This is a genomic window from Rhodococcus jostii RHA1 (assembly GCF_000014565.1).
GTDB classification, from domain to species: domain Bacteria; phylum Actinomycetota; class Actinomycetes; order Mycobacteriales; family Mycobacteriaceae; genus Rhodococcus_F; species Rhodococcus_F jostii_A.
Window position 1 is genome coordinate 5048556 of the sequence record NC_008268.1, and the last position, 111931, is coordinate 5160486.

Annotated in this window: 112 protein-coding genes and 4 tRNA genes (2 of these 116 only partly in view); 60 read left to right on the forward strand and 56 right to left on the reverse strand. The window is 67.9% G+C overall.

The window, feature by feature from the left end:
* Window positions 1–349, reverse strand: the start of a protein-coding gene (locus tag RHA1_RS23330; protein WP_009477845.1) for an MFS transporter. It extends 1040 nt beyond the left edge of the window; 349 of the gene's 1389 nt are visible here — the first part of the coding sequence; the start codon lies at window positions 347–349; the stop codon falls past the left edge of the window.
* A gap of 113 nt (window positions 350–462) precedes the next feature.
* Between RHA1_RS23330 and RHA1_RS23335 the strand changes: the two genes are divergently transcribed.
* From RHA1_RS23335 to RHA1_RS23375, 9 genes are all read left to right on the forward strand, one after another.
* Window positions 463–1389, forward strand: coding sequence for a LysR family transcriptional regulator (locus tag RHA1_RS23335; protein ID WP_037197681.1), 927 nt, complete (start codon window positions 463–465; stop codon window positions 1387–1389).
* 23 nt (window positions 1390–1412) lie between these two features.
* Window positions 1413–2579: a pyridoxal phosphate-dependent aminotransferase gene (locus RHA1_RS23340; protein ID WP_011597104.1), complete on the forward strand. Its 1167-nt coding sequence runs from the start codon at window positions 1413–1415 to the stop codon at window positions 2577–2579.
* A gap of 101 nt (window positions 2580–2680) precedes the next feature.
* Window positions 2681–2968, forward strand: a complete 288-nt coding sequence (locus RHA1_RS23345) for a PLDc N-terminal domain-containing protein (protein ID WP_009477848.1) — start codon at window positions 2681–2683, stop codon at window positions 2966–2968.
* Between the two features lie 56 nt (window positions 2969–3024).
* Window positions 3025–3438 (forward strand): DUF1707 SHOCT-like domain-containing protein, encoded by a 414-nt coding sequence (locus RHA1_RS23350; protein WP_009477849.1) that lies wholly within the window; start codon window positions 3025–3027, stop codon window positions 3436–3438.
* A 107-nt stretch (window positions 3439–3545) separates the two neighbouring features.
* A complete protein-coding gene (locus RHA1_RS23355) occupies window positions 3546–4142 on the forward strand; it encodes a PepSY domain-containing protein (protein WP_011597105.1) in 597 nt (198 codons plus the stop codon).
* Between the two features lie 91 nt (window positions 4143–4233).
* Window positions 4234–4914 (forward strand): DUF998 domain-containing protein, encoded by a 681-nt coding sequence (locus RHA1_RS23360; protein WP_011597106.1) that lies wholly within the window; start codon window positions 4234–4236, stop codon window positions 4912–4914.
* Window positions 4915–5334: 420 nt separating this feature from the next.
* On the forward strand, window positions 5335–5964 hold the full coding sequence (locus RHA1_RS23365) for a TetR/AcrR family transcriptional regulator (protein ID WP_009477853.1): 630 nt from the start codon (window positions 5335–5337) through the stop codon (window positions 5962–5964).
* Window positions 5965–5986: 22 nt separating this feature from the next.
* Window positions 5987–7408 (forward strand): adenylosuccinate lyase, encoded by a 1422-nt coding sequence (gene purB / locus RHA1_RS23370; protein ID WP_009477854.1) that lies wholly within the window; start codon window positions 5987–5989, stop codon window positions 7406–7408.
* 77 nt (window positions 7409–7485) lie between these two features.
* Entirely contained in the window at window positions 7486–7899 is a 414-nt protein-coding gene (locus RHA1_RS23375; protein ID WP_009477855.1) for an HIT family protein, read from the forward strand.
* A 33-nt stretch (window positions 7900–7932) separates the two neighbouring features.
* Here RHA1_RS23375 and RHA1_RS23380 read toward each other — a convergent pair whose 3' ends face one another.
* Window positions 7933–8697: an NRDE family protein gene (locus RHA1_RS23380; protein WP_011597107.1), complete on the reverse strand. Its 765-nt coding sequence runs from the start codon at window positions 8695–8697 to the stop codon at window positions 7933–7935.
* A gap of 98 nt (window positions 8698–8795) precedes the next feature.
* On the opposite strand from RHA1_RS23380, the gene RHA1_RS23385 reads away from it, so the two are divergent.
* Genes RHA1_RS23385 through RHA1_RS23395 form a run of 3 tightly spaced genes read left to right on the forward strand, consistent with a single transcriptional unit; the run spans window position 8796 to window position 10895 of the window.
* On the forward strand, window positions 8796–9275 hold the full coding sequence (locus tag RHA1_RS23385) for a MarR family winged helix-turn-helix transcriptional regulator (protein WP_009477857.1): 480 nt from the start codon (window positions 8796–8798) through the stop codon (window positions 9273–9275).
* Window positions 9272–10117, forward strand: coding sequence for an ABC transporter ATP-binding protein (locus RHA1_RS23390; protein WP_016883953.1), 846 nt, complete (start codon window positions 9272–9274; stop codon window positions 10115–10117). Before RHA1_RS23385 ends, RHA1_RS23390 begins: the two co-directional genes overlap by 4 nt.
* Window positions 10077–10895 (forward strand): ABC transporter permease, encoded by an 819-nt coding sequence (locus tag RHA1_RS23395; protein ID WP_016883952.1) that lies wholly within the window; start codon window positions 10077–10079, stop codon window positions 10893–10895. The genes RHA1_RS23390 and RHA1_RS23395 overlap by 41 nt, the downstream gene beginning before the upstream one ends.
* A gap of 10 nt (window positions 10896–10905) precedes the next feature.
* Here RHA1_RS23395 and RHA1_RS23400 read toward each other — a convergent pair whose 3' ends face one another.
* Genes RHA1_RS23400 through RHA1_RS23410 form a run of 3 tightly spaced genes read right to left on the reverse strand, consistent with a single transcriptional unit; the run spans window position 10906 to window position 14503 of the window.
* The gene (locus tag RHA1_RS23400; protein WP_011597110.1) at window positions 10906–12558 is read right to left on the reverse strand and encodes a (2,3-dihydroxybenzoyl)adenylate synthase; all 1653 of its coding nucleotides are present in this window, start codon (window positions 12556–12558) and stop codon (window positions 10906–10908) included.
* Between the two features lie 35 nt (window positions 12559–12593).
* Window positions 12594–13364 (reverse strand): 2,3-dihydro-2,3-dihydroxybenzoate dehydrogenase, encoded by a 771-nt coding sequence (locus RHA1_RS23405; RefSeq protein ID WP_009477861.1) that lies wholly within the window; start codon window positions 13362–13364, stop codon window positions 12594–12596.
* The gene (locus RHA1_RS23410; RefSeq protein ID WP_011597111.1) at window positions 13361–14503 is read right to left on the reverse strand and encodes an isochorismate synthase; all 1143 of its coding nucleotides are present in this window, start codon (window positions 14501–14503) and stop codon (window positions 13361–13363) included. Before RHA1_RS23410 ends, RHA1_RS23405 begins: the two co-directional genes overlap by 4 nt.
* A 260-nt stretch (window positions 14504–14763) precedes the next feature.
* Here RHA1_RS23410 and RHA1_RS23415 point away from each other — a divergent pair, with 260 nt between their 5' ends.
* The 4 genes from RHA1_RS23415 (at window position 14764) to RHA1_RS23430 (ending at window position 19040) form a co-directional block, all read left to right on the forward strand.
* Entirely contained in the window at window positions 14764–15714 is a 951-nt protein-coding gene (locus RHA1_RS23415) for an Lrp/AsnC family transcriptional regulator (protein WP_011597112.1), read from the forward strand.
* A gap of 151 nt (window positions 15715–15865) precedes the next feature.
* Complete coding sequence (locus RHA1_RS23420; protein WP_005566410.1) at window positions 15866–16141, forward strand: hypothetical protein; 276 nt, start codon at window positions 15866–15868, stop codon at window positions 16139–16141.
* A complete protein-coding gene (locus tag RHA1_RS23425; protein WP_011597113.1) occupies window positions 16138–17607 on the forward strand; it encodes a sodium:solute symporter family protein in 1470 nt (489 codons plus the stop codon). The genes RHA1_RS23420 and RHA1_RS23425 overlap by 4 nt, the downstream gene beginning before the upstream one ends.
* Window positions 17607–19040 (forward strand): amidase, encoded by a 1434-nt coding sequence (locus RHA1_RS23430; protein ID WP_011597114.1) that lies wholly within the window; start codon window positions 17607–17609, stop codon window positions 19038–19040. The genes RHA1_RS23425 and RHA1_RS23430 overlap by 1 nt, the downstream gene beginning before the upstream one ends.
* Here RHA1_RS23430 and pyk read toward each other — a convergent pair.
* From pyk to RHA1_RS23450, 4 genes are all read right to left on the reverse strand, one after another.
* Window positions 19030–20511, reverse strand: a complete 1482-nt coding sequence (pyk, locus tag RHA1_RS23435; RefSeq protein ID WP_081437462.1) for a pyruvate kinase — start codon at window positions 20509–20511, stop codon at window positions 19030–19032. The two genes, RHA1_RS23430 and pyk, sit on opposite strands and share 11 nt — an antisense overlap.
* Window positions 20508–21638, reverse strand: a complete 1131-nt coding sequence (locus RHA1_RS23440) for a glycerate kinase (RefSeq protein ID WP_011597116.1) — start codon at window positions 21636–21638, stop codon at window positions 20508–20510. Before RHA1_RS23440 ends, pyk begins: the two co-directional genes overlap by 4 nt.
* A 34-nt stretch (window positions 21639–21672) precedes the next feature.
* Window positions 21673–23139, reverse strand: a complete 1467-nt coding sequence (gene dctA, locus RHA1_RS23445) for a C4-dicarboxylate transporter DctA (protein WP_009477869.1) — start codon at window positions 23137–23139, stop codon at window positions 21673–21675.
* A gap of 129 nt (window positions 23140–23268) precedes the next feature.
* The gene (locus RHA1_RS23450) at window positions 23269–24363 is read right to left on the reverse strand and encodes a tartrate dehydrogenase (RefSeq protein ID WP_011597117.1); all 1095 of its coding nucleotides are present in this window, start codon (window positions 24361–24363) and stop codon (window positions 23269–23271) included.
* 202 nt (window positions 24364–24565) lie between these two features.
* On the opposite strand from RHA1_RS23450, the gene RHA1_RS23455 reads away from it, so the two are divergent.
* A complete protein-coding gene (locus tag RHA1_RS23455; RefSeq protein WP_011597118.1) occupies window positions 24566–25498 on the forward strand; it encodes a LysR family transcriptional regulator in 933 nt (310 codons plus the stop codon).
* A gap of 45 nt (window positions 25499–25543) precedes the next feature.
* Here RHA1_RS23455 and RHA1_RS23460 read toward each other — a convergent pair whose 3' ends face one another.
* On the reverse strand, window positions 25544–27145 hold the full coding sequence (locus RHA1_RS23460; protein WP_011597119.1) for an MFS transporter: 1602 nt from the start codon (window positions 27143–27145) through the stop codon (window positions 25544–25546).
* 151 nt (window positions 27146–27296) lie between these two features.
* On the opposite strand from RHA1_RS23460, the gene RHA1_RS23465 reads away from it, so the two are divergent.
* Entirely contained in the window at window positions 27297–27647 is a 351-nt protein-coding gene (locus RHA1_RS23465) for an amphi-Trp domain-containing protein (protein ID WP_011597120.1), read from the forward strand.
* A gap of 11 nt (window positions 27648–27658) precedes the next feature.
* Here RHA1_RS23465 and RHA1_RS23470 read toward each other — a convergent pair whose 3' ends face one another.
* Window positions 27659–28480: a class II glutamine amidotransferase gene (locus RHA1_RS23470; protein ID WP_029539602.1), complete on the reverse strand. Its 822-nt coding sequence runs from the start codon at window positions 28478–28480 to the stop codon at window positions 27659–27661.
* Between the two features lie 181 nt (window positions 28481–28661).
* Between RHA1_RS23470 and RHA1_RS23475 the strand changes: the two genes are divergently transcribed.
* A complete protein-coding gene (locus RHA1_RS23475) occupies window positions 28662–30080 on the forward strand; it encodes a DUF2252 domain-containing protein (protein WP_041811908.1) in 1419 nt (472 codons plus the stop codon).
* Between the two features lie 40 nt (window positions 30081–30120).
* Here RHA1_RS23475 and RHA1_RS23480 read toward each other — a convergent pair whose 3' ends face one another.
* The 6 genes from RHA1_RS23480 to RHA1_RS23505 form a co-directional block, all read right to left on the reverse strand.
* Window positions 30121–30720, reverse strand: coding sequence for a hypothetical protein (locus tag RHA1_RS23480; RefSeq protein ID WP_011597123.1), 600 nt, complete (start codon window positions 30718–30720; stop codon window positions 30121–30123).
* A 49-nt stretch (window positions 30721–30769) separates the two neighbouring features.
* A complete protein-coding gene (locus RHA1_RS23485; RefSeq protein WP_237724159.1) occupies window positions 30770–31255 on the reverse strand; it encodes a cupin domain-containing protein in 486 nt (161 codons plus the stop codon).
* Window positions 31256–31365: 110 nt separating this feature from the next.
* Window positions 31366–32109, reverse strand: coding sequence for a hypothetical protein (locus RHA1_RS23490; protein ID WP_011597125.1), 744 nt, complete (start codon window positions 32107–32109; stop codon window positions 31366–31368).
* A gap of 40 nt (window positions 32110–32149) precedes the next feature.
* A complete protein-coding gene (locus RHA1_RS23495) occupies window positions 32150–33190 on the reverse strand; it encodes an NAD(P)-dependent oxidoreductase (RefSeq protein ID WP_050787364.1) in 1041 nt (346 codons plus the stop codon).
* A gap of 4 nt (window positions 33191–33194) precedes the next feature.
* On the reverse strand, window positions 33195–34643 hold the full coding sequence (locus tag RHA1_RS23500) for an MDR family MFS transporter (protein ID WP_011597127.1): 1449 nt from the start codon (window positions 34641–34643) through the stop codon (window positions 33195–33197).
* Between the two features lie 97 nt (window positions 34644–34740).
* Window positions 34741–35697: a GlxA family transcriptional regulator gene (locus tag RHA1_RS23505; protein WP_011597128.1), complete on the reverse strand. Its 957-nt coding sequence runs from the start codon at window positions 35695–35697 to the stop codon at window positions 34741–34743.
* A gap of 207 nt (window positions 35698–35904) precedes the next feature.
* Between RHA1_RS23505 and RHA1_RS23510 the strand changes: the two genes are divergently transcribed.
* From RHA1_RS23510 to RHA1_RS23525, 4 genes are read left to right on the forward strand one after another with little or no spacing between them, the layout of a single operon-like run.
* On the forward strand, window positions 35905–36558 hold the full coding sequence (locus tag RHA1_RS23510) for a DJ-1/PfpI family protein (RefSeq protein ID WP_011597129.1): 654 nt from the start codon (window positions 35905–35907) through the stop codon (window positions 36556–36558).
* Window positions 36559–36569: 11 nt separating this feature from the next.
* Window positions 36570–36878 (forward strand): hypothetical protein, encoded by a 309-nt coding sequence (locus tag RHA1_RS23515; RefSeq protein WP_011597130.1) that lies wholly within the window; start codon window positions 36570–36572, stop codon window positions 36876–36878.
* Window positions 36879–36889: 11 nt separating this feature from the next.
* Window positions 36890–37774, forward strand: coding sequence for a phosphoribosylaminoimidazolesuccinocarboxamide synthase (locus RHA1_RS23520; RefSeq protein WP_009477882.1), 885 nt, complete (start codon window positions 36890–36892; stop codon window positions 37772–37774).
* A 3-nt stretch (window positions 37775–37777) separates the two neighbouring features.
* Window positions 37778–39907: a S9 family peptidase gene (locus RHA1_RS23525; protein WP_011597131.1), complete on the forward strand. Its 2130-nt coding sequence runs from the start codon at window positions 37778–37780 to the stop codon at window positions 39905–39907.
* A 103-nt stretch (window positions 39908–40010) separates the two neighbouring features.
* On the opposite strand, the gene RHA1_RS46305 is transcribed toward RHA1_RS23525, so the two are convergent.
* From RHA1_RS46305 to RHA1_RS23545, 4 genes are all read right to left on the reverse strand, one after another.
* Entirely contained in the window at window positions 40011–40190 is a 180-nt protein-coding gene (locus RHA1_RS46305) for a hypothetical protein (RefSeq protein WP_081437463.1), read from the reverse strand.
* A 162-nt stretch (window positions 40191–40352) separates the two neighbouring features.
* Window positions 40353–40904, reverse strand: a complete 552-nt coding sequence (locus tag RHA1_RS23535; RefSeq protein WP_011597132.1) for an LppP/LprE family lipoprotein — start codon at window positions 40902–40904, stop codon at window positions 40353–40355.
* Window positions 40905–40986: 82 nt separating this feature from the next.
* Complete coding sequence (locus tag RHA1_RS23540; RefSeq protein ID WP_011597133.1) at window positions 40987–41676, reverse strand: response regulator; 690 nt, start codon at window positions 41674–41676, stop codon at window positions 40987–40989.
* Complete coding sequence (locus tag RHA1_RS23545; RefSeq protein ID WP_009477887.1) at window positions 41673–43238, reverse strand: sensor histidine kinase; 1566 nt, start codon at window positions 43236–43238, stop codon at window positions 41673–41675. The genes RHA1_RS23540 and RHA1_RS23545 overlap by 4 nt, the downstream gene beginning before the upstream one ends.
* 160 nt (window positions 43239–43398) lie before the next feature.
* On the opposite strand from RHA1_RS23545, the gene RHA1_RS23550 reads away from it, so the two are divergent.
* The 3 genes from RHA1_RS23550 to RHA1_RS23560 all read left to right on the forward strand — a co-directional run bounded on the left by RHA1_RS23550 (window position 43399) and on the right by RHA1_RS23560 (window position 46165).
* Window positions 43399–44784 (forward strand): C4-dicarboxylate transporter DctA, encoded by a 1386-nt coding sequence (locus tag RHA1_RS23550; protein ID WP_011597135.1) that lies wholly within the window; start codon window positions 43399–43401, stop codon window positions 44782–44784.
* 82 nt (window positions 44785–44866) lie between these two features.
* Window positions 44867–45361, forward strand: a complete 495-nt coding sequence (locus tag RHA1_RS23555; protein WP_050787513.1) for a glutathione peroxidase — start codon at window positions 44867–44869, stop codon at window positions 45359–45361.
* Window positions 45362–45460: 99 nt separating this feature from the next.
* Window positions 45461–46165: a DUF2334 domain-containing protein gene (locus tag RHA1_RS23560; RefSeq protein WP_011597137.1), complete on the forward strand. Its 705-nt coding sequence runs from the start codon at window positions 45461–45463 to the stop codon at window positions 46163–46165.
* A gap of 50 nt (window positions 46166–46215) precedes the next feature.
* Here the strand turns inward: RHA1_RS23560 and RHA1_RS23565 are convergent, their stop codons facing one another.
* On the reverse strand, window positions 46216–46863 hold the full coding sequence (locus RHA1_RS23565) for an MBL fold metallo-hydrolase (protein ID WP_011597138.1): 648 nt from the start codon (window positions 46861–46863) through the stop codon (window positions 46216–46218).
* Between the two features lie 131 nt (window positions 46864–46994).
* Here RHA1_RS23565 and purS point away from each other — a divergent pair, with 131 nt between their 5' ends.
* Together purS and purQ are read left to right on the forward strand one after the other, a co-directional pair.
* The gene (purS, locus tag RHA1_RS23570) at window positions 46995–47234 is read left to right on the forward strand and encodes a phosphoribosylformylglycinamidine synthase subunit PurS (RefSeq protein ID WP_005244409.1); all 240 of its coding nucleotides are present in this window, start codon (window positions 46995–46997) and stop codon (window positions 47232–47234) included.
* Complete coding sequence (gene purQ, locus RHA1_RS23575) at window positions 47231–47908, forward strand: phosphoribosylformylglycinamidine synthase subunit PurQ (protein ID WP_009477892.1); 678 nt, start codon at window positions 47231–47233, stop codon at window positions 47906–47908. Before purS ends, purQ begins: the two co-directional genes overlap by 4 nt.
* Window positions 47909–47953: 45 nt before the next feature.
* On the opposite strand, the gene RHA1_RS23580 is transcribed toward purQ, so the two are convergent.
* Window positions 47954–48247, reverse strand: coding sequence for a WhiB family transcriptional regulator (locus RHA1_RS23580; RefSeq protein WP_009477893.1), 294 nt, complete (start codon window positions 48245–48247; stop codon window positions 47954–47956).
* Window positions 48248–48304: 57 nt separating this feature from the next.
* Complete coding sequence (locus RHA1_RS23585) at window positions 48305–48952, reverse strand: HemK2/MTQ2 family protein methyltransferase (protein WP_011597140.1); 648 nt, start codon at window positions 48950–48952, stop codon at window positions 48305–48307.
* A gap of 196 nt (window positions 48953–49148) precedes the next feature.
* On the opposite strand from RHA1_RS23585, the gene malQ reads away from it, so the two are divergent.
* A complete protein-coding gene (gene malQ / locus RHA1_RS23590) occupies window positions 49149–51254 on the forward strand; it encodes a 4-alpha-glucanotransferase (RefSeq protein ID WP_011597141.1) in 2106 nt (701 codons plus the stop codon).
* 9 nt (window positions 51255–51263) lie between these two features.
* Here malQ and RHA1_RS23595 read toward each other — a convergent pair whose 3' ends face one another.
* Complete coding sequence (locus RHA1_RS23595) at window positions 51264–51854, reverse strand: TetR/AcrR family transcriptional regulator (protein WP_011597142.1); 591 nt, start codon at window positions 51852–51854, stop codon at window positions 51264–51266.
* Between the two features lie 94 nt (window positions 51855–51948).
* Between RHA1_RS23595 and RHA1_RS23600 the strand changes: the two genes are divergently transcribed.
* The 7 genes from RHA1_RS23600 (at window position 51949) to RHA1_RS23630 (ending at window position 60091) form a co-directional block, all read left to right on the forward strand.
* Window positions 51949–53154, forward strand: a complete 1206-nt coding sequence (locus RHA1_RS23600) for a macrolide family glycosyltransferase (protein WP_041811913.1) — start codon at window positions 51949–51951, stop codon at window positions 53152–53154.
* A 40-nt stretch (window positions 53155–53194) separates the two neighbouring features.
* Window positions 53195–53548 (forward strand): VOC family protein, encoded by a 354-nt coding sequence (locus RHA1_RS23605; RefSeq protein ID WP_011597144.1) that lies wholly within the window; start codon window positions 53195–53197, stop codon window positions 53546–53548.
* Between the two features lie 25 nt (window positions 53549–53573).
* The gene (locus tag RHA1_RS23610; RefSeq protein ID WP_050787365.1) at window positions 53574–54857 is read left to right on the forward strand and encodes a M18 family aminopeptidase; all 1284 of its coding nucleotides are present in this window, start codon (window positions 53574–53576) and stop codon (window positions 54855–54857) included.
* Between the two features lie 143 nt (window positions 54858–55000).
* On the forward strand, window positions 55001–57286 hold the full coding sequence (gene purL, locus RHA1_RS23615; RefSeq protein WP_009477899.1) for a phosphoribosylformylglycinamidine synthase subunit PurL: 2286 nt from the start codon (window positions 55001–55003) through the stop codon (window positions 57284–57286).
* 3 nt (window positions 57287–57289) lie between these two features.
* Entirely contained in the window at window positions 57290–59059 is a 1770-nt protein-coding gene (locus RHA1_RS23620; RefSeq protein WP_011597146.1) for an alpha/beta hydrolase, read from the forward strand.
* Window positions 59056–59700: a CPBP family intramembrane glutamic endopeptidase gene (locus RHA1_RS23625; RefSeq protein ID WP_011597147.1), complete on the forward strand. Its 645-nt coding sequence runs from the start codon at window positions 59056–59058 to the stop codon at window positions 59698–59700. The genes RHA1_RS23620 and RHA1_RS23625 overlap by 4 nt, the downstream gene beginning before the upstream one ends.
* A 4-nt stretch (window positions 59701–59704) precedes the next feature.
* The gene (locus tag RHA1_RS23630; protein ID WP_009477902.1) at window positions 59705–60091 is read left to right on the forward strand and encodes a sterol carrier family protein; all 387 of its coding nucleotides are present in this window, start codon (window positions 59705–59707) and stop codon (window positions 60089–60091) included.
* On the opposite strand, the gene RHA1_RS23635 is transcribed toward RHA1_RS23630, so the two are convergent.
* Window positions 60092–61411 (reverse strand): class I SAM-dependent methyltransferase, encoded by a 1320-nt coding sequence (locus RHA1_RS23635; protein ID WP_011597148.1) that lies wholly within the window; start codon window positions 61409–61411, stop codon window positions 60092–60094.
* Between the two features lie 173 nt (window positions 61412–61584).
* Between RHA1_RS23635 and purF the strand changes: the two genes are divergently transcribed.
* Both purF and purM read left to right on the forward strand, forming a co-directional pair.
* Window positions 61585–63168 (forward strand): amidophosphoribosyltransferase, encoded by a 1584-nt coding sequence (purF, locus tag RHA1_RS23640; protein WP_009477905.1) that lies wholly within the window; start codon window positions 61585–61587, stop codon window positions 63166–63168.
* Between the two features lie 120 nt (window positions 63169–63288).
* Window positions 63289–64368, forward strand: coding sequence for a phosphoribosylformylglycinamidine cyclo-ligase (gene purM, locus RHA1_RS23645; RefSeq protein ID WP_005244377.1), 1080 nt, complete (start codon window positions 63289–63291; stop codon window positions 64366–64368).
* A 111-nt stretch (window positions 64369–64479) separates the two neighbouring features.
* On the opposite strand, the gene RHA1_RS23650 is transcribed toward purM, so the two are convergent.
* The 4 genes from RHA1_RS23650 to ygfZ all read right to left on the reverse strand — a co-directional run bounded on the left by RHA1_RS23650 (window position 64480) and on the right by ygfZ (window position 67598).
* The gene (locus RHA1_RS23650) at window positions 64480–64680 is read right to left on the reverse strand and encodes a DUF3073 domain-containing protein (protein WP_005244376.1); all 201 of its coding nucleotides are present in this window, start codon (window positions 64678–64680) and stop codon (window positions 64480–64482) included.
* Window positions 64681–64861: 181 nt separating this feature from the next.
* Window positions 64862–65815, reverse strand: a complete 954-nt coding sequence (locus RHA1_RS23655; protein ID WP_009477906.1) for an asparaginase — start codon at window positions 65813–65815, stop codon at window positions 64862–64864.
* Window positions 65812–66480, reverse strand: a complete 669-nt coding sequence (locus RHA1_RS23660) for an MOSC domain-containing protein (protein WP_011597149.1) — start codon at window positions 66478–66480, stop codon at window positions 65812–65814. Before RHA1_RS23660 ends, RHA1_RS23655 begins: the two co-directional genes overlap by 4 nt.
* A complete protein-coding gene (ygfZ, locus tag RHA1_RS23665; RefSeq protein WP_011597150.1) occupies window positions 66477–67598 on the reverse strand; it encodes a CAF17-like 4Fe-4S cluster assembly/insertion protein YgfZ in 1122 nt (373 codons plus the stop codon). The genes RHA1_RS23660 and ygfZ overlap by 4 nt, the downstream gene beginning before the upstream one ends.
* Before the next feature lie 62 nt (window positions 67599–67660).
* Here ygfZ and RHA1_RS23670 point away from each other — a divergent pair, with 62 nt between their 5' ends.
* From RHA1_RS23670 to cydC, 5 genes are all read left to right on the forward strand, one after another.
* Window positions 67661–68533, forward strand: coding sequence for an aminodeoxychorismate lyase (locus RHA1_RS23670; protein WP_029539593.1), 873 nt, complete (start codon window positions 67661–67663; stop codon window positions 68531–68533).
* A gap of 133 nt (window positions 68534–68666) precedes the next feature.
* Complete coding sequence (locus tag RHA1_RS23675; protein WP_011597152.1) at window positions 68667–70163, forward strand: cytochrome ubiquinol oxidase subunit I; 1497 nt, start codon at window positions 68667–68669, stop codon at window positions 70161–70163.
* An 11-nt stretch (window positions 70164–70174) separates the two neighbouring features.
* The gene (gene cydB / locus RHA1_RS23680; RefSeq protein WP_009477911.1) at window positions 70175–71212 is read left to right on the forward strand and encodes a cytochrome d ubiquinol oxidase subunit II; all 1038 of its coding nucleotides are present in this window, start codon (window positions 70175–70177) and stop codon (window positions 71210–71212) included.
* Window positions 71209–72921: a thiol reductant ABC exporter subunit CydD gene (cydD, locus tag RHA1_RS23685; RefSeq protein ID WP_011597153.1), complete on the forward strand. Its 1713-nt coding sequence runs from the start codon at window positions 71209–71211 to the stop codon at window positions 72919–72921. The genes cydB and cydD overlap by 4 nt, the downstream gene beginning before the upstream one ends.
* Window positions 72911–74590 (forward strand): thiol reductant ABC exporter subunit CydC, encoded by a 1680-nt coding sequence (gene cydC, locus RHA1_RS23690; protein WP_011597154.1) that lies wholly within the window; start codon window positions 72911–72913, stop codon window positions 74588–74590. Before cydD ends, cydC begins: the two co-directional genes overlap by 11 nt.
* A 242-nt stretch (window positions 74591–74832) precedes the next feature.
* Here cydC and RHA1_RS23695 read toward each other — a convergent pair whose 3' ends face one another.
* Both RHA1_RS23695 and RHA1_RS23700 read right to left on the reverse strand, forming a co-directional pair.
* Window positions 74833–75942, reverse strand: coding sequence for a type IV toxin-antitoxin system AbiEi family antitoxin domain-containing protein (locus RHA1_RS23695; protein ID WP_011597155.1), 1110 nt, complete (start codon window positions 75940–75942; stop codon window positions 74833–74835).
* Between the two features lie 86 nt (window positions 75943–76028).
* A complete protein-coding gene (locus RHA1_RS23700; protein WP_037197635.1) occupies window positions 76029–76751 on the reverse strand; it encodes a heme-binding beta-barrel domain-containing protein in 723 nt (240 codons plus the stop codon).
* 242 nt (window positions 76752–76993) lie between these two features.
* On the opposite strand from RHA1_RS23700, the gene RHA1_RS23710 reads away from it, so the two are divergent.
* Window positions 76994–78286, forward strand: a complete 1293-nt coding sequence (locus tag RHA1_RS23710; RefSeq protein ID WP_011597156.1) for a cutinase family protein — start codon at window positions 76994–76996, stop codon at window positions 78284–78286.
* A gap of 68 nt (window positions 78287–78354) precedes the next feature.
* Here RHA1_RS23710 and RHA1_RS23715 read toward each other — a convergent pair whose 3' ends face one another.
* The 5 genes from RHA1_RS23715 to RHA1_RS23735 form a co-directional block, all read right to left on the reverse strand.
* Window positions 78355–78660, reverse strand: a complete 306-nt coding sequence (locus tag RHA1_RS23715) for a DUF1416 domain-containing protein (RefSeq protein WP_005244353.1) — start codon at window positions 78658–78660, stop codon at window positions 78355–78357.
* A gap of 3 nt (window positions 78661–78663) precedes the next feature.
* Window positions 78664–79500 (reverse strand): sulfurtransferase, encoded by an 837-nt coding sequence (locus RHA1_RS23720; protein WP_009477918.1) that lies wholly within the window; start codon window positions 79498–79500, stop codon window positions 78664–78666.
* Between the two features lie 67 nt (window positions 79501–79567).
* Window positions 79568–80020: a DUF4395 domain-containing protein gene (locus RHA1_RS23725; RefSeq protein ID WP_011597157.1), complete on the reverse strand. Its 453-nt coding sequence runs from the start codon at window positions 80018–80020 to the stop codon at window positions 79568–79570.
* Between the two features lie 237 nt (window positions 80021–80257).
* Window positions 80258–80734, reverse strand: coding sequence for a thioredoxin family protein (locus RHA1_RS23730; protein WP_011597158.1), 477 nt, complete (start codon window positions 80732–80734; stop codon window positions 80258–80260).
* Entirely contained in the window at window positions 80731–81510 is a 780-nt protein-coding gene (locus RHA1_RS23735) for an LmeA family phospholipid-binding protein (protein WP_011597159.1), read from the reverse strand. Before RHA1_RS23735 ends, RHA1_RS23730 begins: the two co-directional genes overlap by 4 nt.
* Before the next feature lie 205 nt (window positions 81511–81715).
* On the opposite strand from RHA1_RS23735, the gene RHA1_RS23740 reads away from it, so the two are divergent.
* The 6 genes from RHA1_RS23740 (at window position 81716) to pstB (ending at window position 87594) form a co-directional block, all read left to right on the forward strand.
* Window positions 81716–82474 (forward strand): winged helix-turn-helix transcriptional regulator, encoded by a 759-nt coding sequence (locus tag RHA1_RS23740; RefSeq protein WP_009477922.1) that lies wholly within the window; start codon window positions 81716–81718, stop codon window positions 82472–82474.
* The gene (gene mshD / locus RHA1_RS23745) at window positions 82471–83388 is read left to right on the forward strand and encodes a mycothiol synthase (RefSeq protein WP_011597161.1); all 918 of its coding nucleotides are present in this window, start codon (window positions 82471–82473) and stop codon (window positions 83386–83388) included. Before RHA1_RS23740 ends, mshD begins: the two co-directional genes overlap by 4 nt.
* 214 nt (window positions 83389–83602) lie before the next feature.
* Entirely contained in the window at window positions 83603–84721 is a 1119-nt protein-coding gene (gene pstS, locus RHA1_RS23750; RefSeq protein ID WP_011597162.1) for a phosphate ABC transporter substrate-binding protein PstS, read from the forward strand.
* A gap of 67 nt (window positions 84722–84788) precedes the next feature.
* The gene (pstC, locus tag RHA1_RS23755) at window positions 84789–85862 is read left to right on the forward strand and encodes a phosphate ABC transporter permease subunit PstC (RefSeq protein WP_043780950.1); all 1074 of its coding nucleotides are present in this window, start codon (window positions 84789–84791) and stop codon (window positions 85860–85862) included.
* Between the two features lie 3 nt (window positions 85863–85865).
* Entirely contained in the window at window positions 85866–86774 is a 909-nt protein-coding gene (gene pstA, locus RHA1_RS23760; RefSeq protein WP_011597164.1) for a phosphate ABC transporter permease PstA, read from the forward strand.
* 43 nt (window positions 86775–86817) lie between these two features.
* Window positions 86818–87594, forward strand: coding sequence for a phosphate ABC transporter ATP-binding protein PstB (gene pstB, locus RHA1_RS23765; protein WP_007301060.1), 777 nt, complete (start codon window positions 86818–86820; stop codon window positions 87592–87594).
* A gap of 155 nt (window positions 87595–87749) precedes the next feature.
* On the opposite strand, the gene phoU is transcribed toward pstB, so the two are convergent.
* The 5 genes from phoU to RHA1_RS23790 all read right to left on the reverse strand — a co-directional run bounded on the left by phoU (window position 87750) and on the right by RHA1_RS23790 (window position 93876).
* Entirely contained in the window at window positions 87750–88448 is a 699-nt protein-coding gene (gene phoU / locus RHA1_RS23770; protein WP_011597165.1) for a phosphate signaling complex protein PhoU, read from the reverse strand.
* A gap of 82 nt (window positions 88449–88530) precedes the next feature.
* Window positions 88531–90579 (reverse strand): LCP family protein, encoded by a 2049-nt coding sequence (locus tag RHA1_RS23775; protein ID WP_011597166.1) that lies wholly within the window; start codon window positions 90577–90579, stop codon window positions 88531–88533.
* A 119-nt stretch (window positions 90580–90698) separates the two neighbouring features.
* A complete protein-coding gene (gene dusB, locus RHA1_RS23780) occupies window positions 90699–91841 on the reverse strand; it encodes a tRNA dihydrouridine synthase DusB (RefSeq protein WP_009477929.1) in 1143 nt (380 codons plus the stop codon).
* Between the two features lie 79 nt (window positions 91842–91920).
* Complete coding sequence (locus RHA1_RS23785) at window positions 91921–92877, reverse strand: acyl-ACP desaturase (protein ID WP_009477930.1); 957 nt, start codon at window positions 92875–92877, stop codon at window positions 91921–91923.
* 411 nt (window positions 92878–93288) lie between these two features.
* On the reverse strand, window positions 93289–93876 hold the full coding sequence (locus RHA1_RS23790; RefSeq protein WP_011597168.1) for a DUF937 domain-containing protein: 588 nt from the start codon (window positions 93874–93876) through the stop codon (window positions 93289–93291).
* Window positions 93877–93993: 117 nt separating this feature from the next.
* Here RHA1_RS23790 and RHA1_RS23795 point away from each other — a divergent pair, with 117 nt between their 5' ends.
* Together RHA1_RS23795 and RHA1_RS23800 are read left to right on the forward strand one after the other, a co-directional pair.
* Window positions 93994–94383 (forward strand): MmcQ/YjbR family DNA-binding protein, encoded by a 390-nt coding sequence (locus RHA1_RS23795; protein ID WP_009477932.1) that lies wholly within the window; start codon window positions 93994–93996, stop codon window positions 94381–94383.
* Window positions 94380–94982, forward strand: coding sequence for a hypothetical protein (locus RHA1_RS23800; protein ID WP_011597170.1), 603 nt, complete (start codon window positions 94380–94382; stop codon window positions 94980–94982). The genes RHA1_RS23795 and RHA1_RS23800 overlap by 4 nt, the downstream gene beginning before the upstream one ends.
* A gap of 5 nt (window positions 94983–94987) precedes the next feature.
* Here the strand turns inward: RHA1_RS23800 and RHA1_RS23805 are convergent, their stop codons facing one another.
* Entirely contained in the window at window positions 94988–96076 is a 1089-nt protein-coding gene (locus tag RHA1_RS23805; RefSeq protein WP_011597171.1) for an NAD(P)-dependent alcohol dehydrogenase, read from the reverse strand.
* A 6-nt stretch (window positions 96077–96082) separates the two neighbouring features.
* Window positions 96083–96556 (reverse strand): DUF4334 domain-containing protein, encoded by a 474-nt coding sequence (locus RHA1_RS23810; RefSeq protein ID WP_011597172.1) that lies wholly within the window; start codon window positions 96554–96556, stop codon window positions 96083–96085.
* Between the two features lie 108 nt (window positions 96557–96664).
* Here RHA1_RS23810 and RHA1_RS23815 point away from each other — a divergent pair, with 108 nt between their 5' ends.
* On the forward strand, window positions 96665–97270 hold the full coding sequence (locus RHA1_RS23815; protein WP_011597173.1) for a TetR/AcrR family transcriptional regulator: 606 nt from the start codon (window positions 96665–96667) through the stop codon (window positions 97268–97270).
* Between the two features lie 41 nt (window positions 97271–97311).
* Here RHA1_RS23815 and RHA1_RS23820 read toward each other — a convergent pair.
* Window positions 97312–97384, reverse strand: a tRNA-Lys gene (locus RHA1_RS23820).
* Window positions 97385–97712: 328 nt separating this feature from the next.
* On the opposite strand from RHA1_RS23820, the gene RHA1_RS23825 reads away from it, so the two are divergent.
* From RHA1_RS23825 to RHA1_RS23840, 4 genes are all read left to right on the forward strand, one after another.
* The gene (locus RHA1_RS23825) at window positions 97713–98369 is read left to right on the forward strand and encodes a TetR family transcriptional regulator (protein ID WP_029539591.1); all 657 of its coding nucleotides are present in this window, start codon (window positions 97713–97715) and stop codon (window positions 98367–98369) included.
* Window positions 98370–98467: 98 nt separating this feature from the next.
* Window positions 98468–98540 (forward strand) — tRNA-Glu (locus tag RHA1_RS23830).
* 96 nt (window positions 98541–98636) lie between these two features.
* Window positions 98637–98710 (forward strand) — tRNA-Asp (locus RHA1_RS23835).
* A gap of 66 nt (window positions 98711–98776) precedes the next feature.
* Window positions 98777–98853: transfer RNA gene (locus RHA1_RS23840), tRNA-Phe, on the forward strand.
* Between the two features lie 62 nt (window positions 98854–98915).
* Here the strand turns inward: RHA1_RS23840 and RHA1_RS23845 are convergent.
* Window positions 98916–99248 (reverse strand): nuclear transport factor 2 family protein, encoded by a 333-nt coding sequence (locus tag RHA1_RS23845; protein WP_009477938.1) that lies wholly within the window; start codon window positions 99246–99248, stop codon window positions 98916–98918.
* Window positions 99249–99319: 71 nt separating this feature from the next.
* Here RHA1_RS23845 and RHA1_RS23850 point away from each other — a divergent pair, with 71 nt between their 5' ends.
* Window positions 99320–100033, forward strand: a complete 714-nt coding sequence (locus RHA1_RS23850) for a TetR/AcrR family transcriptional regulator (protein WP_237726939.1) — start codon at window positions 99320–99322, stop codon at window positions 100031–100033.
* Here RHA1_RS23850 and RHA1_RS23855 read toward each other — a convergent pair.
* On the reverse strand, window positions 100030–100881 hold the full coding sequence (locus RHA1_RS23855) for an alpha/beta fold hydrolase (RefSeq protein ID WP_050787366.1): 852 nt from the start codon (window positions 100879–100881) through the stop codon (window positions 100030–100032). The genes RHA1_RS23850 and RHA1_RS23855 overlap by 4 nt on opposite strands.
* A gap of 156 nt (window positions 100882–101037) precedes the next feature.
* Between RHA1_RS23855 and RHA1_RS23860 the strand changes: the two genes are divergently transcribed.
* Window positions 101038–101691 (forward strand): TetR family transcriptional regulator, encoded by a 654-nt coding sequence (locus tag RHA1_RS23860; RefSeq protein WP_128970053.1) that lies wholly within the window; start codon window positions 101038–101040, stop codon window positions 101689–101691.
* Window positions 101692–101695: 4 nt separating this feature from the next.
* On the opposite strand, the gene RHA1_RS23865 is transcribed toward RHA1_RS23860, so the two are convergent.
* The 7 genes from RHA1_RS23865 to RHA1_RS23895 all read right to left on the reverse strand — a co-directional run bounded on the left by RHA1_RS23865 (window position 101696) and on the right by RHA1_RS23895 (window position 109231).
* Window positions 101696–102433, reverse strand: a complete 738-nt coding sequence (locus tag RHA1_RS23865; RefSeq protein WP_011597177.1) for an ABC transporter ATP-binding protein — start codon at window positions 102431–102433, stop codon at window positions 101696–101698.
* Window positions 102430–104253 (reverse strand): branched-chain amino acid ABC transporter ATP-binding protein/permease, encoded by a 1824-nt coding sequence (locus RHA1_RS23870; RefSeq protein ID WP_011597178.1) that lies wholly within the window; start codon window positions 104251–104253, stop codon window positions 102430–102432. The genes RHA1_RS23865 and RHA1_RS23870 overlap by 4 nt, the downstream gene beginning before the upstream one ends.
* Window positions 104254–104256: 3 nt before the next feature.
* Window positions 104257–105114, reverse strand: coding sequence for a branched-chain amino acid ABC transporter permease (locus tag RHA1_RS23875; protein WP_011597179.1), 858 nt, complete (start codon window positions 105112–105114; stop codon window positions 104257–104259).
* A 22-nt stretch (window positions 105115–105136) separates the two neighbouring features.
* Window positions 105137–106354, reverse strand: a complete 1218-nt coding sequence (locus RHA1_RS23880; protein ID WP_011597180.1) for an ABC transporter substrate-binding protein — start codon at window positions 106352–106354, stop codon at window positions 105137–105139.
* 119 nt (window positions 106355–106473) lie between these two features.
* A complete protein-coding gene (locus RHA1_RS23885; RefSeq protein ID WP_011597181.1) occupies window positions 106474–107298 on the reverse strand; it encodes an SDR family oxidoreductase in 825 nt (274 codons plus the stop codon).
* A 62-nt stretch (window positions 107299–107360) separates the two neighbouring features.
* Complete coding sequence (locus RHA1_RS23890; RefSeq protein ID WP_011597182.1) at window positions 107361–108422, reverse strand: lysylphosphatidylglycerol synthase transmembrane domain-containing protein; 1062 nt, start codon at window positions 108420–108422, stop codon at window positions 107361–107363.
* Between the two features lie 26 nt (window positions 108423–108448).
* Complete coding sequence (locus RHA1_RS23895) at window positions 108449–109231, reverse strand: SDR family NAD(P)-dependent oxidoreductase (RefSeq protein WP_011597183.1); 783 nt, start codon at window positions 109229–109231, stop codon at window positions 108449–108451.
* A 138-nt stretch (window positions 109232–109369) separates the two neighbouring features.
* On the opposite strand from RHA1_RS23895, the gene RHA1_RS23900 reads away from it, so the two are divergent.
* Window positions 109370–110107 (forward strand): VIT1/CCC1 transporter family protein, encoded by a 738-nt coding sequence (locus RHA1_RS23900; RefSeq protein ID WP_009477949.1) that lies wholly within the window; start codon window positions 109370–109372, stop codon window positions 110105–110107.
* 13 nt (window positions 110108–110120) lie between these two features.
* Here the strand turns inward: RHA1_RS23900 and RHA1_RS23905 are convergent, their stop codons facing one another.
* The gene (locus RHA1_RS23905) at window positions 110121–111005 is read right to left on the reverse strand and encodes a universal stress protein (RefSeq protein WP_009477950.1); all 885 of its coding nucleotides are present in this window, start codon (window positions 111003–111005) and stop codon (window positions 110121–110123) included.
* Window positions 111006–111051: 46 nt separating this feature from the next.
* Window positions 111052–111931: the 3' portion of a CYTH and CHAD domain-containing protein gene (locus RHA1_RS23910; protein ID WP_011597184.1), read on the reverse strand. It continues 656 nt past the right edge of the window; only the last 880 of its 1536 coding nucleotides appear in the window; its start codon lies beyond the right edge, outside the window — the gene reads right to left on this strand; the stop codon is at window positions 111052–111054.

A 111931-nucleotide genomic window follows, 5' to 3' on the forward strand; every position in this document is an offset into this window, starting at 1 on the left:
GGTTGTACGTGGGCAGGCAGCCCATCAGGAACGTGGCCGCGCCGACGAGGAGCAGGCTGAACTGGAGCAGTTGCTTGCGGCCGAACTTGTCGCCGAAGTGACCGAAGACGATGCCGCCGAGAGGCCGGGCAACGAAGCCGACGGCGTAGGTCACGAACGCCGCGATGATCGCGTCGAGTTCGTTGCCGCCGGCGGCGAAGAACACCTTGCTGAACACCAGCGTCGCCGCGGTCCCGTATAGGAAGAACTCGTACCACTCGACGACGGTGCCGGCCATCGATGCGCCGACAACCTTCTTCAGCCCGGACGGCGGGGCTTCCTTCACGTGCGATGTTTCGTCGACGTTCATCTGTCGCTCCTCGTTACACTCCGCACCCCGTTGTGACTGGGGACACAGTTCGTTGGTCCTGCCGAGTATTGATGCATATTTGTGCGCACACAATGACGCAACCTGCAGTCGGCATGTGCAAATATGCAGAAGTGACCTCCGGAACAGCCCTGCCCAGCGCCGACGACCTGCTCGTACTGCTGGCAGTGGGGCGCACCGGCCGCTTCAACACCGCCGCCGACGACCTGGGTGTCAACCACACGACCATCTCGCGTCGGATCGCGAGTCTGGAGAAAAGCCTCGGCGGCCGGGTGCTGGTGAAGGCCGCGGGCGGGTGGGAACTCACCGACCTCGGGCGGCAGGCCTTGACCGCGGCCGAGCGTGTGGAGGCCGCCGTCCACGGACTCGTCGCCGAACCCGGTCGCGCCGACCACCTGAAGGGCGTGGTCCGGGTATCGGCGACCGATGGGTTCAGCGCCTACATCGCGGCACCCGCCGGCGCACTGATCCGCAGCAGGCACCCCGAGGTGTCCGTGGAGATCGTCGCGATCACCCGCCGGGCCTCGCAACATCGCTCGGGCCTCGACATCGAGATCGTCGTGGGCAAGCCGCAGGTACACAGGGCGGAGGCGCTGTGGCTGGCCGACTACACCCTCGGCCTGTACGGCGCGAAGTCGTACCTGTCCGCGCACGGCACCCCCAGACAGGTGGGTGATCTGGCCGATCATTCACTCGTCTACTTCATCGACTCGATGCTGCAGGTCGACGAACTCGACCTCGCGCGCCGCCTCACCGTCTCGATGCGCGAATCGGTGACGTCGACCAACGTGTTCGTGCACGTCGAGGCCACCCGGGCGTCGGCGGGTATCGGATTGCTGCCGTGCTTCATGGCCGACCGCCACGACGACCTCGTGCGGGTGCTGCCCGGGCAGGTCGAGGCCACGCTGGCGTACTGGCTCGTGGCGCGCCCCGAGTCGTTGCGCCGACCGGAGGTCGCGGCGGTGGTGGGGGCGATCCGGGAGACGGTGGAGTCGCAGCGGGACGCGTTGGCGGGGCAGTGAGCGCGTCACGCTAGCGTCAAGGGGTGCGTCCCGAATCCCAGCGGTCCAACATCCAGACCTTCCACGTGATGGACGTGTGGAAGGCGGCCACCGAACGTCAGCGCACTCACGGTGACGTGCTGACGCTCGCGGCGGGGCAGCCGTCCACTCCCGCTCCGCAGCCGGTTCTCCGCGCGACGCGGGAAGTGCTCGACGGACACCTTCTCGGCTACACGGAGACGTTCGGCATTCTGCCGTTGCGGGAGGCGATCGCCGGATACCACTCCGCCAAGTCCGGCATCGACGTCGACGCCGAGGACGTCGTCGTGACCACCGGATCCTCGGGTGCGTTCACGCTGCTGTTCCTCGCCGCGTTCGACGTCGGCGACACCGTCGTGGTGGCCCGCCCCGGCTACCCGGCCTACCGGAACACGCTCGCCGCGCTCGGCTGTACCGTCATCGAGATCGACTGCGGAGCGGACACCCGGTTCCAACCGACGGTCGCGATGCTCGAGGCTCTGCCCGAGCCGCCGGCCGGACTGATCGTCGCGAGCCCCGCCAACCCGACCGGCACCGTCATCGACCCCGACGAACTGGCCGCGCTCGCCCGCTGGTGCGACGACCACGGGACGCTGCTGATCTCCGACGAGATCTATCACGGCATCGGATACGGCGAGCAGGCGATGACCAGCTCGTGGGAGACGTCGCGCGAATCCGTCGTCGTCGGGTCGGTGTCCAAGTACTTCTCGATGACGGGCTGGCGGCTGGGCTGGATGCTGGTCCCCGAGGGGCTGCGCCGACCGTTGCAACGGCTCGCGTCGAACATGACGGTGTGCCCGCCCGCAATCTCCCAGTATGCGGCGATCGCCGCGTTCACCGAGGAGTCGAGGGTCGAGCTCGACGGCCACGTCCAGCGCTACGCCGTCAACCGGGAGCTGTTGCTCACCGGACTCCCGGAACTGGGTATCACCGACCTGGCGCCCGCCGACGGCGCGTTCTACGTGTACGCCGACATCGGGCACCTGCTCGGCGGATCCCACGGCGCGACGTCGACGGAATGGTGTTCGCGACTGCTGCAGGACACCGGTCTGGCGCTGGCCCCGGGCATCGATTTCGACACCGTCCACGGCGACCGGACGGTCCGGCTGTCGTTCGCCGGGTCCACCGCCGAGGTCCGGGAATCGCTGGTGCGACTGGGTCGCTGGCTGTAGGCGGAGTTTCCCGGCCACGGCTCTTGCGGCGCCGCCGCAGCAGTTGTTCGATGGACTTGGGCGCACTGCGTGTTCGGGCGTGCCAGGCAAGGAGAACGGCGATGCTGTACGTCGCGTTGTTCGCATTCGTGTTGTGGGTCCTGTGCTTCGCCGACGCCATCACCACCGACGACGACCAGTTCCGGAACCTCTCGAAGGAGGGCTGGCTGGTGATCGTGCTGCTGCTTCCGCTCATCGGGTCGGTGTTGTGGCTCGTCGTCGGACGGCCGCAGAAGGACCCGGGTGATCAGCTGCCCGCCGACCCGGAGGAAGCCGAGTTCGTGCGGCGATGCCGGGAACGTGCCGAGGAGCAGCGCCGGGAAGGTTTCCACGGGCGCGACCAGGAGTAGAAGGCCTACACTGTGGCTAGGATTACAGTGTTACACACCGGCCCTGAGGCGACGACATGAGCGACATCAGTCATCCACAGCCACCCGTTCCCGGCGGAGTCCGCATCGGGACCGTGGAACGGGAGCAAGCCGCGGCGGCACTCGCCGAACATTTCGCAGCCGGACGGCTCGAGACCGACGAGTTCGACGCGAGGGTCCGCCAGGCGTACCTCGCCAAGACCGCCGCCGACCTCACGCCGCTGTTCGCGGACCTTCCGGACAAGCAGCGCTTCGTGCCCGAACCCGATCGCGTGCGACGTGATCCGGGACGGGAGGCGGCCGCGCTGCGGACGCTCGTGTTCGTGGTGGCCGTGCTCGCCGCGATCCTGTGGGTCGCCCTGGTCCGCGTCCCCCCGCTCGTCTTCCTGCCCATCGTCTGGCTCGTGCTGGCCCGGCGAGGCCTCGGCAGGCGGTCGTGCCGGGCGTGGTGACGGGCTGACACAGCTCTGTGCTCCGAAGTGAAAACTACCGCGAGGTCGGTTGTCGCTCCCGTACTCTGACAGGCAGGTCCACGCCGTCGAGCGATCGAGGAGCCACGATGACCACCAGAATTGTGCGATGTGCGAGCCTGATCCCGGTTGTCGCGGCCTCCGCGTTGCTGCTGGGCGGGTGCGGTTCCGACAGCAGCGACACCTCGTCGACATCTGCCAGTGCCACGGCGTCGGCCACGGCCACGACTGCAGCGCCGACGACTACGGGCACCGCGGTGGCGTCGGCGGTCACCAAGCAGCAGGCGGAGCAGATCGCTGTCGCGACGGTCCCGGGTGGCACGGTCGCGAACTCCGAGGAACAACAGCGAGACGGTAAGACGGTGTGGCACGTCCACATCCGCGACACACGGGGCTACGACTACGACGTGAATGTCGACGCGGCGACCGGCGCGGTGGTGCCCGACAGTCAGAACAGGGAGACCACCGCGACACCCGCACCCGCGCCCCCCGCCGGCGGGGCGGTCACCCAGCAGCAGGCGGAGCAGATCGCGGTCGCGACGGTCCCGGGTGGCACGGTCGCGAACGCCGAGCAGCAGCAGCGGGACGGTAAGACGGTGTGGCACATTCACATCCGCGACACCAAGGGCTGGGATTACGACGTGAACGTCGACGCGTCGACCGGAGCCGTCCTTCCCGACAACTGACCGCAGTGGGTAGAACGACCCATGTTCCGCCCGGGCGGGATGGGTGAATCTGCCGATGCCCGGGTGGTGACCTGGCTTTAGCGTCGAAGGCATGGTCACCACGTCAGTTCTCGTGCCGCGCTCCGACTTCCAGCGGTGGGCCGCCCGTGCGGGCGCAGCGGGACCGCTGCTGTTCACCGCGGGGTTCGTCGCCCAGGAGACATTCCTCCGGGACGACTACAGCCCGATCGCCGACCCGATCAGCGCTCTCGAGGCGGACCCGAGTGGGTGGATCCAGCAGCTGAACTTCCTGGCTTTCGCTGCGCTACTGCTGATCTTCGCGGCCGGACTGCACCGCGGCATCGCGGCGACGCGCTTCGGCTGGGTGGGACCGGCCCTGCTCGGCACGGCAGCGGTCGGGCTGACCCTCGCCGCCGTGTTCCCGTTGCGTGAGGATCAGGCCGGGGTGGCCTACGACCCGGGCCATCATGTGATCTCGGGGGTGACGTTCTTCTCCTGCAGTGCCCTGGCCCTGGTGGTGCTGTCGCGCCGGTTCGCCGCCGATCCGCGGTGGCGTTGCCTGGCGCGGTACACCGCGGTCGCCGGGGTGCTCGGATTGGGATGCTTCGTGATGCTGGGCCGGTTCGCGATGCCGGAGGGTGCCCCACTGCACGACGTCGCCGGACTTCTCCAGCGATTCACGCTTCTCGCCGTGACGTTCCCGGCGCTAGTGACGATCGCCCTGCGGCTCCGTCGCCTCGCCTGCCGGCCCCCGTATCTCATCCGGTCGTGAAGGCCGGCATCTGTACTCGCGCGAGGCCCTCGTGTCGTAGCGCCGGCCGGCTTCTCGAGAAAGCCGACCGTCACGGCCAGTTCGATCCGTCGTCCGCCCGGACGCTATCGGTCCTCCGGCACGGTCAGGGTTCCGCAGCTGAAGTCGGGTCCGAGGTCCAGTTGCGGCACCCCGGGGACGTTCGGGGGACGGGCACGCCGCGGCGGTGTGCGCGGCCGCGGACGACGTCTCCGGATCCGGTGCGGAGCCGCACGCCGACACGAGGGCCATCGGCGCCGTCGCCGCACATCCCAGGGCCGGCATCCGCACCGACACCCGCATGGTTCCGACGCTACGCGGGCGGGCTCCACCGCCCACATACTTCACGGTCTGTCGTCCAATTTGCCCTGGTGCGGCACCCGCGGCTGGCAGGATGAATTGGTGTCATCTGCGGCAACTCCGAAGGGCGAACGGCGCCGACAGGCGCTGGTCGAGGCTGCCGCCGATCTGTTGCTCGAGGGCGGATTCGACGCGGTCCGGCACCGCTCGGTGGCCACCCGCGCCGACCTTCCGCTCGCGTCGACCACCTACTATTTCGAGTCGCTGGACGACCTGATCGCGAAGGCCGTCGAATGCAACGGCAACCGCGATCTCGCGGTCATGCGCAGCCGCGTCGACGACGTCACGCACCGGCGGCGCGGCCGCGAATCCACCGTCGATCTCCTCCTCGACCTACTCGTCGGACCGGCCCTGATCAGTGAGGACTGCCGCGAGAGGCTGATCTCCCGGTACGAGCGGTTCACGGCCTGCGCGCGTCGCCCCGAACTGCGCGAGGTGCAGTTGCGGTTGCGCGCGCAACTCGACGACATACTCACCGAGGCCCTGCGACGCTCCGACCGCGACGTCCGGCAGGAGCAACTACGGCGGCTCGTCGCCGTCGTCGACGGAGCCCTGGTGACCGCGCTCGGCGAACACGACCCCGACCTGCGGGCCCTCGCCCGGGCCATGCTGCTCGACGTCGTCGACGTCGTCGCGCCCGCCCTGGACCGGCCGGACCACGTCGAGCTGTAGCACCGCCGTAAACTGAGGACTCGTGAGCCGCATCCCGAACGTCCTTGCCAACCGTTACGCCAGCCCCGAACTCGTCGAGTTGTGGTCGCCCGAGCACAAGATCGTCCTCGAGCGTCAGCTGTGGCTCGCCGTGCTGCGTGCCCAGGCGGAACTCGGGATCGACGTGCCTGCCGAGGCGCTCGCCGACTACGAGCGGGTGCTCGAGCAGGTGGACCTCGACTCCATCGCCGACCGTGAGCGCGTCACGCGCCACGACGTGAAGGCCCGCATCGAGGAGTTCAACGCGCTCGCCGGGCACGAGCAGGTTCACAAGGGTCTGACCAGCCGCGACCTCACCGAGAACGTCGAGCAGTTGCAGATCCTGCGGTCGCTCGAGCACGTCCACGCGCACGGTGTCGCGGTCGCGGCCCGGCTGGCCGAGCGGGCCGCCGAGTACGGCAGCCTCGTCATGGCAGGCCGGTCGCACAACGTCGCGGCGCAGGCCACCACGCTGGGCAAGCGGTTCGCGTCGGCCGCCGACGAACTGCTCGTCGCGCTCACCCGGCTGCGCGAGCTGATCGACCGCTACCCGCTGCGCGGCATCAAGGGACCCATGGGCACCGCGCAGGACATGCTCGACCTCCTCGACGGTGACGCGTCCAAGCTGGAGGCGCTGGAGCAGAAGGTCGCCGAGCACCTCGGCTTCTCCCACGTGTTCACGAGCGTCGGCCAGGTGTACCCGCGGTCGCTGGACCACGACGTGCTGTCCGCGCTGGTGCAGGTGGCGGCCGGGCCGTCGTCGTTCGCGCACACCATCCGCCTGATGGCCGGCCACGAACTGGTCACCGAGGGGTTCCAGCCCGGCCAGGTCGGGTCGTCCGCGATGCCGCACAAGATGAACACCCGTTCCTGCGAGCGCGTCAACGGACTGCAGGTCGTGCTGCGCGGATACGCGTCCATGGCCGCCGAGCTCGCGGGCGCGCAGTGGAACGAGGGCGACGTGTTCTGCTCGGTGGTGCGCCGCGTCGCGCTGCCGGACGCATTCTTCGCGATCGACGGATTGATCGAGACGTTCCTGACGGTGCTCGCCGAATTCGGCGCCTACCCCGCCGTCATCGAGAAGGAACTCACCCGGTACCTGCCGTTCCTCGCCACGACCAAGGTCCTGATGGCTCTGGTGCGGGCAGGAGTTGGCCGGGAGACGGCGCACGAGGTCATCAAGGAACACGCCGTCGCCGTCGCGCTGGCGATGCGCGAGGAGGGCAGGGAACCCGACCTCCTCGACCGCCTGGCCGCCGACGACCGCCTGCCCCTCGACCGGGCCGCCCTCGACGAGGCCCTTGCCGACAAGAAGGCGTTCATCGGTGCCGCCGAGGCGCAGGTCGCCACGGTCGTCGCGCAGGTGCAGAAGCTCGTCGACGCCGACCCCGAGGCGGCCGCGTACCAGCCGTCCCCGATCCTGTAGGCGGCTTCGCCGCCCGTGCGTGGTTAACGAGTGCAGGCACTCGTCAACCACGCACAAGCACCGGAGGTGCCTATCCCGTGAACTGCATTTTCTGCGAGATCGTGTCGGGCCGATCCGACGCCAGCGTCGTGCACGAGGACGACGACGTGATGGCGTTCATGGACATCCGGCCGTGGACGTCCGGACACCTGCTGGTGGTCCCGAAGCGGCACGCGAGCGGGCTCGCCGACCTCGACCCGGGCGACGGCGCGGCGGTGTTCGCGGTGGGACAGCGCATCGCGACCGCACTGCGTCACGGGCCGATGCGCGCCCAGGGCGTCAACCTGTTCCTGGCCGACGGGATCGCCGCCGGCCAGGAGGTCTTCCACGTCCACCTGCACGTCGTCCCCCGGACGGCCGGCGACGGGTTCGGGTTGCGCGGAATGCCGAAGTCGCCGAGCCGGATCGCGCTCGATCAGACGGCGGGCGTCATCCGTTCCTCCCTCGCCTGACGTGAGTGGCAAAGCGTGCGGGAGCACACTTTGTCACTCACGTGCGGGGAAGCGAACCTCGCCGGTGGGGCCGTTCTCGTCGAACCGTCGTTCGGTGATGTCGAAGGTGCCGTCCGGCCGGACCCGCAGCAGTGTCGACGCCCGCGTCCCGTAGTCGTCGTAGTGAATGAACCGGGACGACAGGGCGCGTTCGAGTTCGGGTTCGATGCCCGTGTCGGGCAGTGAGTCCCACGGTGCGGGGTCGCTGTCGGAGAGCACGTCGAAGTACGTCCCCGGGTCGGCATCGGGGCCGCCGTCGTCGGCGTCTAGCGCGGCGGCGAACGCCTGCTTGCCGCCGGTCACCTTCGGCCACGGCGTGTCGAGTTCGGCGTTGGAGAGGCCGTGGACGCCGGGTTCCACCCGCTGCTGCCTGCCGTGGGGCCGGTTGGTGGCCCACCGCAGTTCCGTGGGGTCGCCGACGAGCAGGTTGAAACTGCCGTACTCGGCGCCGGTCGCGGCCACCTGTTCGGCGTAGTCGGCGGGGGACAGTCGGCCGCGGAGGTAGTCGACGGGCAGGGCGCCGCGGGACCGTGCCCCGGTCGAGGGGGCGCCGTTGCGAACGTTGGTGACGGCCGCGAATCGCAGGGAGTCGGCAATTCCCATCCAGGTGCCGCCTGCGAGCAGGTCGCGGCCCGCGAGGAACCCGTCGTCCCACCTGCTCAGCGGTTCGGTGGGGCGGGCGTAGAACTCGTCGCGGTTGGCCGCGACGACGAGGGGGAGATCGGGGCGGGTATGCCAGGCGAACAGGACCAGGCACATGCAGACGTCTCCTCGTCACCTCGATCATCCGAATCGCTTTTGCATGCCCGAGCGTAGCCGCCCTCGTAATACCTCTGAAACAGAGCTATATTGTTTTCATGGCACAGAACGAGTCGCCTGCCGAACAGCTCTTCGCCGCAATCGGATTGCTGCGCCGGCACACGCGCCGTCGGGTCGGGCGGCCGTGGCCGGAGACCCCGTTGACGGGGTCACAGGTGGAGTTGGTCCGTCTGCTCCGCCGCAGGCCCGGCACGTCCGTAGCGGAGGCCGCGGCGGCTCTGGGGCTCGCGGCGAACACGGTCTCCACCCTCGTGCGGCAACTGACCGACGCCGGGCTGGTCGAACGGGTGCGGGACGAGTCCGACCGCCGCGTCGCCCGCCTGGCGCTCACCGACGACGCTCGGGCACAGGTCGAGCGTTGGCGCGACCGCCGCAACATCGAGGTCGCCGCCGCATTCGACGGGCTGAGTGCCGAGGACAGGAAGGCCATCGAATCCGCCATACCCGCCATCACCCGCCTCGCCGGAGCACTCCACCCGGACCAGGCGGGGCCGAGCGATCAGGAGGTCGTCAGATGATGTTTCGCAGGGCGCAGACCGCCGCACGACTGCGGCCCGCAGGCGGCGCGCTGGAACTGTCGCACGTGACCTACTCGTTCGGGGACTACGCCGCGGTGAAGGACCTGAGTCTCGTGATCGAGGCGGGGGAGTGCTTCGGCCTTCTCGGCCCCAACGGGGCGGGGAAGACCACCACGATCCGACTGCTCAACACGCTTCTCCCACTGCAGGGCGGCGACGTGAGCATCTTCGGGTACGACGTGCGCACCCAGGCCATGGCCGTTCGACGGCTGCTCGGGTATGTGCCGCAACAGTTGTCGATCGAAGGCGCGCTCACCGCCCGTGAGAACGTGTCCTGGTTCGCCCGCCTCTACGACGTACCCCGGCCCGAACGCAGGCGCCGGGTGGACGAGGTGCTGGAGATGGTCGACCTCGCCGATGTCGCCGACCGGGTGGCGTCGAGTTTCTCGGGCGGCATGGTCCGGCGTCTCGAACTCGCGCAGGCGTTGGTCAACCGGCCGTCGTTGCTGGTGCTCGACGAACCGACGGTCGGGCTCGATCCGGTCGCACGGGATTCGGTGTGGACCCGCGTCACCGAGATGCAGAAGCAGTACGGGATGACGGTCCTGCTCACCACCCACTACATGGAAGAGGCCGAGGCGCTGTGTGATCGGGTCGCGTTGATGCACCGCGGCGAACTGCGGGCGGTCGGTTCCCCATCGGGACTCGTCGCCGAACTGGGGCCCGACTCGACGCTCGACGACGTCTTCCGCCACTTCACCGGTGACAGTCTCACCGCCGACGAGAAGGGAGGGCTCCGGGATGTCCGCAGCGCCCGCCGCACTGCCCGCCGTATGGGCTGAACCGCCGACCCGGGGTGTGCTCCGGTTGTTGTCGCGGATCGTCACGTTCTGTCTGGTCGAAGTGCAGAAACTCCGCCACGACCGCACCGAGTTGGTGACCCGGGCGATCCAGCCGATCCTGTGGCTCGTCATCTTCGGGGAGACGTTCAGCCGCATTCGCGCGATCCCGACCGGCGACGTCCCCTACCTGGACTATCTGGCGCCGGGCATCATCGCCCAGTCGGCGCTCTTCGTCGCGATCTTCTACGGCATCCAGATCATCTGGGAACGCGACGCCGGGGTCCTGACCAAACTGCTCGTGACTCCCACTCCGCGTGCGGCTCTCGTGACGGGCAAGGCGTTCGCGGCCGGTGTTCGCGCAGTGGCCCAGGCCGTGGTCGTCGTGGTCGTGGCGGCGCTGCTCGGCGTCGGAATGACGTGGAATCCGGTGCGACTTCTAGGTGTCGTCGCGGTCGTGGTGCTGGGAGCGGCGTTCTTCTCGTGCCTGTCGGTGGCCATCGCCGGGGTGGTGCTCAAACGCGACCGGCTGATGGGGATCGGGCAGGCGATCACGATGCCGCTGTTCTTCGCGTCGAACGCGCTGTACCCGGTGGAATTGATGCCAGGGTGGGTCCAGGCGATCAGCCGCGTGAACCCCCTGAGTTACGAGGTGTCCGCACTCAGGGGGCTGCTGATCGGCCAGCCCACGAACTACTGGCTGGACTTCGGGGTGCTCGTGGCGGCCGCGGTGCTCGGGATCGCCGTCGCGTCCGCGCTGCTGGGGAGACTGTCCCGATAGCGGGGTCGGGTTACGAAGTCACGAACGTCTTCTCCAGTGCCCGGCGCAGGTCGGACTTGCTGATCTTGCCGACACCGGTGACCGGGAACTCGTCGACGAACACCACCTTGTCCGGCACCTTGTACTCGGCGAGTCCGCGGCCGCGGACGAACTTCTTGAGTTCGACCGCCTTCGGCTGCTCGCCCTGGACCACGACGAACGCGCAACTGCGCTCGCCGAGATACGGATCGGGCATCGACACCACCGCGACGTCGGCGACGGCGGGGTGTGCGAGCAGATGGTTCTCGACCTCTTCCGCGGCCACCTTCTCGCCGCCGCGGTTGATCTGATCCTTCGCGCGGCCCTCGACGACGAGGTAGCCGTCGTCCGTGAGCCGGACGATGTCGCCGGTGCGGTAGAAGCCGTCCTCGGTGAACGCCGTCGAATTGTGTTCGGGAGCCTGGTAATACCCGCGGACGGTGTACGGGCCGCGGGTGAGCAGATGACCGGACGTGCCGTTCGGGACGGGCTCGCCCCGGTCGTCGACGACCCGGACCTCGTCGTCGGGGCTGATCGGTCTGCCCTGGGTGGTGACGATCGTGTCTTCCGGGTCGTCGAGGCGGGTGTAGTTGACCAGGCCCTCCGCCATCCCGAAGACCTGCTGCAGCGTGCACCCGAGTTCGGGACGGACCCGCTTCGCGGCCTCGGCGCTGAACTTGGCACCGCCCACCTGTAGCACCTCGAGGCTCGAGAGGTCGCGTTCCGTGCGACCACTGGCGGCCAGCCACGCCAACGCGAGCGGCGGCACCAGCGACGCAATCGTGACGCCCTCCTTCTCGATGAGCGCGAACGCGGTGTCGGGACTCGGATCCGGCGCGAGCACCACGCGACCACCGGCGTGCAGCACGCCGAGGATGCCCGGTGAGCTCATCGGAAAATTGTGCGCCGCAGGCAGAACGACGAGCATGCGCGTGCTCTCGTCGACGCCGCAGATGCGGTCCGACTCGCGCACCGAGTACAGGTAGTCGGTGTGCGTGCGCGGGATCAGCTTCGACACCCCGGTGGTTCCGCCCGAGAGCTGCAGGAATGCCACCGATTCCGGACCCACCGCCGGCCCGTCCGACATCGGTTCCGCCGCCCGGAGTTCGTCGAGTGACGTGAACTCCTCCGCGTCCCCGGCCACGATGATCCGGGGCGGATTCTCGGCCGAGGACACCACGTCGCGGGCGAGGGTGCGGTAGTCGAATCCGGCGTGCGTATCGGTGACGACGTAGGCCGCGGCGTCGGTGAAGCTGCAGAAGTAGGAGATCTCCTGGGCGCGGTGCGCGGGCAGCGCGAACACCGGCAGTGCGCCGAGCCGGAAGACCGCGAAGATCACCTCGACGTACTCGACGATGTTCGGCAGTTGCACCACCACCCGGTCGCCGGGCTGCACCCCCGACGACTGCAGCCCGGCGGCGAGCCGGTCGGCGCGGTCGGACAGTTCCCGGTAGGTGAGGGCACGGTCGACCCCGGACGCGTCCGGCCCGGTCACGGCGATCGCGTCCCCGAATTGCTCGGCGCGGGCGCCCAGGAACTGCTGGAACGTCTCGTCCGTCCAGTACCCTGCGTCACGGTAGCGTGCGGCGAGGTCGGCGGGGTAACCGACGGTGATCTCCAGGGGAGCGCGAACGCTCGTGCTCATCGAAAGTCCTTTCACGGGCATGGCTGTTCGGGGCGTCAGGCTCGGAGGGTAGCGCCGCCGTCGACGTAGAGCGCCTGCATGGTGATGTGACGCGCCCGCTCCGACAAGAGGAACTCGACGGAGTCCGCGATGTCGGCGGCGTCGGCGATGCGGCCCAGCGGGATTCCGACCTTGAACGTGCCCAGGTCGCCGTCGATCGCCCCGCGCGCGCCGGTGTCGTCGGCGGGGTCCGCCCACAGCGACCGCTGCATCGCGGTGTCCGTCGAGCCGGGGGCGACGATGTTGGCGCGGATCCCGTATTCGGCCAGCTCGAGGCCGAGTACCCGGACGATCATCGACACGGCGGCCTTGGACGCGCCGTACGCGCCCATGCCGGTGCGGGGGACGCCCGCGGCGTTGGAGCCGACCACGACGATGGAACCGGCTGCACGCTCGCGCATTCCGGTGCCGACCGCCCGCAGCACGTTGACGAGGCCGGTGACGTTGACGTCGAACACGCGCTGCCAGCTCTCGGGGTCGGCGTCGAGCACCGAGCCGGTCTCGAGCACACCCGCCACGTGTGCGAGTGCGGTGATGGGACCGTGCTCGTCCTCGATCCGGCGGACGGTGTCGGTGACGGCGTCGGTGTCGCGGATGTCGGTGACGGCGGTACCGAGCGGCGGGGTGTCGAGCAGTGCCGCGGTGGCGGCGAGGCCGTCGGCGTCACGATCGAGCAGTACCAGGCGGTGACCGGATCGCGACAGGGTGACGGCCGTTGCCCGCCCGATGCCCTGGGCCGCCCCGACGACCAGTGTGGTGCCGCTCATCGGGGGAGCCCCAGTGCGGCGAGGACGGTGCCCAGTTTGGTTGTGGTCTCGGCGAGTTCGTCGTCCGGTTCGGATGCGGCGACGATGCCGCCGCCGGCGTACGCCGTGACGGTGGTGCGGTCGGCGTCGATCTGCGCGCACCGGATGGTGACCATCCATTCGCCGTCTCCGTCGGCGTCGGCCCAGCCCACGGCGCCGGCGTAGAAGCCGCGGTCGCCCTCGAGTTCGCCGATCAGCGCACGCGCCGCGTCGGTGGGGGTGCCGCACACGGCCGGGGTCGGGTGCACGGCGACGGCGAGGTCCAGTGCGGTCACCGAGCGGTCCCGCAGCCGTCCCGACACGGGCGTGCCGAGATGCCACAGTTGCGGTGTGCTGGTGAGGGTGGGCCTGTCCGGGATGTCGAGTTCAGTGCAGAACGGTTCGAGGCTCGCTCGCAGCGCCTCGACGACGAGGGCATGTTCACGCAGGTTCTTCTCCGACGAGGCAAGGTTTTCGGCGGTCAGCCGGTCGATCTCGGGATCGGTGTGCCGGGGAGCGGATCCGGCGAGAGGATGGCAGGTCACGGTGTTGCCGCGGCGGCGGATGAGCACCTCGGGACTCGAGCCGACGAGGTGCCGTCCCGACCAGCCGGTGCCTGCGGCACTCAGATCGACGCTGAAGCCGTTGCCGCCGAGGTCGTTCGCCACGAGCTGCGCGAGCAGTGCGTGCGGATGCAGCGGTTCGTCGGCGTGCAGGACGACCGATCGGGCGAGTACCACCTTGTGCAGTGTGGCATCGGGTTCCCGCAGCACGTGAATGGCGGCGGCGACCCGGGAAATGTGCTCGTCCTCCGGGGGAATCGACTCACCGGCGCGCACGCGCGGAAGGGCCTGCAGGCGAGGGGTCCAGCTTCCCGGGTGATGACGCAGCGCCTGTGGTGCGATCAGCGCGGCGGGATGTGACGGGTCGAAGGCGAGCGCGCCGACCACCGACGTCGCGGTGCCGTTCCGCAGGGCGGCGGCGGCGTCGCGGGCGGAGTCGTAACCGGTGCGGATGCCGTCGGCGATCACGGTGCCGTGCGGGCGGGAGAGAACGAACGGCGCGCCCGGCGGGAGGTCCGCCGAAGTCTCTGCGGACTCGGCAATGGCCGTCGACTGCATCTGCGATCCCCTTTCGTAGCGGACAACTGTGGTGCGCGGCGATGCGTGCCGCCCCGCCTCGACCATATACGGTTAGCCTAACCTTTGGTGATCGAGAGTGTTTGTCTGCGGTTCTGGCGCGTGGCGTGTTCTGTTGCAGACCAGCGGTTTCGAACACGATGCCCGGGCGCGATATCAGCTGCGAACAGGATCTGGATTTTCGCCACCATCGACTGGCCTAACATCGCATGCACACGTTGCATGGAGGGCAGGCGGCTGCAATGACCGAACGCAGGTTCTCGCTCGATCAGCGGATCGTCGCCGCCCTCCAGGTCGATGGGCGGTGCTCCTGGAGCCGCATCGCCCAGGCGCTCGGCGAACCCGAGCGGAACGTCACCCGGCACGGCATCGCGCTCCTCGAGTCCGGCCGGGTGGCCGTCACCGCCGTCGCGAACAGCGGCGGCACCGCGATCGTCCGCCTCCAGTGCTCGCCGGGAACGGTGCGAGTGGCGGCGAGCGCCCTCGCCCAGCGCAGCGACTGCATCTTCGTGTACATCCTCACCGGCACCGCCGATTGTGTGGCCGAGATCCACGTGTCCCGGGACCGCCTCCCGAAGCTCGTCATGGACGAACTGCCCGCGACGATGGGCGTGGTCCGAAGCTGGACCGACCCCGTGCTGCGGTACTTCCGCACGGTCCGCGAATGGGAGGCCGGGGTGCTGACCCCCGCCGAGAAGGAAGCGATCGGCGGGGTGTCGCCTCCGGCGACATTCCTCACGGACCTGGAACGCGGCACCCGGGATCCCGTCGACCGGACGATCATCCGCGAGCTGATGCAGAACGGGCGGGTGGGCACCACGGCGCTCGCCCGGACCGCGGGCGCGTCCGAGGCGACGGCCCGGCGACGCGTCCAGTCGCTGCTCACCGAGGGTGCGATCAGCCTCCGGGTGGTGGTGGATCCGGTCCTGTTCGGGCTGCGTGCCGAGGCGATGCTGTTCATCAAGACTCAGCGCAACCGGATCGAACCGCTCGTGCGGGGGATGCTCGAGATGCCGTACGTGCGGTACGCCGCCGGCACGGCGGGCGAGTACCAGGTGGTCGCCAACATCGCCGCACCCGACGAGTCGGTGCTCTACGACTACATCACCACCGCGCCGTGGGTGGCGGACGCGGCCGCCCTGGAAACCAACATGGTGGTGCAGGCGGTCAAACGCAGCGGGCGGGCAATGTGACGGATTTCGACATCGGGCGGCCCCTCCGGCGCACCTGATTGCGATCTCCGACAGGCTGGTGGCCGATTTCGCCGAACCTCGTCCAGCTGTTGAGTGCTGTGATCCGCACCACGCATGCTTCCTCTACTCCCCGGATGGAAGAAGGAACAGCATGCAACGAGACGCCATTCTCGGGGCGATCGAGGATTCGCCGCAGCGCCGCTGGCTGCTGCTCGTCCCGGTCGCCCCGGTGCTCGCACTCGTCACCGCCGTGTGGCTGCCGTTTGTGAACACCGCCGACCTGTGGCTGGGAATGCCCCGGCTGCTGGTCTGGTGCTCGGCCTGGGTGCTCCTGCTGCTGCCCGCGCTGGCGGCGGTGGAGTTCGGCCTCGTCCGGCCGCACGAGGAGCGGAGCGACGACCTCCAGCTCGAGGAGGCGACGCTATGACGAACTCAGCTCTGTGGATCACCCTGGCCGGCATGATCGGATTGGCCGTGATCGCGGTCGGTGGACGCCGGAAACGCGCTCAGAACCTGAGCGAGTGGACGGTCGGCACGCGGAACTTCGGTGTGGTCACCAGTTTCTTCCTGCAGGCCGGTGAATCGTTCACCACGTTCACGTTCCTCGGTGTCGCCGGTATCGCGTTCACCGCGGGCATCGGCGCCACCTACGCCATCCCGTACATCCCGCTCGGCTACGTGGCCCTGTATTTCATCGGACCGCGGATCTGGAAGCTCAGCAAGGACCGCGGCTACATCACCCAGGCCGACTTCTTCGCGGACCGGTACCGCAGCCCGCTCCTCGGCCGGCTCGTTGCCCTGTGCGGCATCATCTTCCTGCTGCCGTACCTGCAGCTGCAGATCACCGGCCTCGGTCTGATCGTCCGTCTCGTCACGGGCAGCGCGAGTTCGGGCACGCTGAGCATGATCGTCGCGACCGTCCTCGTCGTCGGGTTCGTGCTGTGGGCCGGCATTCACGGCCTCGCGCGCACCGCCTATGTCAAGGACGTCCTGATCCTGCTCGCCGTCGTTGTGCTGTCCATCGTGATCCCGTTGCACTTCGCCGGTGGCATCGGCGACGTGTTCGGCCAGATCGCCCAGACCCACAGCGAGATGCTGACCGTGAATCCCGGCGACTACGACAAGGTCTGGTGGACCACGAGCCTGCTGATCTCCGCGATCGGCTGCGGGTTCCTTACCACCCCGCACCTCTGGCCGCCGCTGTTGGCCGCGAAGAACGGTCGAGTGATCCGTTCCAACAACACTTTTCTGCCGATGTACCAGGTGGTCATGATTCTTCCGATCATGCTGGGTTTCGTCGGGATCCTCGCGCTGAATCCCAACACCAGCAGCAACGCCGTCCTGCTCACGCTGGCCGGGGGAGCCCTGCCGAACTGGGCGCTCGGACTGATCGCGATCGCCGCAGCCTCCGCCGCGATGCTGCCTGCCGGCGCCATCTGCATCGGCATCTCGACGCTGGCGTCGCACAACCTGGTGAAGATCCGGAGCGAGCGCACGAAGCTCCGGTTCAACCACCTGGTCGTGATCGCCGCTGCCACCATGGCTCTCGTGCTCGGCCTGACGCGCCCCGATCTGCTGGCCAACCTGTTGCTGCTCACGTTCGGCGGTCTCAGCCAACTCGCCCCCGGCCTGGCGCTGGCCCTGCCCGAGAAGCCTTTGCTCGCCAAGCAATCCGTGTTCGCGGGTCTCGTCGTCGGAATGCTCACCGTCATCGTGATGACCGTCTTCGAACTGAACCTCGCCAACATCGACGCCGGCATCTGCGGCCTGGTCCTCAACCTCGCGGTGATCGCCGTCGTGGAGGCCGTCGTCCGCGCCAGCCGTCCCCGCACCCCGGCCCCCGCGTCGTCGGAAGACCTTCCGGCCGCCGCCCCGATCCTGGAGACCACGTAATGACCATCGATCACTACTCGACCGCGCGAGAGATGCTGGCCGCACTCCGTAGCAAAGACATCTCGGCCCGCGAGCTGCTCGACCTGCACACGGACCGGATCGCGCAGGTGAATCCGACGGTCAACGCGATCGTCAGCCTCGACCTGGACCGGGCGCACGCCACCGCCGCCGCGGCCGACGCACAGACGGCGGCCGGGACCCCGGTGGGGCCGCTGCACGGACTGCCGTTCGCCTTCAAGGACACTCACGACGTCGCCGGTTTCCCCACGGTGGCGGGCTCGCCGCTCCTCGTCGACAACGTGCCCGAGACCAGTGAGCTGATCGCCGAACGCGTCATCGCGGCCGGGGCCGTCACGATCGGCAAGACCAACGTCCCCGAATTCGCCGCCGGCTCGCACACGTTCAACCCCGTCTTCGGGACCACCACCAACCCGTACGACCCCACCAAGAGCGCGGGTGGCTCGAGCGGCGGCGCCGCGTCGGCGCTCGGTGCGGGACTCGTCCCGCTCGCCGACGGCAGCGACATGGGCGGTTCGCTGCGCAACCCGGCGTCCTTCTGCAACGTCGTCGGATTGCGCCCCACTCCGGGCCGCGTCCCGTGCTGGCCGAACAGTGCGCCCTGGGACGCACTCGTGACACAGGGACCGATGGCCCGGAACGTCGACGACCTGGAACTGCTGCTGTCGGTGATCTCCGGACCCGACGCGCGGATCCGAAGTTCGCTCAGCGCCGACGCCCTCGCGCCGCGTCTCGGTGTCGCCGGCCTGCAGGGTCTGCGCGTCGCGGTGTCCATGGATCTGAACGGCATCTTCCCCGTGGACGCGCCGGTCCGCGAGATCCACGACCGGCAGTCGTCGATCTTCGCCGCCGCGGGTGCCGTGGTGGCCGAAGACGCGCCGTCGATTCCCGACGCCGAGTGGGTGTTCCGCACACTGCGGGCGTGGCGGTTCAAGATCGACCTCGGTGACCGCGCCGACGCCACCCCCGACCTGCTGAAGCCGTCGCTGCTCGACAACATCCGGCAGGCAGACCGGCTCTCCGCCGACGATGTCGCGAAAGCCATGGTGGCGCAGGCGGAGATCCAGCAGCGCGCCGTCGAGTTCTTCGCCCACCACGACGTCCTGGTGATGCCCGTGTCGCAGGTACTTCCGTTCGACGCAGAGCTCGAGTACCCGGCAGCGGTCGACGGCCGTCGCTGCGACGACTACCTCGACTGGATGACGTCCGCGCTGACCGTGACGGTGCTGGGTTGCCCCGCGATCTCCGTTCCCGCCGGATTCAGCGCCGACGGTCTGCCCGTCGGCGTGCAGATCGTCGCCGCCCCGGGCAACGACCTGTTCCTGCTCGACGTGGCACGAGCCTACGAGCAGCTCGACCCCGTCGGAGCCACGCGTCCGCACCTTCTCGAGAGGGCGGCAGCGTCTACTTCGTGAAGTCGTCTTCGCCGATTCGGTGGACGTGGATGAGGTTGGTGGATCCGACGGTGTGTGGGGGTGAGCCGGCGACGATGACGACGAGGTCGCCGCGCTGGTAGCGGCCCAGCCGGAGGAGGGCGGTGTCGACCTGGCGGATCATCTCGTCGGTCGATGCGACCGGGTCGACGAGGAAGGTTTCGGTGCCCCAGGTGAGGGCGAGTTCGTTGCGCACCTGGGGTACCGGGGTGAATGCGAGCAGTGGCAGTGGGGTGTGGAGCCGGGCGAGGCGTCGTGCGGTGTCGCCGGACTGGGTGAATGCCACCAGCGCTGTGGCGTTCAGGCGTTCGCCGATGTCGCGGGCGGCGAAGGAGAGGACGCCGCCGTGGGTGCGCGGGATGTGTGTGAGGTCCGGGACGGTGGTGGACTGGTGTTCGACGGCGGAGAGGATTCGCGCCATCGTCGCGACCGTCTCGATCGGGTAGGCGCCGACGGAGGTTTCCCCGGACAGCATTACCGCGTCGGCGCCGTCGAGGACGGCGTTGGCCACGTCCGATGCCTCGGCCCGGGTGGGGCGGGAGTTGTCGATCATCGATTCGAGCATCTGCGTCGCGACGATCACCGGCCGGGCGTTCTCCCGGGCGATCTGCACGATGCGTTTCTGTACCAGCGGTACGTGTTCGAGGGGGACCTCGACGCCGAGGTCGCCGCGCGCGACCATGACGGCGTCGAAGGCGCGCACGATCGCCTCGATGTCGTCGACGGCTTCGGGTTTTTCGATTTTCGCGATCACCGGGACCCGCCGGCCGATCCGGTCCATCACCTCGTGGACGCGGTCGATGTCGGTGGGGGCGCGGACGAAGGACAGGGCGATCAGGTCGACGCCGAGCCGCAGGGCGAATTCGAGGTCGTCGATGTCCTTGCCGGACAGGGCGGGGACGGAGACGTTCATTCCGGGCAGGGAGACGCCCTTGTTGTTGCTGATCGGGCCGCCCTCGGTGACCCGGCACACCACATCGTTGCCGTCGATGTCGATGACGGTCAGTGCGATCTTGCCGTCGTCGACGAGGAGGCGGTCTCCGGGCCGGGCGTCCTGGGCGAGGTGGGTGTAGGTGGTCGAGACCCGGTCGTGGGTGCCCTCGCATTCCTCGACGGTGATCCGGACCTGTTCGCCGGCCGTCCACACCGCCGCGCCGTCGGCGAAGCGGCCGAGGCGGATCTTCGGTCCCTGCAGGTCCGCGAGGATTCCCACGGCTCGGCCGGTGTTGTCGGCTGCGGCGCGGACGCGCCGGTAGTTGGCCTCGTGGTCGGTGTGGTCGCCGTGGCTGAAATTCAGTCGGGCGATGTCCATCCCGGTTTCGACGAGAGCGCGGGTGCGCTCGTCCGTGGCGGTGGCAGGCCCGAGCGTGCAGACGATCTTCGCCCTGCGGGACAACAGGGCAGACGTGTCGACCACATCGGTGAGCGGCGCTTCGATGTCGGTGAGAGTCATCGTGGTCCTTCGTTGTGCAGAAGTGAGCTGCGGCCGATGTCGCGCCCGATGTGGGTGAGGAGTTCGCCGGTCAGCTCCGGGTCGGTGGCCGTGTTCCGGTCGGTGTAGTCACCGAGAGCATGGATGTATTCGAAACCATGAGGTGCCCAACGGTTCCGGGAGAGCGTGTTGCGGCCCGCGACGGCGATCACCGGGACCGGGTGGGCGCGGCGGGCGAGGACGGTGAGGAGTTTGCCGTGTTCGGTCTGCTCGTCGATGCTGCCCTCGCCTGTGATCACCAGGTCCATCCCTGCGAGGCAGCCGTCGAAATCGAGCAGGTCGAGGAAGTACTCGGCACCCGAGACCATGCGTGCTCCGAGCATCATGGCGGCGAATCCGATGCCGCCCGCGCTACCGGCGCCGGGGGAGTTCGCGATCGCACGCGCCTGCGGGTGGCCGCTGCGGGTGAACGCCTCGACGAGGTTGTCGAGGCCGGCGTCGAGATAGCGCACGGTCGCGGGGTCGGCGCCCTTCTGCGGGCCGTACACGGCGGCGGCGCCGTGCGGTCCGGTCAGCGGGTTGGTGACGTCGCCGGCGATCACGATCCCGACGTCTGTCATGTTCACCGTTCGGGAGGAATCGACCGTGTGGACCTGGTGCAGGGTTCGGCCGCAGGCCCGCAGTTGCCGGCCGTCGGCGTCGGCGAACGTGAATCCCAGCGCGGCGAGCATGCCCGTCCCGCCGTCGGTGCCGGCGCTTCCGCCCAGGGCGAGGACCAGCCGGCGGGGTCGAAACCGCAACACCTGCGAGATCGCTTGCCCCATCCCGAGGCTGGAGGCGTCGAGTGGAGCGCGGCGGCCGCCCGGGAGGGTGGCCAGTCCGCAGGTATTGGCGACCTCGACCACCGCTGTGGTGCCGTTGACTGCGATACGTCCGCGCTGGGGTGTTCCGGTGGCGCCGGCGACGGTGACCGGGTGCGGAGTGAACCCGACTGCCACCGCCGCGTCGACGCTGCCGTCGCCGCCGTCGGCGAGGGGAAGCTGTCTGCTCTCGATCCCCGCCGAGGCGAGTCCGGCCGAGAGGTGTTCGGCGACATCGGCTGCGGAGAGCGAGCCCTTGAACTTGTCCGGGGCAACCAGAACCCTCATCGGCCTTCCTTTCTCGTGTGCAGTGCGGATGCGGTCATCGCTGTGTGGAGTGCGCGGGCGTCGTCGCCGCGGGGTCGATCCGTTCGTGGTCGATGTGTACCGCGTCCGGTTCCTTGATCATGTGGTGGTGCTTGTCCCGTGGCTCCTGTTCCAGGATCTCCATGTCGAAGTCGTTCTCGACGTCACCGTCGGGCGGGGGAAGTACTTCGCCGGAGAAGACGCGGCGGGCGCGGTCGACGTCGAGTTCGTGGTTCCATTTGGCGACGAACAGGGTGGCGACGGCGTTGCCGATGAAGTTCACCAGGGCGCGGCATTCGGACATGAACTTGTCGATACCGAAGATGAGCATGATGCCGGCTGCGGGGATGGTGCCGAGGGTACTCAATGTTGCTGTCAGCGCGATGAATCCGCCTCCGGCGACACCTGCGGCGCCCTTGGAGGTCAACAACATGACGCCGAGGAGGCCGAGCTGCTGCGGAATCGACAGGTCGGTGTTGGTGGCCTGCGCGATGTACAGCGCCGCGAGAGAGAGGTAGATGGCTGCCCCGTCGAGGTTGAAACTGTAGCCGGTGGGCACCACGAGTCCCACCGTGGGCTTCTTGACGCCGGCGTACTCCAGTTTGCGCATCAAGCCGGGCAGCGCGGGCTCGGCGGTGGAGGTTCCGAGAATGAGCAGGAGTTCTTCCTTGAAGAAGCCGAGCATCCGGAAGATGTTGAGCCGCAGGTACGCCATGACCGATCCGAGGACCACGAAGACGAAGAACGCGGACGTGACGTAGAACAGCAGGATCAGGCTGCCGAGGCTGGTGAGGGTGGAGACACCGTACTTGCCGATGGCGAAGGCCATGGCACCGAACGCACCGAGGGGAGCGAGCTTCATGATGAAGCTCAGAACCTTGAACACCACCGCGGTGAGGCGTTCGACGGCGTCCCGGATCGGTGCGGCGATCTGGCCTACCGCGTTGATGGCGACACCGAAGATGACGGCGAGGAAGATGACCTGCAGGATGTCGCCCTCGACGAACGGGCCGAACACACTGTCCGGAACCAGGTGGGTGATGAACTCCCACCACTGTTTCTCTTCACCGGTCTGAATCAGCTTGTTGGCGGAGTCGGTCGTTTCCAGCGAGGCGGCGTCGGCGTTCACCCCGTCCCCGAGGCGGAAGAGGTTGATCGCGACGAGGCCGGTGAGCAGCGCGAGGATCGTTCCGACCTGGAAGTAGGTCAGCGCCTTGATCCCGGTCAGCCCGACCTTCTTCAGGTCCGCGACACTCGCGATGCCGCCGACGATCGTCAGGAACACGATCGGGCAGATCAGCATCTTCATCGCGGTGATGAAGGTGGTGCCGATCGGCTCCATCGCCTCGCCGGTGTCCGGCCAGAGCCACCCGACCAGGATGCCGAGCACGATCGCGATGAGAACCCAGAAGTACAGTTGCCTGTACCACGGTTTCTTCACAGTCGCCGGTTGGTAAGTCGCTGCGCTGCTGGGTATTTCCATGACGTTCACCTCGGGTGAGAGTGTTCGGGTGTGAAGACGGGGTGGCCGAGAGTTACCGACCGTTCGAGGGGTGGGGGCCCGACTCGGCAGATCCTGCCGAGTCGGGCCGGCTGTGCAGATGGAAAGCGGTCAGGCCGGGGTCAGCGCGGTCTGCAGAGCGTGCACGATCGCCTCGGTGACGGCGTCGGTGTCCGACGAGCCGCCGATGTCGCGGGTCAGTGCTCCGCTCGCGGTGGCAGCCTCGATGGCGGCTTCGACGCGGCGTGCCTCGTCGTGCAGCCCGAAGTGGTCGAGCATCAGGGCGGCACTGGCGATCGCGCCGATCGGGTTGCTGATGCCCTGACCGGCGATGTCGGGTGCGGAACCGTGGACGGGTTCGAACATGCTGGGGAAGCGGCGCTCCGGGTTGAGGTTCGCGCTGGCCGCGATGCCGAGGCTTCCCGCCAGGGCGGAGCCGAGGTCGGAGAGGATGTCGGCGTTGAGATTCGACGCCACCACTACGGACAGGTCCTCGGGGTGCAGGATGAACTTCGCGCTCATGGCGTCGACGAGGACGCTTTCGGTCGCGACGTCGGGGTAGTCGAGGGCGACGCGATTGAAGACCTCGTCCCACAGGACCATGCCGTACTGCTGGGCGTTGGACTTGGTGACGCTGGAAACCTTCTTCACCGTGCGGGTGCGGGCCAGGTCGAACGCGAACCGCATGATGCGCTCGCAGCCCTTCTCGGTGAACAGCGCGGTCTGCAGGGCGACCTCGTTGCCCGGTCCGCGGCCGCTGAGGTTACGTCCGCCGAGGCCGGCGTACTCGCCCTCGCTGTTCTCCCGGACGACTATCCAGTCGAGTTCGGTGTCGTCGGCCTTGCGCAGCGGCGACTGCACGCCGGGGAGGAACTTCACGGGCCGCACGTTGGCCCACTGGTCGAAGTTCTGGGTGATGTTGAGCCGCAGCCCCCAGAGGCTGATGTGGTCGGGGACGTTCTCCCATCCGACCGCACCGAAGTAGATGGCGTCGAATGCCTTCAGGGTGTCGAGGCCGTCGTCGGCCATCATCTTCCCGGTCTGCTCGTAGTACCCGCATCCCCAGGGAAATTCTTCCCACTCGAAGGCGAAACGCCCACCGGACTGTTCTGCGAGGACGTCGAGCACGCGCCGTCCGGCAGCGACGACCTCCTTGCCGACGCCGTCGGCGGGGATCGATGCAATCTTGAACGTCTGCGGTGCCATGTCGTTGCCTCCATCGTGTTGTGCTCGTCACAGTGTGTGATGCATTCATTAACCCGTCACAATCGCGCAGCGTCCATGACCAAGAGTCGATCCGGCTTATAGGTTTGACCTAATCGAGTTGCGTCTTCGCAGGTAGAGTGAGTGCCCACACAGCGGTCGCACTCCAGGGTTCGGCGCGGATCGACGGAGACGAGGGGTTCGGATGGACGCGCGTCAGTTGAGGTACTTCCTGGCCGTGGTCGATCAGGGAGGCATCAACCGCGCAGCGGAAACACTGCTGATCGCGCAGCCCTCGCTGTCCCAGTCGATATCCGCGCTCGAACGGGAACTCGGGGTACCGCTCTTTCACCGCGTCGGACGCCGGCTGGTGCTCAGTGACGCCGGCGAAACGCTCGTCGGTCCCGCCCGCGTGGTGCTGCGCGATCTCGAGGACGCGAAGGCCTCCGTCGATGCGCTGAAAGGGCTGCGCGCCGGTCGCGTGGACCTGATCACGATGCCGTCACCCGGGATCGAACCACTCACCACGATCCTCACCAGATTCAGCCGCACCTATCCTTCGGTCACCGTCAATGCCGAGGCGGCGTTCACTCCCGAAGAGGTGCTGCACGCCGTGCGCACCGGCGTCTGCGAGATCGGGATCCTGGGTTCACCCGCCGCGGTGCGTGCCCCCGAACTCGACGTCGTCGCGCTCGAAAGCCAGCCGCTGATCCTCCTCTCCGGTCCGGGCGCCGAAACACCGGCACACCCGGAGATTCGGAGATCGGAACTGTCGGGCTTCCGCCTGATCGTCTCGCAGCGGGGGTCGTTGATGCGAACACTCGTCGACGAGGTCCTCGCCAGCGGCGTCCCAGCCACCATCGTCGCCGAGGTCGCCCACCGGACGTCGATCCTGCCGATGGTGCTCAGCGGATTCGGGCAGGCCGTCATGCCGTCGTCGTGGGCGCCGTCGGCGCGGCAGGCCGGCGCCACCGTGCACCGCATCGTCCCCGAGTCCTACCTGCACGTCGCCGCCGTCTGCCGGCGCACCCACCTCACGCCACCCGCGCGGGCGCTCATGGACGAGGCACGACAGTACGCCGGACGCACACCGGCCGCCTGGGAGGCGCCCGCAGCGGAAAACCCGCAAAACCTGTGAACGACAGTCGTGCCCACGACCCGTGCGGTGACGGCTCATGGGAATTCAGCCCAGGTCTGTCCCTTCGCCCGAGTTCTGTGGTGTCGGGTCCGGGATCCGCCTCATACGGAACGAGTTGAACACCCCGATGAGGCCGGCGAGGATGGGGATGAGCAGGGCGACCTGAAGGGCGAGGGGTCGTGCGCCGGTGTTGATGCGGACGATCTCGTCCTGAATCGCCGGCGGTTGGTCGACGAGTAGTTGTTCGAGTTGGGTGTTGCTCATGACTTCGGCGTCGTCCTCGAGCACCTGCGCGACCTGTTGCTGCTCTGCCGGCGGGAGCACGGTGCTCGATTCCGCCATCGAGGTGAAGGTGAGGGACAGCGTTGCCAGCATGATGGCGCCGGCGAACGCCAGCCCGAACGAGAGCCCGAACGATCCCGCTGCGGAATTGACGCTGGCGGCCTCGCTGATCCGCTCCTCCTCGATCGGGGCGAGTGTGTAGTTGTTGAGCTGGGATACCAGCAATCCCAGCCCGGATCCGGCGATCACCAACGGGATCACCAGGCCCCAGCCGAACTCGGCGCGCGGCACGATCGGGATCAGCGCCGCGATCCCGATCGTCAGCAGCACGAATCCCCATCGGATGATGCTGCTCGGGCGCCGGTCGCCGGCCTTCTTGCCCGCGAGCAACGCCACCGCGAACATGCTGAGGGAGAGGGGTGCGAGGGACAATCCCGCCTGCATCGCGTTGTACTCGAGCACCATCTGCAGGTAGATCGGCAGCGCGATCATCGTGCCGCCCAGGGCGATCTGCTGGAGCATCTGCCCCGAGATGCCCAGTCGGAAGATCTTGGAGCGGAACAGATCCGGGTCCAGCAAGGCCGGCTTCCCTTGACGTTTGCGCCGCAGGAGCCAGTATGCCAGCACCGCCAGCGCGACCGCACCGATCACCAGGAGCGCGGCAACGGATTCGCCACCCTCCTGCCACACCAGGATTCCCAGCACGATGCCGCCCATCCCCAGAACGGAGAGGACCGCGCCCACCAGATCGATCACCCGGGGCCCGGTGTACGGCACATCCTGGACCAGTTTGATGCCGGACAGCACGACCGCGATGATGACGACCTCGAGCACGAACCCGATGCGCCACGAGAGGTAAGTGGTGATGAAACCGCCGAGCAGCGGTCCGACGGCGGCGGCGATCGCGGCCGCCGCCCCGACCAGGGCGTAGACCTTCTTCTGCGCGGCGCCTTCGAAGTTGCCGTGGATGAGGGACTGCATGGCGGGCAACAGGAGTGACGCGCCGATTCCACCGAGTATCGCCCAGAAGATGATGATCGCGGTCAGGCTCTGTGCGAGCGCCATCGCGGACGCACCGACTGCGTAGCCGAGCAGGCCCAGCACGTACGCCCGTTTGCGTCCGATGAGATCGCCGACCTTGCCGCCGATCAGGATGAACGCGGCAGAAACCAGCGCCTCGAGTGCGATCGCGGCCTGGACGCCGCTGACGGTCGTGTCGAGGTCGCGAACCACCGACGAGATCGACACGTTCATCAGCGACGTGTCGACGACGAGCACGAACATCGCCATTGCCAGCAGGATCGCGAGTGTCCGCCGAGGGCCCGTTGCCCGCTCGGAACCACCGTTGGTCGGTTCTTCGGTCATAGGAGGCCCACCGTCCGTCCATTCCGCTGCACCCGAGTGTCCCATGCGCGGGGACGGCGAAGCTACAGCGTCGGATTGTTATCCGTTCGATCCGGGCACCGGTCGCGCGACGGTTACGGTGATAGACACTGCACCGAGGTGAGGAGTCGCCGTGCCCAAGCTGGAGATCAAGAGGAAGTCCGAGCTCTCCCGGAAAGAGGTGTCCGACCGGCTCATCGCGCTCGGGCAGGCCCTCGCGAGCGGCTCCGAGGTGGAACTGGGCTCCGGCGGCGACTCGATTTCGGTCGTCGTCGGCGACCGTGTCCAGTGGGAGCTCGAGATCGAGGTCGACGGCGACGAGACCGAGATCGAGATCGAAATCAGTTGGCGCGACGATCCGTCCGAAGAATCCACCGCCGACGCGGAACCGGAACCGGAATCGGAGACTCCGCCGGTCAAGCCTGCGCCTCCGGCCAAGACCACCGCGCGTCGTGGGCGGCCCCGCAAGAGCGCCGCCAAGTGAGCTGGGCGAAGTCAGGCCGGTGAGGTCGGTTCGAAGGGCCGGATTTCGTCGTCGCCCGGACGGACCACGGCGGCCGAGGATTCCGGCACTTCGTTCCACGCGCCTTCGAGGTCGCGAAGAGGCTCGGAGACCACGAAGCGGGTCTCCCCGCTCAATTCGCGCAGCACCTCGACCTCCGGGTGCAGTGCGCGCACCTTCGCGACCTCGGTGGAGAAGAACAGCGACCTCGACTGCCGCTCACTCGAATAACGAAAGACCCACAGCGATTCACCGTCGGTGGTCGCGACGGTCATCTGCACCGGATGCTCGACCCCGTACGTGCGGCCGACGTCTTCGACGAAGCCGACCGCCCGGGCGACGGCACCGAAGGGGTCGTCGGCGAGGCCGAACGTCAGTGCGAGGAAGAACAGGGCCTCGGAGTCCGTCGACCCCTCGATGTCGGAGAACAGCGTCGGGTCGACGGCCATCACCAGGTCGCGTCTGATCTCGTGAAAACCACGCAGGGCGCCGTTGTGCACCCACAACCACCGTCCGTGCCGGAAGGGATGGCAATTGCTGCGCTGCACCGGCGTCCCGGTCGAGGCCCGCACGTGCGCGAGCAACATCCGCGTTCGCACCTGACCGGCGATCTCCCGCAGATTGCTGTCGTTCCAGGCCGGTTCGATGCTCTTGTACACCGCCGGTTCGGTGCCCTCGCCGTACCAGCCGACACCGAAGCCGTCACCATTGGTGGTCGTCGCCCCGAGACGTGAGTGCAGACTCTGGTCGATCAGCGAATGTTCTGGGCGGAACAACAGGTCCTCCGCGAGGATCGGCTCACCCGAGTACGCCATCCACCGGCACATACAACAATTCAAGCAGAACGGCACCGCCGAGCCCACCCCCCTTTGCCGATGAACCTGCTGGTATTTGCCGCCAACGCCGTCCGCGCGGAGGAGAATGGGCAACCGACAAGCCATATCGCGTCGCTCGAGGAAGGCAGACAGCCATGTCCGAGGAATCTACGGCGGCCCGATGACGAACTCCGCGGAACACGACGAACGGGTAGCCCATCCGAGCCGGGCCGAGCGCGCACAACGAGGGACGGCCGCCCGTCGAGACACTCCACCGTCCGCGCTGGCGGAGCACGGTATGGCCGATCGGCGCGACCCGGTGGGCCTCCTCGAGAAGCAGGCGACGGAGAGAGTCGCGGAACTCGTTCCGATCCGGTACGGGCGCATGGCGGCGACGGCCTTCGCCTTCTACCGCGGCGGCGCCGCGATCATGGCCGACGACCTGTCCCACTCGCCCACCACGGGCCTGCGCACGCAGCTCTGCGGCGACGCGCACCTGAGTAACTTCGGAATCTTCGCCACCCCGGAACGCCTGCTGGCATTCGACGTCAACGACTTCGACGAGACACATCCCGGACCCTTCGAATGGGATGTCAAACGCCTGGTCTCGAGCCTCGCGATCGCGGCGCGGGAGAACGGATTCAGCGGCAGGAAGAGCAGGAAGATCGCCCGCGCCTGCGCCGCCGAATACCGCGAAACCATCGCCAGACAGGCACAACTGGGAAATCTGGCCGTCTGGTACTCCCACATCGAGCCCACAGCGGAACTCGTGGAGCTTCGAGACGAGCTGGACAAGTCGCAGAAGAAGCGCGCCCGCACAGCTCTGGAGAAGGCGCGGCGCCGGGACAGCGTCCAAGCGCTTTCCAAACTGACCGCCGTCGTGGACGGTGAGAGGCGGATCATCAGCAACCCGCCACTGTTGGTCCCGGCCGAGGAGCTGTACGCGGGCGACGACCTCGACTCGGTGTACCGAGACCTGCGACACCGTCTGGGCGTGTACGCGCAGTCTCTGCGGTGGGACCACCGCGTCCTCTACGACCAGTTCCGGATGGTGCAGATCGCCCGCAAGGTCGTGGGGGTCGGCAGTGTAGGCACCCGCACCTGGATCATCCTGATGCTCGGAGCGGACGACGACGATCCGCTGTTCCTCCAGGTCAAGGAGGCGGGTCCGTCGGTGCTGTCGCGTTACGTCGACGGGCCGTCGTTCGCGACCGAGGGCGAGCGGGTAGTCAGCGGACAGCGGCTGATGCAGGCCGCGAGCGACATCTTCCTGGGCTGGGAACGGGGTGCCGGTCCCGACGGCGTCGAGCGGGACTTCTACGTACGCCAACTGCGGGACGGGAAGGGTTCGGCGGTGGTCGAATCCCAGACCCCCACCGTGATGATGCTGTACGGGCGATTGTGCGCCCGGGCCCTCGCCTACGCGCACGCGCGGGCAGGCGACCGGATCGCGATCGCCGCCTACCTGGGGGACGACACCGAATTCGACCACGCGATGGAGGAATTCGCCGAAACGTACGCCGACCAGAACACCCGAGATCATGCGGCGCTGCTCGAGGCCGTCGCCGGGGGCCGCATCGTCGCAGCCACCGGTCTCTGAAGCAGCAACGCGGTCGACTGGCTTCGACAGTCGGCGCGGCTCAGAAGATCTGCATGAAGCGGTACCAGTCGGATTCGATGTGCTGATATCCGATCTCACCGTCACGCTGGGGTCGCCCGATCTTGTCGGTCCCGTCCGGCAGACGAGCGACTCCGACAAGGTTGACCAGGCCGCCTTCGAGGAAGAAGTGGCAGCCGGTGTCCAGCGGCTCGACGCGCCAGGTGTCGTACAGTCCTATCCGCTGGTCGTCGGACGACGGTGTGCACGTCTGCGCGTACGCGGTCAGTTCGCCTACCGACAGCCGCCACCCGAGGTCGGACGGCACACCGAAGAATACGAGGGTCGCCGTCAGCGCCACGATGGCCGGTGCCAGGCAGATGCGTCGATCCCACCGGAACCGCCAGAGCTGAACGCCGGCGAGGATCAGCCACACGGCACCCAGAATCAGCAGGGCGAAACCAGCGAGCACGACGTACGGGAAGACCGGGTCGAGCGGAATCGTGATCACCAGCGTCGCAGCGCAGGCGAACGCGACGAGGGCGGTGAGGACGATCCCGGTCGCCAACCGCCACCACCGCGGCGTGTCCGTCCGGCGGCGTGCACTGCGTTGCGTCGACTGTGCGTCGCGGCCGTCCGTCATCTGCCCCGGTTCGCCGTCGCCCCGAAGAACCCTCCGGCAACGGTGCGCACTAGAAGATCAGCCCGTGCGTTTCGACGAGCGCCATGGTCGCTTCCATGTCCGCCGAGCATCCGTAGGGTGCGATGATTTCCTCCAATTCCGCGGGGCTCAGGTCCTCGGTCAGTCGGTCGAGGCATCGGAACAGCTCTTCCAAACCTCCGGGAGAGATGATTTCCAGCAACCGTGCCGGTGTCTCTCCGGCATTCCAGAACGTGTGCCATTCCCCGCGGGGTTTGAAGATGAGATTCCCCGGACCGGCTATGACCTCGTGGTCCCCGAATTTGGCGCCGACCGTGCCCTCCAGGATGAAGCTGAACTCATCCTCGCGGGTGTGCTTGTGAAGTGGAGCCGCAAGAACCTTGGCAGGCAGACGATGCTCCACCATGGAAAACCCGCCACCCCATTCTCGACTGTTCACCAGGAAGCGGTCGCCACAGGCACCGGCGGGCTGATAGAGCTCGCCTTCTTCCGGGCCCAGAATCCGGCGAATTGGCACTGCCCGCACACCTCCCACGGCCGAGTAAGGGGTTCTTCCCGCGACGATACGCCGACGCAACGGCCATCGAGTGGTTCTTTCTCCCCGCAGTATCCGACGCGCCGGGGCACTCAGTCCCGCGCGTGCGGTGGACCGCCGAAGCCGCGGAGGTCGCGGGCGGTGGCACCGGGTTCGAAGGTGCTGCCGCCGGGGCCGAATCGTCCGATCACGGTGTGCCGGCTGTCCCAGAGCACGCCGCGAGTGGGAAGTGCCCAGCGGGTCGAGAAGGTGGACGCGGCGTCCTCGTCGTCCGCGGACGGGTCGTGCGCCGCGGCGATGTGCGCGGCGTAGGCGCGCAGCGCGACCGCGAAGGCGTTGGGTTCGCGGCCGGTGTCGAGGAAGTGCGCTCGGTCGCCGCACTGCGGGCAGTGCCACGACGCGCGGTCGCATCCGCCGGCCAGGCCCACGGCAGGTGGTTCGCCTCCGGGCGGACCGGCGGTGCGATACGCGTCGAACGGGTCCGGTTGCTCGAGCGGATCGGTCGCCTGCCGTGCCGCCGCAACCATGTCCCGCCAGGCGGCATGCACGTCGAATCCACCGGGCATCAGCACTTCTTCGGGCATCGGCCCGATGAACGCCGAGCCCGCGCACAGCACAATGCTGTGATCGCGGGCGTAGCTGTATGCCGGGTCGAGTGCCCGGGCGTGCCGCATCTGCTGCATGCGTTCGGTGATCGGGAGCCCGTGCCATTCGCGTCCGCAGTGCGGGCACAGGTCCTGGTTCACGGTCGAGTCGTGCCCGGATCGGTTGTCGTGGTTCGCGAGTTGGTCGTGAACGAGCCGGTCGATCCGGTCGACGAGGTCACGGTCGGTCATGGTGGGTACCCACGGTAGCGGGGGCGGTCGTTCGGCGCAGTCAGTATCCCGCGTCGAAGTCGAACTCGTTGAGCAGCGCCGCGTCACCCGACAGGTAGCGTCCGAGATTCTCGACGAACAAATCCACGATCTTTCCGTTCTCGGACGGCACATTGGCGGCACTGTGCGGGCTGAGAATGACATTGTCGGCCGTCCACAACGGCGAGTCCTCGCGGAGCGGTTCGGTGGAGGTGACGTCCAGGACCGCCCCGCGCAGCCTGCCCGTCGACAGTGCTTCTGCGAGAGCATCTTCGTCGATGATCGGTCCCCGGCCGAGATTGACGACCAGCGCGCCGTCGGGGAGCGCGGCGAGTTCGCGGCGTCCGATCAGTCCGCGAGTGTCGTCGGTGAGGGCGCAGGAGATCACGAGAATGTCCGCGGTGGGCAGGTGCTCGGCGATCCGGTCGGTGGTGGTCATGCTGTCGAAGGGGGCGCTGGCAGGTCGTGGGTTGCGGGCGACCCCGTCGGCGGTGACGGAGAAGCACCGGAGGAGTTCCGCTGTGCGCGAGCCGATCTTGCCTGCGCCCACGACGAGCGCGTGGCGTCCGGCGAGCTCGGTCGTTTCCTGCTTGCGCCAGGTCCGGGTCTGCCGGTCGGCGATCAGCCGGGGGAGTCCGCGCGTGAAATGCAGAATGCCGGCGAGCGCGAACTCGGCCAGCGGATCGGCGTGGACTCCCGCGGCGGTCGTCACCGTGAGCGGCGCACCCGACAGCCCGAATTTCTCGATCAGTTGCCCGGCGCCTGCGGACGTCGCCTGGATCCATGTCAGATTCGGCGACTGTTCCAGTGTGTGTTCGGGGTGGCGCCAGTCGAAATCGAACATGACGTCGGCGGTCCGCAACATCGACGTCCATCGGTCGTGCTCGCCGGCCGTCAGCTCACGCGGCACCCCCACGTGGTCGCTGTGCCATCGAGGCCGGGGGAGCAGTTCGGGTGCGTACGACACCCGGATCCGAGGGTCGCAGGCTGCGATCCTGTCGACCAGGTCCTGCTCGAGATACGACGCGATCAGCACGTCGAGGTGCGGGTCGGGCACGGTCACTCCTTCAGCGCCGGCGGTCGGGCGTCGGTGCGCCCGACTCGATCTCCGGTGCGGAGGCGGACTTCGGCATCGCGGCCGCGGCGACGACGAGTACGACGGCCGCGCCGAGGGCGGCCACGAACACCAGATGCAGGGCGCCGGCCAGGTCGCCGGGGGCGGGGTTGTCGGCGCCACCCAGTCGCGCGTTGACGAGGGCGCCGAACAGGGCGACCCCCACGGCGCTGCCGATGGACCGGGCGAACATGTTGGTCGACGTGACGACGCCGCGCTCCGACCAGTCGACGCTCGACTGCGCCGCGATGAGGGTCGGGCTCGCGACGAGTCCCATGCCCCCGCCGATGACGAAGCAGCAGATCGCCACCTGCCACACCGCCGATTCGACGGACAGGCTCAACGTGAGAGCGGTGCCCGCCACGACCAGCAGACTCCCCGCGGTGGCCGTGACACGGAAGCCGAAACGCAGGTACACGCGCCCGGACTGTGACGCGGCGATCGGCCAGCCGATGGTCAGGGTGGCCAGCGCGAACCCGGCGACCAGCGCGCCCGTCCCGAGGACGCCCTGGGTGAAGGTCGGCACGTAGGTGGTGAGGCCCAGGACGATCGCCCCGACCAGCAGTGACACGAGGCTGCTCGCCGCGAGAACCCGCCGGGTGAACACCCACAGCGGCAGTACCGGTTCGGCGGCGCGGCGTTCCACGAGGACGAAGACGATCAGGAACACGAATCCTGCCGCGAAGATGCCGAGACTGATCGGTGAACTCCACGCCCAGGCCTGCCCGCCCTCGAGGAGTCCGAGGATGAGCAGCGTCGCCCCGACTGCCAGGACTCCGGCGCCGGCGTAGTCGATGGACCGCTGTGTGCGTACCTGCTTCTCGTCGAAGTTGCGGATCAGCATCACGGCCGCGAGCAGGCAGAGAGGAATGTTGACGAAGAAGATCCACCGCCACGACAGGTACTCGGAGAACACCCCGCCGAGGGTCGGGCCGACCACCGCCGACATGCCCCACACGCTGGCCAGATAACCCTGGGCCTTGGCGCGTTCGGCGAGGGTGTAGATGTCTCCGGCGATGGTCATGCTCATCGGCTGGACGGCGCCGGCGCCGAGACCCTGCACAGCACGGAACGCGATCAGCGCGGGCATGCTCCACGCGATCCCGCACAGCACCGAGCCGACGCCGAACAGGGCGATGCCCAGGAGCATCACCGGCCTGCGGCCGAAGATGTCGGCCAGCTTGCCGTAGATCGGCACCGACACGGCCTGGGTGAGCAGGTAGATCGAGAACAGCCACGGGAACTGCGAGAAGCCGCCGAGGTCCCCGACGATGGTGAAGACGGCGGTGGAGATGATGGTCGCATCGAGCGCGACCAGTGACGTCGTGAGCATCAGTGACACGAGAATCGGTCCGCGTTCCGAACGGAACCCGACGTCGACCGGGGTCGTGTCCGTCGCCATTACCCACCTTCTCCGGTTACCGCGCTCACAAGAGTTCCTGACCAACGGTAACGACAACGGGAGACGAAGTGTTCCGCGGCTGTGCCCCGTGACGCCGTCACGCGGTCGCCGAGGATCCGCGGAACGCCGCGCGGTACGAGTGGGGGCTGGTGCCCACGACGCGCTTGAACCGGTCGCGGAACGCGGTCGGCGACCCGAAGCCCACCTGCGCGGCGATGCGGTCGACGGAGTGAGTGGTGGTCTCCAGGAGGTACTGCGCCTGATGAATCCGGACGCGGTGAAGCCACTGCAACGGTGTGGTGCCGGTCTGCTCGCGGAATCTCCGATTGAGGGTGCGGGGGCTCGTCCCGGCTCGCCGGGCGAGGTCGTCGAGCGTCAGGTCTTCGCGGCTGTTCTCGTGCATCCACCGGAGCAGCGGTTCGAGGCTCGTCAGCTCCGCGGACGGTGGTCGTTCGTGAACGATGAACTGCGCCTGTCCGCCTTCGCGTTCCAACGGCATGACCGACAACCGTGCAGCGTCGGCGGCGACCGCCGACCCGTGATCCGAACGGATCATGTGCAGACACAGATCGAGGCCTGCCGCGGCACCGGCCGAGGTCAGGAACTGGCCGTTGTCGACGTAGAGCACGGCCGGATCCACGTCGACCAGCGGGTGACGCGCGGCGAGGAGTTCGGCGGCCGCCCAGTGCGTCGTCGCCCGTCTGCCGTCGAGTAGTCCTGTGGCGGCCAGAGTGAACGCTCCCACGCAGATCGACGCGATGCGGGTGCCACTGTCGGCTGCCCGGCGCAGCGCCTCGAGAACTTCGGGTGCAAGCGGAGCGGTGGGGTCGGCCAGACCCGGCAGGATGATCGTGTCGGCCGCGTCCAGAATGCTCAGATCCCACGGCGCGCGGAGTGTGAATGCGCCGGCATCCACGTCACCGCCGGGGGCGCACACCTTCACCCGGTAGGCCGCGCGTCCGTCCGGCAGCCTGGTGCGGCCGAAGACCTCGATCGGGGTGGCGAGATCGAACGCGATGACACCGTCGAGTGCCAGTACTGCCACGGTGTGCATGGCTACAACCTACGCAGTCGATCGATTTCCGCCAAGGGCGCATAACGGCGGTAAACGACGATGTGAAAGGAAGAGATCTGCGGGGATGGCGTGGCGTCAATCCGTTGATCTGTGGCGAAAATGCCAGTTCTCAGGTATCGATCGGCTGGCTGGCGTCACTGGCGGCCCGTGTACTCGGCACGCGGCACACAGGGAAAGGCACCACGGATGCATGTCCAGAGCGCGCTGTTCGACGGATTCGATCCGCTCGACGTCATCGCTCCCTTCGAGGTACTGCACGCGGGCGGTCTGTACGCCGACGGCGCGCTGACCGTCGAACTGGCCTCCGCCGAGGGCGTGCGTGAGGTCCCGAGTGGAACGGCGCCGCTGAGTCTGCGGGCCGCCGCGACGCTCGACGTGGGCCGGGCCGATGTGATCGTCGTGCCGGGTGCGTCGGGGCGCGTGGAAGAGCGCGCCGAGGGCGAAGACACCATCCCGAGAATTCTCGGACGGACCCTGGAGACGCGGCTCCCCGACGTACTGCGGGAGGCCTGTGCCGACCCGGACCTGATCGTCGCCACCGTCTGCGGCGGGTCGCTCGTGCTCGCGATGGCCGGACTCGTCGAAGGCCGCCACGCCGTCACCCATCACCTGGGGATGGATCTGCTCGACGCCACCGGGGTGGTCGCCGTGGACGCCCGCGTCGTCGACGACGGTGACCTCGTCACCGCGGCCGGCGTCACCTCAGGTCTGGACCTCGGACTGTATTTACTCGAACGGGAACTGGGACCGCGCATCGCGCACGCGGTCGAGACATTGTTCGCCTACGAGCGCCGCGGCACCGTCTGGCGTGCCCGTGGGCTCGAACCCACCACCATCTGAGGAGCAGACCCATGTCTGTCGACGGCACCTGGAACGTCGTGATCGCCACGCCCATCAGCAAGCAACGAGTCGAACTCACCTTCGTCACGCAGGACGGGGAACTTCGCGGCATCGCTCGCGGAGCCGCCGAGGAAGTGCCGCTCACCGACCCGACGCTCGACGGGAACCGGCTCACCTGGTCTCAGTCCATCACCAAGCCGCTGCGCCTCCACTTGCAGTTCGATGTCCTCGTCGAGGGCGACGAGATGACGGGGAAGTCGACGGCGGGACGTCTGCCCAGCTCGAAGGTCAGCGGCCGCCGGTCGGTGCCCGACCGATAGGCTGGGTCACCGTGCGCCCCTCACTCGATTCATACGCCCATCTGGCCGGTGGCAAGGTCCGCGACCTCTACACGATCGACGACGAGCACCTCCTGTTGGTCGCGAGCGACCGGATCTCCGCCTACGACCACGTCCTCAGCACCCCGATCCCGGACAAGGGGCGGGTGCTCACCGCGATGAGCGTCTTCTTCTTCGGCGTCCTCGGTGGCAACAACCATCTGGCCGGTGAACCCGACGACAGCCGGATCCCCGAAGAGGTCCTCGGCCGCGCGCTGGTGGTCCGGAAGCTGGACATGGTCCCCGTCGAGTGCGTGGCCCGCGGCTACCTCACGGGGTCGGGGCTGCTCGACTACAACGAGACCGGCGCGGTGTGCGGCGTCGCACTGCCCGAGGGGTTGGTGGAGGCGAGCCAGCTTCCCGACCCGATCTTCACGCCCGCCAGCAAGGCCGAACTGGGCGAGCACGACGAGAACATCAGTTTCGAGGCCGTGGTCGAGAAGGTGGGTCAGGACCTGGCCGTGAAGCTGCGCGACGACACCCTCGACATCTACGGCCGGGCGTCCAACTTCGCCGCGGACCGGGGCATCATCCTCGCGGACACCAAGCTCGAGTTCGGACTGGACCCGCAGGGCAACCTGGTTCTCGCCGACGAGGTCCTCACCCCCGACTCGTCCCGGTACTGGCCGGCCGACGGGTACGAGGCCGGGAAGGTGCAGCCGAGCTTCGACAAGCAGTTCGTCCGCAACTGGCTCACCGGACCCGAATCCGGCTGGGACCGCGCGTCCGACACTCCGCCGCCGCCGCTGCCCGCCGAGATCGTGGAGGCGACCCGCGAGCGGTACATCGAAGCGTACGAGCGGATCTCGGGTCTGTCGTTCGCGGACTGGGTGGGCTGAGACATGACCTCCGAAGGCGCGAAACTGACCCCGCCGGTCGCGAAGAAGGTGCCTACCGAACGCGTCCACCACGGTCACACGTTCGTCGACGAGTACGAGTGGCTGCGCGACAAGGAAGACGCCGAAGTCGTCGCGTATCTCGAGGCCGAGAACGCGTACACCGAGCAGCAGACCGCGCATCTCGCGCCGCTGCGGGACCAGATCTTCCAGGAGATCAAGTCGCGCACGCAGGAGACCGACATGTCGGTTCCCACCCGGATGGGCGACTGGTGGTACTACGCCCGCACCATCGAGGGCAAGCAGTACGGCGTCCAGTGCCGGGCACCGATCGCCGGCCCCGACGACTGGACCCCGCCGGAACTGGCTCCGGGTGTCGAACTGCCCGGTGAGCAGGTGCTGCTCGACGGCAACGCCGAGGCCGAGGGGCACGACTTCTTCTCGATCGGCGCTTTCTCCCTCAGCCACGACGGCACGCTCCTCGCGTACTCGGTCGACGTGGTCGGCGACGAGCGCTACACGCTGCGTTTCAAGAACCTCGTGACCGGCGAACTGCTGCCCGACGAAATCCCCGAGACCGCGCCGGGTGCTACCTGGGCCATCGACCACAGTCACGTCTTCTATCTCACCGTCGACGAGTCCTGGCGCCCCGACACCGTGTGGCGGCACAAGCTCGGCACCGACCGTGCGCAGGACGTCACTGTGTTCCACGAGCCGGACGAGCGGTTCTGGGTGTCGGTCGGGTCCACGCGGAGCGAGAAGTACCTCATGATCTGGGTGGGGTCGAAGATCACCAGCGAAGGCTGGGTGCTCGAATCGGAGAATCCCGAGGGCGAGTTCCGGGTGGTGCTGCCGCGACGCGAGGGCGTCGAATACGGCGTGGAGCACGCGGTCGTCGCGGGGGAAGACCGCTTCCTGATCATGCACAACGACGTCGTCGACGGTGAGAAGGCCGAGAACTTCGTGCTCGCCGAGGCGCCGGTATCCGATCCGACGTCGCAGACCATTCTCATTTCGCACCGCTCCGACGTGCGGTTGGAGGAGGTCGACGCGTTCGCCGACCACCTCGTGCTCGGTTACCGCCGGGAGGCGTTGACCCGGCTGGCCATCTGGCCGCTCGGTGAGGACGGCTACGGCGAGTTCACGGAGATCGAATTCGACGAGGAACTCTTCAGCGTCGGGCTCGGGGCCAACCCGGAATGGCGGCAGCCGACACTGCGGATGGCGTTCACGTCGTTCATCACGCCCGGCCAGGTGTACGACTACGTGCTGTCGACGGGTGAACTTGCCCTGCGCAAGTCGCAACCCGTGCTCGGCGAATTCGACGCCGGAAACTACGAGCAGCAACGCGACTGGGCCGTCGCCGAGGACGGGACGCGCATCCCGCTGTCGATCGTCCGGCGGAAGACGAACGGCGTCGACGACCCCGCCCCCACGCTCCTCTACGGGTACGGATCGTACGAGGCCAGCATGGATCCCGCGTTCTCCGTCGCGCGGCTGTCCCTGCTCGACCGTGGAGTGGTGTTCGTGGTCGCGCACGTGCGCGGCGGCGGCGAGATGGGCAGGCACTGGTACGAGACCGGCAAGACGCTCACGAAGAAGAATACCTTCACAGACTTCGTCTCGAGCGCACAGCATTTGATCGACACCGGGCGTACCACGCCGCGGCAGATGGTCGCCGACGGCGGCAGCGCAGGCGGCCTGCTGATGGGTGCGGTGGCCAACCTGGCCCCCGAACTGTTCGCCGGAATCCTCGCCAACGTTCCCTTCGTGGACCCGCTGACATCGATCCTCGACCCCTCACTGCCGCTGACCGTCATCGAATGGGACGAGTGGGGCAACCCGCTCGAGAACCCCGAGGTCTACGAATACATGCGCTCGTACAGTCCGTACGAGAACGTCGAGGCCAAGGACTACCCGGCGATCCTCGCGATCACCAGCATCAACGACACCCGGGTGCTCTACGTCGAACCGGCGAAGTGGGTCGCCAAACTGCGCGCCACCAAGACCGGCGACTCGCCGCTCCTCCTCAAGACGGAGATGAGCGCCGGGCACGGCGGTGTCAGCGGACGCTACGAGAAGTGGAAGGAAGTAGCGTTCGAATTCGCCTGGGTGCTCGACACGATCGGCGAGTAGGTAGGGGGCACCCGCGCCGAGGATGCGATATCTCGGCGTGTGAAAAGCATCGGCTGGCGAGGCGGAAATCGGAGGGTCCGGGGGGCTTTCCGCCTCGCATGGCTCAGATGCAGAAGCTGATGCTTGCCGACCCCAGTGGCAGGTTGAGGCAGACGGCGATCGAACCGACTGCCGGGGTCGGTGAGGGCGCAGCCGGTGCGGCGACAGCTGCGGGGGCGGCGAGGGCGCCGAGTGACAGGGTCATTGCAATCGCGGCGAGTGTGGTGGCAATTCTGCTAGACATGTGAAGGTCCTTGGCTGAGTTACTACGAGCCGGAGGTGACTCCTCTACAATCGTCCACCGATGTGATCCAGGTCACAACCTCTGACGGGGCTTTTCTCGACCCTCTCCGGTGGTCCCGTCCGCGTCATGTCAATGCCGTTGTGCCACAGCGGTAGTCGGATGTCAGTAGTAGGAGTCGAGCATCTCCTGCGGCAGCGGCTGCTCCATCACGACCCGGGACCCGTCCCAGGAGTAGGTGATCACCGCGGGTCCGCCCGACGGGCAGCAGTTGGCGTCCTGCTCGCCGAGCCACCTGTACTGCACCGATACGGAGTCGCCGGTGGACTCGACCACCCGCGTGTAGGCATACGATTCGGCTGTCGCGGTGCCGAGATACGCGCCGTCGTGGAAGAAGAGCACCTGGGTCGGCGAACTCACCGTCCCCATGGGCGTCTCCGCCGTGGCCCACAGCAGCGCGGGGCAGTCCCCGCCGGCGGCATCGGACGCGGTTCCCGGTACCCACGGATCGCCACCCGGTGCGTTGCCGAGCGACGCGAACGCGTCGGTGACCAGTGCCGAATCGAGGTCGAGGCACCGTCCGCTGCGTACTTCTGCGGCAGAAGCGGCCTGTGGGACCGGGGAGGCAGCGGATTCTGCCGCGTCGTCGCTTCCGGTGCACCCGGTGAGCGCGGTCGCAGCCACGACGGTCAGAAATGCTGCCGCGCGAGTCTTCATGTGTTCTCCCTGCATCGTCCCCGACAGGAATTACTTCGCCTCCCTCACTGTCTCGCGCGGCGTGGCCGGTTCGTTACGGGGGTCAGCGCAGCGCGTAGCGAATCTGTGGGCGCCCCGCCCGACCGTACTCGGTGTGCCGGGTGAGCACGCCGTCGTCGGCCAGACGTTCGAGATACCGCCAGGCCGTGACCCGGGAGACCCCGATACTGGCCGCCACCTCGGCCGCCGTCAGCGGTCCCGCAGCGTCGCGGACGCAGGCGGAGATGTGGTCGAGTGTCTGTGGTGCAACGCCTTTCGGGGACGCCGCGCGCTCGTCGGAGGTGCGCAGCGCCGACATCGCCCGATCGATGTCGTGCTGACTCAGCGCGTTGCTTCCGGCGGGCAGGGCGTCGCGGAATTCCCGGTACCGCTCGAGTTTGTCGCGGAACGCCGCGAACGTGAACGGTTTCAGGAGATACAACGCAATTCCGCGCGCCACGGCGGTGCGGACCATCTCGAGGTCGCGGGCCGAGGTCACTGCGATCACGTCGGGACTCGGTCGCACGCCGCTCAGTGCCGCCGCCACGTCGAGTCCGCTGGCATCCGGCAGGCCGATGTCGAGCAGGACGAGGTCGATGGGGTCGTCGCTGCCGTTCGCGGCGGCGACCGCGCGCATCGCGCTGTTACCGTCGTGCACTACGGTGTGGACCGAAAAACCCTGAATGCGTTCCACATACGCCCGATGCGCCTCGGCGATGAGTGGTTCGTCCTCGACGATCATCACACGGATCACGAGGCGGCCCCGTCGATCGGGATCTCGACGACGATCATCGATCCGAGCGACGGCTCCGTGTGGATCGTCCCGCCGTGCCGCGCCACCACCTGCGCCACCAGCGCCAGCCCGAGCCCGCGCTGACCCGACTTGGTGGAGTAGCCGCGCGTGACCGCCTTGTCGAGTTCGTCGGCGGGAATACCGGGGCCGCTGTCGGCCACCCGTACCACCATCATCGAATCCTCCTGACGGACGGTCACTTCCACCCACGCATCCTCTCCGGGGGACTCCGTCGCACCGCGGGCGGCGTCGATCGCATTGTCCACGAGATTACCCACCAGCGTGACGAGTTCACGCGCACTGAGCGACGCAACGGGTCCGAGGGCGGTGTCTTCGGTGACGGTCAGGTCGACTCCCCGTTCGGCGGCCACACCCACCTTGCCGAGCAGCAGTGCGGCCAGAGCGGGTTCGTGCACCGCCGTCATCAGGCGGTCGATCAGTTCCTGCGACAACCGCAGATCCTCGGTGGCGAACGCGATCGCGTCGTCGTAGCGGCCCAGTTCGACCATCGTGATGATCGTGTGCAGACGGTTCGCCGATTCGTGGGCCTGCGACCGCAGCGATTCCGCGAATCCGCGCACGGAGTCGAGTTCACCCATGATGCTTTGCAATTCGGTGCGATCGCGCAGTGTCAGCACCGTCCCCAGACGCTGCCCCTCCCACGTCACGGGCTCCCGGCTGACGAGCAGCACGCGGTCGGGGGTCACGTGCACCTCGTCCCGGGAATCGTCGCCCTGCGACTGCCGCAACGACTCCGGCAGCGCAGCCACCGGGACCGGGCCTTCCGGGAGATCGAGGAGGCGGCGCGCTTCGTCGTTCACCACTTCGGCCTTCGCGGAGTCGCCGCTGTCGCGGCCGAGCACCAGCAGGCCCTCGCCGATCGAGTGCAGGACGGCGTCGTGATGTTCGTACATCTGCCGCAGCTCGTCCGGCGCCATCCCCAGTGTCTGACGGCGCAGGCGCCGGCTCAGCAGGAACGAGCCGGCCGCCGACACCGCCAGACCGATCGCGGCGACCGCGAAGATGGTCGGCAGGCTCGCGGCGAACTGGTCGCCGATCTTCTCGCGTGTGACGCCGACGGACACGAGACCCGCGATCCGGTCGCCGTCGTACACCGGGGCCACGGCCCGGATCGACGGTCCCAGCGAGCCGGCATACGTCTCCGTGAACGTCTCCCCGCGGAGCGCGCGCTCGATGTTGCCGGAGAACACGCCGCCGATCAGCTCTGGATTGGTGTGGGTGAAGCGGATGCCGGCGGGCGTCATCACGACGATGAAATCGGTGCCGGTCGCGGCACGGATCCGCTCGGTCTGGGGCTGGAGAACCGCCGTCGGGTCGGGGGACCGCAATGCCTCGACGGTGCCGTCCGACAGCGCGAGCGTGGTCGCGACGGCCGTGACGGCACGTCGGGTGGTCTCGTCGCTGTCGCGACGCTGATCGACGATGGCCAGCGCGGTCCCGGCGCCGATGACCAGCACCAACACGACGAGCTGCAGGAGGAAGAGCTGCCTCGCGACGCTCATGGGACGTCTCGGCGGATGGTGAGGCAATGCATTTCTCCTGAACGTAATGAACACAAACTTCTCCAGCCAAGCGATCGCTTAGAAGATTCTTCCAAGACGTGATCGCGGTCACTAACCGGCCTCACCGATCAGCTTGCCACTCGAATTGGAGGACAATCCCATGAGTACTGCGACAGGGAAGACCAAGAAGCGCGACCGGACACACTGGTTGTACATGGGGGTCATCGTCGCCGTCGTCGCGGGCGTCCTCGTCGGATGGCTGGCTCCGGGAGTCGGCAAGTCGCTCGGCGTGCTCGGCACGATGTTCGTCGACCTCATCAAGATGATGATCAGCCCCGTCATCTTCTGCACGATCGTGCTCGGCATCGGATCGGTGAAGGCCGCAGCCAAGGTCGGCAAGGTCGGCGGACTCGCCCTCACCTACTTCATCGGGATGTCCACGGTCGCGCTCGGCATCGGCCTGGTGGTCGGCAACCTGCTCAACCCGGGCTCCGGCCTGAACATCAGCGCCGACACCGCGGGCACCGGAGCGGCGCTCGCCGAGAAGGCCCACGGCGCCGGCGGCACCATGGACTTCCTCCAGTCGATCATCCCCACGTCGCTGATGTCGGCACTGACCGAGGGAAGCGTGCTGCAGACCCTGTTCGTCGCGCTGCTCGTCGGCTTCGGACTGCAGGCCCTCGGCAAGCAGGGTGAGCCGATCCTGCGCGGTGTCGCCTCCGTGCAGAAGCTCGTCTTCAAGATCCTGTCGATGATCCTGTGGCTCGCACCGATCGGTGCCTTCGGTGCCATCGCGAACGTCGTCGGCCAGACCGGTCTCAGCGCCGTCGTCCAGCTCGCCACGCTCATGCTCGGCTTCTACCTCACCTGCCTGATCTTCGTGTTCGGTGTCCTCGGATCCGTGCTCCGCGTCGTCGCAGGCGTCTCGATCTTCAAGCTGGTCAAGTACCTGGCCCGCGAGTACCTGCTGATCTTCGCCACGTCCTCGTCCGAGTCGGCCCTGCCCCGTCTGATCGCGAAGATGGAACACGTCGGCGTCGAGCGCACCACCGTCGGTGTCGTCGTCCCCACCGGCTACTCGTTCAACCTCGACGGCACGGCCATCTACCTGACCATGGCGTCGATCTTCATCGCCGATGCGATGGGCCAGCCGCTGTCCTTCCCCGAGCAGCTGTCGCTGCTGGTGTTCATGATCATCGCGTCCAAGGGTGCTGCCGGAGTCAGCGGCGCCGGGCTCGCCACCCTCGCGGGCGGCCTGCAGAGCCACCGTCCCGAACTGCTCGACGGCGTCGGCCTCATCGTCGGTATCGACCGGTTCATGTCCGAGGCCCGCGCGGTCACGAACTTCTCCGGCAACGCCGTCGCCACCCTGCTCGTCGGTTCCTGGACCAACACGATCGACAACGAGCGCGTCCGCACCGTCCTCGACGGCAAGCTCCCGTTCGACGAGTCGACGATGGTCGACGACGGCCACGGCGAGGTCGTCGAAGAGCAGGCCACCGAGACCCCTGCCGCCGACGAGCCGCGGGTCCTCGTGAAGAGCTGACACCCACTCCGAAGTAAACCTCTGTGCGCCCGGGCGATTCGAAGCCTGGGCGCACAGAGGTTTGTTGGCTACGTTGGTGCGCATGACGACACCTGTTCAGAACATCGGCATCAACACACTCGGCGGCACCCCGACCTCACTCGGCGAATACGACGGTCGCGCCGTCCTCGTGGTGAACGTCGCCTCGAAGTGTGGACTGACCCCGCAGTACAAGGGCCTCGAGAAGCTCGCCACCGATTACGCCGACCGCGGACTGACCGTGATAGGCGTCCCGTGCAACCAGTTCATGGGTCAAGAGCCCGGCACCGCCGAAGAGATCGAGACCTTCTGCTCCACCACCTACGGCGTCACGTTCCCCCTGCTGGAGAAGATCGAGGTGAACGGCGAGAACCGGCACCCGCTCTACGAGGAACTGACCAAGGCCACCGACGCCGAGGGCGCCGCGGGCGACATCCAGTGGAACTTCGAGAAGTTCCTCGTCGCACCCGACGGCACCGTGGTGAAGCGGTTCCGTCCCCGCACCGAGCCCGACGCCCCCGAGGTCGTCGAGGCCATCGAGGCGGTCCTGCCCAAGTAGTAGGCGCTCCGCGCTCGTGCGCCTTTTCGGTAGCTCCCACTACCGGAAAGGCGCACGAGCTTTGCTCGCTGTTCACGTTCACCTGTCACGCTGAGGACCATGACCGGACAACTGATCGTGTCGGTGTCAGGAATCAAGGACGAGACGCGCGACTTCGCGGCCGCGTTCGCCGAGGAGATGGATGCGCGCGGCGTGCCGCTGTCGCTGCTCGTCGCCCCGCGCCTGAAAGACAAGTATCGACTGGTCAACGACCCTGCGACGCAGGACTGGGTCCGCGCGCGCCGATCCCGCGGCGACGCCGTCGTCCTCCACGGATACGACCAGGCCGCGACCAAACGTCGCCGGGCCGAGTTCGCCTCGCTTCCCGAACACGAGGCGCGGCTGCGACTGCTCGCGGCGGATCGGGTGATGGAACAGACCGGACTGCGCACCAGACTGTTCGCTCCGCCCCGCTGGCTGGCGTCGCAGGGCGCCGTCACGGCACTGCCGTCGGCCGGGTTCCGGCTGCTGGCCGCGATGACCGCCATCCACGACCTCGAACGCGAGACGTCGGTGCGGTCGCGGGTGCTGGGGATCGGCGAGGGATTCCGCGCCGAACCGTGGTGGTGCCGGGCCCTCGTCCTCGGCTCCGGACGGACCGCCAGGCGTGGGGGCGTGGTGCGCCTCGCCGTCACCGCGAAGCAGTTGGGCACGTCGGGACCGCGGCAGGCGATGCTCGACGCCGTCGACCTCGCGCTCTACCATCACGCGCGGCCCCAGGTGTACCGCTGGGAGCCGCGGATCCCGCAGATCGGTGCCGCCTGACCCGTGAGTACTTCTCAACCGCGGGCGGTTAATAAGTACTCACGGGGCCGTCAAGCCACCTCGACGCTCGACTCGCTCGGCATCGTGCGGAACTCGGTGCCCGCGGGAGCCATGTCCGAGTAGCGGCCGTAGAAGATGCCGGTGGCCTCGTTCGCGATGATCGCCTGGTGGATGGGCACCGCGACCCGCGGTGCGACGGCGCGCAGGTAGTCGATGGCCTCGGAGATCTTCAGCCACGGCGCCGCGGCGGGCAGCGCCAGCACGTCGACATTCTGTTCCGGGACGAACAGCGAGTCGCCCGGGTGCATCAGCCGGGCGGGGTTGTCGCCGTCGCCGAGCAGGAACGCCGTGTTGTCGATCACCGGGATGTCGGGGTGGATCACCGCGTGCCTCCCACCGGTGCCGGTGACGTGCACGTCGCCGATGTCGAACTCGTCGCCGGCGTGCACCCCCGTCCACGCGCCGCCGAGTTGGGCCGCGGTCTGCGGGTCCGAGTACAGCGCCGCGCCGGGGTTCGCCTCGACGAGGGCGGGCAGTCGTTGCTGGTCGACGTGGTCGGGGTGCTGGTGGGTGACCAGGATCGCGTCCAGTCCGGTGATGCCCTCGAATCCGTGGGAGAAGTTGCCCGGATCGAAGAGGATGGTGGAACCGTTCAACTCGACGAGGACGCAGCTGTGGCCGAAGTGAGTCAGTCGCATGAAACCGAGTATGCGCCTGCATGCATGGCTCGTCCCGTTCGTCCGATGCGAACCGCAGGCAGGTAGCCCGGTAAACTTCCGGGTGCCCGGTGTTCCACTCTGGGCTCGCGCACTACTACAAGGAGCAGCACGTGGCCCGTGTCGTCGTCGAAGTCATGCCCAAGGCCGAGATTCTCGACCCCCAGGGGCAGGCCATTGTCGGAGCGCTGCCGCGGCTCGGCTTCGCTGGAGTTTCCGATGTCCGTCAGGGCAAGCGGTTCGAGCTCGAGGTCGACGGCAGTGTCGACGACGCTCAGCTCGAGAAGATCGCCGAGGCCCTGCTGGCCAACACGGTGATCGAGGACTGGACTGTGAGGCGCGTCGAAGCATGAGCGCCCGCGTCGGAGTCATCACTTTCCCCGGCACCCTCGACGACGTCGACGCCGCCCGCGCGGTGACCCTCGCCGGCGGCGAGGCCGTGAGCCTGTGGCACGGCGACGCCGACCTCAAGGGTGTCGACGCCGTCATCGTCCCCGGTGGCTTCTCCTACGGCGACTACCTGCGGTGCGGTGCCATCGCACGGTTCGCGCCCGTCATGGGCAAGGTCGTGCAGGCCGCGCAGGGCGGCATGCCCGTCCTCGGTATCTGCAACGGCTTCCAGGTTCTCTGCGAAGCGGGCCTCCTGCCCGGCGCGCTCACCCGCAACGAGGGCCTGCACTTCATCTGCCGCGACGAGTGGCTGAAGGTCGAGGCCACGTCGACGGCGTGGACGTCCCGCTACGAGTCGGGTGCCGAGATCCTCGTCCCGCTCAAGTCCGGCGAGGGCCGCTACCAGGCGTCGGAGAACGTCCTCGACGAACTCGAGGGCGAGGGCCGCGTCGTGTTCCGCTACGTCGGCGACAACCCGAACGGTTCGCAGCGCGGCATCGCGGGCATCTCCTCGGCCAACGGCCGCGTCGTGGGCCTCATGCCGCACCCCGAGCACGCCACCGAGGCCCTCACCGGCCCCAGCGACGACGGGCTCGGCATGTTCTACTCCGTCCTCGACAGCGTCATCTCCGCCTGAGCCGACCGGCACCGTGTGTGGCCGCGGGCCTGCACGGTGCCGGGATCAGACGGCGACGATTCCCTCGCCGTGCTGCGTGATGCCGCGGCGTTCGGACGCGGTGAGCCCGCCCCAGATTCCGAACGGTTCGGTCACGCTCAGGGCGTGGTCCCGGCATTCGACGAGAACGGGGCAGCGCCGGCAGATCGCTTTTGCGCGACGTTCACGGTTGCTGCGGGCGTTTCCCCGCTCGCCGTCGGGATGAAAGAACACGGACGATTCGACGCCGCGGCACAGGGCGTGGATCTGCCAGTCCCAGCTCTCGGTGTTGGGGCTGGGAAGGCGAGTGGATGACGGCATGTCGGCTCCCTCGGAGTGTCGTCGGCACGGAAAAGCGTTGTGGCGCAATATCGATTTCTACTTGACGGCGCGGATCACCACGATCTCTTCGCGGGTCTGGCCGGCCTCGATGAGTCCTCTCCGCTCGAGCATGCCTCTGCGTTCGGCCAGCACCGGTCCGAAGGGGATCTCGGCGCTCGCGGCGACGTCGACCCGCATGTTCTGTTCCTCGAGCATCGTCAGCGTCTTCTCGACTCCGCTGAGGCTGGACTGCGCCAGCAGCAGCACACCACCGGCGACCAGAACGTCGGGAGCCTCGCAACAGATCCGGTCGAGCAGTGCGCGACCGTTCTTTCCCGCGTCCCAGGCCCGCGCCGGACCGCGGTCGGGCACGGCGTCGATCATTGCCGGAACGTACGGCGGGTTGGACACGACGACGTCGAAGCGCTCGTCGCGAACCTGCTCGACGAGATCGCCGTGGATCACCCGGATGCGGTGCCCGCCGACGAGGGAATTGAGTCTGATGCTGATCGCGGCTCGCCTCGACACATCCACCGCGGTCACCCGGCCCGCACCCGCAGCGGCGGCGCGCACGCTCAGCGCACCGGTTCCCGCGCAGAGGTCGAGTACCCGGGAATGGGGTCCGAGATGCTCCGCCGCCAGGACATCGGCCAACAACTGCGTATCGTGTTGCGGGCGATAGACTCCGGGAAGGCGTAGCAGCATCGAAGACTCCTCGGTCGCCGGTCGCATCGTGGTGCGTCCACGGTGTGCCCTCGCGGACCCACCGTGGACGCCGTGCGTCTGATTACTCCACAATTACCCCGCTGGGCGCAGGGCCAATCACGCCGATGCGCTCCGACCGCGGTGGCACGGGTCGGAAGTCGCGCAGATTCCGGGGTGAACTGGCACGATCGACGGGGTGACGTACACCGAGCAGTTGCGTGACCTCGCGGCCCGGCACGGGGTGGCGACGTCGTACCGGGGTTGGGATCAGCAGCGCCGCGACGTGCGTGACGACACACTCCGCAGCGTCCTCGCGGCCCTGGACGTTCCCGCCGCAACGGAGGACGAGGTGCGGCGCGCCCTGTCCGAATGCGACGCGGCACCGTGGCGACGGATGCTGCCGCCCGTCGTCGTCGGCAGGGAAGGGTCCGAGACCCGTTTCGTGGTCCACGTTCCGCACGGCTCGGCGGTGGACGTCACGATCGACACGGAGTCCGGCGGCACGGTCCCGGCACGCCAACTCCAGGTGTGGGTTGATCCGCGGGAGGTCGACGGCGCCCTGGTCGGCCGCGCGACGTTCGTCGTCCCCTCCGACGTTCCGTGCGGGTGGCACACGCTGCGGGCTTCGACCTCGCACACGTCCTCGTCGTGCACGCTCGTGGTGACGCCGGACCGATTGTCGACGTCCGACGCGCTCAGCGACCGCCGACGCTGGGGTGTGCTCACGCAGTTGTACTCGATCCGGTCGCATCGGTCCTGGGGTGTCGGGGACTTCGGCGACCTCGCGGATCTCGCCACGATCTTCGGTTCCGTGCACGGCGCCGACTACGTGCTGGTCAATCCACTGCACGCCGCCCAGCCCCGGCCACCGATCGAAGCGTCGCCGTATCTGCCGACCACGCGCCGCTACGTCAACCCGATGTACATCCGTGTCGAGAACATCCCGGAGACGGCGTACCTCTCGACGCGTCGCCATGCGCGGATGCGCGAGGCCGCAGCGCGATTCGAGCGGGCGAACGACCGGTCCGACCGGATCGATCGCAACCCGTCGTACCGGGCCAAACTCCGCGTGCTCGAACGGGTCTTCCGGATCGAGCGCAGCCCGAGCAGGCAGCACGCGTTCGAGGAGTTCTGCCGCGTCGAGGGCGACGGACTGCGGGACTTCGCGACCTGGTGCGCGCTGACCGAGAAACTGCCGCCCGACGACCCGCGATGGACGACGCAGGCCGGTGCGCCCGACAGCGACTGGGTGCGGGCGCAGCAGCGCAAGCTCGCGCCGCGAATCGAGTTCTACTCGTGGCTGCAATGGGTATGCGACGAGCAGCTTTCCGACGCCCAGGACGCGGCGCGGGCGGCAGGCATGGACATCGGGATCGTGCACGATCTGGCGGTCGGGGTCCAGCGCGGGGGTGCGGACGCGTGGTCGCTGGGAACGGCCCTGGCAGAGGGCATTACCGTCGGCGCTCCCCCCGACGACTTCAATCAGCAGGGTCAGCAATGGAATCAGCCGCCCTGGCGACCGGATCGGCTGGCCGAACTGGGGTATGCCCCGTACCGCGACATGCTGCGCACCGTGCTGAAGCACGCGGGTGGGCTGCGGGTCGATCACATCCTGGGGCTGTTCCGGCTGTGGTGGATCCCCGCCGATGCGGAGTCGCCTGCGGACGGAACGTACGTCTCCTACGACCACGAGGCTCTCGTCGGAATCCTCGCGCTCGAGGCGGAGCGGGCGGGCGCCGTGGTGATCGGTGAGGACCTCGGGGTTTTCGAACCCGAGGTCCAGGACTACCTCGCCGAGCGCGGAATCCTGGGGACGTCGATCCTGTGGTTCGAGCACGACGGCGAGCGGCCGACACCGCCGGAGCAGTACCGGACCCTGTGCCTGACATCCGTTACCACGCATGATCTTCCGCCGACCGCCGGATACCTGGCCGGCGAACACATCGAATTGCGCTCGCGGCTCGGGCTCCTCGAACGCGACCTCGAACTCGAGAAGGAACACGACGCCCGGCAGCGTGAGGCCGTACTGCAATTGGCGCGCGACCGCGGACTGCTGGCCGACGACGCGTCGATACCCGACACCGTGAAGGCGTTGTACCGGCTGATCAACCGCAGCCCGTCGCTGCTGACGGGTGTCGCGCTCGCCGATCTGGTGGGGGAGTACCGCGTCCAGAATCAGCCGGGCACCGACGAGGCCCAGTATTCGAATTGGAAGATTCCCCTCGCCGACGCGGCGGGGCGTGCCGTACACGTCGAGGACCTGGCGGACGGCGATTTCGGGTTCGTGGGCAGCGCCCGCTGATCCCGGTCGTCAGGGTGCGAGGGCGCGCATCGCCAGGTCGACGACGGCGTCCGCGTGGTCGTGGGTGAGGGGATGGGCTCCGCTCTGCCAGCGGTAGAACATCGGCGCCATGAACAACTCGAACGCGAGGGTGAGGTCGACGTCGGGCCGCACCTGCCCGGCGTCCTGCGCGGAACGGAACCGCGCCGCGACGAACTCGAACTGCGGCCGGTAGATCCGCTCGACGATCTGTTCCTGCAGCGCGGGGTCCTGCAGCGATTCGATCGACAGCGCCCGGAACAGCGGTTCGAAATCAGGTGAGGTGAACTCGTCGACCGTGGCCCGCAGGACCAGGCGCATGTCGGCGGCGAGGTCGCCGGTGTCCGGCAGGGCCATGGCCTCCTGTGCCCCGGCCGCATTCTGTTCGTGCAGGGCGTCCACGACGAGTGCGCCCTTGGATCGCCACCACCGGTAGATGGTCTGTTTGCCGACCTTGGCGCGCGCGGCGATGCCTTCGATGCTGATCTTCCCGTAGGGCTGTTCGCGGATCAGTTCCTGCGTGGCCTGCAGGATCGCAGCGCGGGACCGTTCGGAACGGCGGGGAGTGTCGGCGGACGGCATGAACGGATCGTAGACCAGACGAGACGTATCGTCTTGACTCGACTGGAGTCGCGGGTCACTCTGTAGCGAGACGGACCGTTCCGTATCGGAAAGGATGAAGATGACCCGCTCACACATCGCCATGGTCAGCATTCCGGCGCCCGGGCACGTCAACCCGAGCCTGGAGATTCTCCGCGAACTCGTCACGCGTGGTCACCGCGTGACATACGCCAACGACGCCGCCGTGAAGGACGTCGTCGAGGGCATCGGAGCGGAGTTCACGGAGTACGCCTCGACGTTGCCGCGCGTGAACACCGCGGGTGCGACGGAGGAGTCCGGGAAGTCCTGGGACGGTGACACCATCGATCAGCTCACACTGTTCCAGGCCGAGTACGAGTCGATGCTGCCCCAACTGCGGGCGCTGTACGAGGACGACCGCCCCGACCTGTTCCTGTACGACATCGCGGGAGGACCCGCCCGCGTCCTCGCCGAGGAATGGGGCGTGCCGATCGTGCAATTGTCGCCGACGTACGTCGCGTGGGAGGGCTACGAGGACGACATGAAGTCGTTCGTGGACACGATGCGGGCGGACCCACGCGGGGCGGCGCTGTACGAGCGGCAGGGGAAGTTGCTGCGGGACAACGGTGTCGAGACGGACCCGGACGAGTTCTACGGGCGCCCGGCGCGGGCGGTCGTGCTGATCGCGAAATCGATGCAGCCCAACGCCGACCGGGTGAACGAGGACGTCTACACGTTCGTCGGACCGGCTCTGCCCACCCGGCGGCCCGCCGACGGCCGGTGGCAGCGCCCGGCAGGCGCGGGGAAGGTGCTGCTCGTCTCGCTCGGCACTGCGTTCACCGATCACGCCGACTTCTACCGGCGCTGCATCGAGGCGTTCGGCGACCTCGACGGCTGGCACGTCGTCCTGCAGATCGGACAGCACGTCGACGTCGCCGAACTCGGGACCGTGCCCGGCAACGTCGACGTCCACCGGTGGGTGCCCCAGTTCGACATCCTCGGGCAGGCCGACGCGTTCCTCACCCACGCCGGCATGGGCGGGTCCAGCGAAGGAATGTTCACGGGAACGCCGATGATCGCCGCGCCGCAGGCCACCGACCAGTTCGAGAACGCCGACGCGCTCGTCGCCGCGGGAGTCGCGGTGCGAGTGGACAGTTCGGACGTGTCGGCAGCCGAGTTGCGGGACGCCCTCACGCACGTCGCCGCCGAGCCGGTCCGGCGCCGCAGCGCGGAGCTCGCCGCCGAGTTGCGTTCTGCGGGTGGAGTGGACGCCGCCGTGAGGGTGATCGAGGAGTTCTTCTGAAGCCACGAAACGTGTCGGTGGTCACGTCTACTCTGCGGGCATGGCACTCACACTCGGCATGATCACGTTCGACACCACGGATCCGGGGCCGCTCGCGAAATGGTGGGCGAAGCAGACGGCGGGCACGATCGAGCAGGAGAACGACGGCTGGTTCTACGTCGTCGTCCTACCGGATTCCGCGCAGAAGCTGGCGTTCCAGAAGGTCGGCGACCCCACTCCGGGAAAGAACCGCATCCACCTCGACCTGGCGTCCGACGACCTCGACGGCGAGGTGGGCAGGCTGAGTGCCGAGGGCGCGACGGAGGTCGCGCAGCACGAGATGGGCGATTTCCGATGGGTCACGCTCGCCGATCCCGACGGCAACCAGTTTTGCGTCTCGGGTCCCCACACGTAACAGCGGGTCCTGCATGATTGACCCCATGCCTTCCACTACGTGGGCCGACGCCCAGGGACTCTGCACCTTCGTCGATGCATCACCGTCGCCCTTCCATGTGTGCGCGACGGTGTCGATGTTGCTGACCGGCAACGGTTTCACCGAGTTGCACGAGACCGACTCGTGGCCCGGCGAGCCCGGCCGGTACTTCCTGGTGCGCGGCGGTTCCCTCATCGCGTGGAGTACCGACGGGCTGGGCCGGACGGCGCCGTTCCGCATCGTAGGCGGGCACACCGACAGCCCGAACCTGCGCGTCAAGCAGCACCCGGACCTGTCGTCGGCAGGGTGGCAGCTGGTGGGTCTCGAACCGTACGGCGGCGCGTGGCTCAACTCGTGGCTCGACCGCGACCTGGGCATCTCCGGGCGGCTGAGCGTGCGGGCCGGCAACGCGGTCGAGGAGAAACTCGTCCGCGTCGACGAACCGATCCTGCGCGTCCCGCAGCTGGCGATCCACCTGTCCGAGGACCGCAAGGGCGTCCACCTCGATCCGCAGCGCCACCTCAACGGGGTGTGGGGCGTGGGGTCCGAACGCCGCTCGTTCATCGACTTCGTGGCCGACCGGGCAGAGGTGCCCGCCGACGCGGTGCTCGGGTGGGAACTGATGACCCACGATCTCGCGCCCAGCACCCTCGTCGGAACGGGACAGGACCTTGTCAGCGCGCCGCGACTCGACAACCAGGGCACCTGCTACGCGGGCACCCACGCGCTGCTGGCGGCGGCCGAGAACCCCGGTGACCGGGTGCCGGTGCTCGCGCTGTTCGACCACGAGGAGGTGGGGAGCATGTCCGATCGGGGCGCGTTCTCCGATCTGCTGAGCACCGTCCTCGAGCGCATCGTCCTCGGCCGTGGCGGTGGTCGCGAAGAATTCCTGCAGACGATGGCCGGATCGATCTGCGCCTCCGGGGACATGGCGCACGCGACCCACCCCAACTACCCGGAGCGGCACGAGCCCGCACACCACATCGCCGTCAACGGGGGACCGGTGCTCAAGGTCAACCAGAACCTGCGCTACGCCACCGACGCGGCCGGAGCCGGTGCGTTCGCCCTCGCCTGCGACCAGGCCGGCGTGCCGCTGCAGCGGTACGTGCACCGGGCCGACCTGCCGTGCGGTTCGACCATCGGCCCGATCACCGCGTCCAGGACCGGGCTGAGCACCGTCGACGTGGGTGCTGCCCAGCTCGGAATGCACTCGTCGCGGGAGCTGATGGGCGCCCGTGACGTGCGTGCCTACTCCGACGCGCTTGCGGCCTTCCTCACACCGACGGCGTGAGGAAGCGGGGCGAGGAGCGCCAGGTCCGTACCGGAACGAGCCGCCGGATAGACTGACGTACGGCTCGTCGCCACCCGGCTTGCGCCGACCGTGACTCCCGGCTTGCCTCTCTTGACTCCCGTAGGGAAGGGACCCCACCTCCAGTGTCAGCACACCCGGTCGATACCGTCACCGCCGCCACCGCGACCCCCGACGTCGCACAGCCCTTCAAGGAACTGGGGCTGAAGGACGACGAGTACGCCCGCATCAAGGAGATCCTGGGCCGCCGCCCCACCGAGGCCGAGCTGGCGATGTACTCGGTGATGTGGAGCGAGCACTGCTCCTACAAGTCGTCCAAGGTGCACCTGAAGTACTTCGGTGAGACCACGACCGACGAGATGCGTTCCTCGATGCTCGCGGGCATCGGCGAGAACGCCGGCGTCGTCGACATCGGCGACGGCTGGGCCGTCACGTTCAAGGTCGAGAGCCACAACCACCCCTCCTACGTGGAGCCCTACCAGGGTGCGGCCACCGGCGTCGGCGGCATCGTCCGCGACATCATGGCCATGGGTGCACGGCCCATCGCCGTCATGGACCAGCTGCGCTTCGGTGCGGCGGACGCCCCCGACACCCGACGCGTCGTCGACGGTGTGGTGCGCGGTGTCGGCGGCTACGGCAACTCGCTCGGCCTCCCGAACGTCGGCGGCGAGACCGTGTTCGACGAGTCGTACGCCGGTAACCCCCTGGTCAACGCTCTGTGTGCCGGCGCGATGCGCGTCGAGGACCTGCACCTCGCGTTCGCATCCGGTGCCGGCAACAAGATCATCCTGTTCGGTGCGCGCACCGGCCTCGACGGCATCGGCGGCGTGTCCGTCCTCGCGTCGGAGACGTTCGACGGTGATGAATCGGGTACCGGCAGGAAGAAGCTTCCGGCGGTGCAGGTGGGTGACCCGTTCACCGAGAAGGTGCTCATCGAGTGCTGTCTGGAGCTGTACGCCGCGAAGCTCGTGGTCGGTATCCAGGACCTCGGCGGCGCCGGCCTGTCCTGCGCCACGTCCGAGCTCGCCGCGGCCGGCGACGGCGGCATGCACATCAACCTCGAGCAGGTTCCGATGCGCGCCACCGGCATGACCGCGGCCGAGGTGCTGTCCAGCGAGTCCCAGGAACGCATGTGCGCGGTCGTCACCCCCGACAACGTCGACGCGTTCATGGAGGTCTGCAAGAAGTGGGACGTCCTCGCCACCGTCATCGGTGAGGTCACCGACGGCGAGCGGCTCACCATCTCCTGGCACGGCGAGACCGTCGTCGACGTGCCGCCGCGCACCGTCGCCCACGAGGGTCCCGTGTACGAGCGTCCCGTGCAGCGTCCCGCGAGCCAGGACGCCCTCGTCGCCAACACCACCGCCGGACTGACGCGTCCCGAATCGGCCGACGAACTGAAGGCCACCCTGCTGAAGATGCTCGCGTCCCCGGCGCTGTGCAGCCGCAAGTGGATCACCGAGCAGTACGACCGCTACGTGCGCGGCAACACCGTCCTGGCCGAGAACGCCGACTCCGGCGTGATCCGCGTCGACGAGAAGACGGGCCGCGGCATCGCCCTCGCCACCGACGCGTCCGGCCGCTACACGGCGCTCGACCCGTACGCCGGCGCCCAGCTGGCGCTCGCCGAGGCCTTCCGCAACGTCGCCGTCACCGGCGCGACGCCGAAGGCCGTCAGCAACTGCCTGAACTTCGGGTCCCCCGAGGATCCGGGCGTCATGTGGCAGTTCCAGCAGGCCGTCCGCGGCCTGGCGGACGGCTGCGCCAAGCTCGGCATCCCCGTCACCGGCGGCAACGTCAGCTTCTACAACCAGACCGGGTCGACCCCGATCCTGCCCACCCCGGTGGTGGCCGTGCTCGGCGTCATAGACGACGTGCACCGTCGCATCCCCACCGGTCTCGGACTGGAACCGGGCGAAACGCTGATCCTGCTCGGCGACACCCGCGACGAGTTCGACGGGTCCATCTGGTCGCAGGTCGAGCACGGCCACCTCGGCGGCGTGCCGCCGAAGGTCGACCTCGAGCGGGAGCAGTTGCTGGCCGACATCCTCCTCGCGGCGTCCCGCGACGGACTGGTGTCCGCGGCGCACGACCTGTCCGAAGGCGGTCTCGCACAGACCGTCGTCGAGGCCGCGCTGGCCGGGGAGACGGGCTGCCGCATCTTGCTTCCCGACGACGCCGATCCGTTCGTCACCCTGTTCTCCGAGTCGTCGGGCCGCGTGCTCGTCGCGGTCCCGCGCACCGAGGAAACTCGCTTTACCGGTATGTGCACGGCCCGTAATCTCCCGTGGGTGCGCATCGGTGTGGTGGACGAGGGGTCCGATTCCGTCGAGGTCCAGGGCCAGTTCTCGGTCTCGCTGGCCGAGCTGCGCACGACGTTCGAGGGAACTCTGCCGGCATTGTTCGGGTGATGAATGGTCGAATCGGGGGCATTGGAGAGGGTTGACAGGGGGCCGCGGGAATTCTCGCGGCTGGTTGATCCTGCACTCCTCCACGGTCCCCGACTCGACCGGGCCTGGCGTTTACTTCGGCTCGACTTCACCGGTATCGGGTTCGCGACGCTGTTCTTCTGCTGGTCGCTGACGCCGTCGCTGCTGCCCCGCGACTGGCTGTTCCAGGGGCTGATCGGCGGCATCAACGCCGCGATCGGTTACACGGTGGGAACGGTGGTCGGCTGGCTGGTGCGTCGCTACTTCCTGCGGCACCGGTCGTGGTGGCCGCTGCCGGAACCGTGGTCCACCGGCCTGCGCGTCGTCGTGACGGTGACGTGCGTGGTCGTGAGTCTCGTGATGCTCGCGTACTCCGCGGCATGGCAGCGTGAGATCGCCGCGCTGATGGGGGCGGAGGGCACCACCACCACCGGTTACATCCGCACGGGCGGACTGAGTCTGCTGGTGGGCGCCGCGATCATCTCGGTGTGGCGGCTGTTGCGCGAACTGGTGCGGTGGATCGCGGCACGACTCATCCGGCGGTGGCACCTCGCGATCCCGACGGCCACCACCGTCGGCATCCTCATCGTGACGGTGCTGTTCTTCCTGCTCGTCGACGGTGTTCTGATGCGCGGCGTCTACGCAGCCACGAATGCGGCTTTCAGCCTGCAGAATTCGACCACCCGCGACGGCACCGAGCAACCACTCGACCCCGAGAAGTCGGGCAGCCCCGAGTCGCTCGCGCCCTGGGACACCCTCGGGTACGAGGGTCGGAACTTCGTGTCCCGAGGCCTCGACGCCGACGAACTCACGGCAGCCAACGGCACACCGGCCAAGGACCCCATCCGCGTCTACGCCGGGCTGGAGACCGCCGAGGACCCGGACGCGCGCATGGACATCGTCATCGACGAACTCGAGCGGACCGGCGCATTCTCGCGCAAGGTCCTCGTCGTCATCCCCACCACCGGCACCGGCTGGGTCAATCCGACTGCGGCGCAGGCGATCGAGCTGGTCCACAACGGTGACACGGCATTGGTGGCCAGCCAGTACTCGTTCCTGCCGAGCTGGATCTCGTTCCTCGCCGACCGCGAGAAGGCCGCGGAGGCGGGGAAGAAACTGATCGACCGCGTGCACGAGCGGTGGTTGCAGGAACCCGAGGCGACGCGCCCCAAACTGCTGGTCTACGGCGAAAGTCTCGGCACCCAGGCGGGGGAGGGCGCCTTCGGCACGCTGAGCGACATCCGGCAGACCGTCGACGGCGTGTTGTGGGTCGGGCCGCCCAACTCGAACCGCCTGTGGGGGCAGCTGATCCAGCGCCGCGACCCCGGCACGCCCGAGGTGGATCCCGAGTACGCGGCGGGTCTGGTGGTGCGGTTCGCCGACGACTCCGCCGACATGGTCGAGGAAACCGGCGAGTGGCTGTCACCGCGCATCCTGTACGTGCAGCACCCGTCCGATCCCGTCGTGTGGTGGTCGCCCGACCTGGCATTCACCCGCCCCGACTGGTTGAAGGAACCACCGGGCGAGGATCGTTCACCGTCCATGAAATGGTTTCCGTTCGTGACGTTCTGGCAGGTCTCCGCCGACCTCACCAACGCCGCAGGCGTGCCGGACGGGCACGGCCACAATTACGGGACTCTCGTCCTCGACGGCTGGATCACGGTCGCCCAGCCCGAGGGATGGACGCCCGTCGACACCGAACGCGTCCGGTCCACTCTCGAATCCCTCTCCGGGACAGAGGGCCCGGAGAAGTGAGCAGGCTCGCCTCCGTTGCCGGCGCGGCGGCGGCCGTGCTGTGGAGCAACGTGGTGCTGCCCGGTTCGGGGCTCGGCCCGTACGGGCGGGCGGTCGCGGGAGGCGCGCTCGGGCTGTCGGTCGTGGGAGCAGCACGCGCCGCGGGTTATGGCATCGACGAACTCGGCCTGTCCGCGTCGAAGGCCCGGTCCGGGTTGCGGTACGGCGCCCTGGCGTCGGTGATCCCACTCGCCGGATACGCGATCACGCTGAGTGTGCCCGCACTGCGCAGGCGTGTGCCGACCGGCGACGACGTCACCGATTTCGCCGGCTGGGTGGGGTTCCGGATTCCGGTGGGGACCGTGGCGCACGAGGAACTGCTGTTCCGCAGCGTCCTGTCCGCGATGCTGCGACGGGCCTGGCCACCTGCGACGGCCCACGCCCTGCACGCCGCCACGTTCGGGCTGTGGCACGTGCGCGCGGCCCGGATCGCCGGTGACGGCGTCGCCGCGAGCGTGCTGCTCACCGGCTGCTCCGCGTGGCTGTTCGAGTGGGCGCGTCGACGCAGCGGCAGCGTCGTAGCCCCTGCACTGCTGCACCTTTCGATCAACGTCGGTGGGGCGGTTGCCGCCGAACTCGTGCGGGCCCGCACAGTAGATTGAGCGTATGCCGCCGCGCCGAGCCGTAGATCCCGCTGAACTGAGAGCCGCCGTACTCGAGGTCGGCCCGTGGCTGCGCGGCGATTCCGAGGAGAAACCGTCCCGCACCCAGCTGGCCGCGGCGGTCCGGCTCAGCGCACGGACGCTCGAGCAGGTCGCGCCCGGTTCGAGCGTGGAGGTCCGGGTTCCGCCGTTCGTCGCGGTCCAGTGCATCGAGGGCCCGCGGCACACCCGCGGCACCCCACCCAACGTCGTGGAAACCGACCCCCGGACGTGGCTGCTGATGGTGACCGGACTGCTGGAGTTCGACAGCGCGACCGCCGGCGGCGGAGTGTCGGTGTCGGGGAGTCGCGCCGGGGAGATCGCCCACTGGCTGCCGCTGCTGCGCGTGTAGTCAGCCCAGCCACAACGCGCGGGTGCGGGGCAGGCCGCTCGACCCGTCATCGGACGGGCGCACGGCCAGCACCTGATGGATCGTCAGCCGGCCCTTCTCCTCGAACCCCAGGGCGCTGGCCGCGAGGTACAGCAACCAGGTGCGGGCCCGCTCCGCGCCGGCGAGCCGGCTCGCGTCGTCCCAGGAGTCGCGGAGTCTGCCCACCCACGCCCGCAGGGTGAGTGCGTAGTGCTCCCGGAGGGCCTCGACGTCGCGCACCTCGAGTCCGGCGCGCTCGAAGGCGTCGAGCGTTCTGCTCAGCGGCAGCACCTCGCCGTCCGGGAAGATGTAGTTCTCGATCAACCCCGACGAGGTGTCGGTGCCGGTGAGCGACCGGACCGAGGCGATCGCGTGGTTGAGCAGCCGGCCTTCGGGACGCAGAAGGTCGAGTAGGTGCTGCGCATACTCCGGCAGCGCGGAGTCGCCGACGTGTTCGGACATGCCGATGCTGGAGATCGCGTCGAACGGACCGTCGACGACGTCGCGGTAGTCCTGCACGCGGATCTCGATCAGATCCGACAGCCCGGCCTCGGAGACCCTCGCCCGCGCCCATTCGGCCTGTTCGTGGCTGAGGGTGACCCCGACGACGGACACGTCGTACTTCTCGGCGGCGTGGATCGCCATCGAACCCCAGCCGCAGCCCACGTCCAGCAGTCGCATGCCCGACTGGAGACCGAGCTTGCGGCAGACCAGGTCGAGCTTGTCGTTCTGCGCTTCCTCGAGCGTCCCGATCGCACCGCGGTCGTCTGGTCGCTGGTCCCAGTAGCCGCAGGAGTAGACCATCGTCGGACCGAGGAACAGGCGGTAGAAATCGTTGCCGACGTCGTAGTGATGTGAGACCGAGGACGCGTCGCGCGCCTTGCTGTGCTTGGCGCCGCGGCGCCGCGACACCTCCACCGACGGCGGTGTCGGCCGGAGTCCGAGGCCGCCGAGCCGGACGAACGTCGACAGCGACTTCAGGACGGTGCCGCGGTCGAATCCGCGGACGCCGAGAGTGCCCAGCCGGTCGACGAGGTCCGGAAGCGTCAGCAGCCGGAAGACGTCGCCCTCGATCTCGAGGTCACCGGACACGTAGGCCCGGACGAGACCGAGTTCGTTCGGCGACCAGAGCACCCTCCGGATGGCCCGGCGGTTGCGGAAGACGATGGTGACATCGGAGTCCGGGCCGGCTTCCGAGCCGTCCCAGCATCGGACGTGCACGGGAATGGGGATGCCCATCGCACCTTCGAAGGCGCTCAGCAGGCGTTCTGCGGCGGTCGGTGCGGTGCTGCGGACGTTCATCGGACAAGCCCCCGCTCTGTGGTTCGAGGATGCTGATCGATACCGAAACTAATCTATTTTCGGCCGTCCGTCCGGGAGTCGGGCCGGTTCGATCGGCACCGTGGGCGAAGCGACGGCGCAGGGCACGTAGACTGACCTTGCCCCTCACACGCCCATCCCCAGGGAGCACCCCGGTGACCAGAGCCGATCTGTCGGTCCACAGTCCTAATCTTCTCTCTTCGAACCCGTCCGACGAGGACGAGAACGAGCCCCGCGAGGAATGCGGAGTCTTCGGCGTCTGGGCGCCGGGAGAGGATGTGGCGAAACTCACCTACTACGGACTTTATGCTCTGCAGCACCGTGGGCAGGAAGCGGCGGGCATCGCCGTTGCCGACGGCTCGCAGGTGCTGGTCTTCAAGGACCTCGGGTTGGTCAGCCAGGTGTTCGACGAACAGACCCTGGCAGCGATGCCGGGCCACGTCGCCGTCGGTCACTGTCGCTACTCCACCACGGGCTCGACCACGTGGGAGAACGCGCAGCCGATCTTCCGCACCACCGCCGCGGGCAGCGGCATCGCCCTCGGGCACAACGGCAACCTCGTCAATACGGCGGAGCTGGCGCAGCGCGCCCGTGAAGCCGGGCTGGTCAACGACAAGCGGCCCGGCGGCGCCACGTCCGACTCGGACGTCGTCGGGGCCCTTCTTGCGCACGCCGCCGCCGACAGCACCATCGAGCAGGCCGCCATGAAGCTCCTGCCGACATTGCGCGGCGCGTTCTGCCTCACCTTCATGGACGAGCACACGCTCTACGCGGCCCGTGACCCGCACGGCATCCGTCCGCTGTGCCTCGGACGCCTGGACCGCGGCTGGGTCGTGGCCAGCGAGACGGCCGCACTCGACATCGTCGGCGCGTCCTTCGTCCGCGACATCGAGCCCGGCGAACTGCTCGCCATCGACGCCGACGGCGTCCGCTCCTCCCGTTTTGCGAACCCCGAGCCCAAGGGCTGCGTGTTCGAGTACGTGTACCTGGCCCGTCCGGACAGTGTCATCGCCGGACGTTCGGTGCATTCCACCCGCGTCGAGATCGGCCGTCGCCTCGCCACCGAGCACCCCGCCGAGGGCGACCTCGTCATCCCGGTCCCCGAATCGGGCACTCCGGCCGCGGTCGGTTACGCGCAGGGGTCGGGCATTCCGTACGGCCAGGGTCTGATGAAGAACGCCTACGTCGGCCGCACGTTCATCCAGCCGTCGCAGACGATCCGCCAGCTCGGTATCCGCCTCAAGCTCAACCCGCTCAAGGAAGTCATCCGCGGCAAGCGCCTCGTGGTGGTGGACGATTCGATCGTCCGCGGCAACACCCAGCGCGCGCTCATCCGGATGCTCCGCGAGGCCGGCGCACTGGAGATCCATGTCCGGATCGCGTCGCCGCCGGTCAAGTGGCCCTGCTTCTACGGCATCGACTTCGCCTCCCCGGCCGAGCTGATCGCCAACGGCGCGGGCGGCGGCGGCGAGCCCGGGAGCTTCGACGAGATGCTCGAAGGCGTGCGCCGTTCCATCGGCGCCGACACCCTCGGCTACATCTCCACCGAAGGCATGATCGCCGCCACCGAGCAGCCTGCGTCGCGACTGTGCGCGGCCTGCTTCGACGGCACGTACCCCATCGCGCTCCCCACGGAGACGTCGATCGGAAAGAACGTTCTCGAGGGAATGCTCGAGAGCGCGGCAGGCGGTCCCGCGACGCGGGAGAACGACAACGCGAACGCCCTCAGTCGGCCGTAGGCCGGTACATCGGGATCCGGCCGGAGAACGTACTCCGGTACCGTAAGGACGCAATCACAGCACTCGATTGCCCGACCGACACGATTTTGACGAGCAACAGAAGGCTGGAGTAACAACCACATGACCGAGGATCCGACAAGTCGCCCTGGCGCGTCCTACGCCGCCGCAGGAGTGGACATCGCCGCAGGCGATCGGGCGGTGGAACTCTTCGCTCCCTTGGCCAAGCGCGCCAGCCGTCCCGAGGTTCTCGGTGGTCTCGGTGGATTCGCGGGTCTGTTCTCGCTCAAGGGTGACTACAAGGAGCCGCTGCTCGCGGCGTCCACGGACGGGGTGGGCACCAAGCTCGCCGTCGCTCAGGCACTCGACAAGCACGACACCGTGGGCCTGGACCTGGTCGCGATGGTCGTCGACGACCTCGTCGTCTGTGGTGCCGAGCCCCTGTTCCTGCAGGACTACATCGCCGTCGGGCGGGTCGTCCCGGAGCGTGTCGCCGAACTCGTCAGCGGCATCGCCGAAGGCTGCATCCAGGCCGGTTGCGCGCTGCTCGGTGGCGAGACGGCGGAGCACCCCGGTGTGATGGCGGACGGCGACTACGACCTGTCCGCGACCGGCGTCGGTGTGGTCGAAGCCGACCAGGTGCTGGGGCCCGACCGGGTCCGTCCCGGCGATGTCGTGATCGCCATGGGTTCGTCCGGACTGCATTCCAACGGTTACTCGCTGGCCCGCAAGGTCCTGCTCGAGATCGACCACATGAGCCTGACGGCGCACGTCGACGAGTTCGGCCGCACCCTGGGCGAGGAGATGCTCGAGCCCACGAAGATTTACGCCAAGGACTGCCTGGCTCTCGCCGCCGAGACGGACGTGCGCACGTTCTGCCATGTCACCGGCGGTGGCTTGGCCAACAACCTCGCTCGGGTCATGCCGAAGGGTCTGGTCGCCGAACTCGACCGCGGCACGTGGAGCCCGGCTCCGATCTTCGCGATGATCGCGCAGCGCGGCCGGGTGGAGCGGGCCGAGATGGAGCAGACGTTCAACATGGGCGTCGGCATGGTCGCGATCGTGGCGCCCGAGGACGTCGATCGTGCGCTGGCCGTCCTGACGGCGCGTCACATCGACTGCTGGACGCTGGGCAGCATCAAGAAGTCGCACGACGTGTCGGCGGAGCGCGCAATTCTCGCCGGCGATCACCCGCGGTTCTAGGGTCGGGCGCCGTTTGTCGGAACGGGGCGAGCTAGTGGCCCCGACCGGCTGAAGATGTGGAAATGAGGGGGAGCCGGTATCGGCTCCCCCTCATTTCGTTGTCTTCAGATCTCAGCGACGCCAGTCGTCGTCGTCCTCCCGGGAGTGACCCTCCCTGTCGGCACGCTGGTCAGCGAAGACCTCGTCCCGATGCGAGTTGGACGACCCACCTGAGAGCTCTCGTTGCAGGCTGTCAAAATCCGTGGTCGGTACGCTGTACTTCAGCTCGCGTGCAACCTTGGTCTGCTTTGCCTTAGCCCGGCCGCGGCCCATGGCTGACCCCCTCGCGCTTTCGCGGGGCGGCCTGGGGAATTTGGCGGCCCCGTTTGAGTGTGTAAGTTCCTGTCCCACACTCTAGCGTGGAAAAGTCCCTCGCGCTTCCATCCACACCCCGAAGCGGTGTCGGTTTAGTCTCACCGGGCTCGCGAGCTGCCCCGATGCCGACATTTCGCCCTCAGAAGACTCCCGGAATTGCCCGGACCGTCCCCACCCGGACGCCGCCGCCGAGCACGGGCTGCGATGCGAGAGCCGCCAGATCCTCGGTCCACTCGGCGCCCATCCGGTGGAGAAGTGCTGCGGCGAGGGGTAACCGGGCCCGTTCGTGGCCGTCGTCGATCTTCAGCGCGAACGCCGAGCCGTCGGGGAGCGCGCCGGCGTAGACACCGTCGGCTCCGGCCTTCGTCATCAGCCCGGGCACGACCGGCATCAGCCGCGCGTCGTCCTTGCCGGTGCCCGAGACGAGGTAGGGGTGCTCGCGGACGGCGTCGGCGACGGCGAGCTCGGGGGAGTCGGGTTCGGCGGTGACGAGCCGGGCGAACGCGCGCGCCAGATGCGTCAGCGACAGCGGGACGATCGGCAGCCCGCATCCGTCGATGCCGAGTTCGGCGTCGACGTCGCCGCTGATCGACCCGAGCGTCTCGACGACCGCGAGTTGCAGCGGATGCGTCGGCTCGAGGTAGCTGTCCACCGGCCAGTCGTTGGCCAGGCAGGTCGCGAGCATCGCCGCGTGCTTGCCGGAGCAGTTCATGTACACCGGGCGGGGGAGCTCACCGGCGGCCAGCAGTTCGGCCCGGGCGAGTTCGTTGGAGGGCAGATCGGCGGGGCAGCGGAGCTGGTCCTCGTCGAGGCCGTACCGGGCGAGCAGCTGCTCGACGAGTTCGATGTGGTCCGACTCGCCCTCGTGGGATGCGGTCGCGATCGCGAGCTCTTCGGAACTGGTCGGCTCGAAGCCGTTCCGCAGCATCGTCACGGCCTGCCACGGCTTGTTCGACGACCGCGGGTAGATCGGCGTGTGCACCTCACCGAGGGTGAGCGCGATCTCGCCGTCCGCGCGGAGGATCACCGCGGAACCGCGGTGGACGCACTCACGGAATCCCGAACGGACGACCTCGACCAGTTCGATGCTCAATACGTGACCTGCACTTCCAGTCCGGCGATCCGTCGGCGGGCCTTGTCCGCGACGGTCGGAGAGAGGTTCTCCTGCTGTTCGAGCAGCGCCACGAACCGTTCCGGGTCGCGGCCGGTGAACAGATCGCGCACGGTGACGCCGTGGCCGGGCACGTGGATGCGCTGGACGGTGTCGCCGGCGCTGACCGACCCCTCCGTCACCACCCGCAGGTACGCGCCCGTGTCACCGCGTTCGGAGAACCGCTTGACCCACCGGGGCTCGGCGGCCCAGACGCCGAACGTGCCGCACGGTGTCCGCGGGCTGGTCACCTCCAGTTCGGTGGTGCCGATCCGCCAGCGCTCGCCGATCACGGCGTCGGTCGCCGCGATCCCGTCGAGGCGGAGGTTCTCGCCGAACCATCCCGGGGGCAGTTCGCGGCCGAGCTCCGACGCCCAGCGCCGCGCCTCGTCCTCCTGATAGGCGTAGACGGCCTTGAACGGGCCACCGTGGTACTCGGTGTCACAGACCCGGTCGCCGACCAGTCCGGCGGTCGTGACGCGCACAGGGCCGTCGACGGGCCGCTTGTCGATCGCCGTCCGGGTCACCCGCCGGGTGCCGCTGTCCCGTTCGGTGTGCAGCACGCAGACGGCCAGCACCTCGCCGGCCGTCGCGGTCGCCTCGCTCACCGGCCCCGGAGCCGGTCGACGGCGGCGCGGCCCGCCTGGACCGTGTCGTCCGCGGGCACCGAGTCGGGGTCGATGGACGCGGCGCACGAGCCGACCACCAACTCGGTGTCGGTGGGGATGGACCGTTTGACGAGGGCCAGCGCGATGGGTCCGAGCTCGTGGTGGTCGATCACCGTGCCGATCCGTCCGACCGCACGACCTCCCGCCGTCACCGGGTCGCCCGGTTCGGGCCTGCCCTCGGCGCTGCCGTCGAGGTGCAGCAGGACGAGGTGACGGGGCGGTTTGCCGAGATTGTGGACGCGGGCCACCGTCTCCTGGCCGCGGTAGCAGCCCTTCTCGAGGTGGACGGCGCCGTGATCGGCGGGACCGCCGATCCAGCGGACCTCGTGCGGGATGGTGCGATCGTCGGTGTCGAGTCCGATCCGGGGCCGCGCGGCGGCCACCCGGAGTGCCTCGAACGCCCACGTTCCCGCGGGAGCGGCGCCGGCGGCGGTGAGCCGGCCCCACCACGTCGCGAGTCCTTCCCGTGGGATCACCAGGTCGAAGGACTCGGCGGCCGGCCACGGCATGCGGCGGACGAATCCACCCCCGGGCACCGCGACGGCGGCGTACGGCTCGGCGGGTGCCACGACACCGGCCGCGTCGAGGACCGTCACGGCGTCGGGGCCGATCACGCTGAGGACCGCGAGCTCGTTGCCTTCGCGGGGCTCGGCCTTGGACCAGAACACCATCTTGGTGAGGAACGACAGGAGGTCGGGTCCGCGGTCGGCCTCGGTGTCGATCCAGGTGACGCCGTCCAGATCGGTCTGGACGAAGTGGTGCTCGACGCGGCCGTTGACGTCGAGGCTGAGGTTCTCGGCGCTCGCGCCGTCGGGGAGCGCGGCGACGTGCTGGCTCGAGATGGTGTGCAGCCAGGTGAGTCGTTCGGGTCCGCTGATCGCGATGACGAACCGGTGGGAACGGTCGATGACCACCGCGGAACGTTCGGCGCTGCGTTGTTCGCCGAGTGGATCGCCGTGATGCCAGGCGACGCCGGCGTCGGGAGAGCCTTCGGGCGCAGGAACCGCGCCCGGGGCCGTGAGGAGTGGACTGGGTGAGACGGGCAGTTTGTCGACCACGAACCCAGTCTAGGGACCATGGACCACGGGTGGCGGTCAGCAGGGTCGATAGGCTGGGCGTCATGTCTGATCGAGTGCTGGTGACACTGGACCACGAGGTGCGGGACGCGGATGCGCCGCTGCTGCACGCGGACGATCTGGCGGTGGTGCGCGGCGACGGTGTCTTCGAGACGCTGTTGGTGCGCGGCGGTCGCGCACTGAAGGTCGAGCCCCACCTCACCCGTCTCGTCGCGTCGGCGCGGGCCCTCGGATTGCCCATTCAGGACCTGGACGAGTGGCGCCTGGCACTCGAGCTGGCCGTCGAGGAGTGGGGGTCCGAGCGGGAGGGTGCGATGCGACTCGTGCTCAGCCGCGGCCGGGAGTCCGGTGGCGACGCGACTGCTTTCGTCACCGTCGGGCCGGTGTCCGAGCGGATTCTGGAGGCGCGGCGCGACGGGGTGTCGGTACTCACATTGGCCCGGGGCTATTCGGTGGATCTGTCGGCGAGTGCGCCGTGGCAGCTGCTCGGGGCGAAGACCTTGTCGTATGCCACGAACATGGCGGCGCTGCGGTATGCGGCGACACTCGGTGCCGACGATGTGATCTTCGTCAGCAGCGAGGGCAATGTGTTGGAAGGGCCACGTTCCACGGTGGTCATCGCCCGCGACAAACACCTCCTCACGCCGCCGCCGGAGCACGGAATCCTGCCCGGAACGACGCAGCAGGCGCTGTACGAGGTGGCGTCCGGCAAGGGGTTCCGCTGCGAGTACGCGGCGCTGCGGCCGGCGGATCTCATTACAGCGGAAGGTGTTTGGCTCATTTCCAGCGTCACCATGGCCGCGCGGGTGCGCAAGATCGACGGACTTGCCCTGCCCGACGCGCCGCTCGCCGATGAGATCGTGGAGCTGGTCGGCCTCGCGGTCGAGGCGGCGGGTACCGAGTCCGCGGAGGCTTGACAGGTCTACTACATTTCGTAGTAGCAAAGTCCTGCGGGGGAAACGACCCCGCAGTACGTTGTTTTCAAGGGTCGGGCGGAAGCCCACGCTCCGGCCCTGAAGCCTGTCCTACGGGCCCAGTTTCGGAGTAGCCATGGATGCCTTGGATGTCTCCCGGTGGCAGTTCGGCATAACCACCGTCTATCACTTCATCCTCGTTCCGCTGACGATCGGGCTCGCCCCGCTGATCGCCGTCATGCAGACGATGTGGGTGGTCACCGGAAAGGACCACTGGTATCGGCTCACCAAGTTCTTCGGGAAGCTGTTCCTGATCAACTTCGCGCTCGGCGTCGCCACCGGAATCGTGCAGGAATTCCAGTTCGGGATGAACTGGAGCGAGTACTCACGCTTCGTCGGCGACGTGTTCGGCGCACCCCTCGCCCTCGAGGGACTGGTCGCGTTCTTCCTCGAGTCGACGTTCCTGGGCCTCTGGATCTTCGGCTGGGGACGGCTGCCCAAGCTCGTCCACCTCGCCACCATCTGGCTCGTCGCGATCGGTGTGAACGCGTCCGCGTACTTCATCATCACCGCCAACTCGTTCATGCAGCACCCGGTCGGGGCCGTCTACAACCCCGAGACCGGGCGCGCGGAACTCACCAGCATCTGGGAACTGCTCACCAACAACACAGCACTCGCGGCCTTCCCGCACGTCGTATCCGGAGCGTTCCTCACGGCAGGCACGTTCGTGGCCGGCGTCGGCGGCTGGTGGATGGTGCGCAGCATGCGCAAATCGAAGGAAGCCACCGAACCCGACGTGGCGAAGAAGCACGAGGAGACCGCGAGGACGATGTTCCGCCCGGTCACCATCCTCGCACTGTGGGTGATGGTCGCCGCGGGCATCGGACTCGCGATCACCGGCGACATCCAGGGCAAGCTGATGTTCGAACAGCAACCCATGAAGATGGCGTCGGCCGAATCGCTGTGCCACACCGAAACCGGCGCCGACTTCTCCATCCTCACCGTCGGCACCCAGAACAACTGCGAGAGCATCACCCAGCTCATCAAGATCCCCGGCCTCACCTCGTTCCTGGCGGACGGCACGTTCGACTCCACCGTCGAGGGCGTCACCGAGATCCAGGCCCGCTACGAGGAGACGTACGGGCCCGGCAACTACAAGCCCAACCTGTTCGTCACCTACTGGACGTTCCGCGCGATGATCGGCTGGGCCGCCGGGTCGGCGCTGCTCGCCGTGGTCGGTCTGTGGATGACCCGCGGCGGCCGCGTCCCGGACAAGAAGTGGTTCGGCTGGCTGTCGATCGCCGTCATCCCGACACCGTTCCTCGGGAACAGCGCAGGCTGGGTGTTCACCGAGATGGGCCGCCAACCGTGGGTCGTGGCACCCAACCCGACCGGTGTCGACATGATCAGACTGACTGTCGACCAAGGCGTCTCGAATCACTCCCCGTGGACCGTCTGGGTCTCGCTCATCACGTTCACGGTGGTCTACGGGGCGCTGGCCGTCGTGTGGTTCACACTGATCCGCCGCTACACGATCGAGGGACCACTCGAACACGACGCACATCCACCGGGTGACGACCACGACGAGCCCGAAGAACCGGGCAAGCCCGAGCAACTCTCGTTCGCGTACTAGGGGAAACGGTCATGGGACTTCAAGAAGTGTGGTTCATCCTGATCGCGGTGCTCTTCATCGGGTACTTCGTCCTCGAGGGATTCGATTTCGGTGTCGGCATGCTGATGCCGGTGCTGGGCAGGCGCAAGGACCCGAACGGGGACACACGGCGGCGGGTGGTGCTCAACACCATCGGCCCCGTGTGGGACGGCAACGAGGTGTGGCTCATCACCGGTGGCGGCGCGTTGTTCGCCGCGTTCCCGGAGTGGTACGCCACGTTGTTCTCCGGCTTCTATCTGCCGCTGCTGATCATTCTCGTCGCGCTCATCGTCCGGATCTGCGCCATCGAGTACCGCGGCAAGATCGACGACGACACCTGGCGCAGGCGGTGCGACTGGGGCATCGTCTTCGGGTCCTGGGTGCCTGCCGTGCTGTGGGGTGTCGCGTTCGCCAACATCGTCCGGGGCGTCGACATCGACGCCGACAAGCAGGTCACCTCGAGCCTCTTCGATCTGCTCAATCCCTATGCGTTGCTGGGTGGTCTGACGACCGCGCTCGTGTTCGCGCTGCACGGTGCAGTGTTCCTCGCCCTGAAGACGGCCGACGAAGTACGCACGGACGCCGTCGAACTGGCGTCCCGGCTGGCGATCCCGGCCGTTCCGGTGGCAGGCGCGTTCGTACTGTGGACACAGCTGGCGCACGGCAAGGGCTGGACGTGGATCCTCGTCGCGATCGCCGCCGCCGCACTCCTCGGGGTGGTCGCGTTCACCCGCGCCGAACGGGAGGGCTGGGCCTTCCTGCTCACGTCGATCGCGGTCATCGCCACGGTGGCACTGCTGTTCGGCTCGCTGTTCCCCAACGTCATGCCGTCCACACTGGACGCCGCGTACAACCTGACCATCGACAACGCCTCGTCGAGTCCGTACACGCTGAAGGTGATGACGTGGGCCGCAGCCTTCCTCACCCCGGTGGTGCTGATCTACCAGGGCTGGACGTACTGGGTATTCCGCCAACGGATCTCGACCAAGCACATCCCGCCGTCGATCGGTCTCCCGCTCGGGCGCAGATGAGCACAGCGGTAGGCGACGCACCACGCCCCGCTGACGAGCGCCCGGGCGGGGAGCGAGGTTCCCGGCATCCCGTCGACCCCCGCCTCTGGCGCTACTCCGCGGCGGCCCGCGGGTACCTCGTCCTCACGGTCGCGCTGTCGGTCGTCAACGTGGCGATGGTCATCGTGTCGGCGCTGATGATCGGCCGGGTGCTCGGTGGGGTCATCGTCGACGACGCCACCGACGTCGGCCGGTGGTCCACCGAACTGGCGGTCCTCGCGACGGCGGTGGCAGTGCGGGTGCTCGGCACCTGGCTGCAGTCCCGGTTCGCGCACCGCTCCGCCACGCGGGTCGTGGCGGAGCTGAAGGGGGAGGTGCTCGGCGTCGCCACCCGCCTGCGACCGCGCGAACTCGACCCGCGGCGGGACGAGATCGCGACCGTGCTCACCCGCGGAATCGACGGTCTCGTGCCGTATCTCACCGGGTACCTCCCGGCACTGGTCCTCGCGGCGACGCTCACTCCGGCGACGCTCGCGGTCATCACGTTTCAGGATCTGACGTCGGCGGCGATCATCTTCGTCACGCTGCCGCTCATCCCGATCTTCATGATCCTCATCGGCCTGCTCACCAAGGGCAAGGCCGCCAAGACGTTGACCGCGATGACCACCCTGTCCTCCCAACTGCTCGACCTCCTGGCCGGCCTGCCCACGCTCCGCGCGCTGGGCCGCGAACAGGGACCGGCGACGCGGGTGCGTGAACTCGGCGACGCCCACCGCCACACCACGATGTCGGCGCTGCGGGTGGCGTTCCTGTCGTCGATGGTGCTGGAACTGCTGGCCACGCTCTGCGTCGCACTCGTCGCCGTGAGCATCGGACTGCGGCTGGTGTACGGGGGGATGGAACTCGAAGCCGGAATCGTGGCGCTGATTCTCGCTCCCGAGGTGTACCTCCCGCTGCGGATGGTCGGAACCCAGTTCCACGCCGCCGAGGACGGAATGGCCGCGGCGAGCCGGGCCTTCGCCGTCATCGATACCGATCGTCCCGACGACGCCGCCGCCGCCGACGGTGCGGTCGTGGTCGACGCGGCCGGGGCGCGAATCGAATTCGACGGCATCGACGTCCCGTCACGGCACGGCCTGGCGCCGCGCGGACTGACCGGCGCCCTCGAACCCGGTGCGGTGACCGTGCTGACCGGACCCAACGGTTCCGGGAAATCGACTGCGGTGCAGGCACTCCTCGGCCTCGTCGAACCCGAGCGCGGGGAGGTGCGCGTGGCGGGCACCCCCGTGAGTTCGCTCGACCGGTCCGCGTGGTGGGCGCAGGTGGCGTGGCTCCCGCAGCACCCCGTCCTCGTTCCCGGCACCCTGGACGAGAACCTCCGGCTCATCGGTGAGGTCGTCGACCTCGAACAGTCCTGTGCGGCGACGGGTTTCGACGAGGTCCTCGCCGAACTCCCCGACGGCTGGAACACGCGCGTCGGGTCCGGTGGAACGGGACTGTCGCTCGGACAGCGGCAGCGGCTCGCGCTGACCCGCGTGCTGGCCACCCGGCGTCCCGTTTTGGTGCTCGACGAACCCACCGCGCACCTCGACGACGCGTCGGAGCGCACCGTGCTCGATTCGCTGCGGAGCCTGGCCGCCGCCGGCCGGACGGTCGTCGTGGTGGGGCACCGGCCGACCGTGCTCGCGGCCGCCGACCGGGTGATCGAGGTGAGCGCAGATGTCGCGTGACCCGCTGATCCGGGCGTTGCCGCTCCTCGACCTGCAACCGGGGCGGGTGGTGCGGGCCGTCGCCGCCGGTGTGGCCACACTGGGCAGTGCGCTCGCGCTGGCGGCGCTGTCGGCGTGGTTGATCACGAGGGCATGGCAGATGCCGCCCGTCCTGGACCTCAGCGTGGCCGTCGTGGCGGTGCGCGCGCTGGGCATCTCCCGCGGCGTCTTCCGGTACCTCGAGCGGCTGGCCACCCACGACACCGCGCTGCGGGGGACCACGTCCGCCCGCACCCAGCTGTACCAGCGGCTGGCCGACGGCGACCCCGCAGCCGCTGCCGGCCTGCGCCGCGGCGAACTGCTCGCCCGCACCGGGGCCGACGTCGACACCCTCGGTGACGTCGTCGTCCGCGCGATCGTCCCCATCGCCGTGTCCGTCGTCCTGGCCGTGGCCGCCGTCGGCATCCTCGCGGTGATCTCGCCCGCGTCCGCGCTCGTGCTCGCCGTGGCGCTCGCGGTGTCGGGGGTCGCGGCGCCCTGGTTGTCCGCACGGGCCGCCCGCCTCGCCGAGACGTCCGGCGCCGACGCGCGTGCCCGGTTCAGCGAGGACGCCGTCACCGCGCTCGATCACGCCGTGGAACTCCGCGTCGCGGGTCGCCTCGACCGGACCGTGTCGCGGGCGGTCCGCTCCGAACACGCCGCGGTCGCGGCCACCGACCGTGCCGCCGCACCCAGCGCGTTCGCGGACGCCGCCACACCGCTCGCGGTGGGAGTGAGCGTGATCGCGTCGCTACTCATCGGCATGGACCTGTACTCGTCGGGGACGATGAGCCCGATGGCGATGGGCGTCCTCGTGCTCCTGCCGCTGTCCGCGTTCGAGGCCACGGGCGCGCTGCCCGCCGCGGCGGTCGCGCTGACCAGGGCCCGGATCGCGTCGCGCCGCATACTCGCCGTGCTCGACGCCGCCGTCGCGGATCCGCACCCCGGGGACCGGGAACTGGACGGGCCCGCCGAGGTCGTCGCGAAGCACCTGCGGTGCGGCTGGCCCGGAGGGCAGGTCACCGCCCCGCTCGACCTCGACCTACGGCCGGGCGCGCGGGTCGCGATCGTCGGAGACAGCGGGTCCGGGAAGACGACCACCCTGATGACCCTGGCGGGGTTGCTCCCGCCGGTCTCCGGGACGGTCCAGGTCGACGGTCTCGACCTCCACCGGATCAGGTCCGAGGCTCTCCGCCGGAACGTCGGATTCTTCGCGGAGGACGCGCACCTCTTCGCCACGTCCGTGCTCGAGAATCTGCGGGTGGCGCGCGGCGACATCCAGGACGCGGAGGCGCTGACCGTTCTGGAGTCCGTCGGGCTCGGGGGATGGGTGTCGGGGCTGCCGGAGGGCGTGCACACGACCCTCGCGGGCGGTGCCCGGGCGGTGTCCGGCGGACAGCGTCGCCGGCTGCTGCTGGCCAGGGCGCTGCTGTCGCCCGCCCGGGTGTTGTTGCTCGACGAACCGACCGAGCACCTCGACGCCGACGCGGGCGCCGACCTGCTCCGGCGACTGCTCTCGCGCGACGGCGGACTGGTGCCGCCGCAGCGCACCGTCGTGGTGGTCACCCACCAGCTCCCGGAGGATACCAGCGCTGACCTGGTGATACGGGTGGAGAAAGCTGAGAGCGAAAATGCGTTGCCGACTCCGTGAGTGCGGCGTACTTTCTTCAGTACACGAGGAAGGAGGTGGTCTGAAATTGAATGACAGACGGACACGTGAGGTGGCTGCCAGCTAGCCGCTACCGCTGACGGAATTCACTGACCGTGCGAGCGGCGAGCGAATCCCAGGCAGCTACCCGGCCCCCGAGCCCCCGGTCTGGTCCAGACCGGACCCGGTGCACACGCACCGGAAGGCTCGGGGGCCGTTGTGCGCTCCGCGCCCGTGAGTACTTATTAACCGCCCGTGGTTAATAAGTACTCACGGCAGCGCGGGCACGGATTCGGACCACTCCAGCCGCCCCGCTCGAGCACCGTCCGCACCTCGGCCGCGACGTCGCACGAGCGCTGTGTCACCTCCTCCCAGCCGTAGACCAGCGTCGCCTTGCCTGCGAGTTCCGCCGCGTTGCCGCGACGGCGATCGCGCAGAGCCACCGACCGCGACGAGTGGTACCGCAGTCCGTCCAGCCGCACGAGGAGCGGAACGCCGCTGTCCGAGTAGTCGACATCCTCGTAGAGGGTTCTTCCGTCGACCAGAACAGGCGACTGTCGTCGGGCGGCCGGTAGTCCGTGCGCGAGTTCCACGTCGACGGCGTATCGGTGCTCGAGAATCGACTGGACTCCGCCGGAGACGAACGTCAGAGCGTCGGTCAGAGCCTCGCGGTATCTGCGCGGTGGACGCTGCTCGATCCGTCGAAGAAGTTCGTGGACCGGAATGTCGCTGCCGGTGACCGCCGACACGAGGAGCCGTGCGGCCGCGACCGCCGACGGCTCCGCGACAGCGAGATCGACGACGGTGTCGGCCCGGGACGTTCGAGGCGGAAGCGTCGGGACGAGGATGTGGGCGTGCGCACGGGATCGGTGCACCACGACCCCGGGGTGCAGGAGATCGCCCTCGCGGGGAACGGGACGGTCGGATCGCCGGCCGACCTTCCGATACGTCGGTCCCTGCGGCTCCGCAGACAATCCGTAGGGCACGGTGACGTGAATCGGCCCGTCAGGGTCGACGGGCATCAGCCCCCACTCCTCGGCGGCCGTCCGATGGCTGAGAATCGCTCGGGGGCCGCCGAACAGCAGTGCCGCCCACAGTCTCATCGGCCGGTCGAGCGGACCGTTGGTGACGGCGTAGACGCCGTGCAGAACCGCCGACCACTGGCCGGACTCCACCATGTGCTGAATCTGCCGGGTCGAGATACCCAGTCCGCGCAGTTGCCGGGCCGTGACGAGGCCGTGCTGATAGTCGAGGACTGTTTGGAATTCGGGCCTGAAGTCGATCGTCGCAGTCGTCATGGTCGCGACGGTGCGCACGCCGACCGACAGGATTCGCCCGAAACAGGCCGATCTCAACTGACCTGTGGATGAACCTCAGGTTGTGGATAACCCGAGCCGTGAGTACTTGTCAACCGCCCGTGGTTAATAAGTACTCACGGGCGCTAGCCAACGTAGCGGGACAGACGCGCGGAGAGGTGGGGACGCAGCTCACCGTCGGCGATGATGCGTTCCTCGACGTAGGCGAGGTCGCCGCCCTCGACGATGCCGTAGAGACGCTTGGCGCCGCCGACGAGAACACCGGAGGTGCTGCGGATCACGACGTCGGTCGCGAGTTCCCACGACGACTGTGTGAGGGCCTGACCGTAGAACAGTTCGACGATGCCGGAGCTGTGGGCGAGGAGGAGTTCGACGACTTCCTCGTTGGTGCTGCCGGGGATGCCGTCTCCGCTGATCCGCCAGAAGCCGGTTTCGTGGAGGTCGGGGCGCACGTATTCGCCGTCGGCGTCGAGGACCCAGGTCTGGGATTCCCACTTGAGGTAGTTGCCACCGTTGTGGGAGACGATGATCTGCTGCCCGAAGGGGTAGTCGCCTGTGTCGGGGTCGTGGCCTTCCCCTTCACCGCGCCACACACCGACGAGGGGCAGTACTGCGAGGAGTTCGTTGTTCAGATCCGGGCCGAGGCGCAGATTTGCGGTGTCCTCGGGCAGCGGAAGGTCCGGAAGCTGCGGGATGTTCCGCGCCGCCGTCGTCTTGGAACGCTCGATGGCGTCCGCGACGGCAGCGTCACCGCTACCACGACGCACGGCGGGGGTGTCCCCAGCGGGCGCGCTCGTAGTCGGGTGCTCGGAAGGCGGATCTGCGCCTGCGTCCGGGTTCTGACTCACGACTCGTCGGTGACCAGGCGGTAGATCGTGTAGAGCGAGAACCACGTGATCAACACGGCGGCAAGGACAAGAAGTACCTCGAAGAAGATAACCACGGGGACATCCTAAACCGAACTCGTCGAACGGTCGAAACGGGAGGCGACTTACCGTGACTGCGGCTACGGTTTCTCGAAGGCGACCACCAGGTCGGTTCCGAACATCCTCATGCGGTCGTCTCGTCTCCCGTCCCTCCCGGAGGTCCCATGCTTCGATCGAGTACTGCCGTCGCCGGTCCGGTGCGGGCCGCGATCGCGGCGACGGCGCTGCTGCTGAGCGTGTCCGCGTTCGGCGCTCCCGGTCTTGCCGTCGCCGCGCCCGACACCGGTAGCGCGGGTTCGGGGAGTGCCGACACGGATCGTGTCGATCCGAACAACTACGCCGCCGACTGCCCCGACGTGATGATCGTCGCCGTGTCCGGCGCCACCGACTCGACGGCGGACCGCAACCCTCTGGCGGACGAGAATCGGCAGCTCTGGTCGAACTGGGTGGGCAACGTGACTGTGCCGACCGGCGAGGCCAACAAGGACGATCCGGGAACGGTGGGGTGGATGTACGTTCCCTACCCGTCCACGTACGGTCTTGGTCTGCGGCAACCTGTTCCGACATACCAGGATTCGATGGCCGCGGGTGTCGCGTCGACCAACAGGATCCTCGACGAGAACAAGACGAAGTGCGGCGACGACACCAAGTACGTACTGCTCGGGTACAGCGTCGGTGCCGAGGTGGTCGAAAGGGTGTCGCGCGAACTCGGCCACCGCGACAGCAACGCTCTGGTTACCGCTGACGACATTGCCGGCGTCGCGCTGATCGGCGACCCGTACCGTCCCGCGGGCACCCCCTCGATGGGCGAACCCGGCCCGCCCGGAGGCGGATTCATGTCTTCCGGGCCTGCCGACTACGGCGCTCTGGACGGCAAGATCACGTACGCGTGCCGCCCGTACGACATCGCCTGCGACGCGCCGCGGGAGATCGCCGTCCTCGAACTGGCACTCGGGGTGCTGGGACAGATGCACTTCACCCTGCTGAACCCGGGCCAGACGGTCTCCGACTTCGCGAATGCGGTGACGAACATGGCGGCGCGGTCGATTGTGCACATCGTCACACACGAAGACTGGTTCGCCTCCGACGAGTCCTTCCTCGACGTTCTCCGCAAGGTCGCCGACCGGACCTACGACCCCGACGGCCCGGACCGGAACATGCAGGTGTCCCAGGAGCAGATCGTCGAGGCGCTCAACTGGGCGATGGGTCCCGGTTCGGAGGTCGTGAAGGCGAAGCTCGCCGACGAGGGCCCGGGGTTCGTGGAGGACAACAGGGACGTCTTCGAACTGGTGATCAAGCCGTACATCTTCTTGGGCTTCATCCAGCACCTGTTCTACTGGAACAACAATCCGAACGACCCCTGGTACTGGGAGAGCGAGAAGGTCGTGGACTGGATCACGGCGCTCGCGCAGTCCGAGAAGGGCGGCGAGACCATTCCGGCGGCACCGGGCAAGTAGAGTCCGCACGACAGAAGGGCCCCGCTCCGGATGCGGAGCGGGGCCCTTCTGGTGTCGTCAGCTGGTGATTACTCGCCGACCGTGACGTCGACGTTGTGCACGCCTGCGCTCGACGGGCTCACCGTCGAGGTGCCGTTGCCGGAGCTGGACAGTGCGCGCACGGTCCACTCGCCGGGAGCGGCGAAGAAGCGGAAGTCTCCGGTGCCCGAGGCGACGACCTCGGCGGTGAACTCTCCGCCGCCGTCGAGGAGACGCACGAACGCTCCACCGATCGGCTGGCCGTCAGCGGCGAGAACGCGGCCGGTGATGACCGTTTCCTTCTCGACGTCGACGCCCGCGGGCAGGGTCTGGGTCTGTACAGGTGCTCCACACATGGCTCAGTGAACCTCCAACTCGATGGGTGCGCCGACGAGCGAGCCGTATTCGACCCAGCTGCCGTCGTAGTTCTTGACATCGGACTTGCCGAGGATCTCCTTGAGCACGAACCAGGTGTGGCTGGAGCGCTCGCCGATACGGCAGTACGCGATGGTGGGCTTGGACTCGTCGTAGCCCTTCTCCGAGTACAGCTTCTCCAGGTCGTCGTCCGACTTGAACGTGCCGTCCTCGTTTGCGGTGGTGCTCCACGGGATGTTGATGGCCGTGGGGATGTGTCCACGCTGCTGCGCCTGCTCCTGCGGCAGGTGTGCGGGAGCGAGGATCTTGCCGGAGAACTCGTCGGGCGAACGCACGTCGACGAGGTTCTTGCTGCCGATGGCGTCGATGACCTCGTCACGGAACGCGCGGATCGACAGGTCGGGGGCCTCGGCCTTGTACTGGGTGGCCTCGCGGGTGACGGTCTCCTTGGAGAGGGGACGCCCGTCGAGCTCCCACTTCTTGCGGCCGCCGTCGATCAGCTTGACGTCCTGGTGGCCGTACAGCTTGAAGTACCAGTACGCGTAGGCCGCGAACCAGTTGTTGTTGCCGCCGTACAGAACGATGGTGTCGTCGTTGGCGACGCCCTTGGCGGACAGGAGATCGGAGAACTGCTGCTGGTTCAGGAAGTCACGACGGACGCCGTCCTGCAGGTCCTTCCGCCAGTCGAGGCGGATGGCGCCTTCGATGTGGCCGCCGTCGTATGCGCTGGTGTCCTCATCCACCTCGACGAAAACGGTCTTGGGGGCGTTGAGGTTCTGCTCAGCCCAGTCGGCGGAGACTAGGACATCGGAGCGAGCCATGGTGTTCCTTTCGATGTGTACTTACTTGTGTCGGGTGGATCGTGCAGTGGTTCTGGGTGTGAAACTTTCAGGCCGCCGTGCGGAAGCGTGCGATGAGTGGATAGATCTGGCAGCCGAGGCAGATGCCGAACGCAGCGTTGAGAAACGCCGCGAACAGGGCGAATGCGGTGGCCACGGCGCCGACGACGCCGGAGCCGGCGAAGAAGCCGACGGTGCCGACGGCGGCGAAGACGAAACCGACGAGCTGCGCGAAGCGAAGCGGTGCGACGGGTTCGCGTTCACTCACCGGGGCGACTCGCGGCGCGACGAGGGTGCCGAAGATCCGGCCGTACGGGCTGCGTCGCGGCCCGGTGGCTGCGCCTGCCGCGAAGACGACCGCTTGCAGCGCCAGCAGAATTCCTGCTGCGACCAGCGAGAACGTCGACACGACGAGGACGGCGACGAGGACGGCGGTGGTGACCCAGGCGGCGAACCGGGGGCCACGAACGTCGACCTGCTCGAGCTCGAGTGTTGTGGACATGAGAAGTGCTCCTGCGGTGAGTCCTGAATGCTTGCCTGGCGCCGAACGACGACGGACGACGTCGTCATCGGGGGTTCGATCACGTGCGCGGAATCCGCGGTGTCAGCAGAAAGCGACAGCCCTGGTGATCAGCAACAGGTACAGCAACAAGCCCCGAGGCGGCACAGGTCAACTGTGCGGCGACGGGTGAGCATGAGCTCGTGGCTGGATTGCACGACGACGAGTTTACCCGGTTCTTCAGGAATTTGAAGCCGGGGGCCGGGTGAGGGGTTCCAGCGCGGCCCGCAGGTCGGTCGCGGCGGGCACTCCGGACACCCGGAAGCGTTGCTGCAGGTCGGCGTCGAGAATGAACGTCGTCGGCAACGACAGAACGCCGAGTTCCTTGGCGAGAGCGGGATACTCGTCGATGTCGACCTCCACTTCGACGGGAGGTTCCGGCTCGCCTGCGAGGTCCGCGACGACCTGTCCCACCACCCTGCGCACCGCCGCGCACGGTCCGCACCAGTCGGCGGAGAAATGGAGAACGGTGGCCCGTCGAGGGTGCTCGGGCGACGCCGGCCCGACGCCCGCCGCCTCGAGGAGCAACCGTCGCTGGTCGGTCACGACCCCGGTCGTCCCGCCGGTACTCCGGACCGTCCCCTCGCGGCGTTGCCAGACGAGCCCGAACGCGACGGCGGCGAACAGTGCGATGAGTAATAGTGTGATTCCGGTCATCGGCTCTGCAGTTCGTTCAGGTCGATCGTGACGTTGTTGCCGACGCCCTCGATGACGATCTGCGAGCCTTCCGCGTAGACCTCCGTCGGCTGGACGCCGAACGGGAGTTCCCGGGGGTCGATCGTGCGGGTGAAGAGGCCGAGGATCGCGGGGGCGAGGGGTTCGGGGATGGTGAAGTCGGCGTGGCCTTCGGGGCCGAAGTAGAAGTCGCTGGCGACGATCTTCACCTGACCGCCGTCGAGAACCAGGTCGGCCTGCACGCTGACCGTGGTTTCGATGGGCCCGACGGGGACCGTGCCGGTGAGGACGACGCCGCCCGCGGTCGGCATCCCCGAGCCGCCGGAGCCGCCGGTGCCGTCCGACTTACTGGCCGGCGGGGCCGAAACCTGCAGGTCGGGGATGTCGAGGAAGCGTCCCAGGTCGGTGGCGTCGATGAGCATGCGGCCGGAGAGGTGATCGACCGGAAGGGTCTTCACGGAGCCGTCGACGAGGTCGGACAGCGGCGCGGAGACACCCAGGAGGGTGGACTCGACCGTCACCTCACCCACGACGTCACTCTGTACTCCCTGCGCGCGGATCTCGATGTTCTCGTACTTTCCGTCCCACGCCTGGTTGAGGAACGGAAAGCCGTGAACCGTCACCTCGGGATCCGCTGTGAGGGACGCGCCTGCCCGCAGTTCCCGCGACACCCGGTACTCCGCGTAGGCCGCCGAACCGAAGTCGACGACGAGACCGAGAGCCACGAGGAAGACGATTCCGATGATGAGTTTCCGCACGGCCCCATTGTGACGGACACCGGTCGGGGGAGTGTCGGTGCGACCTCCGCGCCGCTTGCCGGGGTTCGGTGCAACGAACGCCGACGGCGGCGCGCTACTCTGTCACCGACAAAAGTGTCGATACCTTCAGTGTCGATCTACCTGGACCGGCGGATGAACGATCCGTCGGCCGGCCGGGTACGACGGCGACGAGATGGGAGGCTGTGTGGAGCTACTGCTTCTTACCTCCGACCCCAACCCCGAGGCAGTGCTTCCTGCCCTCGCCCTGCTGGCGCATTCGGTGCGGCCAGCCCCGACGGAGGTGTCCTCTCTCCTGGAAGCGAGCTCCGCCGACATCGCCCTGGTGGATGCGCGCACCGATCTCGCGGCGGCTCGCGGCCTCTGCCGGCTGCTGGGCAGCACGGGTTCCGCGGTTCCCGTGGTGGCGGTGCTCACCGAAGGTGGCCTGGTGGCGGTCAATTCCGACTGGGGCCTCGACGACATCCTGCTCCCGGGCACCGGTCCGGCCGAGGTGGACGCCCGTCTCCGACTGCTGGTCGGACGCACCGGCGGCGTCGCCAGCCCGGAGGCCTCCGGCAAGATCACGCTGGGCGAACTGGTCATCGACGAGGGCACGTACACGGCCCGTCTGCGCGGCCGGCCCCTCGACCTCACCTACAAGGAGTTCGAACTCCTCAAATACCTGGCACAGCACGCGGGTCGCGTCTTCACCCGCGCGCAGTTGCTGCAGGAGGTGTGGGGTTACGACTTCTTCGGCGGTACCCGCACGGTCGACGTCCACGTGCGTCGTCTGCGCGCCAAGCTGGGCAGCGAGTACGAATCCTTGATCGGTACAGTCCGCAACGTCGGCTACAAGGCCGTCCGTCCCACCCGCAGCAAGTCGGGTGTGCCGGTGCCGCCCGTCGACGACCTCGACGCCGAGGATGCGGACTTCGAATCCGCGGAAGGGCCGGCGATCCAGTGAGTGCTTCGGTTCAGTCCTGGACTGATCGACTCGACGGCAAGCAGGCTGCGGACGTGTCCGCACTGCTCGAACGCGCGACGGCCGCGGACGGAACCGCGCCGGTGTCGGAGCAGGGTGTGCACGCCGTGTCCGGCGCCGGTAGCGACGGTGTCCGTCATCTCGTGGAGACCGACGCCGATCGGATCGTCGGGTACGCGCAGCTGCAGCCGGGGCGCGGGGATCATCCTGCGATGGCCGAACTCGCCGTCGACCCTGCGGCGCGTGGCCGCGGAATCGGTGGCCGGCTGGTCGCCGAGGTCCTGTCCGAGGGTGGTCCGGACGCCCGGGTGTGGGCGCACGGCAACCTGCCTGCGGCGCAGGCGGTGGCGCAGCGCCTCGGGCTGATCGGTGCGCGCGAACTCCTGCAGCTCCGGCGTCCACTCGCCGATGCGGAACTCCCTGAACTCGTTGTGCCGGAAGATATTTCACTCCGCGTGTACCGCGGCGTCGAGGACGATCCCGAGGTCCTGCGGGTCAACGCTGCCGCCTTCGCCTGGCATCCCGAGCAGGGGTCGTGGACCGAACGCGAATTGGCCGAACGCCGCGCGGAGGCCTGGTTCGATCCGTCCGGCCTGTTCATGGCGTTCGCCGCTTCGGACGATCAGCGGTTGCTCGGATTCCACTGGACCAAGGTGCATCCGAAGCAGGGCGACGAGCCGGCCATCGGTGAGGTCTACGTGGTGGCGATCGGCCCCGACGCCCAGGGACGTGGTCTCGGCCGGTTGCTGACGCTCGCCGGGCTGCACTACCTGCGCGACCGCGGGCTCGGTGCGGTGCTGCTCTACGTCGAGGGCGACAACGAATCGGCGCTGCACACCTACGACCGGCTCGGGTTCGAGCGGTTCCACACCGACGTCGCGTACGCGCGCGCCTGAGGTGCTCCTCTACTTTCGCACTCGTTGTTCGTCTCGGAAATGTGGACAAATGCGCGGTCTGTTCACCTTCCGTTCACCGATCGTGGTCCAACTGGACATTAGCTACCCCTAGGTTTCTCCGTGGGCAGCGCCGTGTTGCCTGGTGCAGATTTCAACGAAGCGCACCTCATGTCGCCGCCCGATCGCGGGCGAGACGGTATTTCCGGAGGACTAGGTGAATCTCAAGCGCAGTGGCGCCCTGCTCGGTGCAGTGGCCCTGGGTGCCATGACCTTGGCCGCGTGTGGCAGCGACAACAACGCGGCGTCGAGCGGCGTCGACGCATCGTCGTCCAACGCGACGTGCGAGGGCAAGGCCAACCTCTCCGCGGCCGGTTCCTCGGCCCAGAAGAACGCCATGGACCAGTTCGTCTCCACCTACATCTCCGTCTGCCAGGAAAAGGGCAAGACCGTCAACCTGGCGTACAACCCCAGCGGTTCCGGCGACGGACGGACCCAGTTCATCGCGGGCCAGATCGACTTCGCCGGCTCCGACTCGGCGATCAAGGCCGAGCAGGCCGAGCAGGCCAAGGCCCGTTGCGTCGGCGGCGAGGCCTGGAACCTGCCGCTGGTCTTCGGACCCGTCGCGATCGCCTACAACCTCGACGGCGTCGAGGACCTGGTGCTGAACGGTGAGGTGACCGCCAAGATCTTCAACGGCACCATCAAGAAGTGGAACGACCCGGCCATCGCCGCGCTCAACCCCGGCGCCACCCTGCCCGACCAGGACGTCACCGCCATCATCCGCTCGGATTCGTCGGGAACCACCGACAACTTCCAGCAGTACCTGACGGCCGCCTCCAACGGCGCCTGGACCACCGGTGCCGGTTCCGACTTCACCGGCGGAATCGGTGAGGGCGCCAAGGGTTCGGCCGGTGTCGCGCAGGCAGTGGCCTCCGCCCCGGGCTCGATCACCTACGTCGAGAAGTCCTACGCCGACCAGAACAAGCTTGCTGCCGCGCAGATCGACACCGGCTCCGGCCCCGTCGCGCTGTCCGACGAGTCCGCGGCGAAGGCCATCGAGGGTGCGCAGTTCAAGGGTCAGGGTGTGGGCGATCTGACCCTCGACCTCGGCTCGATCTTCGGTACCAAGGAAGCGGGCGCGTACCCGCTGGTGCTCGCCACCTACGAGATCGTGTGCTCGAAGGGCTACGACGCCGACACCTCCGCTGCGGTCAAGTCGTTCCTGACCAGCGCAGCCAACGAGGGGCAGGGCAACCTGGCCGAGCAGGGTTACGTGCCGCTGCCCGACTCCATGAAGGAGAAGCTGAACGCATCGGTCGCCGCCATCGGCTGATCGCACCGTTAATCGTTCGGACCCGCCCATGACTCGATATTCTGACCAGGAAAGATTGCGAGCGCAGATGAGTGAAGCGCACATCGAATCAGCACCTCGCGCCTCCGGCTCCGCTTCCGGCGGAGTCGGGGTGGGCGGTCCGAACGGCACCCCGGAGGCCGAGTTGAGTACCACCAAGGCCGAAACCCCGACTCCGGCAGGTGCACCCCGCGGCAAGGCCGCCGCCAGGCCTGGGGATCGGATCTTCAAATCCCTCGCAACGACCTCGGCCGTCTTCATCTCCATCCTCATCGCCGCGATCGGCATCTTCCTGATCTGGCGCGCAGTTCCCGCACTGAGCCGGAATCAGGTCAACTTCCTCACCAGCCGCGAGTGGGTCACCCAGAACATCAACGCCATGGCGTTCGGTGTTCTCGACCTGTTCCAGGTGACGGTGCTCGTCTCGCTGTTCGCTCTGGTCCTCGCGATGCCGGTCGCACTCGGTATCGCGATCTTCCTCACCGAGTACTCGCCGAACTGGCTCAAACGTCCGCTGGCGTACGTGATCGACCTTCTGGCCGCCGTGCCGTCGATCGTCTACGGCCTCTGGGGTCTGCTGGTGTTCGCTCCCGCGATCAGGCCGCTTGCCATGTGGCTCAACGAAAAGCTCGGCTGGTTCCCGCTGTTCGCGACAGGAAGCGGTTCCATCACCGGCGGTGGCACCATTTTCACCGCAGGTATCGTCCTCGCCGTCATGATCCTTCCCGTCATCACCGCGGTGACCCGCGAGGTGTTCGTGCAGACTCCGACGCCCCAGATCGAGGCAGCGCTCGCGCTGGGTGCCACCCGGTGGGAAGTGGTGCGAACCACGATCATTCCGTTCGGCAAGTCGGGCTACATCAGCGGATCGATGCTCGGTTTGGGTCGCGCCCTCGGCGAGACCATGGCGCTCTACCTGATCCTGCGCACCACGTCGCAGCCCTTCGGATGGTCGCTGTTCGACGGCGGCGCCACCATCGCCTCCAAGATCGCCCTCGGCTACGCGGAATTCAACAACAACATTCAGGCCGGCGCTTACATCGCCGCAGGTCTGGTGCTCTTCGTGCTCACCTTCGTCGTGAACGCCGCTGCCCGCGCCGTGATCGCAGGAAAGAAGGACTGACCCATGACCGCGACACTCGACAAGCCGGTCAAGGCCCCCACCTTCCAGGGGGTCGGTGTCCGCCGACGCATCATCGATCTGACCGCCACCGTCCTCGTGACGCTGGCAGTGCTCGTGGCGCTGGTCCCGCTGGTGTGGGTCCTGGTCACCGCGGTCATCAAGGGAATCCCTGCCCTGACGTCGGCCACGTGGTTCACCCACTCGCTCAGCGGACTGACGTCCTCGGCGGCAGGCGGCGGCATCTATCACGCGCTGATCGGCACGATTCTGCAGGGAATCGTCTGCGCGGTGCTGTCCATTCCCCTCGGACTGTTCGTCGCGATCTATCTCGTCGAGTACGCCGACCGGAAGTCGCGGCTGGCGAAGCTGACCACGTTCATGGTCGACATCCTGAGCGGTGTCCCGTCCATCGTGGCCGCCCTGTTCATCTACGCCCTGTGGATCGCGACGTTCGGTTTCCCCAAGTCCGGCTTCGCCGTTGCGCTCGCCCTGGTGCTGCTGATGGTTCCCGTCGTCGTCCGCAGCACGGAGGAGATGCTCCGCATCGTTCCGCAGGACCTGCGCGAGGCGTCGTACGCGCTGGGCGTTCCGAAGTGGAAGACGATCGCCAAGATCGTGCTGCCCACCGCACTGCCCGGCATCATCACGGGCGTCATGCTGGCGCTGGCCCGGGTGATGGGCGAAACCGCGCCGCTGCTGATCCTCGTGGGTTACGCACCCTTCATCAATTTCAATCTGTTCGGTGGCGAGATGGGCACGCTGCCCGGCGTCATGGTCGCCGAGATGAACAACCCGACCGATGCCGGTACCAACCGCATCTGGGGCGCGGCGCTCACGCTGATTCTCCTCATTGCCATCCTCAACATCCTGGCCAAGGTCATCGGCCACTTCTCACAGGTGCGCAGCAAGTGACACATACACTCGATCTCGAACACCAATCAGTAGGGAGCCGGTAATGGCCAAGCGTCTGGATCTCAAGGACGTCAACATCTACTACGGCAAGTTCCACGCCGTCGCCGATGTCGGGCTGTCCGTCCCCCCGCGGAACGTGACCGCCTTCATCGGCCCATCCGGGTGCGGCAAGTCGACGGTGCTGCGTTCGCTGAACCGCATGCACGAGGTGACTCCCGGTGCGCGCGTGGAGGGTTCGATCCTGCTCGACGGTGAGGACATCTACGGTTCCGGCATCGACCCGGTCGGCGTCCGCAAGACGATCGGCATGGTGTTCCAGCGTCCCAACCCGTTCCCGACGATGTCCATCAAGGACAACGTGGTGGCCGGCCTCAAACTGCAGGGCGAGCGCAGCAAGAAGCGTCTCGACGAGGTGGCCGAGCGGTCGCTGCGCGGCGCCAACCTGTGGACCGAGGTCAAGGACCGTCTCGACAAGCCGGGCGGCGGACTCTCCGGCGGTCAGCAGCAGCGTCTGTGCATTGCCCGGGCCATCGCGGTCTCGCCCGACGTCCTGCTGATGGACGAGCCCTGCTCGGCGCTCGACCCGATCTCGACCCTCGCGATCGAGGACCTGATCACGGAGCTGAAGAAGGACTTCACCATCGTGATCGTCACCCACAACATGCAGCAAGCCGCGCGTGTGAGTGACCAGACGGCGTTCTTCAACCTCGAGGCCACCGGCAAGCCGGGCCGCCTCGTCGAGATCGACGACACCGAGAAGATCTTCTCCAACCCGACGCAGAAGGCCACCGAGGACTACATCTCGGGCCGCTTCGGATAGAGCGAGCACAACGAGAACGCCCCGGCCGGTACTGCGGTCGGGGCGTTCTCGTGTCTGCGGAAGGCGACCTCGGGTGGCCTCGGCCGAACGAACGGGACGCTCGTACGGTCTGACCGTACGAGCGTCCCGTTCGCGCGAAAAGTGTTGGGGGAGTTCTACCGGTCGGGGTACGAGGTGAGGGTGTCGGCGTCGACGGCGGGCGTCTGGGTCTCGTCGGGCAGCTTGCCGGTGACGAGGAAGATCACCCGGCGGCCCACCTCGACGGCGTGGTCGGCGAAACGCTCGTAGAAGCGGCCGAGCAGGGTGACGTCGACCGCCGCGGCCACGCCGTGCTTCCACTCCCGGTCCATGAGGACCGTGAACAGGTGACGGTGGAGGTCGTCCATCGCCTCGTCCTCTTCACGCAGGCGCGCGGCCCGCTCCGGATCGCGCGTCTCGAGAACCTCGCGGGCAGCGGCGCCGATGGAGACGGCGATGCGTCCCATCTCGGCGAAGTAGCCGTTGACCTCTTCGGGAAGCACGTGGTTGGGATGTCGGCGGCGCGCAATCTTGGCGACGTGGAGAGCCAGCGCACCCATGCGGTCGATATCGGCGACGATCTGGATCCCGCTGACGACCGAGCGGAGGTCGCCGGCGACCGGTGCCTGCAGGGCGAGGAGGGCGAACGCCCGCTCCTCGCAGATGGTGCTGAGCTCGGTGATCTTGTCGTGCTCGCCGATCACCTGCTCGGCGAGGGAAAGATCTGCCTGGAGCAGCGACTGGGTGGCTCGCTCCATGGCGACCCCCGCAAGCCCCGCCATCTCACCGAGCAAGTCGGCAAGCTCGGTCATCTGTTCGTTGTAAGCCACGCGCATGAGGTCACAGCCTACGGTGCACGGGAAACCAAGTCACGATCACACGGTAAACGCAGAGTGAACGACGTGACCCGGCGGGCGCTCATTCGCAGGACGTGTCGCCCGCGTTCACAACTGCCAGGTCCGCGGGGATTTCCACGTCCTCCTGCTGGCCCTCTCGCACGCCCGACATACTGAGCGGTGTGTCGATCGGACTGGGCGTCTGGACGGTCCCGGAGAAGTCCGAACCGAGCGCGACCTCGACGACCGTGCCGAGTCCGGTGGTCGATTCGAGCACCGCACCCGGGAACGACGACGCCAGGGTCGCCGCCTCGGCTTCGTGGCCCGGCGAGAACCGGACGACGGTCTCGCCGCTGGTACCCGTGTAGTTGCCGACGTTGTAGATCTGGAACCCCTCGGCGGCCAGTGAATCCGCCACGGTCGCGGCCAGTCCCGACTCACCCGACGCGTTCGACACCTGCACGGTCACGCTGGACGGGTCGACGGCCTGGACCGACAGCGGCGCCGGCGCGGCCTGCGGTTCGGGGGCGGAGGGCAGGGGTTCCGCACGCTTCTCGCCGGGCAGCGCCTCGTCGTCGATGATGGCGCGGAAGATGGCCTTGATGTCGTCGGTGCGGGGAATCTCGTTGCCCCACTCGGTGGTCCCCGCGGTGGGCACCGTCAGGAACGTGACCGCGCCCGCATCGACGTTCTGCAATGAACGTCCGAGCGTGACCAGCGACTTCGTGTCGATGTTCTCGACGAATGTGTCGCGGGTGAACGCGTTGATGAAGCCGTTCAGTTTGCTGGGATTGAGCAGCACCTGACTGGACAGGGCGCCCCGCAGCAGGGCGGACAGGAATCTCTGCTGACGGTTGATGCGGCCGTAGTCGCCGTTGCCCTCCGCCTCGACATGTCGGGCGCGGACGAAGTTCAGTGCGGTCTTGCCGTCGAGCATCTGGGTGCCCGCCTGCGGCAGAACGGTGCCGAGGACGCCGTCCTCGAGCGGCTGGGTGGTACAGACCTTGACCCCGCCGATCTCGTTGACCATCGACTCGAAGCCGGCGAAGTCCATGCCGACGAAGTGGCCGATCTTCAGACCCGACAACTTCTGGATCACCTTCACCAGGCACTTCGGTCCGCCGAGCGCGTAGGTGGCGTTGAGTTTGTCGCCGTCGGCGGCGGGAAAGGTCTCCTCGGTGTAGGTGCCGCTGGCGTTGTCCCAGCCCTGGCAGACGGGCCGCTCGACATCGAGGTCGCGGGGGAACGACACCGCGACCACCCGGCTCCGGTCGGCAGGGATGTTGACGAGCATCACCGTGTCGGCGCGGGATCCCTCGGCGTCGTCGATGGTTCCGGCACCCACTTCGCCGCTCGCGCCGGCGCGGGTGTCGCTGCCGACGATGAGATAGGTCTCGTCACCGGTCTGCCCGACGGCGTCGACGATGTCGGTCGACTCCGTGTCGAGTGCCGCGATCTGGTCGAACTTGCCCTCGGTGGAGCGGAGGTAACCCCAGACGATGCCGGTTCCGGCGAGTGCGATCACCGCCACGAGTGCGACGACTGCGCGTCCTGCTGCACGGAGACGCTTGCGTTTGCGGGTCTTGCTGAGAGCCAGGCGGGTGGTACCCGGGTTACCGACCACCTGCGGTACCGCGGTGGTCTCGGCGGAATCCGCGACCCGTTCGGGCTCGGATTTGCTCTGCGGCGGCTCCGGCTCCGGCGGCGGAGGCGCGGCAGAGGTGTCCCGCGGCGGAACCCCGGGAGGCGGCGGCTGCCGCTCGTCGATCGGGGGAATGATCTCGGTCTTGTCCGGATCGTCCGGCGCGCTCGGTTCCTCCCCGGAGACCTTCTTCACCAGGTCTGCGACGGAGAGCGCTTCGGTGGGCCCACCCGCGGCCCGGCGGCCGATCCGGCCGCTGTCGTGGCGGGACGATTCGGTGCGTTCTACCTGCGCCCGGTGCCCGGGCGGCGCGGTCCGTTCGGGCGGCGCGGTCTGCTCGGGAGGCCGCCGTTCGGGCGGTGGCTGCCGCGGCGGGAGTCGCCGGGGCCGTCCGGACTGGGCTTCTCGGTAGCTGGGATCCGCGAGAGGACGCTCCCAGGGGGCACGGGATTCGGGAGTCGGTGAGTCCGAGCTGTGATCATCACCCACCGATGCAACCTGACCTCTCCGCCGACTCGGACCTCCGTCGGCCTCGACGGATTCCAGCCATAGTACTTATCGAACGTCGAGGCTCCACACATGTAGCGAGGTGACGCGCGTTCGTGCTGCTAACCACCAGAATGCATGAGGTCGGCGCCGGCGGGCACCAGGCAGTCGTCGGGGTCGTCGAGCCACCCTTCGGGGAGCGCGACCGTGCCGGGTGAACCCTGCCGTCCGCGCGGTCCCTCGGCGTCCTTGGGGAACGGGATGGTCGGATCGAGCTGGACGAGGAGGTCGTCGAGTTCGGTCAGGGTGCTCACGAGGGCCATCGCGACCCGCAGCTCGGACCCTGCGGGGAAGCCGCGCAGGTACCAGGACACGTGCTTGCGCAGTTCACGTAGACCCTTGTCCTCGCCGTGATGATCGGCGAGGAGTTCCGCGTGCCGGCGGATGATCGTGGCCACCTCGCCGAGATTCGGCGGAGTGGGCTGCGGTTTTCCGTTCAGTGCCGCGCTCAGCTCCGCGAACAGCCACGGCCGGCCGAGGCATCCGCGGCCGACGACGACGCCGTCGCAACCGGTCTGCTCCATCATGCGGGCCGCGTCCTCGGCGGCGAAGATGTCGCCGTTCCCGAGAACGGGCACGTCGGTGACGTGCTCCTTGAGCCGGGCGATCTCGTTCCAGTCGGCCGTGCCGGAGTACCGCTGCGAGGCGGTACGCGCGTGCAGTGCGACCGCGGCCGCACCTTCGCCGGCGGCGATCCGGCCTGCGTCGAGATGCGTGTGGTGTTCGGCGTCGATACCGACGCGGAACTTGACGGTCACCGGGACGTCGGTCCCCTCGGTCGCCTTCACGGCGGCGGCGACGATCCGACCGAACAGGGTGCGCTTGTACGGCAGCGCCGCGCCGCCACCCTTGCGGGTCACCTTGGGAACCGGGCAGCCGAAGTTCATGTCGATGTGGTCGGCCATGTTCTCGTCCACGATCATCTTGGCCGCAGCGTACGTGGTGTCGGGGTCGACGGTGTACAGCTGCAGCGACCGTGGCGTCTCGGTCGGGCCGAACGTCGTCATGTGCAGGGTCGCGGGCTGCCGCTCCACCAGAGCGCGCGCGGTCACCATCTCACAGACGTACAGGCCGGACGTGCTGCCTGCGCGCTCCGTCTCGAGCTCACGGCACAGCGTGCGGAACGCGACATTGGTGATCCCGGCCATGGGGGCCAGAACCACCGGACTGCGCAGCTCGAGCGATCCGATACGAAGGGATGACATTGACGACCTCTGCGAAAGTGCTGGAACGAAACTGTGCCCGGTACCGAATCCGGTACCGGGCACAGGATAACTGTTTACGTCACGAAGCCTTCTGCTCGCGCTTCTTGGCCTCGCGGGCCAGCATGCGGTCGCGCTGCTCCTCGAACTTGGTGGCCTGGCCCTCGAGGTTCTCGAGGAACTTGCCGAGGCTCTCGCGGACCTCTTCGCCGCGGGCGGTGAAATCGGTCCGCTCGAAGATGTTCCACTTGCGCAGGACGGGCATCACGACCTCTTCGAGGTGCTGACGCAGGTCGTAGATGCCGTGCTTGGCCATGAGTACACCGTTGCGCCGGAAGTTCGGCATGCCTGCGCCCGGCATCTGGAAGTTCTGGACGATCATGTTGATGGCCTCGAGCGCCTGATCGGGCGCGAGGTCGAGGGCTGCGCCGCACATGTTGCGGTAGAAGATCATGTGCAGGTTCTCGTCGGCGGCGATGCGCTGCAGCATCCTGTCGGCGATCGGGTCCTTGCACGCCTTACCGGTGTTGCGGTGGCTGACGCGGGTGGCCAGTTCCTGGAACGTCACGTAGGCGACGGAGTGGAGGAAGCCGGCGTCGACGTCGGCGGGGGAAGCGAAGCCGTTGGTCATGTGCTCCATGCGGAAACGCTCGAGCTGGACGGGGTCGACGGCGCGGGTCACAACGAGGTAATCGCGCATCACGATGCCGTGACGGTTCTCCTCGGCGGTCCAGCGACCGACCCAGGTTCCCCATGCGCCGTCCTGCGAGAAGTTCTCGGCGATCTCGCGGTGGTACGACGGCAGGTTGTCCTCGGTGAGGAGGTTCGTGATCATCGCGGCCTTGGCGACCTCGTCGAGCTGCGACTGCTCGGGATCCCAGTCGGTGCCGCCCATCGCGGCGAAGTTACGTCCTTCGTCCCACGGAACATAGTCGTGGGGATGCCATTCCTTGGCCATGGAGAGGTGGCGGTTGACGTTCTCTTCTGCAACCGGCGACAACTCCTGCAGCAGTTCGAGTTGGGTCAGATCCCTCGCCATGTGTAATGCCTCCATGTAGCTCAATTTGACTTTGTTCAGCCTACGGCACCGTAAGTAGGTTGGTAAACGCCGTCGGCGGCCCGGGAACCGTCCAAGTTACCGATCCGTAATGGATCTTCCGGGATGTGTCGCCGCGACGCGGCGAACCGTTACATGACAGTGTACTGATGAGCGTGCGTGTGCGGTGACCAGCGTAATCGTCGCAGGGAGAGATCATCACAGCGACGCGCGGGCCGTTGTGGACGATCACAGTTTTGTCGGTCCCCACAGATTCCCCGCCGTAACTCGAGCCGTGTCGGCCGTTGCGCGGGAGCCTGTTCGTCCGAGCCGTCGGTCTCCTGGGAATTCGATCCACCCCAGGTGTGAATATCGCCACCCGGGGGCGGCGGTGGCCCCGCCGCCCCCGGGGACCTACTTCTTTCCGCCGCCCAGCAGTCCGCCGAGCACGTCGCCCGCACCCTTTCCGAGCAGGCCACCCAGGACACCGCCGAGCCCGCCGGAACCGCCGCTGCCTCCGAGGAGCCCGCCCAGGACGTCCCCGAGACCTCCGCCCGCCTGGCCGGAGCCCTGCGTCTGCGGAGCGGAACTTCCACCGCCCGTCACCTGCTTGGCGATGTACGCCAGCACGATCGGCGCGAGGATCGGGAGCAACTGCTTCATGAGGTCGCTGCCCACTCCGCTGCCGCCCACACCGCCGAGCGTGCTCGCCACCCGGTCACGTTCGCCGCCGAAGATGTTGGACACGATCTTGTCGCCGTCGGCCGTGTCGACCTGGTCGATGTCGATTCCGCCGTCGAGAAGCGTCGTGCCGCTGTGATCGTGCAGCGCGCTCTGCAGCGACGCAGCGCCGTTCGGGTCTTCGGCGTTGGCGCCGAGCCCGCCGACGAGCGTCGGGAGCGCCGATTTCACCGCGGTCTCGGCGGTGGCCTCGTCGACGCCGAGTTGCCGGGCGATCTGATTGATCGGGATCTGCGACAGAAGGTCGTCGATCGATGCCATTGATGCCGTCCTCGTCATGGGGTTCGTCGTCGACACCCCCGGACACCCGACACTAGTGAATCCCGCGTGTCCGTTATGCCGGTTGCGGTGGGTCGGGGCGCTGCCGACAATCGTCACATGGGCAACAACATGAGCCGCCTGGAACAGATCGTCGCCGAGTTGCCCGAAGCCGTGCGCGTGGACGTCGCCCAATGGGACGGACACCCGACGTTCCGGGTGCGGGGGAAGAACTTCGTGTTCAGTGACGTGGAGGCCACCCGGTTGACGGTGAAGCTCACCGTCGACGAGGCCGAAGCGGTCGTCGCAACGGAACCGGGGGCCGAGCCCGCGGGATACGGTCTCGGTAGACACGGCTGGATCGCAGTGGACGTCGCGGACGCGGACGAGCCCCACTGGGAACAGCTCCGTGAGTGGATCAGGACGTCGTACACGCTCGTCGCCCCGAAGCGACTGGCCGAGCAGGTGCTGGACGAAGAACCGTTGCCGACGCAGGGAGACCAGTCATGACGACCGACAACAGCGCATCCACCTCCACACCGTCGAAATCCGGCCTGCCGACGTGGGCCAAGAAGGCCATCGGCATCGCAGTCCTGCTGGTGGTACTGGTCATCGCCTACTTCATCCTCGCGGCCTACCTCCCGCGGGCGTGGGCTCAGAACGTGGGAGGGCTGGCGGGCGGCAGCTTCGGCGGCGGCATCCTGTGGGGACTGCTGTTCGGCACCCTGTGCACCCTGCTGCCGCTGCTGCTGTTCCGCGGAGCGTGGCGGCTGTTCCGCCGGCGCCGGTTCAAGCCCGTGCAGATCGTGTTGCTGATCCTCGGTGTCCTGGTGGTGCTGCCCAACCTGCTGACGCTCAGTGTGGTGCTCGGCGGCAACAGCGCAGCGCACGCGGGCGAACGGATCATGGACGTCGACGCGCCCGGATTCCGCGGCGCGTCGCTCGCCGGCGCCATCATCGGAGTGGTGCTGTTCCTGGGCGTCGCCGGAGTCAGCTTCACGTACCGCAAGCGCGGCGAGGATCTCGCCGAGATGCGGAGAGACACGAAAGCGAAGGACGGACAGGTGGGTGACGGGCCGCCGGCCGGACCGTCACCTGCCACGCCCTAGCGAATTCACCACACGAGCACGGGCTTGATCACCGTGCCCGCGGCCTGATCGGCGACGGCGCGGTTGATGTCGTCGAATCGATACTCGGTGACGAGACGGTCGAACGGGAACTTCCCGTCCGCGTGCAGCGCCAGCAACTGCGGGATGAACTGCTGCACCGACGAATCGCCCTCGACGCAGCCGCGGAGGGTCTTGCCGCTCAGCATCAGATCCTGAATGTTCACGGTCACTTCGGGCGCACCCAGCCCGACGACCACCGCGCTGCCGCGCGCCATCAGGGACGACAAGGCCTGGCCGATGACGGCGGGGATCCCGGTCGTGTCCAGGGTGTGGGTGGCGCCCCCACCGGTCGCCGCACGGATCGCGGCGACCACGTCCTGCGATCCGGGATCGATCGCAACCGCGCCGAATTCCTCCGCGAGCGCACGGCGTGCGGGGACCGGATCGACTGCGAGAAGCGTTGCGACGCCGACTGATCGGGCGGCGAGCAGGGCGGCGAACCCGACGCTGCCCGCGCCGAAGACGACCAGACTCGAATCGTTGCCCGGCCGGAGCACGTTCAGTACCGCGCCCGCACCCGTCTGGAATCCGCAGCCGAGCGGCGCCGCGGCGGCGAGGTCGACGGACTTGTCGACGACCACGACGTTGTCGGCCGTCGCGAGGACGTGCTCGGCGAAGCTGGACTGGCCGAAGAACGCGGCGCGCACGGGCTCGCCGTTCTGGGTGATGGTGGCGGAACCGTCCGCGCGCCGGCCCGAACTGTTCAGCCGGTGCGCATCGACGCAGTACGCCGGACCCGCGCTTCGGCACTGGTCGCAGTCGCCGCAGTGGCGGTAGCTGAGAATCACGTGATCACCGGGCGTCACCCCATTCACACGTGACCCGACGTCCACGACGATCCCGGCACCTTCGTGCCCGAGGACGGCGGGGCCGAGGGCATGGGGGAGGGACGCCTTGGTGAAGAGGTCCGTGTGGCACAGGCCGGTGGCGACGATGCGCACCAGGACTTCGTCCGCGCGGGGCTCGTCGAGTTCGACCGTCTCCAGTGTGAACGGAGAATCGGGTCCGCGTGAGAGCGCTGCTGTGACCTGCATTGGGGCTCAGTCTCTTTCGAGCAGGAAGTAGTAGTGCCTGCCGTTGTCGAGGACCAGTGCGGACTTGCCGTTCATGATGCCCATCAGAGTGGAGTCGTCCACCTTCTTGAAGTGATCGAAGATGGGTGCGCCGTCGTACACCATGGTCGCCGTGACCTCTCCCCGGAACTCGATGTTCCACAGGCTCGCTTCGCCGTTGCCGGCCTTGACGTCGGAATAGAGGTTGTCGTCCGCGTCACGGCAGATCAACGGCTTCGCATCCTCGAGGGAGTGGAACGTCTTTCCGTGCCAGCGGCTCGCGAACAGTTTCTCGTGGAGGCGGTGTCCGGTGGCGAAGTCGTCGCCCTTCCAGCTGCCGAGGACGTCTTCGGCCCTGACGGTGTCGAGCGCGGCCCACACGGCGTCGAGTTCGTCGGGGGAGACGCCGCTCTCGCGCCCCCGGAGCTCGTGGAACGTGGTGCGGGCCCGATCGATGTCCATGGAAGGTCCTTGGGGTGAGTGGTGCGAGGTTTACGAACCAAACTGTTCGTCAACTGCGCACGCTACGCCGAACCAGATGGTTCGGCAACGGGCAAATAGGATGTCGGAATGCGAACAGCGGGAGAAGCCACGCGAGAACGGATCCTCGCCGCGGCCAAGGAGGAGTTCGCTCACCACGGAGTCGCCGGAGCCCGGATCAACCGCATCGCAGAGACGGCCCGAGCGAGCAAGGACCGTCTGTACGCGTACTTCGACAGCAAGGAAGCGCTGTTCGACGCCGTCATCGCGCAGTGGATCGCCGAGACGACGGAGCAGACGGCGCTGCGGGGAGACGATCTGCCGGGCTACGCGGGCCGGTTGTTCGACTACTACGTGGCGCACCCCGAGAACGCGAGGCTGCAGAAGTGGGCCGACCTGGAGATGAGCGAGCAGATCACCGACAGCGATGCGCGGACCCTCGCGCTGCGGCCCAAAATCGCCGAGATCCGGCGAGGTCAGCAGGAGGGGTTCGTCGATCCGTCGTGGAACGCAGGCGAGCTGCTGCTCGTGATCACCGACATCGCCCTGTCGCTGGCCACCGCGCGTGGTGGACGCAAGCCGGCGGGGGGAAAGTCGGGGGAGCGCACGGTGGCACAGCGGCGGCAGAGCGCTGTCGAGGCGGTTCGTCGTCTGATCGGGGCGCCTGCGACGGCCTACGCGCCAGGGCGTGGGTGAGTGCTCGCTCCCTTACCCGGCATGCGCCGGGTAAGGGAGAGTGCCCCCAGTAGGGCTCGAACCTACGACCTGCGGATTAAAAGTCCGTAGCTCTACCAACTGAGCTATAGGGGCGCGGGGCCAGAGTCTAGTGCGCAGACGGTGGCCGAGAAAACAGGACCCCCGGCACGGCGCGCCGCGCGGGGGGTGAAATGGGTCGGCTCGGGTGCGCACCCCCTGCAGCGCACCCGAGCCGACCCAAATTATACCACTTGGTGTGTTTTCGGCGGCGGTCCGGTTTCCACTCCATAAAGGTCTTCAGGTTGGTTTCTGAGAAGTTTCCATGATTTACAGACTGCTGTGTCGGTTTTTTCAAAACGGGGATACTGTTATGTATGGCTCCACGCTCGTCCCGGGAGGGCGAAAAGCGGGGTTACTACATCTGGGAGAGGGATTCACCGTCATGGCACGTCAGCAGGAGCGTGCGCGACGCACTCGCGCTGCGCTGGTGGAGTCGGCCGCCATCGAATTCGCGAAGCGCGGCTATGCGGCGGCGTCGGTCAACACGATCCTCGAAGGCTCGAACGCCACCAAGGGGGCGATGTACTTCCACTTCCAATCGAAGGAAGAGCTCGCCCGTGCCGTCCTTCAATCCGGAGTGGAGCAATTCACCGCCCTGACCGACAGGTGGACGAGTCGCACGGACATCGGGCCGTTCGAAGCCCTCCACGGTTTCGTGATCGACCTGGCGAAGCTCTTCCATTCCAGCGTCATCGTGCGGGCCGAATTCCGGCTGATCGTCGAACCCGAGTTCTATCCGGACGTGCAGTCCGGCGGATCGCAGGTGTGGGGGCGCACCGCGCACGAGTTCGCGATCCGAGCTCAACGCGACGGTCTGCTGCGCGCCGACGCCGACCCGGAGAAGTTCACCCGGGTGCTGGCGGCGTCGCTCGCCGGCCAGCGGTACATGTCCGACATGACGTCGCTGGAGGGTGACCTCGGCGAGCGGTTCGCGGAATCGCTCGAAGTGATCCTCGCCGCGATGGCTTCACCCGAGTGGTGGGAGAAGTTTGCGAGGGAAGGATGGCCGGATTCCGGTTCGGAACTGCCCGATTCGTAGTCTGACCTGGCGATTTGGGAAATTCTCGATCCGTGTCCTAAGCTATCCAAGCTCCCAACGGAACGCCGTTGAGGTACTGGTTCGGAGAAATCCGGCGGGCCCCCTTCGTCTAGCGGCCTAGGACGCCGCCCTTTCAAGGCGGTAGCGCGGGTTCGAATCCCGTAGGGGGTACGTTTGACCGGTGTCGAGCATGCGGTATGGTTCGACGGCAGTAAAAGTGACACGCAGTAACGCTTTACACTTGTAAAGCACAGCAGGACAAAGCAAGGCCCTGTGGCGCAGTTGGTTAGCGCGCCGCCCTGTCACGGCGGAGGTCGCGGGTTCGAGTCCCGTCAGGGTCGCAAGTGTGTTGCCGATACCGAGTATCGGCAACACAATGCGATAGGCATTCGGTTCGGGTGCCGTCCGGCCAGGTAGCTCAGTTGGTACGAGCGTCCGCCTGAAAAGCGGAAGGTCGCCGGTTCGATCCCGGCCCTGGCCACCACGATTCACCGAAGCTCCGTTGTCGAGAACGTCGACAACGGAGTTTTTTCGTCGTCCGTGTACCTACGGGGCGATCCGCAGTGTGTCGACGAGGCCGTCGCTGAGAACGAACTCGTACTTCAATTCCACCGGGCTTCCGGGGAAATTTCCTTCCACTGTGGTGGTGATCACGTACCTGTCGTCGGCGACCGCTTCCGTTCCGGTCACCTCGACCGTGTAGGTGAACTTCGATTCGAGGTCCCTGCGCCATTGCCGGATGCCGTCGTGCCCGCGGACGGTCCGGCCTTCGTCGGTCACGGCCCCGTGCTCGGTGAAGCATGCAGTGAGCGCATCGAGGTCTCCTGCGTCGGCCGCCCGAAAGTAGCGCGTGACGATCTCGGGTGTCGTGGTGCTCATGGTGTTCTCCCTGTCCCTGCCGGTGCGGCAGTACCGCGTGTATAGCAACGCTATAGAAGTAGCATAGCGGTGTGACAACAAGGAGTGTGGCCGGTAACGCCCGGGACCGTCTGCTGAACGCGGCTGCCCAACTGCTCGACGAGGCCAAGGGCAAGCCCGTGTCCACCCGGGCCGTCTGCGACCTCGCCGGCGTGCAGGCTCCGACGCTGTACCACCACTTCGGTAGCAAGCAGGGCCTGTTCGACGCGGTCGTGGAGTACGGGTTCGGCCAGTACATCCGGGTCACGAATCCGCGAGGGGGCGACCCGGTCGACGATCTGCGGCACGGCTGGGACGATCACGTCCGCTACGGGCTCGACAATCCCTCGTTCTACGTCCTGTTGTACGGCCGGATCGCCCCGAGGGAGCCGTGTGCGGTGACATCCGTCGCCGAGGCGAAGCTCCTCGAGTTGCTGATCGAGATCGCGCGGCAGGGACGCTTGCGGGTGACGCCGGCAGTCGCCGCCGGGCAATTCGTGGCGGCGAACGTCGGCATGACCCTGCACCTCATCGCTCAGCCGGAGGGCCGGGCCGACCTCGCCCTGTCACGGGAACTGCGGGACAACGTGATCGCCGGGCTGATCCGGCCGGCACCCGCTGTCACGTCGGAGGCCTCGCGTGAGGTGGTCGAGAACGCCCAGGCGCTCGCTGACGCCCTCGACGCCGACGCGGGGCGGTCCGGGCTGAGCGCCGGCGAACTTCTCCTGATGCGGGAATGGCTCGACAAGCTGGTGGCAGCCACCTAGCCCTCCGAGCGCCGCCGGAGGGTGTCGAAGATCTCGCGGTAGTGCAGGTGAGCCATGAAATGGCCACCGGTGCGGATGTTCAGCGTGGCACCGGGAATTCGGCGGGCGAGCGCGGGCGGCCAGTGCGTGGGCACGAGTTCGTCCTCGCTTCCACCCCAGACGTCGACCGGCACGGCCAGATCCTCGGGCGCGAACCCCCACGGCCGCATCCACGCGCAATAGTCCTCCACCATCCCGGGCGCCGTCCGGAGTGCCTCGCCGGACATGAGCGAGAAGTTCCGGACGGGCTCGGATCGGAGAACGGCTGCGTCCGCGGCACCGAGGTCGCGGGCGCCGAGCCGCCGGAACAGCTGCGGAGCACGCAGCGCGACGCCGCCCATGACGCGAAAGCAGATCCGCGCCACCAGCGGGGCGTGCTGGGACAGCCGGGTGAACGCGCGGTCCCCGGCGGGAAGCTGGGCGAACACCCCCGATTCGGTGAGGGGCAGAGCCCCGGCGATCACCGCGACACTGGTCACGCGCGACGCGACCCCGGAGCCCACCGCGAGCGCGTACTGTCCGCCCATCGACCACCCCATGACACCGAAACGGCCGACGCCGAGGTGATTCACGAGGTCTTCGACGTCCCGGACCCAGTCGAGCACCGTCCGGCCCGGCTGCGGATCCGACAGTCCGATCCCGGGACGGTCGGGGGACAGGAGACGGATCCCCGCGTCGCGGGCACTCCGGTCGGCGGCCGCGACGTCGAGGCGGCCGGCGAGTCCGCCGTGCGCGTTCACGACCGTGAATCCGCCGGGGTCGCCGTACTCCGCGATACCCATCAGGCGTCCGTCGCGCAGGCGGATCACACGATCCTCGGGTCCGACATGAACTCTGGGCACGGGAACCTCCGGCGGTCGAGGCGAGTCTATCCGGGGGAGGCCCACGCAATCCGGACATCGTGACGACCGGAACCGGTGCCGTCGCCGGACGACACCGAGGTGACTGTCGCTAGGCTGACGTCCATGAGCAGTGCTGAAGAGCCGCTGACGGCGGGCCGCGACGGACTCCTGTCGTTGCTTCGCAACGGGCAGCTGCCCTCGCGTGGGGCCAAGGCCCCGCAGCGGGAGCGTTACCAGCGGATCGTCGCCGCGGCGATGGAACTCGCCTCCGAGGGCGGGTACGACGCCGTGCAGATGCGGGCCATCGCCGATCGGGCGGGAGTCGCGCTGGGCACCGTGTACCGCTACTTCCCATCGAAGAACCACATGCTGGTGATGGGCCTGCTGATGGTGTTCGAGGGAATGCGGTCCCGGTTCGAGGACGTCGCGATCCCTGGGGACACGCCGTCCGAGCGGATCCTGTTCGTCCTCCGGAAGAACACGGAAGTCCTCGAGAAGGACCGGCCCCGATACGAGGCCCTGGTGCGGGCGTTCATGTTCGCGGACGCGTCGGCTTCGGCCGAACTGGATGCGTTCGGCGCCCTGATGACCGAGATGTTCGCCAAGACCATCGGTGTCGAGCAGATCTCCGACGACCAGTTGAACGCCATCCGCGTGATCGGCGACGTCTGGATGTCGAGCCTGGTGTCCTGGGTGGCCGGCCGCATCTCGGTGGACGAGGTGATGGCGCACCTCGGGCTCGCGGTCCGTCTCGTGTTCCGGCGCCTCGGCGGCTGATTTTTCAGCCGACGCGTCCGAAGTAGGCGTCGCGAATCACCGCTCTGTCGTCGATCCCGCCCGCGTCCGCATCCATGACGACGCGTCCGACGTCGAGGACCGTGACGTGGTCGGCCACGCTCATCGCAGCGTCGACCGCCTGCTCGACGAGGAGTACCGCCAGCCCGGATTCCTTCAGCACGGTCACGCGTTCCATCACTTCGTTGACGATCACGGGCGCCAGTCCGCCGGAAGGCTCGTCGAGCAGAAGCAGGGTGGGGTCGGCCATCAGCGCCTGCCCGATTGCCAGCATCTGCTGCTGCCCGCCGGACAGCGCACCCGCGAGCAGGCCACGTTTCCGGCCGAGGACGGGGAACAAGTCATAGATGCGCGCCACCTCCTCGCGTACGGCCGACCGTCTCATCTTGCGGACGTACCCGCCGAGAATCAGGTTCTGTTCCACGGTCTGTCGGTGGAACACCCTCTTTCCCTCCTGCACGTATGCCATTCCCCGGCGGACCCGCCGGTGCGGCGCCGCCTTCGAGATGTCGCGGCCGTCGAACTCGATCGTTCCCGCGGAAACCTTGTTCAGTCCCGAGATGGCACGCAGGGTGCTGGTCTTCCCTGCGCCGTTCCGCCCGAGCAACGCCGTGACCTTGCCGGGCCACACGTCGAGCGAGACGTCCCACACCACCCGGAGGTCGCCGTAGCCGGACTGTACATTCCGCAGGCTCAGTAGGGGTTTCGTCGTCTGCTCGCTCATGAGGTCGCCTCTCCGGCCAGTTCCGTGCCCTCGGCGACCACGCCGAGGTATTCGCTGAGTACGCGCGGGTTGTGTTCGATCTCGGACGGCGCACCCGCGGCGATGACGTGTCCCTGGGCGAGTACGACGATGGTGTCGGCGAGTGCCAGTACCAAGCGGAAGTTGTGCTCGACCAGCACGATCGTGCATCCGGCATCCCTGAGCTGGCGGATCAGGCCGGCGAGCCGTTCCACTTCGTCCTCGTCGAGGCCGGACGCCACTTCGTCGAGCAGCAGAAGCCGTGGCTCGGCGACCACCGACCGGGCGACCTCGAGAAGCCTCCGCATTCCCAGGGGAAGTGCGGTGGCGGTCTCGTCGCGGAGATGCGACAGCCCCACGATGTCGAGCGCGCGTTCCGCCTCGGCGATATCGCCGGCGCGGACCTTGTGGTGGCGGGGAAGCCGCAACACGGTCGAGAGCATCGACACTCGATCGGTGCTGTATCGACCCGAGGCCACGGCCTCGAGAACAGTGACGCCGTCGGGGATGTCTGGTGTCTGGAAGGTTCGTGCCACGCCGCATCTGGCGACCTGTTCCGGCGCCCTGCCCTGGACTTCGTTGTCACCGATCAGGATTCGCCCGCTGTCGGGACGGTAGAACCCGCAGATCATGTTCAGCATCGTGGTCTTGCCCGAACCGTTCGGTCCGATCAGTGCGGTGATGGTGCCGGGTTCCGCACGCAGCGACGCGTTGTCGAGTGCCTTGTTGCCGCCGAATGCCTTCGAGATGCCGTCGACCACGAGCGTCCGACCCGACATCGGGTCCATCGCGGATCGATCCGTCTCCGCGGGGCGGGTTCCTGTTCGACTGCCGGTCAGGCCTGCCGCCCGGTCCAACCGCGCCGTGGCCTGTTTGGCGACCTTCGCGAGGCCACCACTGAGGAGGACGCCGCCGAGTATCAGGAATCCACCGTAGAAGACCAGCGCGTACTGCTGGAACTCGGACGACTGGTTCGGACCGAGCTGCATGATCGCCGCCCCGACCGCGGCGCCGTAGACGCTCGTCGCGCCACCGAGGATGCACGCCGCCAGAACTGCCGTCGCGAAGGTGAACCCGAACGCCTCGGGAGAGACGTACATGTCGATGTTCGCGAACAATGCGCCTGCGAGGCCGGCGGGGAACGCGCCGATCGCATAACCGAGCAGTTTCATCCGGAACACCGAGATACCCACCGAGGAGGCCAGTACCGGGCTCTGTTTCAGTGTGCGGAACGCGATACCGTGCCGGGAGACCACGAGGTTGCGCATGACCGCGAACCAGAGGATCGCGACGATCACGACGACCATGTAGAACCGGTCGGAGTCCACTACTTCACCGAACAGGGTTGCCGGTTCGATGCCGCTGAGTCCGTTCCGGCCACCGGTGGTATCGCCGAAGACGGCGATGATGTCCGGTACGAGGAGAACGAGGAAGAACGAGGTCATCGCCAATGACCAACTGCCGAGCCGCAATCCGGGGATGCCGGTGACGATGCCCACCGCGAGCGCGACCACACCCGAGGCGATCAACTGCAGCACGATGTCCGTGTAACCGGCGATGGACATGAGCCCTGCGGTATACGCCCCGGCCGCGTACATCGCGGCCTGGCCGAGCGCGAGTTCACCCGCATAGCCGAGACCGAGGTTGAGTCCGCTGACGACCAGCGCGAGGATGCAGGCGAGTTGCACCTGGCGGGACAGCGCGAAGTCGAGACCGAACTCCGGCAGGAACAGCACGAGGAGGCCGAGGGCGAGCGGGAAGAGCCAACTCGGAACCGATCGAATGAGGCGCCACAAGGACATCGTTCACACCACCCGTTCCCGCACCCGGCCGAACAGTCCGGCCGGACGCACCATGAGGATCGCGATGAGGACCACGAAGACCGCGATGTTGCTGTACTGGCTACCCAGCTCGAGAGCTGCGAACGACTCGACGAGACCGACGGTGAGACCCCCGACCAGTGCGCCGGGGAGCGAGCCGAACCCGCCGATCGCCAATGCGACGAAGCCCTTGATGGCCAGCGCCGAACCCAGGGTGGCCACCGCGAACGTCTTGGGACCGACGAAGAGCCCGAGGAATCCGGCGAGCGCGCCGGAAAAGGCGAACGCACCGAGGGCGAGCGCCCGGACGTTGACACCGCGCAGCAGGGCGGCTTCGCGGTCCTCGGAGATGCCCAGGAGGGCGAGACCGGTCATGGTCCGTGTGCCAACCCGGCCGAGCACGACCACCAGCACGATCGCCAGAATGAGCAGCACGATCTCGACCGGATACGTGCGGCCGCCGAGTGCCGTGATCGGATCGTTCGAACCGAAGAACGGGACGGTGAGCGGTTCGCTTCCCCAGATCAGTTGCGTCGCACCGTTGATCAGTGTCGCGGCGCCAAGTGTGGTGACGAGCTGATTCTGGTGATCCCGGACCGGCCGGACTGCGACGATCTCCTCGATGCCGGCCAGGATCGTCACCGTGGCCGTCGCTGTCACCGCCACGACGAGGATCGGCAACTTCAGGGTGACCAGCCCGGTGTAGGCGACGAAGGTTCCGACCATCATCAGCTGGGCCTGAGCGAAGTTGAACGTGTGGGACGAGATGAAGACGATGTTGTAGCCGATCGCGACGAGCGTGTAGACCGCCCCCAGCGCGAGGCCCGACCAGACGATGGTCATCGGGATCTCCTGTGGTCGAGTGTCACGCGCTCGGGTTTCCGTACTGGCCGTTGAGGAGTGGGCTCGGAGGCACGAACTTGTACGCCTCGTCTCCGGGTTTCGACGCATGTGAGTCTGCCGAGAAGTGATAGGAGGGGGAGAACGCGGTTTCGGCGCTGTCGAGGACTTCCTGGTTCTCGAGCGCGTCGGCGAGAGCTTCGGGGTCGGAAGAAGATCCGGCCTTGTTCGCGGCGGCCACGACGAGGGGCAGTGCGTCGTAGTTGTCGGCGAGGATCAGCGTCGACGGGATGTCGCCCATGGCCTTCATGTTGTCGACCATGGTGTTGACAGCGGTGTCGTTGGCGTCGTAGACGGTGCTCGAGAGGACGTGCATGACCAGATTCGCCGTTGCCGGAGTGCCGAGCACGCCTTCCGGTGCAGCCTTCGAAACCAGTGACGTCCCCGCGACCGAGGTGTTGCCGACGAGCGGAATGTTCCAGTCGAGCCGCTGAAGGCTCGCGAGAAGATATCCGAGTGGCGCCCCGTAGGCGTCCACGACCAGCGCCTGCGTGCCCCGGTTCTTCAGCGATTGCAGCTGCGCCGTCATGTCGAGGGCGGCGGTGTCGTACTCCTCGGATCCGGTGCTGCTCACACCTTCACCGCTCAGCGCGTCGTCCATCGCCTGTCCGAACACTTCACCGTAGGCGCTGCTCCCGTGGACGACGCCGACGGACTGATATCCCTTGCCCTTGATGTATCGCGCGATGGTCTCGGCGTTCTCGGCCGGCCCCGACGCGAGGTCGAAGTTGAGCGGGTACTTCTCCGGATTCGCCGAATCCTCGGTGGGCCCGATGTTGAACGAGAGGATCTTGTTCTGCGCGAGGATCGGCAGGGTCGCGGTGGTGATGGTCGACGGGCCGGAGTTGAGGAAGAGGTCGGGCTTCTTTCCCGACGCGATGGCCTCCCGCAGCTTGGACACGGCGGTGGTGGCGTCGCCCGCGTCGTCGACGACGGTGATCTCCACTTGGCGTCCGCCGACGCCGCCGGCCAGGTTCACCGCCTCGGCGCTGGCTTTCGCTGCGAGCACGGACGTCTGAGCATTCGCGGCGAGCGCACCCTGCCCGCTGATTCCGCCGGTCACGAGCACCCGGTACGGGCCGTCTGCGGCGCCGGCGGAGTCTGCGCCCGCGCCGGAACAGCCGGTGAGCGCGAGTGCGGTCACGGCGAGCGCCGCAGTGAGAGCTGTGGATCGAATTCGCATGGGCGCCCCTTTGACGTCACGGAAAACAAGCAAGTGCTTGGTTCGGCAAAAGGTAGCAGAACTAACGGTCGGTGTCCGCCGAATGTCCCACTCGGCGGGAGGATCTCGACGGACCGCGCTCAGCGGAACGACTGCCGGATCACCGGTTCTCGCCGCTCGAGGATGGTGGCGGTGTGCTGGCGCACCATGCTGTCGAGGTGCTCACCCTGCGGTGCGAGCCAGAAGTCGCCCCGGTCGATGCCCGCGAAGACCGACTCGGCGAACGTGTCTGGGTCGAGTCCGTCGGTGCCGAGCAGTTCGCGCATCTGCGCGACCATGTGGTCGACGGCCGGATGGGAGACCGACCCGAACGGGTTGTCGAAGACGGACGTGACGACGGGCCCCGGCGCCAACACGCTCGCGGACACCGGGGCGCCCACCATGCTCAACTCCATCTGCAGGCACTCGGTGATCGCGACGACCGCGAATTTCGATGCGCTGTACGGCGACATCATCGGACCGGGCGCGAATCCACCGACCGAGGCCGTGTTGACGACGCGGCCGCCGCCCTGGTCGATCATGCGCGGAACGAACGCCCGGATCCCGTTGACGACACCCGTGACGTTGACACCGAGGGCGGCGTCCCAGTCGGATTCGCCGAGTTGCCACAGGAACCCGGCGCGCATGATTCCGGCGTTGTTGAACAGCAGGTCCACCCGGCCGAACGAGTCGAACGCGAGATCGGCCAGGGCGTGGACGGACCCGGAGTCCGCGACGTCCGTTGCGCACGTGAGGGCGGCTCCGCCCAGGTCCGCGGCCAGACGGTCCAGTGCGGCCGTGTCGATGTCGGCGAGCACCACCGTCATACCGCGGGCGTGCGCGTGCCGGGCGATCCCCGCCCCGATTCCCGAGGCCGCGCCGGTGACGACGACAACCTGCTTCTCACGTGTTTCCGGTTCCGTCACGGCTCGACCGTAGGGCCGTCGCCGGCCGCCTCGGCCCGGGTTTCTCTCTCAGCGGGACGTATTCACGTGCCGCGACGCCACAGCGGTTCGAGGTCCGGGCCCTCCTCGCCCTGCTGTTGCGCGCCCCGGAAGCGTGCCGCGAAGACGATCCAGCCGATGGCGGCCATGAGAAGGAAGCTGACCAGCCGGTAGACGACGATCGCGGATACCGCTTCGGCGCCGGTCATTCCGCTGGCAGTCAACGCGGGGACGAGCACGGCATCCATGACGCCGAGTCCGGCGGGCAGGAGTGGAATGGCCGAGCCCGCGGCGTTGCCCGCCGCGTACGCGACGGCGAGTCCGGCGAACCCGGGATGCGCGCCGACCGCGTAGCACGCGAAGGCGAGGCACGAGGCGTCGGCGATCCAGTTGAACAGCGACCACCCGAACGCACGGGCCGTGTCGCGGCGATCCATCCGGACGGCGCTCATCTGGTTCACGATGTGCTTCCACTGGCGAACACCGGTCAGCGGAGGCTTCTTTCGAAGCCTGTTGAATCCGCGCAGCGCGGTGATGCCGACCCCCTCGAGGGCGTCGGGTCGCGATGCGGCGTACTGGGCCACCACCAGGAACGCGCACAGGCCGCCGAACGTGAAGATCAGCGAGAACGGGTTGGTCTTCGCCCCGACGAGCAGTGCGCCCGCCAGTCCGACGAGTGCCAGGCCGATCGCCTGGAGGACGCCGGCCATCACCAGTTGCCACGTCGCGACCACCGGTGATGCACCCCAGAGGCGCGTCTGCCGGTACGTGAACGTCGTCGCCAGAACCGGGCCGCCGGGCAGTGTCACGCTCATCGAATTGGAGGCGAACGTCACCGCGAGGGACTGCCGCTGTTTGATGTGCACACCCGCGACCCCCAGCAGGCAGCGCTGGACGCGGGCGAAACTCGACATCGACGCCAGCGACGCCACGACGGCTGCGGCCACCCATCCCCAATGCAGGTCGCCGAGGTTCTGGACGCTCTCCGACAGGTCCGGCCAGATGAGGACGATCTCCACCGTGAGCACGACGACGAGCAGGCCGCCGATCACCCATTCGACACGACGCCTGCGGGGCGTCGGGCGAGTGTCGTCGGCGTCAGTCATACGCGTCCATTACACATGGCCGGTGATCACACCGTGTATCCGCCGTCGACGTCGAGCTTCTGTCCGGTGACGAACCCGGCCCGGTCGCTCGCGAGGAAACAGACCGCCTCGGCAACGTCGACGGCGGTGCCGAACCGGCGTAACGGTATCCGGCTCATGGCGGCGTCGAGTGCGCGCTGATCGAGTTCTTCGGAGCTGATCAGCCGCTCGGCCATGCCGTCGGTGAGCATTCCCGGGCCGACCGAGTTGAAGCGGACGCCGTAGCGGCCCTCCTCGGCGGCGAATCCCTTGACCAGCTGTTCGATCGCGCCCTTCGTGCCCGGCGACAGTCCGTCGCGCACCGGGAATCGGCTGGTGGCCGCGGTCGTGACCGCGACGACGGATCCGGACGCCTCCCGCAGCGCGGGCAGGGCGGCCTTGACGACGGTGAAGAAGGCGACGGCCTCCTGTTCGAGGTGCTCGGCGTAGTCCCGGGGAGCGACCTCGGACAGGTGGATCATCGGAATGTGCGGTCCTGCGGCGTGAACGAGGATGCCGATGCCGCCGAAGTGCTCGACGATCTGCATGACGACACTCGCGACGCGGGGCTGGTCGGTGAGGTCGGCGGAGAACGCCTGCGCTCCGACGCCGCGGCCTTCCAGCTCGCCGACGAGGTCCGCGGCGACGTCGGCATTGGATCGGTAGGTGATGGCCACGTCGTGGCCGTGGGTTGCGAGTTGCCGTGCGATGGCGGAGCCGATGCCGCCGGTGCCGCCCGTGACGAGTGCGGCGCAACGACGTCGGGGGGTGCTGGTGGCGGGTGTCGCCATGAGGAACTCCAAGCGTGTGAGGAACGAGCGTCCTTAACCTAGCAACTGCTTGGTTTCGGAGTGCGGGGAACGGTGCACCCGGCCGAGCGCAGCCTAGCCTGGCTATCCGACCAGGCCTTTTCGTCTTAGCCTGAACGCATGTCAGCAGAGAACGCCGAGCGGGCCGAGCCCTCGGGGCATCCCGACGAGCCGCACGCACCCAGTCTGGCGAGCCGCCTCAACTGGTTGCGGGCCGGGGTCCTCGGCGCCAACGACGGCATCGTGTCGACCGCCGGGCTGGTGGTCGGCGTGGCCGCGGCCACCACCGAGCGAGCGGCAATATTCACCGCCGGATTCGCGGGTCTCGCGGCCGGCGCGGTGTCGATGGCGCTGGGCGAATACGTCTCGGTGAGCACCCAGCGCGACACCGAACGCGCGCTGCTGTCGAAAGAACGGCGCGAACTCACCGAGACCCCCGACGCCGAATTCGAGGAACTCGTCGCGATGTACGAGGCCAAGGGGCTGAGTGACGACACCGCCCGGACGGTCGCGCGCGAACTCACCGATCACGATGCGTTCGCCGCCCACGTGGACGTCGAACTGGGCATCGACCCGGACGATCTGACCAACCCCTGGCAGGCCGCCGGGTCCTCGGCGCTGTCCTTCACGCTCGGCGCCCTGATCCCGTTGCTGGCGATTCTCCTACCGCCCGTGCACCTGCGCATTCCGGTGGCGTTCGTCGCGGTGCTGGTCGCGCTGGCCCTCACGGGCACCGTGAGCGCGGCTCTCGGCGGCGCACAGCGCACCCGGGCAGTGCTCCGCGTCGTGCTGGGCGGAGCACTCGCGATGCTCGTGACGTACGGAATCGGTCAGCTGGTGGGGACGGGCATCGCCTAGCGTCGGGCGACCGTCACTCGCTCCGGCAGATCATGACCGGACATTTCGCGTGGTGGAGCAGATTCTGGCTCGTCGAGCCCATCAGCGCGCCGAGCCACGGTCCCCGGCCGTGGCTGCCGACGACGATCAGCTGAGCGTCGTCTGCATGCCGCAGGAGGACGTCGGCTGCGGCGCCCTGTTCGGCCACCCTGGTCACGGACACGTCCGGGTATCGTTCCGATTCGCCCGCGAGGGCCTCGGAGAGCAGCGCCTCCTCTTCCTGCTTGACGGCATCCCAGTCGACGAGCATGCCGGTGCCGCCCGCGCCGAGTGTGGGGGAGCCCTGCCACGTGTGGACGGCGCTCAGCGGCGCCTCGAAGAACGACGCGAACTCGAATGCATGGGCCACCGCGTCACGGCTGAGGTCGCTTCCGTCGACCCCGACCACCACCGGACGCTGGTCGGGGGTGGTGACTTCGCCCCGGAGAACGGTCACGGGGCAGGGTGCGCGGTTGGCGACGTGCAGTGCCGTCGAGCCGAGCAGCACCGAACGGATCGCCCCCGTCCCCGTGGATCCGAGCACGATCAACCGGGCCCAGTCGGCGGCCTCGAGCAGTGCGGTCCCCGCCGGACCGGGACTGATGGTCGTCTCGATCTCGAGACCGGGGAACTTCGGCCCCAGCAGCCTCTTCGCCGTCCCGATGATGGCCTCACCGTCCTCACGCAGCTGACTGAGGAACTGCGATTCCAGCATGATCGCAGCGGGGCTGTACAGCGGACCGTCCTGTGGCAGCGCGTGCACGAGCGACAGCGTGGCACCCCACTTCGACGCGACTGCGGCGCCCCACAGGGCGGCGGCGGTGGAGGCGTCGGATCCGTCCAGGCCGACGACGACGGAATGACTGGCGGGTGTGCTCACGTCTGGCTCCCTTCGCTCACGCTGTTGGGTACTCCCCGACTGTGCCCTACTTCCAGACTTTTCGGGCCACCTTCTTCGCGCTCTTCCACTCCGGTTTCACTTCTGCTGCCAATGCATCGCCGCGCTCCAGTTCGCGCTGCAGCAGCATTCCGAGACCCAGGCTCGACTCGGCGGAGTGCTGATCCTCCGCGACCATCGCCAGGATGTGGTCCCGTGCGACGACCGCGTCCTGGTATTCGCCGAGGACGTCCTGAAAGCCCTTGAACTTCGTCTGAGCGCGGTCGGACGCCTTCGGAGCCAGTGACCGCGTCGCCTCGACCGCATAGCGCATTCGTTTGGCGCGCTTGCGCGCTCGGTGTGTCAGCTCGTCGCGCTCGGCCCGGGCGGTCGCGGCCGCCGCCTTTCCCACGCGCTGGTGCACGGACTTCGACAATGCGCGCAGCGATTTCGTGACGGCCTTCTTCGACGGGCCGCCGCTCCCGGACGCCTCGACGGCGACGAGGAACGTGTCGAGCCCGGCGAGCAGGTCGAGGTAGCGCCGGGAGTTCAGGGCGGCCAGTGCTGCGGGCCGGGCTGTCGCGGCGAGTGCCGAGAAGTATTCGTCGAGGCGTGCCCGCACGACCTCGCGGTCGGGTATTTCCTCGGCGTCGCCGAGCCGATCCACGAGCCGGCTCCACTGCACCTCGGTGTCCCGCGCCGAGCTGAGGGCCTGACCGACCCAGCGGAGTTCGACGATCAACTCGTCGACGGTTTCCTGGTCGCGCAGGCTGGTCCCGTACACCTGGAGGACACTCCGGATGCGCCTGGCCGAGACCCGGAGGTCGTGGACGGACTCGTCGAGGTCGCGGCGCACGCCGAGGTCGGCCGTCACGAGAGAATCCTTCTGCGCCGCCAGATACTCCAGCAGCATCGTCCGGGGAGTGGAC

What these genes read in the sequence shown, in the direction of transcription:
- RHA1_RS23335 (WP_037197681.1), top strand. Translation starts at nt 463, where the DNA reads ATGTGCAAATATGCAGAAGTGACCTCCGGAACAGCCCTGCCCAGCGCC.
- RHA1_RS23345 (WP_009477848.1), top strand. Translation starts at nt 2,681, where the DNA reads ATGCTGTACGTCGCGTTGTTCGCATTCGTGTTGTGGGTCCTGTGCTTC.
- RHA1_RS23350 (WP_009477849.1), top strand. Translation starts at nt 3,025, where the DNA reads ATGAGCGACATCAGTCATCCACAGCCACCCGTTCCCGGCGGAGTCCGC.
- RHA1_RS23355 (WP_011597105.1), top strand. Translation starts at nt 3,546, where the DNA reads ATGACCACCAGAATTGTGCGATGTGCGAGCCTGATCCCGGTTGTCGCG.
- RHA1_RS23360 (WP_011597106.1), top strand. Translation starts at nt 4,234, where the DNA reads ATGGTCACCACGTCAGTTCTCGTGCCGCGCTCCGACTTCCAGCGGTGG.
- RHA1_RS23380 (WP_011597107.1), bottom strand. Translation starts at nt 8,697, where the DNA reads ATGTGCCTGGTCCTGTTCGCCTGGCATACCCGCCCCGATCTCCCCCTC.
- RHA1_RS23385 (WP_009477857.1), top strand. Translation starts at nt 8,796, where the DNA reads ATGGCACAGAACGAGTCGCCTGCCGAACAGCTCTTCGCCGCAATCGGA.
- RHA1_RS23390 (WP_016883953.1), top strand. Translation starts at nt 9,272, where the DNA reads ATGATGTTTCGCAGGGCGCAGACCGCCGCACGACTGCGGCCCGCAGGC.
- RHA1_RS23395 (WP_016883952.1), top strand. Translation starts at nt 10,077, where the DNA reads ATGTCCGCAGCGCCCGCCGCACTGCCCGCCGTATGGGCTGAACCGCCG.
- RHA1_RS23400 (WP_011597110.1), bottom strand. Translation starts at nt 12,558, where the DNA reads ATGAGCACGAGCGTTCGCGCTCCCCTGGAGATCACCGTCGGTTACCCC.
- RHA1_RS23405 (WP_009477861.1), bottom strand. Translation starts at nt 13,364, where the DNA reads ATGAGCGGCACCACACTGGTCGTCGGGGCGGCCCAGGGCATCGGGCGG.
- RHA1_RS23410 (WP_011597111.1), bottom strand. Translation starts at nt 14,503, where the DNA reads ATGCAGTCGACGGCCATTGCCGAGTCCGCAGAGACTTCGGCGGACCTC.
- RHA1_RS23415 (WP_011597112.1), top strand. Translation starts at nt 14,764, where the DNA reads ATGACCGAACGCAGGTTCTCGCTCGATCAGCGGATCGTCGCCGCCCTC.
- RHA1_RS23420 (WP_005566410.1), top strand. Translation starts at nt 15,866, where the DNA reads ATGCAACGAGACGCCATTCTCGGGGCGATCGAGGATTCGCCGCAGCGC.
- RHA1_RS23425 (WP_011597113.1), top strand. Translation starts at nt 16,138, where the DNA reads ATGACGAACTCAGCTCTGTGGATCACCCTGGCCGGCATGATCGGATTG.
- RHA1_RS23430 (WP_011597114.1), top strand. Translation starts at nt 17,607, where the DNA reads ATGACCATCGATCACTACTCGACCGCGCGAGAGATGCTGGCCGCACTC.
- pyk (WP_081437462.1), bottom strand. Translation starts at nt 20,511, where the DNA reads ATGACTCTCACCGACATCGAAGCGCCGCTCACCGATGTGGTCGACACG.
- RHA1_RS23440 (WP_011597116.1), bottom strand. Translation starts at nt 21,638, where the DNA reads ATGAGGGTTCTGGTTGCCCCGGACAAGTTCAAGGGCTCGCTCTCCGCA.
- dctA (WP_009477869.1), bottom strand. Translation starts at nt 23,139, where the DNA reads ATGGAAATACCCAGCAGCGCAGCGACTTACCAACCGGCGACTGTGAAG.
- RHA1_RS23450 (WP_011597117.1), bottom strand. Translation starts at nt 24,363, where the DNA reads ATGGCACCGCAGACGTTCAAGATTGCATCGATCCCCGCCGACGGCGTC.
- RHA1_RS23455 (WP_011597118.1), top strand. Translation starts at nt 24,566, where the DNA reads ATGGACGCGCGTCAGTTGAGGTACTTCCTGGCCGTGGTCGATCAGGGA.
- RHA1_RS23460 (WP_011597119.1), bottom strand. Translation starts at nt 27,145, where the DNA reads ATGACCGAAGAACCGACCAACGGTGGTTCCGAGCGGGCAACGGGCCCT.
- RHA1_RS23470 (WP_029539602.1), bottom strand. Translation starts at nt 28,480, where the DNA reads ATGGCGTACTCGGGTGAGCCGATCCTCGCGGAGGACCTGTTGTTCCGC.
- RHA1_RS23475 (WP_041811908.1), top strand. Translation starts at nt 28,662, where the DNA reads ATGACGAACTCCGCGGAACACGACGAACGGGTAGCCCATCCGAGCCGG.
- RHA1_RS23480 (WP_011597123.1), bottom strand. Translation starts at nt 30,720, where the DNA reads ATGACGGACGGCCGCGACGCACAGTCGACGCAACGCAGTGCACGCCGC.
- RHA1_RS23490 (WP_011597125.1), bottom strand. Translation starts at nt 32,109, where the DNA reads ATGACCGACCGTGACCTCGTCGACCGGATCGACCGGCTCGTTCACGAC.
- RHA1_RS23500 (WP_011597127.1), bottom strand. Translation starts at nt 34,643, where the DNA reads ATGGCGACGGACACGACCCCGGTCGACGTCGGGTTCCGTTCGGAACGC.
- RHA1_RS23505 (WP_011597128.1), bottom strand. Translation starts at nt 35,697, where the DNA reads ATGCACACCGTGGCAGTACTGGCACTCGACGGTGTCATCGCGTTCGAT.
- RHA1_RS23510 (WP_011597129.1), top strand. Translation starts at nt 35,905, where the DNA reads ATGCATGTCCAGAGCGCGCTGTTCGACGGATTCGATCCGCTCGACGTC.
- RHA1_RS23515 (WP_011597130.1), top strand. Translation starts at nt 36,570, where the DNA reads ATGTCTGTCGACGGCACCTGGAACGTCGTGATCGCCACGCCCATCAGC.
- RHA1_RS23525 (WP_011597131.1), top strand. Translation starts at nt 37,778, where the DNA reads ATGACCTCCGAAGGCGCGAAACTGACCCCGCCGGTCGCGAAGAAGGTG.
- RHA1_RS46305 (WP_081437463.1), bottom strand. Translation starts at nt 40,190, where the DNA reads ATGTCTAGCAGAATTGCCACCACACTCGCCGCGATTGCAATGACCCTG.
- RHA1_RS23535 (WP_011597132.1), bottom strand. Translation starts at nt 40,904, where the DNA reads ATGAAGACTCGCGCGGCAGCATTTCTGACCGTCGTGGCTGCGACCGCG.
- RHA1_RS23545 (WP_009477887.1), bottom strand. Translation starts at nt 43,238, where the DNA reads ATGAGCGTCGCGAGGCAGCTCTTCCTCCTGCAGCTCGTCGTGTTGGTG.
- RHA1_RS23550 (WP_011597135.1), top strand. Translation starts at nt 43,399, where the DNA reads ATGAGTACTGCGACAGGGAAGACCAAGAAGCGCGACCGGACACACTGG.
- RHA1_RS23555 (WP_050787513.1), top strand. Translation starts at nt 44,867, where the DNA reads ATGACGACACCTGTTCAGAACATCGGCATCAACACACTCGGCGGCACC.
- RHA1_RS23560 (WP_011597137.1), top strand. Translation starts at nt 45,461, where the DNA reads ATGACCGGACAACTGATCGTGTCGGTGTCAGGAATCAAGGACGAGACG.
- RHA1_RS23565 (WP_011597138.1), bottom strand. Translation starts at nt 46,863, where the DNA reads ATGCGACTGACTCACTTCGGCCACAGCTGCGTCCTCGTCGAGTTGAAC.
- purQ (WP_009477892.1), top strand. Translation starts at nt 47,231, where the DNA reads ATGAGCGCCCGCGTCGGAGTCATCACTTTCCCCGGCACCCTCGACGAC.
- RHA1_RS23580 (WP_009477893.1), bottom strand. Translation starts at nt 48,247, where the DNA reads ATGCCGTCATCCACTCGCCTTCCCAGCCCCAACACCGAGAGCTGGGAC.
- RHA1_RS23585 (WP_011597140.1), bottom strand. Translation starts at nt 48,952, where the DNA reads ATGCTGCTACGCCTTCCCGGAGTCTATCGCCCGCAACACGATACGCAG.
- RHA1_RS23595 (WP_011597142.1), bottom strand. Translation starts at nt 51,854, where the DNA reads ATGCCGTCCGCCGACACTCCCCGCCGTTCCGAACGGTCCCGCGCTGCG.
- RHA1_RS23600 (WP_041811913.1), top strand. Translation starts at nt 51,949, where the DNA reads ATGAAGATGACCCGCTCACACATCGCCATGGTCAGCATTCCGGCGCCC.
- RHA1_RS23605 (WP_011597144.1), top strand. Translation starts at nt 53,195, where the DNA reads ATGGCACTCACACTCGGCATGATCACGTTCGACACCACGGATCCGGGG.
- RHA1_RS23610 (WP_050787365.1), top strand. Translation starts at nt 53,574, where the DNA reads ATGCCTTCCACTACGTGGGCCGACGCCCAGGGACTCTGCACCTTCGTC.
- RHA1_RS23620 (WP_011597146.1), top strand. Translation starts at nt 57,290, where the DNA reads ATGGTCGAATCGGGGGCATTGGAGAGGGTTGACAGGGGGCCGCGGGAA.
- RHA1_RS23630 (WP_009477902.1), top strand. Translation starts at nt 59,705, where the DNA reads ATGCCGCCGCGCCGAGCCGTAGATCCCGCTGAACTGAGAGCCGCCGTA.
- RHA1_RS23635 (WP_011597148.1), bottom strand. Translation starts at nt 61,411, where the DNA reads ATGAACGTCCGCAGCACCGCACCGACCGCCGCAGAACGCCTGCTGAGC.
- purM (WP_005244377.1), top strand. Translation starts at nt 63,289, where the DNA reads ATGACCGAGGATCCGACAAGTCGCCCTGGCGCGTCCTACGCCGCCGCA.
- RHA1_RS23650 (WP_005244376.1), bottom strand. Translation starts at nt 64,680, where the DNA reads ATGGGCCGCGGCCGGGCTAAGGCAAAGCAGACCAAGGTTGCACGCGAG.
- RHA1_RS23670 (WP_029539593.1), top strand. Translation starts at nt 67,661, where the DNA reads ATGTCTGATCGAGTGCTGGTGACACTGGACCACGAGGTGCGGGACGCG.
- RHA1_RS23675 (WP_011597152.1), top strand. Translation starts at nt 68,667, where the DNA reads ATGGATGCCTTGGATGTCTCCCGGTGGCAGTTCGGCATAACCACCGTC.
- cydB (WP_009477911.1), top strand. Translation starts at nt 70,175, where the DNA reads ATGGGACTTCAAGAAGTGTGGTTCATCCTGATCGCGGTGCTCTTCATC.
- cydD (WP_011597153.1), top strand. Translation starts at nt 71,209, where the DNA reads ATGAGCACAGCGGTAGGCGACGCACCACGCCCCGCTGACGAGCGCCCG.
- cydC (WP_011597154.1), top strand. Translation starts at nt 72,911, where the DNA reads ATGTCGCGTGACCCGCTGATCCGGGCGTTGCCGCTCCTCGACCTGCAA.
- RHA1_RS23710 (WP_011597156.1), top strand. Translation starts at nt 76,994, where the DNA reads ATGCTTCGATCGAGTACTGCCGTCGCCGGTCCGGTGCGGGCCGCGATC.
- RHA1_RS23715 (WP_005244353.1), bottom strand. Translation starts at nt 78,660, where the DNA reads ATGTGTGGAGCACCTGTACAGACCCAGACCCTGCCCGCGGGCGTCGAC.
- RHA1_RS23720 (WP_009477918.1), bottom strand. Translation starts at nt 79,500, where the DNA reads ATGGCTCGCTCCGATGTCCTAGTCTCCGCCGACTGGGCTGAGCAGAAC.
- RHA1_RS23725 (WP_011597157.1), bottom strand. Translation starts at nt 80,020, where the DNA reads ATGTCCACAACACTCGAGCTCGAGCAGGTCGACGTTCGTGGCCCCCGG.
- RHA1_RS23730 (WP_011597158.1), bottom strand. Translation starts at nt 80,734, where the DNA reads ATGACCGGAATCACACTATTACTCATCGCACTGTTCGCCGCCGTCGCG.
- pstC (WP_043780950.1), top strand. Translation starts at nt 84,789, where the DNA reads ATGAGTGAAGCGCACATCGAATCAGCACCTCGCGCCTCCGGCTCCGCT.
- pstA (WP_011597164.1), top strand. Translation starts at nt 85,866, where the DNA reads ATGACCGCGACACTCGACAAGCCGGTCAAGGCCCCCACCTTCCAGGGG.
- pstB (WP_007301060.1), top strand. Translation starts at nt 86,818, where the DNA reads ATGGCCAAGCGTCTGGATCTCAAGGACGTCAACATCTACTACGGCAAG.
- phoU (WP_011597165.1), bottom strand. Translation starts at nt 88,448, where the DNA reads ATGCGCGTGGCTTACAACGAACAGATGACCGAGCTTGCCGACTTGCTC.
- dusB (WP_009477929.1), bottom strand. Translation starts at nt 91,841, where the DNA reads ATGTCATCCCTTCGTATCGGATCGCTCGAGCTGCGCAGTCCGGTGGTT.
- RHA1_RS23785 (WP_009477930.1), bottom strand. Translation starts at nt 92,877, where the DNA reads ATGGCGAGGGATCTGACCCAACTCGAACTGCTGCAGGAGTTGTCGCCG.
- RHA1_RS23790 (WP_011597168.1), bottom strand. Translation starts at nt 93,876, where the DNA reads ATGGCATCGATCGACGACCTTCTGTCGCAGATCCCGATCAATCAGATC.
- RHA1_RS23795 (WP_009477932.1), top strand. Translation starts at nt 93,994, where the DNA reads ATGGGCAACAACATGAGCCGCCTGGAACAGATCGTCGCCGAGTTGCCC.
- RHA1_RS23800 (WP_011597170.1), top strand. Translation starts at nt 94,380, where the DNA reads ATGACGACCGACAACAGCGCATCCACCTCCACACCGTCGAAATCCGGC.
- RHA1_RS23805 (WP_011597171.1), bottom strand. Translation starts at nt 96,076, where the DNA reads ATGCAGGTCACAGCAGCGCTCTCACGCGGACCCGATTCTCCGTTCACA.
- RHA1_RS23810 (WP_011597172.1), bottom strand. Translation starts at nt 96,556, where the DNA reads ATGGACATCGATCGGGCCCGCACCACGTTCCACGAGCTCCGGGGGCGC.
- RHA1_RS23815 (WP_011597173.1), top strand. Translation starts at nt 96,665, where the DNA reads ATGCGAACAGCGGGAGAAGCCACGCGAGAACGGATCCTCGCCGCGGCC.
- RHA1_RS23825 (WP_029539591.1), top strand. Translation starts at nt 97,713, where the DNA reads ATGGCACGTCAGCAGGAGCGTGCGCGACGCACTCGCGCTGCGCTGGTG.
- RHA1_RS23845 (WP_009477938.1), bottom strand. Translation starts at nt 99,248, where the DNA reads ATGAGCACCACGACACCCGAGATCGTCACGCGCTACTTTCGGGCGGCC.
- RHA1_RS23860 (WP_128970053.1), top strand. Translation starts at nt 101,038, where the DNA reads ATGAGCAGTGCTGAAGAGCCGCTGACGGCGGGCCGCGACGGACTCCTG.
- RHA1_RS23865 (WP_011597177.1), bottom strand. Translation starts at nt 102,433, where the DNA reads ATGAGCGAGCAGACGACGAAACCCCTACTGAGCCTGCGGAATGTACAG.
- RHA1_RS23870 (WP_011597178.1), bottom strand. Translation starts at nt 104,253, where the DNA reads ATGTCCTTGTGGCGCCTCATTCGATCGGTTCCGAGTTGGCTCTTCCCG.
- RHA1_RS23875 (WP_011597179.1), bottom strand. Translation starts at nt 105,114, where the DNA reads ATGACCATCGTCTGGTCGGGCCTCGCGCTGGGGGCGGTCTACACGCTC.
- RHA1_RS23880 (WP_011597180.1), bottom strand. Translation starts at nt 106,354, where the DNA reads ATGCGAATTCGATCCACAGCTCTCACTGCGGCGCTCGCCGTGACCGCA.
- RHA1_RS23890 (WP_011597182.1), bottom strand. Translation starts at nt 108,422, where the DNA reads ATGACTGACGCCGACGACACTCGCCCGACGCCCCGCAGGCGTCGTGTC.
- RHA1_RS23895 (WP_011597183.1), bottom strand. Translation starts at nt 109,231, where the DNA reads ATGGCGACACCCGCCACCAGCACCCCCCGACGTCGTTGCGCCGCACTC.
- RHA1_RS23900 (WP_009477949.1), top strand. Translation starts at nt 109,370, where the DNA reads ATGTCAGCAGAGAACGCCGAGCGGGCCGAGCCCTCGGGGCATCCCGAC.